At 58.0% G+C, this 114,028-nt stretch carries 113 protein-coding genes and 2 tRNA genes (2 of these 115 only partly in view); 37 read left to right on the top strand and 78 right to left on the bottom strand.

The features are described from left to right. The 29 genes from nuoL to AC2FI9_RS12515 all read right to left on the bottom strand — a co-directional run. Positions 1-312: the beginning of an NADH-quinone oxidoreductase subunit L gene (gene nuoL / locus AC2FI9_RS12655; protein WP_496768059.1), read on the bottom strand. 1,827 nt of this gene lie to the left of the window's left edge; only the first 312 of its 2,139 coding nucleotides appear in the window; its start codon is at positions 310-312; the stop codon falls past the left edge of the window. 6 nt (positions 313-318) lie between these two features. Next, entirely contained in the window at positions 319-624 is a 306-nt protein-coding gene (nuoK, locus tag AC2FI9_RS12650) for an NADH-quinone oxidoreductase subunit NuoK (protein WP_005984024.1), read from the bottom strand. Positions 625-1,165: 541 nt separating this feature from the next. Next, positions 1,166-1,768 carry an NADH-quinone oxidoreductase subunit J gene (locus tag AC2FI9_RS12645; RefSeq protein WP_058279636.1) on the bottom strand — a complete coding sequence of 201 codons (603 nt, stop codon included), beginning with the start codon at positions 1,766-1,768 and terminating at the stop codon, positions 1,166-1,168. After that, on the bottom strand, positions 1,765-2,175 hold the full coding sequence (locus AC2FI9_RS12640) for a carboxymuconolactone decarboxylase family protein (protein WP_058274403.1): 411 nt from the start codon (positions 2,173-2,175) through the stop codon (positions 1,765-1,767). Before AC2FI9_RS12640 ends, AC2FI9_RS12645 begins: the two co-directional genes overlap by 4 nt. Next, entirely contained in the window at positions 2,172-2,666 is a 495-nt protein-coding gene (gene nuoI, locus AC2FI9_RS12635) for an NADH-quinone oxidoreductase subunit NuoI (protein WP_170558477.1), read from the bottom strand. Before nuoI ends, AC2FI9_RS12640 begins: the two co-directional genes overlap by 4 nt. A gap of 3 nt (positions 2,667-2,669) precedes the next feature. Continuing rightward, positions 2,670-3,293, bottom strand: coding sequence for a hypothetical protein (locus tag AC2FI9_RS12630; protein ID WP_496768056.1), 624 nt, complete (start codon positions 3,291-3,293; stop codon positions 2,670-2,672). Next, the gene (gene nuoH, locus AC2FI9_RS12625) at positions 3,290-4,327 is read right to left on the bottom strand and encodes an NADH-quinone oxidoreductase subunit NuoH (protein WP_496768054.1); all 1,038 of its coding nucleotides are present in this window, start codon (positions 4,325-4,327) and stop codon (positions 3,290-3,292) included. The genes AC2FI9_RS12630 and nuoH overlap by 4 nt, the downstream gene beginning before the upstream one ends. Further along, positions 4,320-4,463, bottom strand: a complete 144-nt coding sequence (locus AC2FI9_RS12620) for a hypothetical protein (protein WP_496768052.1) — start codon at positions 4,461-4,463, stop codon at positions 4,320-4,322. Before AC2FI9_RS12620 ends, nuoH begins: the two co-directional genes overlap by 8 nt. A gap of 71 nt (positions 4,464-4,534) precedes the next feature. Beyond that, the gene (gene nuoG, locus AC2FI9_RS12615) at positions 4,535-6,556 is read right to left on the bottom strand and encodes an NADH-quinone oxidoreductase subunit NuoG (protein ID WP_496768051.1); all 2,022 of its coding nucleotides are present in this window, start codon (positions 6,554-6,556) and stop codon (positions 4,535-4,537) included. 3 nt (positions 6,557-6,559) lie between these two features. Then, entirely contained in the window at positions 6,560-7,063 is a 504-nt protein-coding gene (locus AC2FI9_RS12610; RefSeq protein WP_496768049.1) for a DUF5333 domain-containing protein, read from the bottom strand. Beyond that, entirely contained in the window at positions 7,063-7,428 is a 366-nt protein-coding gene (locus AC2FI9_RS12605; RefSeq protein ID WP_496768047.1) for a hypothetical protein, read from the bottom strand. The genes AC2FI9_RS12610 and AC2FI9_RS12605 overlap by 1 nt, the downstream gene beginning before the upstream one ends. A 23-nt stretch (positions 7,429-7,451) precedes the next feature. Beyond that, on the bottom strand, positions 7,452-7,868 hold the full coding sequence (locus tag AC2FI9_RS12600) for an MAPEG family protein (protein WP_496768045.1): 417 nt from the start codon (positions 7,866-7,868) through the stop codon (positions 7,452-7,454). Positions 7,869-7,926: 58 nt separating this feature from the next. Then, positions 7,927-9,225 (bottom strand): NADH-quinone oxidoreductase subunit NuoF, encoded by a 1,299-nt coding sequence (gene nuoF, locus AC2FI9_RS12595; protein ID WP_058274474.1) that lies wholly within the window; start codon positions 9,223-9,225, stop codon positions 7,927-7,929. A 12-nt stretch (positions 9,226-9,237) separates the two neighbouring features. After that, positions 9,238-9,459 (bottom strand): DUF5337 domain-containing protein, encoded by a 222-nt coding sequence (locus AC2FI9_RS12590; RefSeq protein WP_496719578.1) that lies wholly within the window; start codon positions 9,457-9,459, stop codon positions 9,238-9,240. Positions 9,460-9,493: 34 nt separating this feature from the next. Further along, a complete protein-coding gene (gene nuoE, locus AC2FI9_RS12585) occupies positions 9,494-10,600 on the bottom strand; it encodes an NADH-quinone oxidoreductase subunit NuoE (protein WP_496768041.1) in 1,107 nt (368 codons plus the stop codon). Further along, positions 10,600-11,076 carry a hypothetical protein gene (locus AC2FI9_RS12580; RefSeq protein ID WP_496768039.1) on the bottom strand — a complete coding sequence of 159 codons (477 nt, stop codon included), beginning with the start codon at positions 11,074-11,076 and terminating at the stop codon, positions 10,600-10,602. The genes nuoE and AC2FI9_RS12580 overlap by 1 nt, the downstream gene beginning before the upstream one ends. Continuing rightward, positions 11,073-12,296, bottom strand: a complete 1,224-nt coding sequence (locus AC2FI9_RS12575; RefSeq protein ID WP_496768037.1) for an NADH-quinone oxidoreductase subunit D — start codon at positions 12,294-12,296, stop codon at positions 11,073-11,075. The genes AC2FI9_RS12580 and AC2FI9_RS12575 overlap by 4 nt, the downstream gene beginning before the upstream one ends. Next, entirely contained in the window at positions 12,296-12,427 is a 132-nt protein-coding gene (locus AC2FI9_RS12570) for a hypothetical protein (protein ID WP_255415356.1), read from the bottom strand. Before AC2FI9_RS12570 ends, AC2FI9_RS12575 begins: the two co-directional genes overlap by 1 nt. A gap of 1 nt (position 12,428) precedes the next feature. Beyond that, on the bottom strand, positions 12,429-12,602 hold the full coding sequence (locus AC2FI9_RS12565) for a hypothetical protein (protein ID WP_058274391.1): 174 nt from the start codon (positions 12,600-12,602) through the stop codon (positions 12,429-12,431). Next, positions 12,602-13,207 carry an NADH-quinone oxidoreductase subunit C gene (locus AC2FI9_RS12560; RefSeq protein WP_496768035.1) on the bottom strand — a complete coding sequence of 202 codons (606 nt, stop codon included), beginning with the start codon at positions 13,205-13,207 and terminating at the stop codon, positions 12,602-12,604. The genes AC2FI9_RS12565 and AC2FI9_RS12560 overlap by 1 nt, the downstream gene beginning before the upstream one ends. 11 nt (positions 13,208-13,218) lie before the next feature. Next, positions 13,219-13,752, bottom strand: coding sequence for a NuoB/complex I 20 kDa subunit family protein (locus AC2FI9_RS12555; protein ID WP_037307875.1), 534 nt, complete (start codon positions 13,750-13,752; stop codon positions 13,219-13,221). Continuing rightward, positions 13,743-14,108 (bottom strand): NADH-quinone oxidoreductase subunit A, encoded by a 366-nt coding sequence (locus AC2FI9_RS12550; protein WP_058274389.1) that lies wholly within the window; start codon positions 14,106-14,108, stop codon positions 13,743-13,745. Before AC2FI9_RS12550 ends, AC2FI9_RS12555 begins: the two co-directional genes overlap by 10 nt. Before the next feature lie 188 nt (positions 14,109-14,296). Then, a complete protein-coding gene (locus AC2FI9_RS12545; protein ID WP_496768033.1) occupies positions 14,297-15,085 on the bottom strand; it encodes a crotonase/enoyl-CoA hydratase family protein in 789 nt (262 codons plus the stop codon). A 9-nt stretch (positions 15,086-15,094) separates the two neighbouring features. Next, positions 15,095-15,949, bottom strand: coding sequence for a hydroxymethylglutaryl-CoA lyase (locus AC2FI9_RS12540; RefSeq protein ID WP_496768031.1), 855 nt, complete (start codon positions 15,947-15,949; stop codon positions 15,095-15,097). Between the two features lie 66 nt (positions 15,950-16,015). Continuing rightward, the gene (locus tag AC2FI9_RS12535) at positions 16,016-17,944 is read right to left on the bottom strand and encodes an acetyl/propionyl/methylcrotonyl-CoA carboxylase subunit alpha (RefSeq protein ID WP_496768029.1); all 1,929 of its coding nucleotides are present in this window, start codon (positions 17,942-17,944) and stop codon (positions 16,016-16,018) included. 3 nt (positions 17,945-17,947) lie between these two features. Beyond that, a complete protein-coding gene (locus tag AC2FI9_RS12530; RefSeq protein ID WP_496768027.1) occupies positions 17,948-18,373 on the bottom strand; it encodes an ASCH domain-containing protein in 426 nt (141 codons plus the stop codon). Position 18,374: 1 nt separating this feature from the next. Then, positions 18,375-19,979 (bottom strand): carboxyl transferase domain-containing protein, encoded by a 1,605-nt coding sequence (locus tag AC2FI9_RS12525; protein WP_496738001.1) that lies wholly within the window; start codon positions 19,977-19,979, stop codon positions 18,375-18,377. Continuing rightward, positions 19,976-20,776 (bottom strand): hypothetical protein, encoded by an 801-nt coding sequence (locus tag AC2FI9_RS12520; RefSeq protein WP_496768025.1) that lies wholly within the window; start codon positions 20,774-20,776, stop codon positions 19,976-19,978. Before AC2FI9_RS12520 ends, AC2FI9_RS12525 begins: the two co-directional genes overlap by 4 nt. Next, entirely contained in the window at positions 20,766-22,229 is a 1,464-nt protein-coding gene (locus tag AC2FI9_RS12515) for an AMP-binding protein (RefSeq protein ID WP_496768110.1), read from the bottom strand. Before AC2FI9_RS12515 ends, AC2FI9_RS12520 begins: the two co-directional genes overlap by 11 nt. 205 nt (positions 22,230-22,434) lie before the next feature. On the opposite strand from AC2FI9_RS12515, the gene AC2FI9_RS12510 reads away from it, so the two are divergent. Beyond that, positions 22,435-23,040: an OmpW/AlkL family protein gene (locus tag AC2FI9_RS12510; protein ID WP_496768024.1), complete on the top strand. Its 606-nt coding sequence runs from the start codon at positions 22,435-22,437 to the stop codon at positions 23,038-23,040. Positions 23,041-23,094: 54 nt separating this feature from the next. Here the strand turns inward: AC2FI9_RS12510 and AC2FI9_RS12505 are convergent, their stop codons facing one another. The 3 genes from AC2FI9_RS12505 to AC2FI9_RS12495 form a co-directional block, all read right to left on the bottom strand. Beyond that, positions 23,095-24,258, bottom strand: a complete 1,164-nt coding sequence (locus tag AC2FI9_RS12505) for an isovaleryl-CoA dehydrogenase (protein ID WP_496768021.1) — start codon at positions 24,256-24,258, stop codon at positions 23,095-23,097. A 156-nt stretch (positions 24,259-24,414) separates the two neighbouring features. Then, positions 24,415-25,605, bottom strand: a complete 1,191-nt coding sequence (locus AC2FI9_RS12500; RefSeq protein WP_496768020.1) for a DegT/DnrJ/EryC1/StrS family aminotransferase — start codon at positions 25,603-25,605, stop codon at positions 24,415-24,417. A 39-nt stretch (positions 25,606-25,644) separates the two neighbouring features. Beyond that, on the bottom strand, positions 25,645-26,316 hold the full coding sequence (locus AC2FI9_RS12495; protein WP_109310446.1) for an HAD-IA family hydrolase: 672 nt from the start codon (positions 26,314-26,316) through the stop codon (positions 25,645-25,647). A gap of 133 nt (positions 26,317-26,449) precedes the next feature. Between AC2FI9_RS12495 and glmU the strand changes: the two genes are divergently transcribed. The 4 genes from glmU to AC2FI9_RS12475 are packed head-to-tail and all read left to right on the top strand — an operon-like array spanning position 26,450 to position 30,873. Next, complete coding sequence (glmU, locus tag AC2FI9_RS12490) at positions 26,450-27,805, top strand: bifunctional UDP-N-acetylglucosamine diphosphorylase/glucosamine-1-phosphate N-acetyltransferase GlmU (protein WP_496768018.1); 1,356 nt, start codon at positions 26,450-26,452, stop codon at positions 27,803-27,805. A 3-nt stretch (positions 27,806-27,808) separates the two neighbouring features. Next, entirely contained in the window at positions 27,809-29,632 is a 1,824-nt protein-coding gene (gene glmS / locus AC2FI9_RS12485) for a glutamine--fructose-6-phosphate transaminase (isomerizing) (protein ID WP_496754938.1), read from the top strand. Between the two features lie 3 nt (positions 29,633-29,635). Then, positions 29,636-30,178 carry a pyridoxamine 5'-phosphate oxidase family protein gene (locus AC2FI9_RS12480; RefSeq protein ID WP_496768016.1) on the top strand — a complete coding sequence of 181 codons (543 nt, stop codon included), beginning with the start codon at positions 29,636-29,638 and terminating at the stop codon, positions 30,176-30,178. Positions 30,179-30,186: 8 nt separating this feature from the next. After that, complete coding sequence (locus AC2FI9_RS12475; RefSeq protein WP_496768015.1) at positions 30,187-30,873, top strand: DNA alkylation repair protein; 687 nt, start codon at positions 30,187-30,189, stop codon at positions 30,871-30,873. Here AC2FI9_RS12475 and AC2FI9_RS12470 read toward each other — a convergent pair. Then, positions 30,861-31,277, bottom strand: coding sequence for a hypothetical protein (locus tag AC2FI9_RS12470; protein WP_496738010.1), 417 nt, complete (start codon positions 31,275-31,277; stop codon positions 30,861-30,863). The two genes, AC2FI9_RS12475 and AC2FI9_RS12470, sit on opposite strands and share 13 nt — an antisense overlap. Before the next feature lie 90 nt (positions 31,278-31,367). Between AC2FI9_RS12470 and moaA the strand changes: the two genes are divergently transcribed. Together moaA and AC2FI9_RS12460 are read left to right on the top strand one after the other, a co-directional pair. Further along, positions 31,368-32,375, top strand: coding sequence for a GTP 3',8-cyclase MoaA (gene moaA, locus AC2FI9_RS12465; protein WP_109310462.1), 1,008 nt, complete (start codon positions 31,368-31,370; stop codon positions 32,373-32,375). Between the two features lies 1 nt (position 32,376). Continuing rightward, positions 32,377-33,675: a 3-deoxy-D-manno-octulosonic acid transferase gene (locus tag AC2FI9_RS12460; protein ID WP_496768013.1), complete on the top strand. Its 1,299-nt coding sequence runs from the start codon at positions 32,377-32,379 to the stop codon at positions 33,673-33,675. Positions 33,676-33,754: 79 nt separating this feature from the next. On the opposite strand, the gene AC2FI9_RS12455 is transcribed toward AC2FI9_RS12460, so the two are convergent. The 7 genes from AC2FI9_RS12455 to AC2FI9_RS12425 all read right to left on the bottom strand — a co-directional run bounded on the left by AC2FI9_RS12455 (position 33,755) and on the right by AC2FI9_RS12425 (position 41,635). Further along, a complete protein-coding gene (locus tag AC2FI9_RS12455) occupies positions 33,755-34,918 on the bottom strand; it encodes a M20 aminoacylase family protein (RefSeq protein WP_496768011.1) in 1,164 nt (387 codons plus the stop codon). A 59-nt stretch (positions 34,919-34,977) separates the two neighbouring features. After that, positions 34,978-36,120, bottom strand: coding sequence for an MFS transporter (locus tag AC2FI9_RS12450; RefSeq protein ID WP_496768008.1), 1,143 nt, complete (start codon positions 36,118-36,120; stop codon positions 34,978-34,980). A gap of 70 nt (positions 36,121-36,190) precedes the next feature. Beyond that, the gene (locus AC2FI9_RS12445; protein ID WP_496768006.1) at positions 36,191-37,468 is read right to left on the bottom strand and encodes a DUF3422 family protein; all 1,278 of its coding nucleotides are present in this window, start codon (positions 37,466-37,468) and stop codon (positions 36,191-36,193) included. Positions 37,469-37,575: 107 nt separating this feature from the next. Beyond that, positions 37,576-37,932 (bottom strand): VOC family protein, encoded by a 357-nt coding sequence (locus AC2FI9_RS12440; protein ID WP_496768004.1) that lies wholly within the window; start codon positions 37,930-37,932, stop codon positions 37,576-37,578. 86 nt (positions 37,933-38,018) lie between these two features. Next, a complete protein-coding gene (locus AC2FI9_RS12435; protein WP_108862192.1) occupies positions 38,019-39,473 on the bottom strand; it encodes an NAD(P)(+) transhydrogenase (Re/Si-specific) subunit beta in 1,455 nt (484 codons plus the stop codon). 13 nt (positions 39,474-39,486) lie between these two features. Beyond that, entirely contained in the window at positions 39,487-41,058 is a 1,572-nt protein-coding gene (locus AC2FI9_RS12430) for a Re/Si-specific NAD(P)(+) transhydrogenase subunit alpha (RefSeq protein ID WP_496768002.1), read from the bottom strand. A gap of 127 nt (positions 41,059-41,185) precedes the next feature. Next, positions 41,186-41,635 (bottom strand): methyltransferase family protein, encoded by a 450-nt coding sequence (locus tag AC2FI9_RS12425; protein ID WP_496768000.1) that lies wholly within the window; start codon positions 41,633-41,635, stop codon positions 41,186-41,188. 217 nt (positions 41,636-41,852) lie between these two features. Here AC2FI9_RS12425 and kynU point away from each other — a divergent pair, with 217 nt between their 5' ends. Then, positions 41,853-43,046: a kynureninase gene (kynU, locus tag AC2FI9_RS12420; RefSeq protein ID WP_496767998.1), complete on the top strand. Its 1,194-nt coding sequence runs from the start codon at positions 41,853-41,855 to the stop codon at positions 43,044-43,046. On the opposite strand, the gene AC2FI9_RS12415 is transcribed toward kynU, so the two are convergent. Next, complete coding sequence (locus AC2FI9_RS12415) at positions 43,039-43,617, bottom strand: TetR/AcrR family transcriptional regulator (protein ID WP_496767996.1); 579 nt, start codon at positions 43,615-43,617, stop codon at positions 43,039-43,041. The two genes, kynU and AC2FI9_RS12415, sit on opposite strands and share 8 nt — an antisense overlap. A 99-nt stretch (positions 43,618-43,716) precedes the next feature. On the opposite strand from AC2FI9_RS12415, the gene AC2FI9_RS12410 reads away from it, so the two are divergent. Both AC2FI9_RS12410 and AC2FI9_RS12405 read left to right on the top strand, forming a co-directional pair. After that, positions 43,717-44,181, top strand: coding sequence for a (2Fe-2S)-binding protein (locus AC2FI9_RS12410; protein WP_480793332.1), 465 nt, complete (start codon positions 43,717-43,719; stop codon positions 44,179-44,181). 3 nt (positions 44,182-44,184) lie between these two features. Then, positions 44,185-46,425 (top strand): xanthine dehydrogenase family protein molybdopterin-binding subunit, encoded by a 2,241-nt coding sequence (locus AC2FI9_RS12405; protein WP_496767993.1) that lies wholly within the window; start codon positions 44,185-44,187, stop codon positions 46,423-46,425. 46 nt (positions 46,426-46,471) lie between these two features. On the opposite strand, the gene AC2FI9_RS12400 is transcribed toward AC2FI9_RS12405, so the two are convergent. From AC2FI9_RS12400 to AC2FI9_RS12390, 3 genes are all read right to left on the bottom strand, one after another. Beyond that, positions 46,472-47,251: a gamma-glutamyl-gamma-aminobutyrate hydrolase family protein gene (locus AC2FI9_RS12400; protein WP_496704586.1), complete on the bottom strand. Its 780-nt coding sequence runs from the start codon at positions 47,249-47,251 to the stop codon at positions 46,472-46,474. A 225-nt stretch (positions 47,252-47,476) separates the two neighbouring features. After that, entirely contained in the window at positions 47,477-47,902 is a 426-nt protein-coding gene (locus tag AC2FI9_RS12395; RefSeq protein ID WP_496767991.1) for a GlcG/HbpS family heme-binding protein, read from the bottom strand. A 25-nt stretch (positions 47,903-47,927) separates the two neighbouring features. Next, positions 47,928-50,060, bottom strand: a complete 2,133-nt coding sequence (locus AC2FI9_RS12390; RefSeq protein WP_496767989.1) for a malate synthase G — start codon at positions 50,058-50,060, stop codon at positions 47,928-47,930. Between the two features lie 205 nt (positions 50,061-50,265). Between AC2FI9_RS12390 and pepN the strand changes: the two genes are divergently transcribed. From pepN to AC2FI9_RS12365, 5 genes are all read left to right on the top strand, one after another. Next, positions 50,266-52,818: an aminopeptidase N gene (pepN, locus tag AC2FI9_RS12385; protein WP_496767987.1), complete on the top strand. Its 2,553-nt coding sequence runs from the start codon at positions 50,266-50,268 to the stop codon at positions 52,816-52,818. After that, entirely contained in the window at positions 52,815-53,243 is a 429-nt protein-coding gene (locus tag AC2FI9_RS12380) for a hypothetical protein (protein WP_496767985.1), read from the top strand. The genes pepN and AC2FI9_RS12380 overlap by 4 nt, the downstream gene beginning before the upstream one ends. A gap of 130 nt (positions 53,244-53,373) precedes the next feature. Next, complete coding sequence (locus tag AC2FI9_RS12375; RefSeq protein WP_496738025.1) at positions 53,374-54,636, top strand: hypothetical protein; 1,263 nt, start codon at positions 53,374-53,376, stop codon at positions 54,634-54,636. A gap of 70 nt (positions 54,637-54,706) precedes the next feature. Next, positions 54,707-56,218, top strand: a complete 1,512-nt coding sequence (gene gatB / locus AC2FI9_RS12370; RefSeq protein ID WP_496738026.1) for an Asp-tRNA(Asn)/Glu-tRNA(Gln) amidotransferase subunit GatB — start codon at positions 54,707-54,709, stop codon at positions 56,216-56,218. A gap of 172 nt (positions 56,219-56,390) precedes the next feature. After that, on the top strand, positions 56,391-56,801 hold the full coding sequence (locus tag AC2FI9_RS12365) for a DUF4177 domain-containing protein (RefSeq protein WP_496767983.1): 411 nt from the start codon (positions 56,391-56,393) through the stop codon (positions 56,799-56,801). A gap of 37 nt (positions 56,802-56,838) precedes the next feature. Here the strand turns inward: AC2FI9_RS12365 and AC2FI9_RS12360 are convergent, their stop codons facing one another. Further along, complete coding sequence (locus AC2FI9_RS12360; RefSeq protein WP_058274355.1) at positions 56,839-57,228, bottom strand: VOC family protein; 390 nt, start codon at positions 57,226-57,228, stop codon at positions 56,839-56,841. Between the two features lie 40 nt (positions 57,229-57,268). Here AC2FI9_RS12360 and AC2FI9_RS12355 point away from each other — a divergent pair, with 40 nt between their 5' ends. Beyond that, positions 57,269-57,805, top strand: coding sequence for a winged helix-turn-helix transcriptional regulator (locus AC2FI9_RS12355; RefSeq protein WP_496738028.1), 537 nt, complete (start codon positions 57,269-57,271; stop codon positions 57,803-57,805). Between the two features lie 20 nt (positions 57,806-57,825). On the opposite strand, the gene AC2FI9_RS12350 is transcribed toward AC2FI9_RS12355, so the two are convergent. Then, positions 57,826-58,080, bottom strand: a complete 255-nt coding sequence (locus AC2FI9_RS12350) for a BolA family protein (RefSeq protein ID WP_058279592.1) — start codon at positions 58,078-58,080, stop codon at positions 57,826-57,828. Positions 58,081-58,188: 108 nt separating this feature from the next. Between AC2FI9_RS12350 and AC2FI9_RS12345 the strand changes: the two genes are divergently transcribed. Then, positions 58,189-58,815, top strand: coding sequence for a J domain-containing protein (locus AC2FI9_RS12345; protein ID WP_496767981.1), 627 nt, complete (start codon positions 58,189-58,191; stop codon positions 58,813-58,815). A 5-nt stretch (positions 58,816-58,820) separates the two neighbouring features. Here AC2FI9_RS12345 and AC2FI9_RS12340 read toward each other — a convergent pair whose 3' ends face one another. Next, positions 58,821-59,729 (bottom strand): Hint domain-containing protein, encoded by a 909-nt coding sequence (locus tag AC2FI9_RS12340; RefSeq protein ID WP_496767979.1) that lies wholly within the window; start codon positions 59,727-59,729, stop codon positions 58,821-58,823. 319 nt (positions 59,730-60,048) lie between these two features. Between AC2FI9_RS12340 and cobS the strand changes: the two genes are divergently transcribed. The 4 genes from cobS (at position 60,049) to AC2FI9_RS12320 (ending at position 65,364) form a co-directional block, all read left to right on the top strand. Further along, entirely contained in the window at positions 60,049-61,035 is a 987-nt protein-coding gene (cobS, locus tag AC2FI9_RS12335; RefSeq protein WP_058274350.1) for a cobaltochelatase subunit CobS, read from the top strand. Between the two features lie 180 nt (positions 61,036-61,215). Beyond that, positions 61,216-63,093, top strand: a complete 1,878-nt coding sequence (gene cobT, locus AC2FI9_RS12330; protein WP_496767977.1) for a cobaltochelatase subunit CobT — start codon at positions 61,216-61,218, stop codon at positions 63,091-63,093. Positions 63,094-63,166: 73 nt separating this feature from the next. Next, complete coding sequence (locus AC2FI9_RS12325) at positions 63,167-64,957, top strand: aminopeptidase P family protein (RefSeq protein WP_496767976.1); 1,791 nt, start codon at positions 63,167-63,169, stop codon at positions 64,955-64,957. A 65-nt stretch (positions 64,958-65,022) separates the two neighbouring features. Next, positions 65,023-65,364 (top strand): DUF427 domain-containing protein, encoded by a 342-nt coding sequence (locus AC2FI9_RS12320; RefSeq protein WP_058274347.1) that lies wholly within the window; start codon positions 65,023-65,025, stop codon positions 65,362-65,364. Between the two features lie 5 nt (positions 65,365-65,369). Here the strand turns inward: AC2FI9_RS12320 and AC2FI9_RS12315 are convergent, their stop codons facing one another. After that, entirely contained in the window at positions 65,370-65,513 is a 144-nt protein-coding gene (locus tag AC2FI9_RS12315; protein WP_496767974.1) for a hypothetical protein, read from the bottom strand. Positions 65,514-65,760: 247 nt separating this feature from the next. On the opposite strand from AC2FI9_RS12315, the gene AC2FI9_RS12310 reads away from it, so the two are divergent. Beyond that, on the top strand, positions 65,761-67,128 hold the full coding sequence (locus AC2FI9_RS12310) for a DUF3179 domain-containing protein (RefSeq protein WP_496767972.1): 1,368 nt from the start codon (positions 65,761-65,763) through the stop codon (positions 67,126-67,128). On the opposite strand, the gene AC2FI9_RS12305 is transcribed toward AC2FI9_RS12310, so the two are convergent. The 16 genes from AC2FI9_RS12305 to AC2FI9_RS12230 form a co-directional block, all read right to left on the bottom strand. Then, positions 67,125-68,810, bottom strand: a complete 1,686-nt coding sequence (locus AC2FI9_RS12305; protein ID WP_496767970.1) for a chloride channel protein — start codon at positions 68,808-68,810, stop codon at positions 67,125-67,127. The two genes, AC2FI9_RS12310 and AC2FI9_RS12305, sit on opposite strands and share 4 nt — an antisense overlap. Positions 68,811-68,910: 100 nt before the next feature. Beyond that, entirely contained in the window at positions 68,911-70,560 is a 1,650-nt protein-coding gene (gene recN / locus AC2FI9_RS12300) for a DNA repair protein RecN (protein ID WP_496724416.1), read from the bottom strand. 35 nt (positions 70,561-70,595) lie between these two features. Continuing rightward, on the bottom strand, positions 70,596-71,438 hold the full coding sequence (locus tag AC2FI9_RS12295) for an outer membrane protein assembly factor BamD (protein ID WP_496724414.1): 843 nt from the start codon (positions 71,436-71,438) through the stop codon (positions 70,596-70,598). Between the two features lie 127 nt (positions 71,439-71,565). Then, a complete protein-coding gene (gene lpxC, locus AC2FI9_RS12290) occupies positions 71,566-72,486 on the bottom strand; it encodes a UDP-3-O-acyl-N-acetylglucosamine deacetylase (protein WP_496724412.1) in 921 nt (306 codons plus the stop codon). 213 nt (positions 72,487-72,699) lie between these two features. Continuing rightward, positions 72,700-74,319: a cell division protein FtsZ gene (ftsZ, locus tag AC2FI9_RS12285; protein ID WP_496767968.1), complete on the bottom strand. Its 1,620-nt coding sequence runs from the start codon at positions 74,317-74,319 to the stop codon at positions 72,700-72,702. Between the two features lie 349 nt (positions 74,320-74,668). Continuing rightward, the gene (locus AC2FI9_RS12280) at positions 74,669-75,082 is read right to left on the bottom strand and encodes a hypothetical protein (RefSeq protein ID WP_496734175.1); all 414 of its coding nucleotides are present in this window, start codon (positions 75,080-75,082) and stop codon (positions 74,669-74,671) included. Beyond that, positions 75,069-76,403 (bottom strand): cell division protein FtsA, encoded by a 1,335-nt coding sequence (gene ftsA, locus AC2FI9_RS12275; protein ID WP_058279582.1) that lies wholly within the window; start codon positions 76,401-76,403, stop codon positions 75,069-75,071. Before ftsA ends, AC2FI9_RS12280 begins: the two co-directional genes overlap by 14 nt. Before the next feature lie 8 nt (positions 76,404-76,411). Further along, positions 76,412-77,407 (bottom strand): cell division protein FtsQ/DivIB, encoded by a 996-nt coding sequence (locus tag AC2FI9_RS12270; RefSeq protein WP_496767966.1) that lies wholly within the window; start codon positions 77,405-77,407, stop codon positions 76,412-76,414. Next, positions 77,395-78,318: a D-alanine--D-alanine ligase gene (locus AC2FI9_RS12265; RefSeq protein ID WP_496734171.1), complete on the bottom strand. Its 924-nt coding sequence runs from the start codon at positions 78,316-78,318 to the stop codon at positions 77,395-77,397. Before AC2FI9_RS12265 ends, AC2FI9_RS12270 begins: the two co-directional genes overlap by 13 nt. Positions 78,319-78,420: 102 nt before the next feature. Further along, entirely contained in the window at positions 78,421-79,350 is a 930-nt protein-coding gene (murB, locus tag AC2FI9_RS12260; RefSeq protein ID WP_496768108.1) for a UDP-N-acetylmuramate dehydrogenase, read from the bottom strand. Positions 79,351-79,718: 368 nt separating this feature from the next. After that, positions 79,719-79,967: a DUF2484 family protein gene (locus tag AC2FI9_RS12255; RefSeq protein WP_496724400.1), complete on the bottom strand. Its 249-nt coding sequence runs from the start codon at positions 79,965-79,967 to the stop codon at positions 79,719-79,721. Then, positions 79,964-80,212, bottom strand: coding sequence for a DUF2484 family protein (locus AC2FI9_RS12250; RefSeq protein WP_496724398.1), 249 nt, complete (start codon positions 80,210-80,212; stop codon positions 79,964-79,966). Before AC2FI9_RS12250 ends, AC2FI9_RS12255 begins: the two co-directional genes overlap by 4 nt. A 76-nt stretch (positions 80,213-80,288) precedes the next feature. Then, on the bottom strand, positions 80,289-81,698 hold the full coding sequence (gene murC, locus AC2FI9_RS12245; protein WP_496724396.1) for a UDP-N-acetylmuramate--L-alanine ligase: 1,410 nt from the start codon (positions 81,696-81,698) through the stop codon (positions 80,289-80,291). Further along, positions 81,695-82,792 carry a UDP-N-acetylglucosamine--N-acetylmuramyl-(pentapeptide) pyrophosphoryl-undecaprenol N-acetylglucosamine transferase gene (locus AC2FI9_RS12240; protein ID WP_496767964.1) on the bottom strand — a complete coding sequence of 366 codons (1,098 nt, stop codon included), beginning with the start codon at positions 82,790-82,792 and terminating at the stop codon, positions 81,695-81,697. The genes murC and AC2FI9_RS12240 overlap by 4 nt, the downstream gene beginning before the upstream one ends. Next, positions 82,792-83,955: a putative lipid II flippase FtsW gene (ftsW, locus tag AC2FI9_RS12235; RefSeq protein ID WP_058279575.1), complete on the bottom strand. Its 1,164-nt coding sequence runs from the start codon at positions 83,953-83,955 to the stop codon at positions 82,792-82,794. The genes AC2FI9_RS12240 and ftsW overlap by 1 nt, the downstream gene beginning before the upstream one ends. A 169-nt stretch (positions 83,956-84,124) precedes the next feature. Further along, complete coding sequence (locus AC2FI9_RS12230) at positions 84,125-84,418, bottom strand: antibiotic biosynthesis monooxygenase family protein (protein ID WP_496767962.1); 294 nt, start codon at positions 84,416-84,418, stop codon at positions 84,125-84,127. A 219-nt stretch (positions 84,419-84,637) separates the two neighbouring features. Between AC2FI9_RS12230 and AC2FI9_RS12225 the strand changes: the two genes are divergently transcribed. Beyond that, complete coding sequence (locus AC2FI9_RS12225) at positions 84,638-85,819, top strand: BaiN/RdsA family NAD(P)/FAD-dependent oxidoreductase (RefSeq protein ID WP_496767960.1); 1,182 nt, start codon at positions 84,638-84,640, stop codon at positions 85,817-85,819. Here AC2FI9_RS12225 and AC2FI9_RS12220 read toward each other — a convergent pair. The 9 genes from AC2FI9_RS12220 to mraZ all read right to left on the bottom strand — a co-directional run bounded on the left by AC2FI9_RS12220 (position 85,816) and on the right by mraZ (position 95,508). After that, positions 85,816-86,196: a glycine zipper family protein gene (locus tag AC2FI9_RS12220; protein WP_058274332.1), complete on the bottom strand. Its 381-nt coding sequence runs from the start codon at positions 86,194-86,196 to the stop codon at positions 85,816-85,818. The two genes, AC2FI9_RS12225 and AC2FI9_RS12220, sit on opposite strands and share 4 nt — an antisense overlap. 99 nt (positions 86,197-86,295) lie before the next feature. Then, positions 86,296-87,696 carry a UDP-N-acetylmuramoyl-L-alanine--D-glutamate ligase gene (gene murD / locus AC2FI9_RS12215; protein WP_496767958.1) on the bottom strand — a complete coding sequence of 467 codons (1,401 nt, stop codon included), beginning with the start codon at positions 87,694-87,696 and terminating at the stop codon, positions 86,296-86,298. Positions 87,697-87,845: 149 nt separating this feature from the next. Next, a complete protein-coding gene (mraY, locus tag AC2FI9_RS12210; RefSeq protein ID WP_108859445.1) occupies positions 87,846-88,928 on the bottom strand; it encodes a phospho-N-acetylmuramoyl-pentapeptide-transferase in 1,083 nt (360 codons plus the stop codon). 39 nt (positions 88,929-88,967) lie between these two features. Then, complete coding sequence (locus AC2FI9_RS12205; protein ID WP_496767956.1) at positions 88,968-90,359, bottom strand: UDP-N-acetylmuramoyl-tripeptide--D-alanyl-D-alanine ligase; 1,392 nt, start codon at positions 90,357-90,359, stop codon at positions 88,968-88,970. Continuing rightward, positions 90,356-91,837 carry a UDP-N-acetylmuramoyl-L-alanyl-D-glutamate--2,6-diaminopimelate ligase gene (locus AC2FI9_RS12200; protein WP_496767955.1) on the bottom strand — a complete coding sequence of 494 codons (1,482 nt, stop codon included), beginning with the start codon at positions 91,835-91,837 and terminating at the stop codon, positions 90,356-90,358. The genes AC2FI9_RS12205 and AC2FI9_RS12200 overlap by 4 nt, the downstream gene beginning before the upstream one ends. A gap of 21 nt (positions 91,838-91,858) precedes the next feature. After that, complete coding sequence (locus AC2FI9_RS12195) at positions 91,859-93,646, bottom strand: peptidoglycan D,D-transpeptidase FtsI family protein (protein WP_496724381.1); 1,788 nt, start codon at positions 93,644-93,646, stop codon at positions 91,859-91,861. Next, complete coding sequence (gene ftsL / locus AC2FI9_RS12190; RefSeq protein WP_058274326.1) at positions 93,643-94,011, bottom strand: cell division protein FtsL; 369 nt, start codon at positions 94,009-94,011, stop codon at positions 93,643-93,645. Before ftsL ends, AC2FI9_RS12195 begins: the two co-directional genes overlap by 4 nt. Beyond that, the gene (rsmH, locus tag AC2FI9_RS12185) at positions 94,008-95,000 is read right to left on the bottom strand and encodes a 16S rRNA (cytosine(1402)-N(4))-methyltransferase RsmH (RefSeq protein WP_496767953.1); all 993 of its coding nucleotides are present in this window, start codon (positions 94,998-95,000) and stop codon (positions 94,008-94,010) included. The genes ftsL and rsmH overlap by 4 nt, the downstream gene beginning before the upstream one ends. A gap of 4 nt (positions 95,001-95,004) precedes the next feature. Beyond that, complete coding sequence (gene mraZ / locus AC2FI9_RS12180) at positions 95,005-95,508, bottom strand: division/cell wall cluster transcriptional repressor MraZ (protein WP_496767951.1); 504 nt, start codon at positions 95,506-95,508, stop codon at positions 95,005-95,007. Positions 95,509-96,416: 908 nt separating this feature from the next. Between mraZ and AC2FI9_RS12175 the strand changes: the two genes are divergently transcribed. Beyond that, positions 96,417-96,641 (top strand): DUF1127 domain-containing protein, encoded by a 225-nt coding sequence (locus AC2FI9_RS12175; protein WP_108859440.1) that lies wholly within the window; start codon positions 96,417-96,419, stop codon positions 96,639-96,641. A 374-nt stretch (positions 96,642-97,015) separates the two neighbouring features. After that, positions 97,016-97,306 (top strand): DUF1330 domain-containing protein, encoded by a 291-nt coding sequence (locus AC2FI9_RS12170; RefSeq protein WP_496734148.1) that lies wholly within the window; start codon positions 97,016-97,018, stop codon positions 97,304-97,306. A 3-nt stretch (positions 97,307-97,309) separates the two neighbouring features. On the opposite strand, the gene AC2FI9_RS12165 is transcribed toward AC2FI9_RS12170, so the two are convergent. Then, positions 97,310-99,706, bottom strand: a complete 2,397-nt coding sequence (locus AC2FI9_RS12165) for an ATP-dependent helicase (RefSeq protein ID WP_496767949.1) — start codon at positions 99,704-99,706, stop codon at positions 97,310-97,312. A 181-nt stretch (positions 99,707-99,887) separates the two neighbouring features. On the opposite strand from AC2FI9_RS12165, the gene AC2FI9_RS12160 reads away from it, so the two are divergent. The 4 genes from AC2FI9_RS12160 (at position 99,888) to AC2FI9_RS12145 (ending at position 106,891) form a co-directional block, all read left to right on the top strand. Next, positions 99,888-101,672, top strand: a complete 1,785-nt coding sequence (locus AC2FI9_RS12160; RefSeq protein WP_496768106.1) for a sensor domain-containing diguanylate cyclase — start codon at positions 99,888-99,890, stop codon at positions 101,670-101,672. A 39-nt stretch (positions 101,673-101,711) separates the two neighbouring features. Beyond that, entirely contained in the window at positions 101,712-102,869 is a 1,158-nt protein-coding gene (locus tag AC2FI9_RS12155) for an alpha-hydroxy acid oxidase (protein ID WP_496767947.1), read from the top strand. Between the two features lie 124 nt (positions 102,870-102,993). Beyond that, on the top strand, positions 102,994-106,431 hold the full coding sequence (locus tag AC2FI9_RS12150; RefSeq protein WP_496767945.1) for a pyruvate carboxylase: 3,438 nt from the start codon (positions 102,994-102,996) through the stop codon (positions 106,429-106,431). Positions 106,432-106,507: 76 nt separating this feature from the next. After that, on the top strand, positions 106,508-106,891 hold the full coding sequence (locus AC2FI9_RS12145) for an MAPEG family protein (RefSeq protein WP_496724367.1): 384 nt from the start codon (positions 106,508-106,510) through the stop codon (positions 106,889-106,891). 15 nt (positions 106,892-106,906) lie between these two features. On the opposite strand, the gene AC2FI9_RS12140 is transcribed toward AC2FI9_RS12145, so the two are convergent. Beyond that, entirely contained in the window at positions 106,907-107,059 is a 153-nt protein-coding gene (locus tag AC2FI9_RS12140) for a hypothetical protein (RefSeq protein WP_496767942.1), read from the bottom strand. A gap of 149 nt (positions 107,060-107,208) precedes the next feature. On the opposite strand from AC2FI9_RS12140, the gene AC2FI9_RS12135 reads away from it, so the two are divergent. The 4 genes from AC2FI9_RS12135 (at position 107,209) to AC2FI9_RS12120 (ending at position 109,003) form a co-directional block, all read left to right on the top strand. Further along, a tRNA-Gly gene (locus AC2FI9_RS12135) sits at positions 107,209-107,283 on the top strand. Positions 107,284-107,318: 35 nt separating this feature from the next. Further along, positions 107,319-107,393 (top strand) — tRNA-Gly (locus AC2FI9_RS12130). 85 nt (positions 107,394-107,478) lie between these two features. Next, a complete protein-coding gene (locus AC2FI9_RS12125) occupies positions 107,479-108,345 on the top strand; it encodes a GNAT family N-acetyltransferase (RefSeq protein WP_496738051.1) in 867 nt (288 codons plus the stop codon). Between the two features lie 55 nt (positions 108,346-108,400). Then, positions 108,401-109,003 carry a hypothetical protein gene (locus AC2FI9_RS12120; RefSeq protein WP_496767941.1) on the top strand — a complete coding sequence of 201 codons (603 nt, stop codon included), beginning with the start codon at positions 108,401-108,403 and terminating at the stop codon, positions 109,001-109,003. A 1-nt stretch (position 109,004) separates the two neighbouring features. Here the strand turns inward: AC2FI9_RS12120 and AC2FI9_RS12115 are convergent, their stop codons facing one another. Further along, positions 109,005-109,244, bottom strand: coding sequence for an Lrp/AsnC family transcriptional regulator (locus AC2FI9_RS12115; RefSeq protein ID WP_496767940.1), 240 nt, complete (start codon positions 109,242-109,244; stop codon positions 109,005-109,007). A gap of 153 nt (positions 109,245-109,397) precedes the next feature. On the opposite strand from AC2FI9_RS12115, the gene hisB reads away from it, so the two are divergent. Together hisB and hisH are read left to right on the top strand one after the other, a co-directional pair. Then, the gene (hisB, locus tag AC2FI9_RS12110; protein WP_496738054.1) at positions 109,398-109,985 is read left to right on the top strand and encodes an imidazoleglycerol-phosphate dehydratase HisB; all 588 of its coding nucleotides are present in this window, start codon (positions 109,398-109,400) and stop codon (positions 109,983-109,985) included. Then, on the top strand, positions 109,986-110,624 hold the full coding sequence (gene hisH, locus AC2FI9_RS12105) for an imidazole glycerol phosphate synthase subunit HisH (protein WP_496767938.1): 639 nt from the start codon (positions 109,986-109,988) through the stop codon (positions 110,622-110,624). 4 nt (positions 110,625-110,628) lie between these two features. On the opposite strand, the gene AC2FI9_RS12100 is transcribed toward hisH, so the two are convergent. Then, positions 110,629-111,030, bottom strand: a complete 402-nt coding sequence (locus AC2FI9_RS12100; protein ID WP_058274317.1) for a DUF2147 domain-containing protein — start codon at positions 111,028-111,030, stop codon at positions 110,629-110,631. Between the two features lie 134 nt (positions 111,031-111,164). On the opposite strand from AC2FI9_RS12100, the gene hisA reads away from it, so the two are divergent. Continuing rightward, entirely contained in the window at positions 111,165-111,884 is a 720-nt protein-coding gene (gene hisA / locus AC2FI9_RS12095) for a 1-(5-phosphoribosyl)-5-[(5-phosphoribosylamino)methylideneamino]imidazole-4-carboxamide isomerase (RefSeq protein WP_496767936.1), read from the top strand. On the opposite strand, the gene AC2FI9_RS12090 is transcribed toward hisA, so the two are convergent. After that, entirely contained in the window at positions 111,885-112,331 is a 447-nt protein-coding gene (locus AC2FI9_RS12090; protein ID WP_496724353.1) for a DUF302 domain-containing protein, read from the bottom strand. Positions 112,332-112,748: 417 nt separating this feature from the next. Here AC2FI9_RS12090 and AC2FI9_RS12085 point away from each other — a divergent pair, with 417 nt between their 5' ends. Continuing rightward, positions 112,749-114,028, top strand: partial view of a spermidine synthase gene (locus tag AC2FI9_RS12085; RefSeq protein WP_496767934.1) — the 5' portion only. It continues 760 nt past the right edge of the window; 1,280 of the gene's 2,040 nt are visible here — the first part of the coding sequence; the start codon lies at positions 112,749-112,751; its stop codon lies beyond the right edge, outside the window.

Raw genomic sequence — 114,028 nt, 5'->3', positions numbered from 1 at the left:
GTGATCCATGTAGCCGAAGGAATAGAGGTGCACGAGCGCCGAGACGGTCGTCACCACGATCAGCATGATCGCGGTCAGACGATCCAGTCGAACGGCCCAGCTTGTCGACAGCGAACCGCTTTCGATCCAGCGCATGATCTCGATCTGCTGGGTCACACCGTCGAACGAGAAGAACACGATCCAGGACAGCAGACAGGCCAGGAACAGCAGGCCAGTGGCGGTCCACATGGCGGCTTTCTCGCCAATGAACTTCCAGCCGAACCCGCAGAGCAGCGCGCCCACCAGCGGGGCAAAGAGGATGGTGGTTTCCATATTCTCTTACCCCTTCATCATATTGACGTCTTCAACCGCGATGGTGCCACGGTTGCGGAAGAAGCAAACCAAAATGGCCAGCCCGATCGCCGCCTCGGCCGCCGCCACGGTCAGTACAAACAGCGTGAACACCTGCCCGACCAGATCGCCGAGGAAACTGGAAAACGCCACGAGGTTGATATTCACCGCCAGCAGCATCAGTTCGATGCTCATCAGCAGGATGATGACGTTCTTGCGGTTCAGGAAGAGACCGAAGATGCCGATGACGAACAGCGTCGCCGCGACCGTAAGATAGTGTTCAAGTCCGATCATAGCTTCGCTCCTGGCGAGTCGGGGTAGTAGAGTTTGCAGCCGCAATTTGCTTTTGGTCTGCGATTAATGGGGAAATCCTCGAACTGCTCAGAAATAGTCTCAGATCTGAATTGAACTCCATTTCGTTCAGCAGATTCAGCCAATTGTGACAAAGTCGAAAACTGAGACATTTGCAGTAGGCCATCCGTACCATCAAAACACTCGACGGTGCTGAAAGGGATTGCCAGAATCGGGCCACCACAAGTCGTTCCAAAAAAAGTAACTAATTCCCCTGTCTCACAATCAGAGACCCGAATTTCCTCATCTTTGCCACACCCGAAGGTGGTAAGCTTTTGGGCAACGAGTGAACCCCCAAACGCGGTAACTGGCCCGCCTTCCGTAGTCCATCTCCAATTGCCCGCATTTTCGAACCGGCATTGATCGCCGGTTGTCATAGGAGCGCGGCCTAACGCGTCTCTAAACCAGTTTGGAAGTCCGCACTCAGCTATTGCGCTTCCGGTCCAAAGCATCAACGCAAACCCAGATATTAAAGATCTTCTGATCACAACCCCTGCCCCGGTTTCACGTCCTTCAACTCCATCGCCTTGGCCGGGTCGCGCATCATCTGGCCGACGATGTCCTGACGCTTGATGTCCTTGCGGTGGCGCAGAGTCAGAACGATGGCCCCGATCATGGCCACCAGCAGGATCAGGCCCGCCAGTTGGAACAGAAGGAAGTATTGATCGTAAAGGATGACACCCAGCGCCTCGGTGTTGTGGCGGTCCACGGGGATCGGTTGCGCCAGATTGGCAGCTGCACCCTGCGCGCTGTCCCATGCCCCAAAGGCCATGACGAACTGCATCAGGATGACCAGACCGATCAGCAGAGCCAGCGGCATGTAACGCGCCATCTCAGCCTTGAGCTCGGCAAAGTCCACGTCCAACATCATCACCACGAAGAGGAACAGCACTGCGACCGCACCGACGTAGACGATGATCAGCAGCATCGCCACAAACTCGGCCCCCAGCAGCACGAACAGCCCCGCCGCGGACAGGAACGACAGGATCAGCCACAGCACCGAGTGCACCGGCTGGCGGCTGATCACTGTGAACAGCCCGCCGGTGATGGCACTGATGGCAAACAGATAGAAGGCAAAGACGGTCATTGATCCGTATCCTCATTATCGCCCAGAACCTCTTGCGCCAGTTCCAGCGCGCGGGTCATGGCCGGAATGCCGGCAAAGACCGACATCTGACCGATGGCTTCCACGATCTCTTGTTTCCTGGCGCCTGCTTCTAGCGCGTGGCGCACGGTCTGACGCACGGCTGCATCGGCCTGCGCGCCCTGACAGGTCAGCCCGGCCAGCGTCAGCAGCAGGCGGGTCTTGGCATCCAGACCGTCCTTGTTGACGGTGTTGCCAAACATCATTTCCATGACCTCTTTGGGCATTGTCGGCCACAGCGCCTCGAACCCTTTGGGCGAGAAATTCTCCATCGCCGGGTTCATCGCCTTGGCCATGTCCTGCGCCTGTTTCATCATCAGGTCGAACGGATTTTGGGGCGTGTCAGTCATCGGTACGGCGCGTCCATTTCCAGATTGCGGGCGATCTCGGCTTCCCAGCGTTCGCCGTTATCGAGCAGCTTTTCCTTGTCATAGAACAGCTCTTCGCGGGTTTCCGTGGCAAATTCGAAGTTCGGACCTTCGACGATGGCATCGACCGGACAGGCCTCTTGGCAAAAACCGCAATAGATGCACTTGGTCATGTCGATGTCATAACGCGTGGTGCGGCGGCTACCGTCTTCGCGCGGTTCAGCGTCGATAGTGATTGCTTGCGCAGGGCAGACCGCCTCGCAGAGTTTACACGCGATGCAGCGTTCCTCGCCGTTCGGGTAACGTCTCAGGGCATGCTCACCACGAAAGCGTGGGGAGAGAGGGCCTTTTTCGTGCGGGTAGTTGATGGTGGCTTTGGGGGCGAAGAAATACTTCAGTCCCAGTTTCATGCCGACCCAGAAGTCTTGCAGAAGGAAGTATTTGGCGGCACGAGTGTAATCGATTTGGGTCATGGCTTAGGAATCCTTCTCGCAGCGTCCAATTGTGTCTTCTGCAATCGCCGACATCTGATCCACGATATCTGGCGTATCAGGATCGAGCGCTAATGTGCGACGGTCAAACTCTCTCATACGCGTGCATTCCGACATATCTGTCGCGCTCAGCAACTGATCCACCTTCATATCGCTCGGAAACTCACCGTTTTCGATTCCCCAATTGACGAACTCTTCCAAGTGAGCACGGTCTTCCTGTGTGATCCAAAGGCAATCAACCAGACCCAACAAAGCGATAGATTTGTTGTGCATCCCCTCTGAAATCGGATCACCATTGGCTAGGTGGCTCCGATAAACCGCCATGTCGCCAACCTGGATCGCGTTAACAAGGGCACCAATGGCAAACTTATCGAAGGCAGAATGCTGGTCCACATCAACCCTCGGGTCCAACCCACCTGTGTTATTTGCGAGAATGCCTAGAACCTTATCGTCGATAGCGGATACGGCGTCAATTTCGGATCCACAGAACCCGCGTGCCAAATCAAGCATGTTCCGCAGCTCCAATGGCTCAGCTTTATCAGCCGCGACAGGACCGCTTCCAGCAGCCACCGTGCAAGCCACCAACAGATTTAGAAGACTTATCCTCATCCCCCTACGCTCCAACGGGCAAACGCGCCCCAGAACCAGTCGAACCTCGCCGCGAAGGCCACAAAGACCACCCAGGCTAGCGAGAACGGCAGGAAGACTTTCCAGCCCAACCGCATCAGCTGGTCATAGCGGTAGCGGGGCGTGATCGCCTTGACCATCGCGAAGAGGAAGAAGAAGAACGCCATTTTGGCTACCATCCACAGCACGCCGTCCGGTAGACCTGGGATCGGGGACAGCCAGCCGCCGAAGAACAGCAGCGTGGTCAGCGCACACATCAGGAAGATAGCGATGTATTCACCCGCCATGAACAGAAGGAAGGGTGTCGCCGAGTACTCGACCTGGTAACCGGCGACCAGTTCCGATTCCGCTTCGGGCAGGTCGAAAGGTGGCCGGTTGGTTTCGGCCAACGCCGAGATGAAGAACAGAAAGACCATCGGGAAATGCGGCAGCCAGTACCAGCTGAAGAAACCGAACCGACCGTCCTGCGCCTCGACAATGTGGCCGAAATTCATCGAACCGGTCGAGATGATTACGCCGATAATGATCAAACCGATGGAGACTTCATAAGAAATCATCTGCGCGGCAGAGCGCAGTGATCCGAGGAACGGGTACTTTGAGTTCGATGCCCAACCACCCATAATTACGCCATAAACTTCCAACGAGGATACGGCGAAGACGTACAGGATGGCGACGTTGATATCCGACAGCACCCAACCATCGTTGAACGGGATCACAGCCCAGGCGATCATCGCCAATACGAATGAGGTCAGCGGAGCAAGTATGAACACTGTGCGGTCGGCCCCGGCGGGAATGACCACCTCCTTGACCACGTATTTCAGAGCGTCGGCCACAGATTGCAGCAGGCCATAGACACCAACCACGTTAGGGCCGCGGCGCATCTGAACAGCCGCCCATATCTTGCGGTCGCCGTAGACAAGGAACAACAGCGAGATCATCACAAAGGCAACAACGGCAATCACTTGCGCCAGAATGGTGATGGCTATTCCGCCTGGGGTGTTAAAGAAATCAGCCATTGGTCCTCACACCGTGGGTATTCCGTTTTCCGCGCGTGATGTTCAGGCCAAGTGCCTGCGCATATTGCGGTTTGGTCGGCGCGTAGGTGTAAATAGCATCTACAGCCTTCGCGCTACCTTTTTCATTGCGTTTCATGCGCAATTCCCTGATCCCCACACCGCAGGCGGCGGTGTTGGCTTCTGAAAGCGATATGAAACGTGCTGTATTCATTCCGCCGCGATCTTCCCGGCGTTCCGTGCCTGCGCCTGAGCGGACAGCTCGGCCATCAGTTGCGACGCCCGTGCAATCGGGTTGGTCAGGTAGAAGTCTCTAACCGCAGCGCGGAACGTAGCCTGACCCAGAGGACCGACATCCAGTGGCTGGACCTCATTCTCAATCACTTGGTCGATCTGGGCCAGATGTGGAACGGCTTCGATCAAAGCAGTACGCAGTTGCGCAAGTGAGTCGAAGGGCAGTGTTGCGCCCAATTCCGCTGACAAAGCCCGCAGGATGGCCCAGTTTTCCTTGGCCTCACCGGGGGCAAATCCAGCCCGCATCGCCAGTTGTGGTCGGCCTTCGGTATTCACGAACAGCCCGTTTTCCTCGGTGTATGCGGCACCCGGCAGGATCACGTCGGCACGATGCGCGCCGCGATCACCGTGGCTGCCCTGATAGATCACAAAGGCCCCTTCGCCGATTTCGATCTCATCCGCGCCGAGGTTGTAGATCACGTCAGCCGCACTTACGGCATCCATGCCATTTTCGTTGGTGGCATCCACATCCATCGCACCCACGCGAGAGGCCGCGGTATGCAGAACAAGCAGTCCACTTTCGGTATTGGCCGCAATGGCTTGCGCTGCGGCCAGGACAGCTGCACCATCCGCCTCAAGCAAAGCACCCTGCCCGACGATGACCAGCGAGGCTTTGCCCTTGATCTCATCATCGCCGCCCATGTCGAGGACCTTCTGCAATGCTGCGCGGTCTTCTCCCATATGGTGATACGCGTAAGTCAGATCGGCTGCAGGCCCGACCAAAGCCACCTCGGCGCCATGTGCCCAGGCCTTGCGGATACGCGCGTTCAGAACCGGAGCTTCGTCGCGTGGGTTCGTTCCGATCAGTAGAATACGTTCTGCCGCATCGATATCCTCGATCGTTGCCGTCCCGGCATAGGCCCCGCGATTGCCTGCAGGCAGTTTGGCCCCATCAGTCCGGCATTCAACAACACCGCCCTGCCCTTCGATCACCTGCTTCAGCGCAAAAGCAGCCTCGACCGGAGCCAGATCACCGATAAGTCCGGCCGGCTTTTTAGCCCCTTTCAGCGCCTCGGCCGCCTTGGTCAACGCCTCGGGCCACGAAGCCGGTCGCAGCTTGCCGTTTTCACGTACGTAAGGCTTATCCAAACGCTGGCGACGCAGGCCATCCCAGACAAACCGGGTCTTGTCGCTGATCCATTCCTCGTTCACGCCGTCATGGTTGCGCGGCAGAAAACGCATCACTTCGCGCCCTTTGGTATCGACCCGGATGTTCGAACCCACGGCGTCCATGACATCGATGCTCTCGGTCTTGGTCAGTTCCCACGGGCGCGCTGTGAACGCATAAGGCTTCGAGGTCAGAGCTCCAACTGGGCACAGGTCAATTATGTTTCCCTGCAAGTTCGAATCCAGCGTCTGGTTCAGGTACGAGGTGATCTCGGCATCTTCCCCGCGCCCGGTCTGACCCATCTGTGTGATCCCGGCGACCTCGGTCGTAAAGCGCACGCAACGGGTGCAGCTGATGCAGCGGGTCATCGCGGTTCCGACCAGCGGCCCCAGATCCAGATCGTCTACGGCGCGCTTGGCTTCCTTGAAGCGCGAGCCCGACACACCATACGCCATCGCCTGATCCTGCAGATCGCACTCGCCACCCTGATCGCAGATCGGGCAGTCCAGCGGGTGGTTGATTAGCAGGAACTCCATCACCCCTTCACGGGCTTTCTTGACCATGGGCGAGTTCGTCTTGACCTCGGGCGCCTGTCCTTCCGGCCCTGGGCGTAGATCGCGTACCTGCATCGCACACGACGCTGCAGGTTTGGGCGGGCCGCCGACAACTTCGACCAGACACATCCGGCAATTCCCGGCAATCGACAGACGCTCGTGATAGCAAAAGCGCGGCACCTCGACCCCGGCCTGTTCACAGGCCTGGATCAGCGTCATCGCACCATCGACTTCGATTTCCTGCCCGTCGATATTCACTTTGCGGAGGTCAGACATGGTCTAGTTCGCCCTCAAATACACGCCAATGGCGCTGTTTCTTTCAATCTCTGACTGCCCCAGCGTGCAGAAAGATTTGGGATTGTCATAAGACACACCGTTCGCGGCCAGATACGTCTCGCCTTTGGCACGCATCCGGTCCTTTTCGGCATCCGATTCCACGTAAGCGCGGATTTCGCCGTCCGAATACCCCAGACTGTTCGCTTTGGACTTGAGCCCCCACATCACGCCAATCGCCTTCAACCTGCGCCCGCTGATCGACGGGCAGTAATCCGAAATCTCGTTTGCGATAGCGATGTAATAGAGTTCGTCGTCAATCTCTTTGACTTCGCGCAAGGGCGGTTTGGCCTCGACCGCGACAGGGAACGTCAGAACAGACAACGCAATAAGCAGTTTCACACCAGACATGACAAATCCTTTTGTTTTGGACAGGCCAAAACGATCCGGTGCCGGAGTGCTATTCAATAACACGTCCTGCGTCATGGGCTGATATGCAAAAAACCGCATCATGGTCGCTGGCAGGTTCCTGCAAAGGTCAATTTATTGTCGGTAATGCGCAGGTTTTGCGGCTCGGTGTCGGGTCCGACTTTCCAGTTGATTTTTGAAGTCCCAAAGGCGTCGATACAGAATTTGGTTCCTTCATGCCTTCCCGCTTCGCGCGCGCCATCCAAAGACGCGGACACGCCGTTCACCACAACAGTGAAATCCGTGGGCGCGTTCTTCTTGTCGACGGCTTTCGCTTTGGCCCGGAAGGCTTTGCCATCAAAGAGGATTCGGTCACTGGACGACGTGCCGCAGGCCGAGACAAAAACTGCAGCACCCAAGGCGGCGGTCAGCACCACACGTCCCATCCTGAATTTTGATCCAGTCAACGGATAAGTACCTTTCTTTTCCATTAGAACGCCGCCACCAATGCCATGAAGCCCATCACAACCATGCAGGCCCATCCGACAACGTAGGATACGGACCGAACGCCGCTGTGCGGTTGTCCAATACCACGCATGTGAATAACCAGCATGACGATGCGCGCAATCAGAGCGACCGATGCCAATAGGTTCACCCAAAACGGGCTGACCCCAAGCAACATGGCCGCGACCGTGACAGCGACATAGGCCGGCAACGTCTCGGTCCCGTTCAGATACGCCCGGTTCAGACGATACGCCTTGTCGGAATAGTCCTGTTCAGGCGTCGCCCCGGGAGCCAAGCCCTTGCTCTGTTTGGCCAGCGCTGAAAAAGGCGCAAGCGCCAGAATGATCAACGTAAAGACCACGAGGGATGCGATTGCATGTGAATACTCAGCAAAAGTTTCCATTAGTTCAACTCCCTGATCTCAACTTGGTTTGGGTTTGATCCGATATCCCGCAACTTGATCACTCCGCCGCCATCGCGCCCATACGGCCCGATTTCTGGGCCTTGATACGGTCTTCAATCTCTTCGCGGAAGTTGCGGATCAGGCCCTGGATCGGCCAGGCTGCCGCATCGCCCAAAGCACAGATTGTGTGGCCTTCGACCTGCTTGGTCACGTCAAACAACATGTCGATCTCTTCCAGTTCGGCCTCACCCCGCACCAGACGGTCCATCACGCGCATCATCCAGCCGGTGCCTTCGCGGCAAGGAGTACACTGACCACAGCTTTCATGTTTGTAGAACTTCGACAGCCGCCAGATCGCTTTGATGATGTCCGTGGATTTGTCCATCACGATCACCGCCGCCGTCCCAAGGCCCGAGCCCAGATCATTGCGCAGGTGGTCGAAATCCATGATGGCGTCGCGCATGTCTTCACCGCGCACACAAGGCACTGAAGAACCACCGGGGATCACCGCCAGCAGGTTGTCCCATCCACCGCGAATGCCGCCGCAATGCGTTTCGATCAGTTGCTCAAACGGGATCGACATCGCCTCTTCTACTACGCAGGGATTGTTTACGTGGCCCGATATTGCAAACAGTTTGGTGCCCGCGTTGTTTTGGCGGCCAAAACCGGCAAACCAGTCGGCACCACGCCGTAAGATGGTCGGCACAACGGCGATAGACTCCACATTGTTCACGGTGGTCGGACAGCCATAGAGGCCCGCCCCCGCCGGGAACGGAGGTTTCATACGCGGCATGCCCTTCTTGCCCTCAAGGCTTTCGATCAGGGCTGTTTCCTCACCGCATATATACGCCCCGGCCCCGTGATGCAGAAACAGGTCGAAATCCCAACCCGACCCAGCAGCGTTCTTGCCCAGCAATCCCGCATCATATGCCTCATCAATTGCGGCCTGCAGCGCCTCCCGCTCGCGGATGTATTCACCGCGAAGATAGATGTAGCAGGTATGCGCATTCATCGCGAAAGACGCGATCAAACAACCTTCGATCAACGTATGCGGATCGTGGCGCATGATCTCACGGTCCTTGCAGGTACCGGGCTCGGATTCGTCCGCGTTCACCACCAGATAGGCCGGACGACCGTCGCTTTCCTTGGGCATGAACGACCATTTCAGACCGGTGGGAAACCCCGCACCGCCGCGACCGCGCAGGCCTGAGTCCTTCATCGTCTGGATGATCCAGTCACGCCCGTTCCCAATCAGGCCAGCTGTGCCGTCCCAATGCCCGCGGGTCTGCGCGCCTTTCAGCGTACGCTCATGCATCCCGTAGATATTGGTAAAGATCCTGTCCTGATCCTTCAGCATCATGTCTTACCTTCAGCTGTCCTGACGCATGCGCCAGAGTTGAAAAATGTTCACGCCCGCATAGATGAACCCCGCAAGAGCGGCGAAATCAAACAAAAGCGCATAGCGCCCGGGCAATCCCAGTGCCGGGCCGATGAACAACGTTATGGCAAGCCACAACAGCATGGTCACCGCGATGACCACCCCGATATGTCGGCCCTTGCGGGCCATGGCCTGTTCTTTTTCTTTGTCCATCTCACCTTGATGCCCCGAACGGGCACCGTCCTATTCAGTCTTGGTAGGTGCCGTCTTCTTTGGCACGTTTTGCAAATTCGGTTTCTTCGCCTGTCGCCAGTAGGGCTGCTTGTCCGATCCAACCGTCCCGCTCGATCCGGCCCTTGAATTTTAGCCGCGCATCTACCCAGGCCACCTGTTCCGGCGTCCATGCTGCGATCTGGTCAAAGTGGAAAAAGCCAAGTTCGTTCAGCGTCTGTTCAAGCTTGGGGCCAACACCTTTCAGCATCTTGAGGTCATCCGCTTTCCCCTCCCGCGCGGCGGTCAAAGTTTCGGGCTGATCCTCTTTGATCAGCGCCTTCTTTGCCTCTTCCGCCTGCTTCACGGCGGGTTTGGCGGGTGCCGGCGCCTTTGGTGGCTTTGGAGCGGCCTTGGTCGCCGCAGCCTTGCCGTCTTTGCCCAGCCATGGCGTCAGGATCGGAACCTCGGTCCCGTCGATGCGCTTGACCGTATCACCAAGTTCTTCGGCCAGTTCAACACTGGCATTGTACTGCGGTTTTCCGGCATCGTAGTCCGTGAGGCTGGTCAGACCGCTCAGCGGTTCTGCCGCGTATCTGCCATTCTGCGGACCCGGTGTCGGCACCTTGCCTGCGGCCAGATCGTCAATGATCTTGCCAAAACTGTCAGCGGTCAGATCTTCGTAATAGTCCTTGCCGATCTGCGCCATCGGCGCATTGGTGCAGGACCCAAGGCATTCCACCTCTTCCCAACTCAATTTACCATCAACTGAAAGCTCATGCGGTTTGGCGGCGATCTTTTCCTGGCAGACCGCGATCAGGTCTTCGGACCCGCAGATCAAGCAGGAGGTCGTTCCGCAGACCTGAATATGCGCGACAGATCCAACCGGTTGCAACTGAAACATGAAGTAGAACGACGCAACCTCGAGCACCCGGATGTAGGCCATGCCCAGCATGTCGGCAACGGATTCAATCGCCGGACGGCTAAGCCAACCCTCTTGTTCCTGCGCGCGCCACAAAAGCGGAATGACCGCGCTGGCCTGACGGCCATCGGGGTATTTAGTGATCTGTGCTGTGGCCCACTGCTGGTTGGCTGCGGTGAAGGCAAAGCTTTCAGGTTGTTCGGGGTGCAGACGGCGCAGCATTAGCAGGCATCTCCGATAACGATAATATAGGGGTCTTCCTGATGCGCGCGACCTTGATCGACAAGGCGGGCAATCAGGTCAGACGTTTCGGCCTGTGTGAAACCAGCGGGGCGCAATTTGATCTGGGCCTCTTCTTCGACCATGCGGCACCCGTTCAGACGTACAAAATCATAAAGCGCATCGGCACGGCCCGCCGCATCCTCGGAAGCCAGCCCGTGCGCACCGCAAATCGCAGGCGCGATCTCGAATACAGAACCGTCCAGCCCGGCCAACCCCTGTTCAGCCCAGGAGTTTATCACAGCGCTGACATCTTCTGGTCGCAAGTCATGGGCAGAAAAGGCTTCCTCGGCGCGCGATACATCCAGCCGGCAGCCGTTTTCGCGCATCACTTCAAGCACTTTTGCCGTCGAATGGGTCGAGGCGGCCTGCAACGGTGTGGCGGCTGCAAGCGCCAGGATCAAAACAAGGCGTCTCACCGGTCAATCTCTCCGAACACGACATCCATGGTGCCGATGATCGCGGCGACGTCGGCTAGTTGGTGCCCCCCGGCAATATGGTCCATGGCTTGCAGGTGCAAGAAGCCTGGCGCGCGCAGCTTGGCGCGGTAGGGTTTGTTGGTGCCGTCTGCAACCAGATAGACTCCGAACTCACCCTTTGGGGCTTCGACGGCGGCATAAACCTCACCTGCAGGGACGTGGAAACCTTCGGTGTAAAGCTTGAAGTGGTGGATCAGGCTTTCCATCGAGGTTTTCATGTCCGAACGTTTCGGCGGAGTGATCTTGCCGCGTGCCAGGACGTCACCGGGGCAGTCACGGATTTTGACAATGGCCTGCTGGATGATCGACAGCGATTGACGCATCTCTTCCATTCGGACCAGGTAACGGTCATAGCAGTCACCGTTTTTGCCGACGGGGATCTGAAACTCGAACTCGTCATAGCATTCATAGGGCTGCGCGCGTCGCAGGTCCCATGCCAGACCCGATCCACGCACCATCACGCCCGAGAAGCCGTATTTCTGGATGTCATCCTCGGTCACGACACCAATATCGGCATTGCGCTGCTTGAAGATGCGGTTTTCGGTCAACAGACCATCGATATCATTCAGAACAGAGGGGAACTCGTGGCTCCACGTCTCGATATCGTCCAGCAGTTCCGGCGGCAGGTCCTGATGGACACCGCCGGGTCGGAAATAGGCCGCGTGCAGGCGGGCACCGCAGGCACGCTCGTAGAACACCATCAGCTTTTCACGCTCTTCAAAGCCCCACAGCGGCGGAGTCAACGCGCCAACGTCCATCGCCTGTGTCGTCACGTTCAGGAGGTGGTTCAGAATACGCCCGATCTCGGAATACAAAACCCGGATCAACGAGCCGCGACGCGGCACCTCGACGCCGGTCAGCTTTTCGATGGCCAGACACCAGGCGTGCTCCTGGTTCATTGGCGCCACATAATCCAGACGGTCGAAATACGGCAGGTTTTGCAGATACGTTCGGCTTTCCATCAGCTTTTCGGTGCCACGGTGAAGCAGGCCGATATGCGGGTCACAGCGTTCAACGATCTCGCCGTCCAGCTCGAGCACAAGACGCAAAACCCCGTGCGCCGCAGGGTGTTGCGGGCCGAAGTTGATGTTGAAATTGCGGATCTTCTGTTCTCCGCTCAGCGCGTCAGTGCTGCCGTCATCGTATCTTGAGCCGTCCATCAACGCCCCCGTTTCTTTTTCGCATCAGCCCGAACCCGGACCTTTTCCGCTTCGACAGCCTTGGCCGCAGCCCCTGCCAGCAAGACCCCCAGCGCACCCAAAGCGATCAGTTCCCCCAGCAGCATCAGCATCTTATCGGCGCTCCAACTCTTGTAGTTTCAGCCCGACCCACCACAGCAACGCGATCGTGCCGAATGGAACCAGACAAAGAAGGCACCAGAATTTATTGATCCCGAAAAACGGCAATATCTTCACCATCGGGATGATGGTCAGCGCAGACAGGATCAGCCACCAAATGCCACCCATTATTCAGCCTCCTGCTTTTCATCACCCGGCAGTATGTAATTCGCGCCCTCCCACGGGGACATGAAATCGAACTGACGGTATTCCTGGACTAGCGACACCGGCTCATACACAACCCGCTTTTGGGCCTCGTCATATCGAACTTCGGTGTATCCTGTGGTTGGGAAATCCTTGCGCAGCGGATAGCCACGGAATCCATAGTCGGTCAGGATGCGCCGCAGATCCGGGTGGCCTGAGAACAAGATGCCGAACATGTCGAACACTTCGCGCTCAAACCAGTTGGCCGATGGATGTACGTCCACGATTGAGGGCACCATGTCCTCTTCGCGGATCGAGACCCGCAGGCGGATGCGCTGGTTCTGATACATCGACAGGAAGTGATAAACCACGTCAAAACGCTTGGCCCGTTCCGGGTAGTCGACGCCGGTGATATCGACGAGCGTGGAAAACTGGCAGCTGCGGTCAGACTTCAGGAATTCAATGAACTCCACAACGTTCGACAGCGCCACATCTACAGTCAACTCACCATGGGTTACGTCCCAGGACAGAACACAATCAGTTCGCTTCAACTCCAGCTGGGTGCCGAGTTCTTTGAGTGCTTCGCTCATCAACCCCCTCCTCAGCGCACGATGGTGCCGGTACGGCGGATTTTGCGTTGCAACTGCATCAGACCGTACAACAGCGCCTCAGCGGTCGGTGGGCAGCCGGGGACGTAGATGTCCACTGGAACAATACGGTCGCAGCCACGCACGACTGAATAGGAGTAGTGGTAATAGCCGCCGCCATTGGCGCATGAGCCCATTGAGATCACATAGCGCGGCTCGGGCATCTGGTCATAGACCTTGCGCAGTGCCGGTGCCATTTTGTTGGTCAGGGTGCCTGCCACGATCATCACGTCTGACTGACGGGGGGAAGCACGGGGCGCGATGCCAAACCGTTCCGCGTCGTAACGCGGCATCGAGGTGTGCATCATCTCAACCGCGCAGCAGGCCAGACCGAAAGTCATCCAGTGCAACGATCCGGTGCGGGCCCAGTTGATGATGTCCTCGGTCGAGGTCAGCAGAAACCCTTTGTCCTGCAGCTCGGCATTCAGGGCCTGGGTGGCGACTTCTTTGTCGACGCCGGCGGTGTTTGCACCCGTCATCACTCCCATTCCAGGGCCCCCTTCTTCCATTCATAGGCAAAGCCGATGGTCAGAACGCCCAGGAACACGATCATGGACCAGAAGCCAACATCGCTGATGTCCTTGAAGCCGACAGCCCAGGGGAACAGAAACGCGATTTCCAGGTCGAATATGATGAACAGAATCGCGACCAGATAGAACCGGACGTCAAACTTCATCCGCGCATCATCGAACGCGTTGAAACCACATTCATATGCGCTGACTTTCTCGGGGTCGGGATTGCGGACCGCCAGAACGACTGCCGCCAGAATCAAAACGATTCCAAGGCCCACAGCTACGGCCAGAAACACCAGAATCGGGAGATACTCCCGCAATAGGTCTTCCACGTACAGCTCCTTTCCTGCGCATACCCTTAAAGGGAGCGCCGTCAATTGGCGTGTTGACTGGACATTCTCTATCCCTGCGAGGTCAGAGGGTCAACCGAACACAAACGCACAGGGGGTTAATATTCGACTTATCGAAGCTCTGTCACGGAAGGCCACCCACACAACCGCGTCCACTTCACAAGTGGCGCCTAAACCTTACTAATCCATGCAGGTTTTCTTTTTTCAAAGAATGCGCCGATTCCCTCCTTGGCCTCTTCGGTTTCCCACCTGTCAACCAGCTCGCGGATCGTGTGGTCGATCACGGCATCGTCAATGCGCGGCCCCAGCTGGCGAACCAATTGCTTGGCCGATGCCACCGCGCCGGGTGCACAGGTAAGATAGGGCAGGACTTCGGCCTCAACCGCATCATTCAGATCGGCAGCGGGCACAATTCTGGCCAGCAGGCCCAGCTCTACAGCTTCTGCGGCTTCGAAGACCCGGGCCGACATGAACACGCGCCGCGCGCGGGCTTCGCCCATGCGGGCGATGACATAGGGGCCAATCGTGGCCGGGATCAGCCCCAGCTTGGTCTCTGTCAGCCCCATTTTGACCGTTTCCACTCCGATCGCTACGTCACAAACCGACGCCAATCCCACACCGCCGCCAAAGGCATTGCCGTGGATCGCGCCGATTAGCGGTTTGGGCAACGTGTTCAGCGCCTGCAACATTTCGGCCAGCTTACGCGCCTCGACAAACCGGGTCTCGGATTCTGCCGCCATCTGAGATTGCATCCACCCAAGATCACCGCCAGCACAAAAGCTTTTGCCCGCACCGGTCAGTACAACAACACGCACGGCGTCGTCGGTTCCAAGCTGGTGCGCGGCTTGCGTAAGATCGGTGATCATCTGGGCCGACATGGCGTTGTGCTTGTCGGCACGGTTCAGGGTCAGAGTGGCCACACCACGCGCGTCCGTGGTCACCGCAATCGTTTCAAACATGTCTGCTCCTTACTGGGATCGCATGGCGCGTGCCATCTGCGCGGCCTCTTCGATGACCGCAAGGTCGAGGCCAGTCTGATATCCAAGCCGCTCCAAATGAGCCACAACAGCTTCGGTGGCGACGTTTCCGGCAGCGCCCGGCGCGTAAGGACACCCACCCAAACCTCCAACGGCGCTGTCGAACACCCGAACGCCCAGCGCCAGCGCAGCGTCGATATTGTCGATGGCCCGTCCGTTGGTGTCGTGGAAATGCCCCGCCAGCCGCGTCATCGGAACGCGTTCGCGCACGGCCAGCAGCATATGGGCAATGGTGTCGGGCGTGCCCTGCCCGATCGTGTCCCCCAGCGATACTTCGTAACATCCCAACGAGAACAGCCGGTCCGCAACTTCAGCCACTTTCTCAGGCGGCGTTGGTCCGTCATAGGGGCAATCAGTCACGCAGGACACATACCCACGTACCGGCAGGTCGATGTGGCGCGCAGCTTCAAGAATCGGGGCAAAGCGGTCGATGGATTCTTCAATAGTCGCGTTGATATTGGCTTTTGAGAACCCTTCCGAAGCCGAAGCGAATACCGCGATCTCATCCGCCTTTGCGGCCAAAGCGTCTTCGTATCCCTGCATATTTGGTGTCAGCGCTCCATACCGGACGCCGTCGGCCCGTTTGATCCCGGCCAACACGTCCGCGCTGCCCGCCATTTGCGGCACCCATTTTGGCGAGACAAAACTGGCCACTTCGATGCGGTTGAAACCAGCCTTGCTCAGGCAATCGACCAGCGCCACTTTTTCCGCCACGGCAATTTCGCGCTTTTCGTTTTGCAGACCGTCGCGCGGACCCACTTCGAAGATTTCGACCCGTTCACCCATTGCTGTGTCCTTCTCTGATTGCCGCATTCGATCCGACTGTGCCACGTTGTTCGAAAAGGGGACAGTTCATTCCTCCTCCAGCCGGACCAACGCGGCCCCAGCCTCGACCTGCGCCCCGGCATCCGCCAGCACTTCGGCAACGATGCCGTCACGGGCGGCCAGCAGGGAATGTTCCATTTTCATGGCCTCAAGGATTGCCAGCCGGTCGCCTTCCTGCACGGCTTGACCCACCTGCGCAAAGACTGCTTTGACCAGACCCGGCATCGGGGCCTCAATCACATTGGTGTCGCCAGCGGCATCAGCATCGCGGTCCAATGGATCAACAATTTCCAGGACTTGACCATAGTTTTCAAAAACTGTGATCTGCGAACCCGAGACAGACACGCGCGGCATAGGGGCTCCGCCGATCATCCAACCGCCCGGACCGCGCTGGGCAAGGATCGTGTGTTCTCCGACCTGCCAGACCTGACGGTTCTGACCTTCTACCTGAACGTCCAGATCAATATCATCACCTGCCCGCAACTGGACCGCGCGATGCAATGGGGCCCATAGCGAAAACCCGGTTTCCTCATCGGTATCCACCAGCTCCAAAGCTGTCATCGCGGCCGCGACGATCGAAGACGCCGGGATCGGCACTGCACCGGCCAGCGCGTCCAGATCGCGACCAATCAGGCCAGTATCAACATCACCGGCCGCAAAGCCAGGATGCCGTGTCAGTGCGCCCAGAAAGCCAAGGTTCGTGACCGTCCCAGCAACCTCGGTGCCTTTAAGGGCGCGGTGCAGCTGTTCCAATGCGACAGCGCGTGTGGGGCCGTGCACGATCACCTTCGCGATCATCGGATCGTACCAGGGGCTGATTGTGTCACCCGCGCGCACGCCGCTATCGGCGCGGCATGCTGCCGGGAAGCGCAGATGGGTCAGTGTACCGGTCGCCGGCAGAAAGCCCTTTGGCACGTCCTCAGCGTACAGCCGTGCCTCGAATGCGTGGCCCAGGATCGACAGGTCACTCTGTTTCTTAGGCAAGCTCTCGCCCGCTGCAACACGCAACTGCCATTCGACGAGGTCGACGCCGGTGATCGCCTCGGTCACCGGGTGTTCAACCTGCAAACGCGTGTTCATCTCCATGAACCAGAACCGGTCCGGACGCAGCCCGTCCGAGGCATCCACGATGAATTCAACCGTCCCCGCGCCTTTGAAACCGATGGCCTCGGCGGCACGCACGCCCGCCTGGCCCATCGCGTCGCGCATCTCAACGGTCATGCCCGGGGCCGGCGCTTCTTCAATCACTTTCTGGTGCCGCCGTTGCAGCGAGCAGTCGCGTTCAAACAGATGCACCGCATGGGTACCGTCGCCAAACACCTGAACCTCGATATGGCGGGGCTTGGAGACGAATTTCTCGACCAGAACAGCATCATTGCCAAAGGCGGTGCGGGCCTCACCCCGGGCGCTGTCCAATGCCTCGGTAAAATCTGCGGGCCGCTCGACCAGCCGCATACCTTTGCCACCGCCACCCGCGACGGCCTTGATCAGGACCGGATAGCCAATCGTGTCGGCCGCACCCGCCAGATGCTCGGGGTCCTGATTGTCGCCGTGATACCCCGGAACAACCGGCACGCCCGCCTGCTCCATCAATACCTTGGCCGCGTCTTTGAGACCCATCTTGCGGATCGCATCCGCCGAAGGGCCAATGAAGGTCAGGCCAGCCGCCGCGACCGCATCCACGAAATCGGGGTTTTCCGAGAGAAATCCATAACCCGGATGGATCGCCTGCGCCCCGGTATCGAGCGCGGCTTGAATGATCACGTCGCCCTTGAGATAGCTCTCAGCCGGCGCCGCACCACCAATATGAACAGCCTCGTCCGCCATCTGCACATGCCTGGCCGACGCATCGGCATCAGAATACACAGACACGCAAGTTACGCCCATTTTCTGAGCGGTTTCCATCACCCGGCAAGCAATCTCGCCCCGGTTGGCAATCAGGATTTTATTGAACATAGTTTAGCCCTTATCCACCAGGTCTTCGATCAGGCGGAACCGTTCGCAAAGCAATTCCATCTCGGGATCAAACCCGCCGTTACGCTCAAAGTAACGCCGGTGATCCTCGCGCCACCCGTCTAACGTTTCGTTTTCACCTTCGGCCAAGGCGAAGTCTTCGGTCATGTCGCAATAGCGGCAGATCGAAACCTCGATCGTCTCAATCACCAACGCTGGGCGATCATCCCATTCAAGAGCAATGTCGCGCCGCCCAACAACCGGGGTATCAAGGCTGCCTTCGGGATAATCGCGCAGAGCGCCGCAGGTTGCCGTTTTTTGCCCTGCCCGAACCAGCGCTAAAAGCTCGGCACTCAGGATTGCACTGTCGCCGAATTTGAACGTCTGTGCATCGGGGTAACGCGCTTTTATTATTTCCAGGTCGGTGCTCATCTTACATCCTGAACACGCCAAAGCGTGTCTCCTCAATCGGCGCATTCAGTGCCGCGTTCAACGACAAGGCCAGCACGTCCCGGCTTTTGCGCGGGTCGATAATTCCGTCGTCCCACAGTCGAGCCGAGGCATAGAGCGGGTGGGATTGTTCTTCGAACATCTCCAGCGTGGGGCGCTTGAATTCGGCCTCTTCTTCCGCCGACCAAGTTCCGCCCTGACGTTCAATCCCGTCGCGTTTTACAGTGGCCAGAACACCTGCCGCCTGCTCTCCACCCATCACGGAAATGCGCGAGTTTGGCCATGTCCACAGGAACCGCGGTTGGTAGGCGCGGCCTGACATGCCGTAATTCCCTGCTCCGAACGAGCCACCCACGAGCATCGTAATTTTGGGCACATTGGTCGTCGCGACCGCAGTCACCATCTTGGCCCCGTGCCGCGCAATACCTTCGTTTTCGTATTTGCGACCCACCATGAATCCGGTGATGTTCTGTAGGAATACCAACGGGATTTTGCGCTGCGAACACAGCTCGACAAAATGCGCGCCCTTCTGTGCGGCCTCGGAAAACAGCACGCCGTTATTGGCGATGATCCCGACCGGGCAGCCTTTGACATGAGCGAAACCGGTCACCAGCGTTTCACCAAAGCGCGGCTTGAATTCGTCAAAGCGCGAGCCATCGACCAACCGCGCGATCACCTCGCGAATGTCATAGGGCGTGCGCAGATCGGCGGGGACGACGCCCAGAATTTCTTCGGGGTCATAGGCCGGATCCTCGGGGTTGGCCCAATCCACCGTCTGTGGCTTGCGCCGGTTCAGCGATCCGACAGCCCGCCGCGCCAAAGCCAGCGCGTGGGCGTCATCCTCGGCCAGATAATCAGCCACCCCGGACAGGCGCGTATGGACATCTCCGCCCCCCAGATCTTCGGCGCTGACCACCTCACCCGTCGCGGCCTTAACCAAAGGTGGTCCGGCCAAAAAGATGGTGCCCTGTTCCCGGACAATTATCGTTACATCCGACATCGCGGGCACATAAGCTCCACCTGCCGTACACGACCCCATCACCACAGCGATTTGCGGGATGCCCTTCGCGCTCATCCGCGCCTGATTATAGAAGATGCGGCCAAAGTGATCGCGATCGGGGAACACCTCATCCTGATTGGGCAGGTTCGCGCCGCCACTGTCGACCAGATAAATGCACGGCAGTTGGTTTTCTTCAGCAATCTCTTGCGCGCGCAGGTGCTTTTTGACTGACATCGGATAATAGGTGCCGCCCTTCACGGTGGCATCGTTGCACACCACCATGACCTCTTGCCCCTGCACCCGGCCAATCCCTGCAATGACCCCGGCACAGGGCGCAGCGTCGCCATACATCCCGTGCGCCGCCGTCGCGCCGATCTCAAGGAACGGCGACCCCGGGTCCAGCAAGTTCGCCACCCTACGCCGCGGCAGCATCTTGCCCCGCGATTCATGCCGTGCGCGGGATTTCTCGCCTCCGCCCATGCGTGCGACGTCGGCGGCGTCGGCGATTTGCGCCAACGCGTCGAGATGAGCCGCGCGGTTTTGTTGAAAACCTTGAGACGAAGGCAGAGCAGCAGATTGCAGCTTCATTCAGAGTACTCTCTTATCAAGTCGCGAAATGGATTCTCACCCGAGCCAAGTTCCTGCAAAAGCTCGCCATAGCCTCGGGATACGTTTTGAGGGCAGACAGCGTTCAGCTTTTCGATCTCTGGATCCTCAGAAATCGTGTCAACGCCCATCAGCGGGTAAATCAGGTAATAGTCGAACGGCAGCATCTCAGCAGCACGTTCAATAGAGGCTTGCGCACTTGCCTGGTCACCGCGACACAAATAGGCAAGCGCAAGAGTATGGAACGCACTTTCCAGCCCCTCAAAGTCGCTCTCGACTTCGTACTGATGCACCGCGAGGTTAAGCCGCCCGATGACCTGGGCATCAAAGAATGCATCGTCTCCGCGGGCCTCCGGCAGGAACATCGAGACGTATGCGAGGTATTCATCATGCCAACCGTCGGTCTGCATTTCGGTACTGAATACATCTTTAAGCAACCGGATTTCCGGTTCGTATTTCAAGGTGTTATCTGACTGCGCAACCGCGTCCAAATAGTTGTCATAAAATGCAATTTTGCGTTTGTTGCCGCCTTCAAGACCGGAAATTCTATCGCTGATCAGCTTGAGTTCTGAGATGGCCTCGTCCGGATAGCCATAATAAACCAGAAGGTCAGCCAGTTGCAGTTGCTCAAGTATGACAACCTTGTTTTCGACCGCGTTATCGATCGTGTCCTGCATCCAGTTTTCGAAATACGCCTTGCCTGCCCATACAGCGCCAATGACCGCAATTGCGGTGGCGCTAAATTCAATTCCCGTTCTGACGCTGGATTTATCCGGCATGACATTCCTCCTCAGACGCGCGACGTTTCAATTCCTTTCGGATTACTTTTCCGGTCACGGTCAAAGGCAACTCTTGCACAAAAGCCACTTCACGAGGGTAAGAATAATGCGCAAGGCGAGATTTAACCCAGTCTTGCAACTCTCGTTCCTCAGCCTCAGCATTCGGTTTCAACACCACATATGCCTTGACGATCTCGGTCCGCAGCTTGTCAGGTTTTCCGACCACACCGACCGTCGCCACCGCCGGGTGGGTCAGCAGGCAATCCTCGATCTCTGCCGGGCCGATACGATAACCGGACGAGGTGATGACATCATCGTCGCGCCCTACGAAACGCAGGTACTCACCCTCCCAAACGCCACGGTCGCCGGTGATCAGCCAGTCGCCACGAAACTTCTCAGCCGTTGCCTCGGGTCGGTTCCAATATTCCAAAAGCATTGAGGCCGAGCCTCGCCGGATGGCCACGTCACCCTCATCAGCGGTCCGGTTACCGTCCTCGTCGATCACCGCAATTTCGTGGCCCGGGACCGGTTTGCCTATGCAGCCGGGCCGCACCGGGAAGTCATCTGAGCAGGAAGAGACAACCATGTTGCATTCGGTCTGCCCGTAGAATTCGTTGATCGTCAGACCAAACGCCTGTTGCCCCCAGGCTAACATCTCGGCCCCCAGCGGCTCCCCTCCCGACGCTACAGAGCGTAGCCCGGAAATCGCCTGATCTGAGGCCTTGAGCATCCGAAGGGCCGTTGGGGGAAAGAACACGTTCCGCACACTGCCGCGCGCGATCACATTGGTGCAGGCTTCGGGGGTGAACTTGTCCAGCCGGGCCGCCACAACCGGAACGCCCAGCGCAAGACCAGGCATCAGCACATCGAACAACCCACCGATCCAGGCCCAATCGGCCGGTGTCCAGAGGCAGTCGCCCTCTTGCAGGTTGTTATGGCTAATCGAAACCCCCGGCAGGTGGCCGGTCAGCACCCGGTGGCCATGCAACGCGCCTTTCGGGCTGCCCGTGGTCCCGGACGTGTAGATCAACACCGCCGGATCCTCTGGCCCGGTGTCGGCAAAAGGCACAACGCCCCCGTCTTCACCAATCTGGTCCGCCATGAGCGGTTCTGCCAAGTTGCTTACCAGCGTCGCGCCGTCCGGGTCGGTCAGCACAACCTGCGCCCCGGCATCACCCACTCGGGATCGCAAAGCATCCTGCTTGAACAGTTTGAACAAGGGAACCGAGATGGCGCCGATCTTCCAGATCGCCAGATGCGCCGCCGCACACCACGGTGACTGGCTGAGCAGCACGCCCACGCGATCCCCCGGCTGCACTTTCTTCGACAGTGCGCGCGCGATGCCGTCTGTCATTTCAGCAAGCTGCCCGTAGGTGACGCGCCGCTCTTCGATTCCGGTCAAGTCGATCACTGCAACCTGATCCGGTGCGTGATCAAGACACTGGCGCGCCATGTTCAAACGAGATGGCACGTCCCAGCCCCCCGCTGAACGCAAACCCGGTATGCGATTAGCTTCTGGCACGCTGCAATTCCCTTATTTTCAAGGGCCTTACCGGAGAAGCCTCCGATGACCCCATCACACAAACTTGATGCAGATCAGAGTGCGCGGACCGCGCGGCTGTCAATTCGATCTCATCAACTGAACCAAAGGCAAGACCATGACCAACAAACTCGCCGCTTTGACACTTTCCACCGCGCTGGTGGCGCTTGCCGCCCCCGCCTTTGCCCAATCGCAGGGGGATTGGACCGTCGGTGTCGGTGTCGGTTACCTCAACCCCAAATCCGACAATGGCACGTTGGCCGGACAAAAGGCCGAGATCGACTCGGACACCCGCCCGATCTTCACCGCCGAGTATTTCATCCGTGACAATCTGGGCATCGAACTGCTGGCCGCGACACCGTTCAAGCACACTGTGACCTTGGGCGGAAGCGCCGAGGCCGGAACCGTCAAGCACCTGCCGCCCACCTTGTCGCTGAACTATCACTTCCCGACCAACAGCGCATGGAAGCCCTATGTCGGCGCCGGTCTGAACTACACCATCTTCTTCGACGAGAAATCCGCACTGGGCGATCTGAAGGTTGATGACTCTTTCGGTGTCTCGCTGCAGGCCGGTCTGGACTACATGGTCTCGGACAATGGTGCTGTCCGTCTGAACGTACGTTGGTTTGATATCGATACTGACGTCAAACTGAACGGAACCAAGATCGGCAAAGCCGATATCGATCCCTTCCTTGTCGGTGTATCCTACGTTCATAAGTTCTGATCCTTACAAGGAAAGCGCTTCGCAGTTCCCTCGTCTGCGAAGCGTTTTCTTCTCTCAGCGCATCTCGTTCATCAGTTCACGCCCGATCAACATCCGGCGGATTTCGCTGGTGCCCGCGCCAATCTCCATCAGCTTTGCGTCGCGGAAGATTCGGCTGACCGCCGAGTCGGACAGAAAGCCCGCCCCGCCCATCGCCTGAACGGCCTGGTGCGCCTGCGACATGCCCTGTTCTGAAGCATAAAGACAGCACGCCGCCGCATCCTGACGGGTTACATCCCCCCGGTCACAAGCCTTGGCAACCTCATAGACATAGGCCCGCGCCGAGTTCATCGCGGTGTACATATCGGCGATCTTGCCCTGCATCAGTTGAAAGCTGCCGATCGGTTTGCCGAACTGCTTACGCTCGGCCAAGTAGGGCATGATCTCATCCAGACAGGCCGCCATGATGCCGGTCCCGATCCCGGCCAGAACCACACGTTCGTAGTCCAGCCCGGACATCAAAACCGCAACGCCTTTGCCCTCTTCGCCCAAAACGTTTTCGAACGGCACCTCGACATCTTCAAAGATCAGCTCGGCCGTGTTCGACCCGCGCATCCCCAGCTTGTCGAAATGAGGCGAGGTCGAGAAGCCCTTCATCTCTTTTTCAATCAGAAACGCGGTGATGCCCTTCGATCCGGCCTCCGGGTTGGTCTTGGCATATACGACCAGCGTATCCGCGTCCGGCCCGTTGGTGATCCAGTATTTGTTGCCGTTCAACCGGTAGTGATCATTGCGTTTTTCAGCACGCAACTTCATCGACACAACGTCGGATCCGGCGGAAGCCTCGGACATGGCCAACGCACCAACATGTTCGCCCGAGATCAGGCGCGGCAGGTATTTCGCCTTTTGCTCGTCACTACCGTTCAGCTTGATCTGATTGACGCACAGGTTCGAATGCGCGCCGTAAGACAGAGAGACCGAGGCTGACGCACGCGCAACCTCTTCCACCGCAACGGTGTGGGCCAGATAGGACATCCCTGCCCCACCGTATTCCTCGGACACAGTGATGCCGAGCAAACCCAGATCGCCCATCTCTTTCCAAAGCTCGTTTGGAAATGCGTTCGCGGCATCGATGTCAGCCGCCATCGGCTTGACCCGCTCCTGCGCCCAACGGTGCACCATTTCGCGCAGGGCATTCACGTCCTCGCCCAGATCAAATTGCATGGCCGCCGTGAACATAAGCGATCTCCTCTTTCGCATTAATGAACAGTTGTTCAATAAATAGCAGCGAATCTGAATTGGGTCAACGACGGCGTCCCAAAAACAAACCGCCGCCCTGATCGGGGCGGCGGTTTCATACAAATAAAGCGTGCGCGTCGCGCGCACTCGATTGGATTACGACTGAAAGACAGCGCTGACTTCGGACCGAATAATCCGTGCGATCAGCACACAATCCTCAAGCGAAAAGGTCAGCGGAACACGCATGTCGACGATCCCGGCGAGGATTCGATCACTTTTGGGCATAGGCGCGCTGTCGGCATATCGCCAGCTGTCATAGCGCGACGTAAAACCGCTCGGCTCAGCCCCGCCGAACCACTTAAGTTCGACCCCGCGTGCCGCGCATCGCTGGATAACCTCGTTTACCCGCTCTGCCGACCAATCGAGCAGCAGGAACTGGATCGAGGAACCGACAAACGTCTCGGCCTCTGGCCGGTCAACAACGCTCAGACCCGGCGTATCGCGCAGGCCTTTTTCGATTTCAAAATAGCGCTCGTTCCAGCGTTCGATCTGCCGATCCAGATCGCGCAATTGCGGGCGAAGGATTGCGGCCCGCAGATTGTCCATCCGACCCGAGACATTCGGGGTGTGATATTTGATCCGCTCGAACACCTCGGGGTCTGGTGCCGCCAAGTGCCGTTCGTAGAGCATATATGACCCTGATAACATCGTCGCCTTCGCCGCCAGCTCCTCGTCATCGGTGACCAGCAATCCGCCCTCGCCCGAGTTGACGTGTTTGTAAGTCTGGCAGGAATAGCAGCCAATCGCGCCTTGCCGGCCCGAAACCTGCCCACGCCATGCAGCGCCCATTGTGTGGGCGCAATCCTCGATCACCGTGACACCTGCGGCATCGCACATCTGCATCAGCCGATCCATGTCACACAGATGGCCACGCATATGGCTCAGCATCAAAACGCGGGCCTGATCCAGTTTGGTTTCGAGATCGTCCAGATCAATCGTAAGGTCTTCGGTCACGCCCACAAAAACCGGGCGCGCACTGACCGAAGCAATAGATCCGGGCACAGGTGCCAGAGTGAACGTGTTCGTCAGCACCGGGTCCCCCGGTTTGACCCCCACGGCCCGCAGCGCCGTTGCCATCGCATAGCCGCCCGAGGACACGGCCAGACAGTATTTGGCACCTGTCTGGCCGGCAAATTCCTGTTCCAGCAAGGCGGTTTCGCCCAATTCGCCAGGTACGACGTTATAACGATGCAGACGCCCGTGGCGCAGTACGGCCAGAGCGGCCTCAACCGCCTCTTCTGGGATGGGTTCCTGCTGGGTGAAACTGCCAGTGAATATCTCGGTCATAAGAGTGTTCTGGTCCTGCAAAACGTTCGGGTCAAGGGATTACGCGGCCAAGCCAATCAACTCTGCAACCAATTCTGGCAAATCATGGAAATGGTGCAGCAGAGCTTCGGGTTCCAGCGCGGCCATATCATCGCCGGACGGGCCGAAGGTAACCAATACCGACGGCACACCCGCGGCACGGGCCGTGTTTCGGTCAGTGTCGGAATCGCCTATCAGAACACATAAATCAGGATGACCACCCGCCCGGCGTGCAGCTTCGCGCAACGGCTCCGGATCAGGCTTGCGCACCGACAGCGTGTCTGCACCAACTAAAGAGGCAAACAGGTCACGCACTCCCATCTGCGTGAGCAACTGATGGGCCAAGGCTTCAGGCTTATTGGTACAGATGCCAACCCCGTAACCTGCGGACTTCAACTTTTCCACTGCGTCCAGCGCGCCAGGGTAGAAATGGGTATGCGTGTCGATATCGTCGGAATACGCTTCAAGCAGCATCGGGTAGTAGTCTTGAACCGTTGCATCGTCATAAGCGCCCACCCGTTTCAACCCATGGGTCAGCATCATTCGGCCACCGCGCAGCGCAACGCCCGCATCTTCGCCGTGAACCAACACATCCCCATGCCCCATATGCCGAAAACAGTGGTTGGCGGCGGCCAGCAAATCGCCCGATGTATCGGCCAAGGTCCCGTCCAGATCGAAGATAACCGTACGCATTTTGCCCCCTAATTCGGCGAGACTTCGCCATAAGTGTTGCAAACGGCAATCTTGTTTGATGCCCGAACCGCTTGCGACTTTGAACTCAGCGGATAAAACGGGCCGCAACAAAACACAAAGAGAAATCGTTTTTATGACCATCGCCCTTGTTATCCTTGCCGCCGGAAAAGGCACCAGGATGAATTCGGATACCCCGAAAGTTTTGCACCCGATTGCCCAAACGCCGATGTTGGTGCACGCGATGCGCGCCGGTGCGGTGCTGTCACCCGAACGAACCGTTATTGTCACTGGTCACGGCTCTGAGGAGGTTGCTAGGACCGCCACTTCCGAGGATGAAGCCGCGCAGATTGTCGTTCAGAAAGAACAGCTTGGAACAGCGCATGCAGTTGCGCAGGCGCGGGATGCACTGGCCGATTTCGATGGCGATGTGATCATCCTTTACGGCGACACGCCCTTTATCGACCCCAGAACACTGGAGCGTATGATTGAGGCGCGCGCATCCTTTGATCTGGTCATGCTGGGCTTTGATATTGCCGAAGTTCAGCCCCGCTATGGCCGATTAATCATGGATGGCGAAAAACTGGTCGAAATCGTCGAGTACAAAGACGCAACCGAAGAACAGCGCACCATACGCTTTACCAACAGTGGATTACTGGCCTGCAACGCAAAAGTACTGTTCGAATTGATTGACGCGGTCGGCAACGATAACGCCTCGGGTGAATACTACCTGACCGAAATCGTGGCACTGGCAAATGCGCGCGGTCTGTCGGCAACTGCCATCAAATGCGATGAGGCTGAAACGCTGGGCGTGGACTCTCGTGCTGATCTGGCTGCGGCCGATGCCGAGTTTCAGACCCGTGCGCGCAATGAGTTGTTGGCTTTGGGCGTGACGCTGATGGCCCCCGAAACGGTTTATCTGTCCGCTGACACGATCGTAGGTCGAGACACGGTGATCGAACCCAACGTCGTCTTCGGCCCCGGCGTTACCGTCGAAAGCGGCGCGACGATCCGTGCATTCTCACATCTGGAAGGCTGCCATGTTAGCCGCGGCGCCATCGTCGGCCCCTACGCGCGCCTGCGCCCAGGTACAGAACTGGCCGAAAACACCCGTATCGGCAATTTCGTTGAGACAAAGAATGCCCAGATCGCTGAAGGCGCTAAGGTCAACCACCTCAGCTATGTCGGCGACGCCTCTGTTGGAGCGTCGACCAATATCGGCGCGGGGACGATCACCTGTAACTATGACGGCGTGATGAAGCACCAGACGACCATCGGAGAGAACGTCTTTATCGGCTCCAACACTATGCTAGTTGCCCCCGTTTCTGTCGGTGACGGCGCGATGACCGCAACAGGTACAGTCGTCACGCGGGATGTAGAACCCGACGCGCTGGCCGTGGCACGTGCCAAGCAGGACAACAAGCCCGGCTATGCGCGCAAATTGATTGAGATGTTGAAGGCGAAGAAGGCTCGCCGCAACAAGGGAGCCTGAGTTATGTGTGGAATTGTAGGTGTACTGGGTGAGCATGAGGCCGCGCCAACTTTGGTCGAGGCGCTAAAACGTCTTGAATATCGTGGCTATGACAGCGCCGGAATTGCCACGGTCAATGGTGGTACGCTTGGACGTCGTCGGGCGGTCGGCAAGCTGGTCAACCTAAGCGATCTGCTGGTGCACGACCCGCTGCCCGGTAAATCCGGTATTGGTCATACCCGTTGGGCTACCCATGGCGTACCGTCGGTGACCAACGCGCACCCGCATCAGGCCGGCCCTGTGGCGGTTGTTCATAATGGTATCGTCGAAAACTATCGTGAGTTGCGGGCAGAACTGGCCGAACATGGCATCGGTTTCGCGACCGAGACGGACACCGAAACCGTCGCCCTGATGACGGAGTATTACCTGAAGACAGGCCTGTCGCCGGTTGAGGCCGCCTTCAAGACCATCGATCAGCTCGTTGGTGCGTTTGCGCTGGCCTTTCTGTTCGACGGTCAGGACGATCTGATCGTCGCCGCGCGCAAGGGATCACCTTTGGCTATCGGTCACGGAGATGGTGAGATGTACGTGGGCTCAGACGCCATTGCGCTGGCCCCGCTTACGGATCGCATCACCTATCTTGAGGAAGGCGACCGGGCTGTTCTGACCCGAACCTCTCTGGAAATCCGCAACGAAGCCGGTGAATTGGCTAATCGCGAGACTCGCCAGATCAAACTGGACCACACACAGACCGAAAAGAACGGCCATAAACACTTCATGGCCAAGGAAATTGCCGAACAACCCATCGTGATTGCCGACGCGATCCGGTCATACCTGCCAAGTGGTGGTGATCAGGTAGTTCTGCCTGGCGCCGATCTGGATTTCACCAAACTGGATCGTTTGACCATGGTGGCCTGCGGTACCGCATTTTACGCCTGCCTGACGGCGAAGTACTGGTTCGAGCAATTGGCCCAAATGCCCGTCGAGGTCGATATCGCCAGCGAGTTCCGCTATCGCGAACCTCCGATCACGGGGCGCACGATGGCGCTGTTCGTCAGTCAGTCGGGTGAAACTGCCGACACTCTGGCGGCACTGCGCTATTGCGAAGGCAAGGCGGACAAAATCGTCTCGGTCGTCAACGTCCCCGAAAGTTCGATCGCCCGCGAAAGCGATATCGCCCTGCCCATCCATGCAGGCGTTGAGATCGGCGTGGCTTCGACCAAGGCGTTCACGTGTCAACTGAGCGTTCTGCTGATGATGGCGCTCAAGGCGGCTGCGGATCGTGGTACGCTGACCGACGACGAGCTGGCCGACCACTATGCTGCGCTACGCGGCCTGCCAACGGTGATGAATGCAGCGCTGGATCAGAATCCTGCCATCAAGACGTCCGCACAACGCCTGTCCGAAGCCCGCGACGTTCTGTTCCTGGGTCGCGGCCTGATGTATCCGCTGGCGATGGAGGGGGCGCTGAAGCTCAAGGAAATCAGCTATATCCACGCCGAAGGTTATGCTTCGGGTGAGCTGAAGCACGGACCGATCGCCCTGATCGACAAGAATATGCCTGTGGTGGTCATGGCCCCGCGCGACGCCGTGTTCGACAAAACGGTGTCGAACATGCAAGAGGTGATGGCGCGCAAGGGCAAGGTCATTCTGGTCTCGGACGATGACGGGATTGCCGAGGCTGAAGATGGCGTCTGGAGCATCATCCGGATGCCGCATGTCCACCCCAGCCTGGCGCCGATCCTCTACTCGGTCCCGGCGCAACTGCTGGCCTATCACACGGCGGTGGCCAAAGGCACGGATGTAGACCAGCCGCGCAACCTGGCAAAATCGGTTACAGTGGAGTGAGACATGGCCAAGCAATTTCCGGAACTGGACGACGGGCAGCGTAAATTCATCGAAGAACAGCACATGTTCTTCGTCGGCACTGCGGCACCCAACGGACGGGTCAACATCTCGCCCAAGGGCATGGATTCGCTGCGCGTTCTTGGCCCGAACCGGATTGCCTGGATGAACCTGACCGGCAGCGGCAACGAAACCGCCGGTCATCTGCTTGAAGCGAACCGCATGACGCTGATGTGGTGTTCGTTCACGACCCGCCCCATGATCCTGAGAACGTATGGCACCGCGCGCACGCTGCATGTGGCGGATGAGGGCTGGGATGAATTGGCTGGCCTGTTCCCCGATCACCGTAGTGCGCGTCAGATCTATGATCTGGATATCGATGTGGTCCAGACTTCGTGCGGCTATGCCGTGCCGTTCATGGAATATCAGTCCGAACGCGACACGATGCAGAAATGGGTCGATGGCAAGTCCGACGAGCAGATCCAATCCTACTGGGTTGAAAAGAACCATCAGACCATTGATGGCAAACCCACGCGCACCCGACCCTGAGTTTATTGATGATTGAAGCCTATCTGGACCAGATCAAAGCCCATTCCGATCCCGAGCGCGCCGAACAAATGGCGGCCTACCACAAGGCCGACCGCCCCCATCTGGGCGTGGCAAACCCGATCCTGAATGATCTGACCAAAACCTGGCGACAGGAGTTGGATTTGGCAGCGCGCGTCGAACTCGCAGATGCGCTGTGGCAAACCAATATTCACGAAGGACGTCTTGCCGCCGCAAAACTGCTGACACAGGCGCGCATCCGACCGGATGATACCGTTTGGGACCTGCTGCAAAGCTGGTTGCCGGATTTTGATGCCTGGGCCGTGGCGGATCACGCCTGCATGGCGATGCAAAAGCGCCTGTCAGCCGACCCTTCGCGGCTGGATCAGGTGGAAAGCTGGACAAAATCGGACCACATGTGGACCAGGCGCGCGGCGCTGGTGGCGACCCTGCCCTGGACCAAACAGAACCACCCCAAACCGGAAGACCTGCAACGCCGAGACCGCATTCTGGGCTGGGCTGCAGGCTATGTGCCCGACCGCGACTGGTTCATCCAAAAAGCCGTCGCTTGGTGGCTGCGCGAATTGTCCAAGCACGACCCGGACCGGGTCATCGCCTTTTTGAAAACACGCGGCGACGCGATGAAGCCATTTGCGCGAAAAGAGGCCGGCAAGTATTTGAAAGGTCAGTTGGAATAAACTTCCAGCTCAACCAGTTCATCAAATGGCAGCAGCAGGGCCCGCATCGCATCCAGCGAAAGGCGGCTGCCGCCCCCGGTTGGCCCGGATGCCGGAATCAGCGTGATATAGGCCTGCGCGCCCGTCCGCGGTACAACCACGCGCCCGGTGAATTCAGTCTCCACTAAAGACGTTTCCAGCCAACGGCCGGGTGTTGTGGGGTCTCCCAGACCGGCAATCGTGGTTTTTGGACCAACCCAACCAGTGGCGGCTACCGCGACAGGCTGCGGCTCGACCACCTCTTCTACAACGGCGGGTTCTGCCTCTTCAGGGGGCTTGTCACCACCAAAGACACGATCGGTGGTCGACCGCACGGTGTCACATCCCGCTACCAGAACACAAAAAGCCAAAAGCGCATATCTCATGACGCAAACCTAACCCCCTGCGTGCATCTGTTCCAGCGCAAAGCGCAGTTCGCCCTTGTCGGAGGGCGGTTGCAGCTTTACCTATGTCGCATGACAGCTCCGCTTATCGACCCGTTCGCACGTGCCATCACCTATCTCCGCGTTTCCGTTACGGATCGCTGCGATTTCCGCTGTGTCTATTGCATGTCCGAGGACATGACCTTTCTGCCAAAGAAAGACCTGCTGACACTGGAAGAACTTGACCGCATGTGCTCGACCTTTGTGAACATGGGCGTGGAAAAGCTGCGCATTACTGGCGGCGAGCCACTGGTGCGCCGCAATATCATGACGTTTTTCAATTCGATGACCCGTCATCTAGACAGCGGCGCCCTGAAAGAGCTGACGCTGACCACCAATGGCTCGCAACTGCACAGATTTGCCGATGATCTCTACGCTGCCGGTGTTCGTCGCGTGAACGTATCGCTGGATACGCTGGACGAAGACAAATTTGCCAAGGTCACCCGTTGGGGACGCCTCAAGCAGGTGCTGAACGGGATCGACGCCGCGCAGAAAGCGGGTCTGCGGGTAAAGATCAATGCGGTCGCCTTGAAAGGGTTCAATGAACCCGAATTGCCAAAGATCACCGAATGGTGTGCCGAGCGTGACATGGATCTGACCTGGATTGAGGTCATGCCCATGGGTGATATAGGAAACGAAGACCGCCTGGACCAATACTGGTCTCTCGAAGATGTGCGCAAGGAATATGAAAACCACTATTCCGTGACGGATCTGGCCGAACGTACCGGTGGACCTGCGCGTTATGTACGGCTTGAGGATACGGGCCAGAAAATCGGCTTTATCACACCGCTGTCGCATAACTTCTGCGAAAGCTGCAACCGCGTGCGCCTGACCTGCACCGGTGAGCTGTACATGTGCCTTGGGCAAGAGGATATGGCCGACCTGCGCGCGCCGCTGCGCGATCATCCCGACAGTGATAAATCATTGGAAGAGGCAATCAGGTCCGCGATCACCCTCAAGCCCAAAGGGCATGATTTCGACTATTCCCGTCAGGCGGTCGACGGCCAGATGAGCCGCCACATGAGCCACACGGGCGGCTAAAGTGCCAAACAACCCCGACCAGCCAACGCTGCTGTACAAGCTGTATTGCGGCCTGACTTCCGTTGCCGCCCCGCTGGCATGGCGCACGGTTCGCAACAAGCTGCGGGCGGCGGGCGTTCCGGAAACGCGCCAGCAGGAACGCCTTGGCCACGCCACGCAAACCCGCCCGGATGGGCAGCTGATCTGGTTCCACGCCGCCAGCGTTGGCGAAACTCTGTCGGTCATCAGTCTCATCAAGCGTCTGGGCGAACGCCTGCCCAAGGCTGAGTTTCTGATTACCTCCGGAACCCCAACTTCGGCCGCGCTGATCGAAAAACGAATGCCACCGCGCGCACGCCACCAATACCCACCACTGGACACAGCCGGACCGGTGAAGCGGTTTTTGGATCACTGGCACCCAGACGCCGGTGTCTTCGTCGAAAGTGAAATCTGGCCGCGCCTAATTGTCGAAGCATCCCGGCGCGAGGTTCCGCTGGCGCTGCTCAACGCGCGCCTTTCGGATCGCTCGGTCGATGGGTGGAAGAAGCGACCCCAAACCGCGCGATTTATTCTGGACCATTTTACACTGTTCCTAACCCAGAATGACAAGACGGCAGCAAATCTAGTCGACATGGGCGCACGCTCCGATCGGGTACAGCCCGGCACCAACCTCAAGGCGATGTCGGACCCGCTGCCGGTCGATCAGACAACGCTGGGCGATATCCGCGCTCAGATCGCCGACCGCCCGGTCTGGATCGCCAGTTCGACCCATGCAGGTGAGGAGGAAACGGTTCTGGACGCGCATGCCAAGCTGTTGCAGCGCTGGCCCGATCTGCTGCTCCTGCTGATCCCCCGGCATCCCGAACGACGGTCAGAGGTTGCAAGTCTGCTGGAGTCCGCCGGACAGTCCGCTGCTTTCCGAACCAAGGGCAACAAGATCGCGCCTCAGACTCAAGTTTACGTCGCTGACACACTGGGCGAAACCGGCACATGGTACGCATTGTGCCCTATTGTGTTCCTGGGCGGCTCGCTCAAGGAAATCGGCGGTCACAACCCGTTTGAGCCCGCACAGGCCGGTGCCGCTGTGATCACTGGTCCGGGGTACTTCAATTTTTCTGAAACCTTCGCGCCACTAATCGAAAGCGGTGGCGCGGCCGAGGTCAACTCCGCCCCGCAACTCGCGGATGCCGTTGCAAATTTGTTGTCAGACGACACCGCGCTGGACAAAGCGCAGGCTGGTGCGAAATCCTGCGTAAATCTCCAGAAATCCGCGTTGGACGATGTGATCAACACCTTGTGCGAGACACTCAACCTCGCCTGACGCAGTAAGGGTCCACCTTCAAGCCAAAAATAACCCGGTGAGCGCGAGGGGCTGGTCCCTCGCGCTCACCACCTCTTTATCAGGCCGCGGGCATCCGTTGTTCCACGATCCCGGCCCACCAACTGCATCCAGCCGGAATAGCTTCGTCGTTAAAATTGTATTCAGGATGATGCACAGCAGCTGTGTCGCCGTTGCCAACCAGGATGTACGCTCCGGGCCGTTCTTCCAGCATAAAGGCAAAATCCTCACCGCCCATGATCAAGGGCGCTTCGTCACAGTTTCCAGACACCGAGCGCGCGACATCCGCGGCAAAATCGGTCTGCTCGTCGCTGTTCACCATCACCGGATAGCCTCGATAATAGGTCACCTCGGCCTGACCACCAAAAGTGGTGGCGATACCTGCGCAGATTTCCTGAACGCGCTTTTCAGCCAAGTCGCGCATTTCCTTGCTCATCGTGCGCACGGTCCCTTTGATCTTCACCGATTGGGGGATCACATTGAACGCGTTTGACGATGTCTCAAACGACGTGACCGAGACCACAAGACGATCAATCGGGTCAGCATTGCGCGATGCAATGGTCTGCAGCGCCAAGACAGCCTGAGCCGCCATCACAGTGGTGTCGACCGTTTCATGAGGCTTGGCGGCGTGCCCGCCTTTGCCTTCGAAAGTGATGTCGAACTGATCTGTAGCCGCAAAAAAGGCCCCAGGCCGAATGGCGAAACTGCCCACCGGGCGGCCGGGCCAATTGTGCATGCCGTAGACCTCTTGAATGCCCCAGCGGTCCATCATGCCGTCTTCGCACATCTCGCGCCCGCCACCGCCGCCTTCTTCAGCGGGCTGGAAGATCACAACCACGGTGCCGTCAAAATTGCGCGTCTCGGACAGGTATTTCGCGGCCCCCAACAGCATGGCCGTATGCCCGTCATGCCCACAGGCATGCATCGCGCCATCGGTTTTTGAGGCATAGTCCAGCCCGGTCGCCTCGTGGATCGGCAGCGCATCCATATCCGCCCGTAGCCCGATCACCTTGCCGCTTGTGTCCGTCTTGCCCTTGATCACGCCGACAACTCCGGTTCGGCCGATACCTGTCACCACTTCATCACAGCCAAAGTCCCGCAACCTGTCGGTGACCAGGGCACTGGTGCGGTGGGTTTCAAACAGGATTTCCGGGTTTTCATGAATATCGCGTCGCCACTCGGTGATTTCACCCTGCAACTCGGCGAACCGGTTTTTGATCGGCATGTTGGTCTCCTAACTGTTGGTTTTCCGGCCTGCTGCTCTGCTATGGCTCCGCCATGACTTCAATCTGTTTCGGCGGGTCGCAACGAACCCGCCAACAGGACAATGAATACGGCCAGCGGCAACAGCGCCGTGAATGCTATGCGCAATGTAAGCATCTCTGCGAGAAACCCAATAAGCGGTGGGCCAATCAACAGGCCTCCGTACCCCAGCGTGGCGACGCTGGCGATCGCCTGCCCCGGCGGTACGCTGGGATCACTTGCCGCCCGGCTGAACGCCAACGGCATGATCACCGCGTACCCGATCCCCATCATCGCAAAACCTACCAATGCCAACCCTGCCTCGGCAGCGGACACAACACAGAACACACCCAAAGCGGCGCAAGCCCCGCCAAATCGCGCTGTCACGACCGGTCCAAAGCGCGCAATGACAAACCCGCCTGCCAAGCGGAAAGCAACCATGGCCACGGAGAATACCGCATAACCCAGGGCCGCAATGCTTTCGGCGGCGTCGGTCACATCCCGTAGGAAAATCGCACTCCAATCCGCCACAGCACCTTCCCCCAAAGCTCCGCACAAAGCGGTGAAGCCCACAAGGATCAATACGCCTGAAGGTAATGCAAAAACCTTGCCTCCGGACACAGCCGCGCGGCGCGATTCCCACCGCACCCAAGCCAGTGCCAATGCCAGCCCAACGACGATCCCGCCTGCCAGTAGAAAATGTTGGATCACCGTCAGCCCCACTTGCACCGCAGCAAATCCGCTGAGGGCGCCCAACCCTGCCCCAAGGCTCCACATCGCGTGGAAGGATGACATCACGGGTTTCGTGTACGCCTGCTCAACCTCCGCCGCCCAGGCGTTCATCGCTACATCCATCGAGCCATGGAAAGCCCCGAATACAAATAAAAAAGCCGCAAGCGACCAGAAGCCACCCGCGAGGGCCAGAAGGATCAAGGAAACCGTGTAAAAAACGGCAATGTACCGCGTCAGGACCACCGCTCCGAACCTGTCGGTCAGCCGGCCCGTGATCGGAAAAGAACACACAGCGCCCGCCGCCATGAACAAAAGGCCATATCCCAGCGTCTCATGCGTCAGGTCCAGTTTGTCCCGAACCGCTGGAATTCGCGATGCCCAGATGCCGAACAATGCGCCATTCAATATGAACATGGCGGCCACTGCCCGCCACGCCGACACGATTCCAATCACAGAGAATTCCCCGACCCAGGTGTCAAACGCGTTTGTTGTACAGCGCGCGGGTCCAAAGGCAAATACGGATCTACCCCAACCGCTTTCGAATCCTGCGAACGGCAAACCATACCGCCAGGACAACCGGAATCGTCACCGCTGCGCTTAACATCCCTTTACTGATCCCGACACCTGTCAGGGGGTAGAGCAGATAGCTGACCAGCGATACGGCGTAATAGCTGATCGCGACCACGGAAAGCCCCTCGACCGTGTGCTGCAGACGCAGCGCCAGATCGGCGCGGCGATCCATGCTTTCCAACAGGGCCTGGTTCTGCGCGCTGCGCTCAACATCGACACGGGTTCGCAGCAATTCCCCTGCACGGATGGCCCGATCAGACAGGGCTTGCAGGCGACGTTCCGTGGATTTCACCGTGCGGATCGCCGGGTCGTATCGGCGCATCATGAAGTCCGCAAAATTCTGACCGCCTTCAAAACGCTCTTCGCGCAGGACCTCAATCCGCTGATTTACGATGGCCTCATAGGCACCCGTGGCTCCGAACCGAAACGAACACTGCGCGGCCAGAGTTTCCAGTTCGATCGAGGTCGACAGCAAATCCTGAAGCAATTCGTCGGGCTGGGCAGAATTGTCGGTCATCTGCCCCATCAGTCGAGTCAGCTTTTCATCCAGCTTTCCGATGCGAGGCATCAGTTGTTTGACCCGCGCAAAACCCAGCATGGACATTGCCTTGTAGGTCTCGATCTCACACAACCGCTGGACGATCCGTCCCGTCCTGCGCCGACCGGTGCCATTCGCGACAAACAGCGCAAACCGCATGTGCCCTGCCGGATCGATACGAAAATCACTTGCGCAAACAGCTGCGTCATCCAGCACCCGAGCAACAGCCAGGCTTTCTGGTTCGAACCAATCCAGCAGCTTGGATTTGATCACCTCGTCGCCTTCGCGTTCGACAACACGCACCATGGCCGACGTGACCCTCTGACCGGGGCTGGCCATCAACCAGTCGGGGGGAAAAACCTCAAAATCAGCCGGGTTGAACGCACGCTCGCTGACGTTCTGGGCGATGGCCGTATAGGTCACGAACTCGGTATGTTGTTCCCACTTCAACCAATGGCGGCCGATTTGTCCGGCATAGTGCGTGGCGTCCGGCTGCGGATGCTGTGCACCGTGGCGGTCGAGAAGATCGATCAGGTGGTCCAGATCTTCGCGGCGATCCCGTGCGACGGCGGCGACAGATTTCTTGATCGCAAGAAAGACCACAGTACAGGGCATTGCCGCCACCGGAAACGGACGGGCGTGCAATTCATTGGCCAGCGCATAGCGCAGCGGATGGTCATCTATCGGCGTCATCTTGGGCTCCGTTTCGTCCGAGGCACTATACGACACCTATAAAAATCATCAATTCTCTTTTTATTTCATATACTTACAAGGATACTACGGTATACAAACCCGCTATCTCATTGATTTGGCTGCCACAGCTCGATCGGGTTGCCCTCAGGGTCATGGATGCGCGCGAACTTGCCAACCTCACTGTCCCACTCTGCGTTAGTTTCAACCTTGATCCCTGCGGCTTCAAGCTGTGCAATCATGGTGGCCAGATCATCGACACGAAAATTGATCATCCACTGCTGCTCGGATCTTCCGAAGTACGCGGTGTCCTGCGCAAAGGGGGCGAAGACTGTGTAACCCTCGCGCTGTTTCCATGGCTCTGGGACATAGTGATTTACGCCCAGGTGCTTTTCGTACCACGCGCTCAAGGCCTCGGGATCACGAGCGCGAAAGAACACGCCGCCTATGCCGTTCACTTTTTCCATCGGGCACCTCCTTTTCAATTCAGGATACACCAAAAACAGAAAAGGCGCCCACTGGGGCGCCTTTCCGATAGTTATCCTGACCCGGCTTATTCGATCATAGGCAGTAGTTTGTCGAGGCTTGCCTTTGCATCGCCATAGAACATGCGGGTGTTTTCTTTGAAGAACAGCGGGTTTTCGATGCCCGAGTACCCGGTGCCCTGGCCGCGTTTGGACACGAAGACCTGCTTGGCCTTCCAGCATTCCAGAACCGGCATGCCGGCGATGGGGCTGTTCGGGTCTTCCTGCGCCGCTGGGTTCACGATGTCGTTCGAGCCGATGACGATGGCCACATCCGTTTCGGGGAAGTCGTCGTTGATCTCGTCCATTTCCAGCACGATGTCGTATGGCACCTTTGCCTCGGCCAGCAGCACGTTCATGTGGCCAGGCAGACGACCCGCAACCGGGTGGATCGCAAAGCGCACATTCTTGCCCTGTGCCCGCAGCTTGCGGACCAGTTCGCTGACCGATTGCTGTGCCTGCGCCACCGCCATGCCGTAGCCGGGGATGATGACAACGCTGTCAGCGTCGTTCAAGGCCGCAGCCACACCGTCGGCTTCGATGGCGATCTGCTCGCCCTCAACCGCCATCTGTTCACCCTGTGGGCCGCCAAAGCCGCCCAGGATCACACTGACAAAGTGACGGTTCATCGCCTTGCACATGATGTAGGACAGGATCGCACCCGACGAGCCCACCAGCGCGCCAACCACGATCAGCAGGTCGTTGCCGAGGCTGAAGCCGATTGCCGCAGCTGCCCAGCCCGAGTAGCTGTTCAGCATCGACACAACCACCGGCATGTCGGCGCCGCCGATGCCCATGATCAGGTGATAGCCGATGAACAGCGCTGCCAGCGTCATCAGGAACAGCGGGAAGAAGCCGCCCGATGCAGTGTACCAGATCAGACAGATCAACGAGAGACCCGCCGCTGCCGCGTTCAACGCATGACCGCCTGGCAGCTTGGTTGCCGCAGACGTCACCTTGCCCGCCAGCTTGCCATAAGCCACGACCGAGCCGGTAAAGGTGATCGCACCGATGAAGACGCCCAGGAACAGTTCGACATGCAGGATCGACAATTCCGCCGGGGTTTTCTTGGCGATCAGTTTGGCAAATCCTCCGAGACCCGTGTACAGAACTTCTTTCGATGCATCCGAGACCGCCATCACCTCGGCGACGTTCAGAACTTCAAAATGCGCGTTGTATCCGACGAACACAGCCGCCAGACCGACCAGCGAGTGCATCGCGGCCACCAGCTGCGGCATCTCGGTCATCTGCACGCGCTGTGCGACGTACTGACCGATCAGACCACCGCCCGCGATCAACAGCAGCGACAGCAGCCACAGACCGGAACCGGGGCCGACCAGCGTGGCGAAGACCGCCAGCGCCATACCGACGATGCCATACCAGACCGCGCGCTTGGCGCTTTCCTGGTTCGACAGGCCGCCGAGCGAAAGGATGAACAGAACAGCCGCAACAACGTAGGCGGCAGTAGTGAAGCCAAATTCCATGTGCCCGGCCTCCTTAAGATTTCTGGAACATGGCGAGCATGCGCCGGGTTACGAGGAAGCCGCCGAAGATGTTGATCCCGGCCATGAAGATGGACAGCGCCGCCAGCAGAATGACCAGGATCGACCCCGATCCGATCTGCATCACAGCCCCAACGATGATGATCGACGAGATCGCGTTGGTGATCGCCATCAGCGGTGTGTGCAGGCTGTGCGCGACGCCCCAGATCACCTGGAAGCCCACAAAAATGGCCAGCACAAAGACGATGAAGTGCTGCATGAAGCTGGCCGGAGCGATCAGCCCCACCAGCAGCATCAGCGCGCCACCGACACCCAGCAGGGTGAACTGCTGCTTGGTCTGCGCCTTGAAGGCCGCAATTTCCTGCGCCTTTTTCTCTTCCGGGGTCAGTTCCTTGACTTCCGGTTTCTTCTGAGCCGCGATCGCCTGCACTTTAGGCGGCGGCGGCGGGAAGGTGATGTCGCCTTCAAATGTCACAGTCGCACCGCGGATCACGTCATCTTCCATGTCGTGATTGATCTGACCGTCCTTTTCAGGCGTCAGGTCGGTCATCATGTGACGGATATTGGTCGCGTACAAAGACGAGGACTGCGCCGCCATCCGGCTGGGGAAGTCGGTATAGCCGATGATGGTCACGCCATTGTCGGTCACGATCTTCTCATCCGCCACGGTCAGCTTGCAGTTGCCGCCCTTTTCCGCCGCAAGGTCAACAATGACCGAGCCCGGCTTCATCGCCTCAACCATATCCTTGGTCCAAAGCTCGGGCGCTTCGCGGTTCGGGATCAGCGCGGTGGTGATCACGATGTCTATCTCGGGTGCCAGCTCGCGGAACTTGGCCAGCTGCGCCTCGCGGAATTCCTCGGATTGAACGCTGGCATAACCGCCGGTGGCGGCACCGTCCTGCTGATCCTCACTGAAATCCAGATAGACGAACTCGGCCCCCATCGATTCGACCTGTTCGGCCACTTCGGGGCGCACGTCGAACGCGTAAGTGATCGCGCCCAGAGAGGTCGAGGTGCCGATGGCCGCCAGGCCAGCCACACCGGCCCCAACGATCAGCACCTTCGCAGGCGGAACCTTACCGGCAGCCGTCACCTGACCGGTGAAAAAACGGCCAAAGTTGTTGCCCGCCTCGATCACCGCGCGGTAACCGGCGATATTGGCCATCGACGACAGCGCGTCCATCTTCTGCGCGCGGCTGATCCGCGGCACCATTTCCATGGCGATGACATTGGCACCCTTGGCCTTGGCCGCTTCCATCCCCTCTTCGTTCCCCGCAGGGTTGAAGAAGGAAATCAACGTCTTACCCTTGGTCAGACGCTTCAGCTCAGCCTCGTTCGGTTGACGCACCTTGGCAACAATGTCGGCCTGCTTCCACAGCGACGCAGCCGTCTTGACGACCTCAACCCCCGCTGCCTCATACGACGCATCCGAAAACCCGGCCGCAGCACCAGCACCCTTCTCAATCAGACACTCATAGCCCAATTTCTGAAGCTGCAACGCTGACTCCGGCGTCATCCCAACACGGTTCTCACCGTCATAATTCTCTCTCGGTGTGCCTATCTTCACTGGCAGTCCCCCTAATTTTCACTCTGACCGAGCGGGTGGTCGGTATTGTTTGTTAAGCAAAGGTGTATCCTGCGCAACATTATTTCGCAAGCGCAGCATATTTACGTTGTGTCATTACCACATCACTTCATATCCATCGGCGGGTTTGGCGTTCATATCGGGCAAAGTCGGCGCGAAAAGTTCTGCGTAAACGGTCCTCTTCGGGCATGATGAAACGACGTTCCAAAAGCCACACGAAAATCGGAATCAGAACCAGTGATGCAACCGCATCAAACCTTAGTATCAGGCCGGACAAGATCAGCACATCGCCAACGTATATGGGGTTTCGGCTACGCTTAAATATCCCCGATTGCACCAGCGATGTCGGCGTTTCATGCGGGATAATCGTGGTGCGATGACGGCGAAATTCGGCTGCGGCCAGAACGATCATGATGACACCGCCACCGATCAGCACGCCGCTGAGCAAATCAACAAACCCATTGTCGAGCGACAGCCCCATCGGCATATGCCGCGCCTGCAGCCATGCCAGCACCGCAAAGCCCAGCAACCACACCGGAGGGACGTCGATTTTTCGCATGTCAGGCAGTCTTTCATATCCGGGCGGGACAAAATGTCGCTTTTGTCCGATGACCTACCGCTTTTCGCTGGAAAAAGCAAAATCACAGTTGGTCGCAGCCGTGCAATCGGCTCGCGTCCGGACATGGTTGCAGAGAGGTCCTTCGATGATGGACAGCTGCTTTTGGATCAGATAGCCATTTTGCATCAACAATTGCCCACACAATGATGAGAAAACGATGACCGACTTTGCCGCGACCAAAGCCATGTTCAACCTTCCCCAAGGCGTCGTTTATTTGGACGGCAACTCGCTTGGACCGCTTCCCCGAGCGGCCGGAGTTCGGGTTAATGACATGATGGTTCAGGAATGGGGGCAGATGCTGATCACCGGCTGGAACAAGGCCGGTTGGATGGCGTTGCCGACCAGTTTGGGTGATCGTGTCGGGCGGCTTATTGGCGCTGAACCCGGTAGTGTCGTTACCGGCGACACTCTGTCGATCAAAGTCTATCAGGCCGTCGCCTCGGCGCTGGAACTGTGCCCGGATCGCAAGGTCGTTCTGTCAGACAGCGGTAATTTCCCATCCGATTTATATATGGTGGATGGCCTGCTGCGCTCGCTCGGGCCGGAATATGAATTGCGCGTTGTCGCGCCAGAAGATGTCGCGGCCAATGTGACCGAAGATGTCGCCGTTCTGATGCTGACCGAGGTAGATTATCGCTCGGGCCGGATGCATGACATGAAGGCACTGACGGAACTGGCCCATGCAAACGGCACTATTACGGTTTGGGACCTGGCCCATTCAGCTGGTGGAATTCCCGTCGATCTGGCGGGGTGTAATGCAGATTTCGCGGTTGGCTGTACCTACAAATACCTGAATGGTGGCCCCGGAGCGCCCGCATTCATCTATGTCTCCCCACGTCTGACGGATCAGGTACGCCCCGCATTGTCTGGGTGGTTGGGCCACGAAGCGCCTTTTGCCTTTGATCTGGATTACCGCGCCGGAAATGGCATCGAGAGAATGCGCGTCGGAACCCCTCCTATCCTTCAGATGACTGCCTTGTCGGCTGCGATGGACATTTGGGATATGGCCGACATACGGGACGTCCGAGCCAAGTCAACTGAGCTAACAGAGCTGTTCATCAAACGGGTCGAAGCCACCTGCCCCGACCTGCAACTGGCAAGCCCACGCAATCCCGCCCAGCGCGGCAGTCAGGTGTCTTTCCGATTTGCCGATGGCTATGCCGCTATGCAGGCCCTGATTGCGCGCGGCGTGATCGGGGACTTCCGGGCGCCTGACATCATGCGGTTTGGCTTTACGCCGCTATACATAGATGAACAGGATGTGGAAAACGCGGCCGAAATCCTGACCGATATCATGCAGAACCGGCTGTGGGACGCGCCAGAATACAAGGTGCGCCAGCATGTTACCTGACCTCTAACCCAGCTCCTATCAGTGCGGCAAACTGGGCAACACGCGTTTCGTATTCCTCTGCGCCAATGGCGCTTGCCTTCAGCCCCTTAAGAGTAGCCGTTATCGTTTTGCCCGTCTCGTCGGCATCCGCCAGTAATCTGACGCGCCCGGCTTTATGTTCGCGTGTCAACCACTCGGAATACAGTCGGGCCAATTCAGCCTCGCCTTGCGAAATGATATCTGACGACATGGACTTGGTCGCATCCAGCATTTCAAGCCCGTGGGGCGATGCAAGGATCATTGCCATCCCCTCGGTTTGCGCTTGAACGGCATCCTTCAACACGTCCGAAACCGAACCCGACACAGTCAGCGCCGCAGCGACGGCGGCGATCTTCTCGGCATAGTAATGCTCGGTCAGGCTGGTGACGATCGCTTCTTTGTTCTTGAAATGCAGATAAACGGCCGGCCGGGACATCCTCGCGCCCCGCGCTATGTCATCCATTGAGGTTTTTCGGAATCCATAGGTGGCGAAGGCCTGAAAGGCTGAGTTCAGGATCGCCTGCTGCCGTGAGTCTTCTGCTGCATCTGCCATTCTTAAACTCGTGACATTTTCTGTTTATTTTGTCAATTGACATACTGACATTTTCCACCAATTATGTCAGAAACCAGCCACAGCTACGAGAGGTGCGCCATGGCGACCGACTTGAAGATCAACGGAAACCAACACCAAATCGACCTTCCCGATGACGTACCCCTTCTTTGGGTTCTGCGTGATGAAGTCGGACTGACGGGCACCAAATTCGGCTGCGGCGTTGCTGCCTGCGGGGCGTGCACAGTGCACATTGATGGCGAAGCAGTTCGGTCATGCCAGGTTGCGCTGTCAGATGTCTGGGGGGATGTTACCACGATTGAAGGGATTGGCACGCCGGACGCGATGGCTGCAATTCAACAGGCCTGGGTGGATCATCAGGTAGCGCAATGTGGTTACTGCCAGTCAGGCCAGATCATGCAGGCTGCCGCTCTGTTGGCAGAAAACCCTGCACCTTCAGACACAGAAATCGATGATGCCATGCAAGGCAACCTGTGTCGCTGTGGCACCTACCCCCGCATCCGCGCAGCTATCCACGACGCTGCATCCAAGCTGAAGGAGGCATAAACGATGGCATCCGTTGGAAAAATCCTCCGTCGTACTTTCTTGATCGGCTCAGCAGCGATTGTCGGGGGCGTGGCCTTTGGCGCTTACTACGTCAGCCGCCCGGCCGCCAATCCGCTGAAACCAGCAGAGGGCGAAACCGCACTCAGCCCCTTTGTTCTAATCGACCAGCAAGGCGTCACTCTATTCGCCCCGCGAGCCGAGATGGGACAGGGCGTGATGACCACGTGGGCGGCATTGATCGCCGAAGAGCTGGACGTGGAACTGGACCAGATCCGCGTTTTACATGGGCCAGCGGCTGCGGCCTACTATAACTCGGCACTTGTTGGTGAAGGGTTGCCGAACAAGGGCTATGACATCTCTGACTTCCAGCACAATCTCGGTGAGGCTCTGGGCGTTCTTGGCCGAACGCTGAGCTTGCAGGTCACTGGCGGGTCGACTTCGATGAAGGACGGGTTCGAGCGTATGCGCGAGGCCGGAGCGACCGCACGCGAAACGTTGAAGCAGGCGGCAGCCGATCGGCTGGGCGTGGATCGTTCCGAACTGAAAACCGAAAAAGGCGCAGTGATTGCGCCTGATGGAACTCGCATTCCGTACACCGAACTGGCGGAAGCCGCGGGTCAGATCGAACCTCCGCAGGTCGAGCTGCGTGATCCGTCCAACTGGCGTTTGCTCGGGCGGAACCTGCCGCGCGTTGATGTGGTCGGAAAATCCACCGGAACAGCCGAATTCGGCATTGATGTGCGCCCCGAGGGTCTGAAATTTGCCTCGGTCCGCATCAATCCCAAACTGGGCGGCGAGATGAAGGGCTTTGATGCCAGCGCAGCCGAGCAGATGTCGGGCGTGGAAAAGGTGGTTGATCTGGGCAATGGCGTGGCTGTGATTGCCAGCAACACGTGGCTGGCCATTCAGGCGGTCGAGGCAATTGACGTGGACTGGGGCGATGCGCCCTACCCACCGGAAACCGACGCTGTATTTGCGGAAATCGCGAAGGCTTTCGACGCGTCACCCAATTCGACAATGCGTGATGATGGGGATGTGGACACCCTGCCCGACGGTGCCACCGAGGTCACGGCTGAATACACGGTGCCCTATCTGGCCCACGCAACAATGGAGCCGATGAACGCCACCGCGCTTTTCACAGGCTCGGCGCTGGAGTTGTGGTGCGGCAACCAGGCACCGACACTTATTCAGATACGCGCGGCCAATACCGCCAACCTGGATAAAGAGGCCGTTCAGATCCACACCACCTATCTGGGCGGAGGGTTTGGCCGCCGGGGCGAGCTGGACTTCGGCGAGATCGCCACAAAGGTCGCAATGGCCATGCCCGGCGTCCCCGTCCAGACCACCTGGAGCCGTGAAGAGGATATGCGCCACGACTATTACCGCCCTGGCGCGATGGCCCGCATGCGCGGCGCAGTGAAAGACGGTCAGGCCGTTCTGATTGACGGCAAGGTCGCGGCGCAATCCTGCACGCAACAAGCGGTTCAGCGCTATACCGGCCTGCCGGCTGGCGGCCCTGACAAAGTGCTGGTCGAAGGGTTTTTTAACCAACCTTACGCGGTGCCAAACTACCGCATGAGCGGGCACATCGCAGATCTGGATATTCCGGTCGGTTTCTGGCGCTCGGTCGGGAACAGCCACAATGGCTTCTTCCACGAGACCTTCATGGATGAGATGGCCCATGCCGCAGGACGAGATCCGCTGGAGTTCCGTTTGGAATTGGCCAAGGCCGAGCACGCTCCATCGGCAGGCTGCCTACAAGCCGTGAAAGAGATGTCCGGCTGGACCGGAGAAACCCCTGATGGTGTCGGGCGCGGTGTGGCGATGACCTACAGCTTTGGCACCCCTGTTGCACAAGTGATTGAGGTCGTCGATGAGGACGGCACTATCCGTATCGCCAAGGCATGGATCGCCTGTGACGTGGGTCTGGCCCTGGACCCCGGCACAGTCGAGGCGCAGATGTTCGGTGGCATGATCTATGGCTTGTCGGCAGCCGTGATGGGTGAGATCACATTTTCGGACGGAGAGGTCAAACAGTACAATTTCCCCGACTACGACGCTCTGCGGATCCACAATGCTCCGGTGACCCAGGTGGAAATTCTGGAAACCAACCACCACATGGGTGGCGTTGGCGAACCGGGGACACCCCCGTCCATGCCCGCGCTCGGCAATGCCCTGTTCGACTTGACGGGTGAGCGCGCGCGCACCCTGCCTTTGATCAATCAGTTCAATCTGCTGGTTTGATCGCGCTGCGCCGGTCCGGACCCTCTCTCTCGGATCGGCGCAGGAGTTACGCGGATTGTTGGACCAACGCCCTATCCGAACCGGTTGCCCATGCATGTACAGCAGCACCGAACGCCTTGAATAAAGGGCGGGACACGGGATCATTTTCAGCATCCCATTCCGGGTGCCATTGCACTGACAACGTGAATCCGGGCGCGTCCTGAATGTATATCGCCTCGGGCGTTCCATCGGGGGCTTGACCATCAATCACAACCCGACGCCCAACCGATTTGATCCCCTGCCCGTGCAACGTGTTTGTCATCACTTCGGTCGCGCCCATCAGGCGGTGGAATACACCGCCCTCGTTTAGCGCAACGACATGACGCAGGGCAAATTTCTCTTCCAGGGTCCCATCGGGCGGCATGCGGTGGTTCATCCGACCCGGCAGCTCGCGGATTTCCGGGTACAGTGTCCCGCCCATCGCCACGTTGACTTCTTGGAACCCTCGGCAGATGCCAAAGAAGGGCTGGCCACGCTCCACACAGGCGCGCACCAGCGGCAATGTGATCGCGTCGCGCGCCCGGTCAAATTCACCATGGGCCTCAGTTGCGGGCTCGCCGTATTCTTCAGGGTGAACGTTCGGGCGCCCGCCGGTCAGCAGAAATCCGTCACAGACCTCTAGCAGCTCATCAACCGAGACATAGCGCGGATCGGCTGGGATCAGCAGCGGCAGACAGTCCGACACATTGGCAACCGCGTCCGAGTTCATCGTCCCACCGGCATGGGTCGGATATTGATCATTCATCAAATACGAGTTGCCGATGATACCGACGACGGGTCGAGACATGCTGCGTTCCTGCGTTTTCTGTTTGTTTTCCAAAAACTATCGACGGCAAGAACAGCGCGCAATAGCACAGGCCCTGCGTGTCAGCGCAAGCTCTTGTTCAACTGTGCACATGATGGAATATGAACGCGCTTTGTCTGGTACTTTGGCCATTGCCCGTTTTTGTGGCGTTGCACGAACATCGCATTGGGTCAGAGAGCCCAAAAGGCTCTCCGCCAGTCATCAGGTTCAGATCTCGCCAATCAAGCCAGCGGTTTCGATCCCGGCCAATGCCGCTGCGGCATCATTGTCAGACGTATCGCCGGTTACGCCGACCGCACCGATCACCGCGCCCTTTTTGTCGCGCAGCAACACACCACCCGGAACCGGCACGACCTGCCCACCATAGACGCCATTCACCGCTGCCATGAAATAGGCCTGCGCTTCGGCCCGCTGCATCTGCGCGGTGCCCGCCATGCCCAGCATCACTGCGCCATTGGCCTTGCCATGCGCAATCGCGAACCGACCCGGGGCCGCGTCGTCTTCGCGTTCGAAAGCGATCACATGACCGCCTGCATCAAGAACGACGACAGAAAGGGGTTTCAGCTCCAATTCGTGCCCCTTCTCAAGGGTCTTTCGGATGATGGTGCGGGCTTTGCGGAGGGAAACTCCCATGTCGTGTCCTATCGTTCCTGATCGTTTAAAGGCTGGCTTTCAGTTCCAGACGGCGAGCATGCAGGACCGGCTCGGTATAGCCCGAGGGTTGCACACGCCCCTTGAAGACCAGATCACAGGCCGCTTGGAAAGCAATTCCGTCGAAACCGGGTGCCAACGGGCGATAGTCTGCGTCGTTTTCGTTCTGGCGATCCACCACTGCGGCCATTTTTTGCATAGCAGCCATGACCTGCCCTTCCGAGGCAACTTCATGGTGCAACCAGTTGGCCAGCGCCTGAGATGAAATCCGGCATGTCGCGCGATCCTCCATCAGGCCGACATCGTTGATATCCGGCACCTTCGAACAGCCAACCCCCTGATCAACCCAACGCACCACGTATCCAAGAATGCCCTGCGCGTTGTTCTCGATCTCGCGGGTGATCTCGTTCTCGCTGAGGTTTCGACCGCCCAGCAACGGAATGGTCAGCAAATCCCCCAGCGTCCCCCGCGCGCCACCGGCAGCCAGTTCATCCTGGCGGGCCAGCACGTCAACCTTGTGATAATGCGTCGCGTGCAATGTCGCAGCTGTCGGCGACGGCACCCAGGCGCACGTCGCGCCGGATTTCGGGTGGCCGATCTTCTGCTCCAGCATATCACCCATCCGGTCGGGCATCGCCCACATGCCCTTACCAATCTGCGCCTTGCCCTTCAGACCGCAGGCCAAACCAGTATCTACGTTGCGATCTTCATAAGACGCAATCCACGGCGTGTTCTTGATGTCGCCCTTGGGCAGCATTGGCCCAGCTTCGATCGAGGTGTGAATCTCATCCCCAGTCCGGTCAAGAAAACCGGTGTTGATGAAAGCCACCCGCGATTTCGCAGCGCGGATGCATTCCTTGAGGTTGACCGACGTGCGGCGCTCTTCATCCATGATGCCCAGCTTCACGGTATTGCGCGGCAGGCCAAGGATGTCTTCGACCATGTCAAAAATCTCGACCGAGAACGCGACTTCTGCCGGTCCGTGCATCTTGGGCTTGACCACATAGACCGAGCCTTGGACCGAATTTCCGCCGTCTCGCTTGAGATCGTGCATGGCGATCAGCGTCGTGCAGAGCGCATCCATCAACCCTTCGCCGATCTCATTGCCCTGTTCATCCAACACAGCAGGGTTTGTCATCAAATGCCCGACGTTGCGGATCAGCATCAGCGAACGACCCTTCAGGCTGGCTGCCCCACCGGATGCTGCAGTAAAGCTCAGGTCCTGGGCCAGTTTACGGGTAAAGGTCTTGCCACCTTTCGCGACCTCTTCTGTCAGGTCGCCCTTCATCAGACCCAGCCAATTGCCATAGGCAACAACCTTGTCCTCGGCATCGACACACGCAACCGAGTCCTCGCAATCCATGATCGTGGACAGGGCGGATTCCAGATAAACATCGGAAATGCCAGCAGGATCCGCCGCCCCGATGTTGCTGGACGGGTCGATCACGATCTTGATGTGCAGACCGTTGTTTTTCAGCAGCACAAAATCGGGGTTCTCAGTCGAACCGCCATAGCCAACAAATCGCGAAGCGTCCGTCAGTGCGGGCACCAATGCCCCCTCTTCAACCCGCAGTTCAGGCGCATTCGCCCACGAGCCATTTGCCAATGGAACGGCGTCATCCAGAAACCCCTTTGCCCAGGCAATCACCCGCGCGCCGCGCGCCGCGTCGTAGTCGCCAGCCGCAGGCAAATCACCCATAGCGTCCGTTCCATAAAGCGCGTCATACAGACTGCCCCAACGTGCATTGGCTGCGTTCAGTGCAAATCGCGCATTGGTAATCGGAACAACAAGCTGCGGTCCGGGGATCGAGGCGATCTCGGGGTCGACATTGACGGTTTCAATCTGGAAATCTGCACCTTCTTCGACCAAATAATCGATCTCGCGCAGGAAAGCCTGATAGGCCTCGGCGTCGTGGTCCTGCCCTTGACGCTCAAGATGCCATGCATCGATCTTGCCCTGAATGTCCTGCCGCTTGGCCAGAAAGGCGCGATTCTTGGGGCCCAGTTCGGCGACCATGCGCGCAAGACCATCCCAGAATGCGTCGGCTGTGACACCTGTACCCGGCAGGGCTTCGCCTTCAATGAACTCGGCCAGAACCGTATCCACCTGCAATCCGCTGCGCGCCTGTCTGCTGCTCATTTTGTTTCTCCCGGGAATGTGCACGACTGTATGCCGTCAGCATTTAGGGCGAAAGTTTCCGATAGGCAACGTGCGTCGCAGCGTCGCGGTCAAAAAGACTTACCAAAATCAGACTTGAGGCATTCCGGCGCGCGGATCGCACCGCTTGCAGCCAACCGCCACAGCCCATACGTTCGCGCAAACACAAAATCACGCGAGGCCCCTGATGCGCGACGCTGCCCCCACGACGATCTATCTGAAAGACTACACGCCCTTTGGCTATCTGGTGGACAGCGTGCACCTGACGTTCGATTTGGCCGCCCACGCAACCCGCGTCACCTCTCGCATCGCATTTCGCCCGAACCCGGAGGCCAGCGACAAGACGTTCTTCCTGCACGGTGAGGACCTCAAGCTGATCCGCGCATCCATTGATGGTGCGGAAATCACCCCCGAGATTACCGACAAGGGCCTGACCGTTGCTGCCCCCGACGCGCCGTTTATCTGGGAAGCCGAGGTTGAGATCGATCCCGGCAATAACACGGCGCTCGAAGGCCTGTATATGTCGAACGGCATGTACTGCACCCAGTGTGAGGCTGAAGGGTTCCGCAAGATAACCTATTACCCCGACCGCCCGGACGTAATGTCCACCTTTACCGTGCGCATCAACGGCGACCTTCCTGTACTGCTGTCCAACGGCAACCCTTCGGGCCAAGGCGAAGGCTGGGCCGAATGGACCGATCCGTGGCCTAAACCCGCTTACCTGTTCGCGCTGGTCGCGGGCGAGCTGATCGCCCATCCCGGCCAGTTCACCACCATGTCGGGTCGCGATGTGGAGCTGAACCTCTGGGTCCGTCCCGGTGACGAAGGCAAATGCGATTTCGGTATGGAAGCCCTGAAGAAATCCATGAAGTGGGACGAAGACGTCTATGGTCGGGAATACGACCTAGACGTGTTCAACATCGTGGCCGTAGACGATTTCAACATGGGTGCGATGGAGAACAAGGGGCTGAACATCTTCAACTCATCTGCTGTTCTGGCCAGCCCTGAAACCTCGACCGACGCCAATTTTGAACGGATCGAAGCGATCATCGCGCATGAGTATTTCCACAACTGGACCGGCAACCGGATCACCTGCCGTGACTGGTTCCAACTGTGCCTGAAAGAAGGGCTGACCGTTTTCCGGGATGCGCAGTTCACCTCGGACATGCGCTCGGCCCCAGTAAAGCGGATTGAGGACGCCATCGACCTGCGCGCGCGGCAGTTCCCCGAGGATAACGGGCCCTTGTCGCATCCCGTCCGGCCTGAGAGTTTTCAGGAAATCAACAACTTCTACACCGCCACCGTCTACGAAAAAGGTGCCGAGATCATCGGTATGCTGAAACGTCTGGTTGGTGATGAGGCCTACACCAAGGCTTTGGATTTGTATTTCGATCGTCACGATGGGCAAGCCTGCACCATTGAAGACTGGATCAAGGTGTTTGAGGACACCACCGGCCGCGACCTGAGCCAGTTCAAGCGCTGGTACAGCCAATCCGGCACGCCGCGCGTAACAGTGAGCGAAGATTGGAATGACGGCACATATACGCTGACACTGGCGCAGCACACCGAAGAAACACCTGGGCAGTCCGAAAAGCTGCCGCAAGTGATCCCAGTCGCTGTAGGTCTGCTTGGCCAAAACGGGGACGAGGTGCGCGCAACCGAGGTTCTGGAACTGACCGAAGCGCAACAAAGATTCCAATTCACCGGGCTGGCGGCAAAACCTGTGGCCTCGATCCTGCGAGATTTCTCGGCCCCTGTGATCCTTGAGCACGATCACACCGACGCCGAACGCGCCTTCCTTCTGGCCCACGACACCGATCCTTTCAATCGGTGGCAGGCGGGACGGTCTTTGGCGCAGGACACGCTGTTGCGCATGATCCTGGAAGACGCAACGCCGGGTGCGGATTACCTGGACGGGGTGTTGGCCGTTCTCCGCGACGGCGATTTGGACCCGGCGTATCGCGCCCTGATGCTGGGTCTGCCTTCGCAATCCGAGCTGGCGGCCGCGTTGTCCGACCGGGGCGAAACACCTGACCCGATGGCGATCTGGACAGCGGTAGAGACACTGCGACAGGCAACAGCCCAGCACGTCCAGGACCTGCTACCGCGTTTGCACAGCGAAACCTTGATCGAGGCAACATACAGTCCCGATGCAGACCAAGCCGGCAAACGTTCGCTTGGCAATGCCGCACTGGCCCTAACATCCCGGCTTGATGGTGCGGCAATGGCAGCCGAGCAATACGCGGCGGCTGGCAACATGACACAGCAACTGAGCGCCCTGTCCTGCCTGCTGCGCGCAGGCAAAGGCGAGGCCGAGCTTTCTGCGTTCTACGATCAATGGCAGCACGACCGTCTGGTGATGGACAAATGGTTTGCCCTTCAGGTCGGAATGGCCTCGCCAGCGGCCACGGCAGACATCGCCCGCACCCTGACCGAGCACGCCGATTTCAACTGGAAAAACCCCAACCGGTTCCGGGCGGTAATGGGTGCACTGGCGATGAACCACGCCGGTTTTCACCGCGCAGATGGTGCGGGTTATGCGTTGCTGGCCGACTGGCTGATCAAACTGGACCCTGTCAACCCGCAGACCACGGCGCGGATGTGTTCGGCCTACCAGACATGGAAACGCTATGACGCGGACCGTCAGGACCTGATCCGTGCACAACTGACCCGCATCGCAGAAACGCCTGACCTGTCGCGCGACACGACAGAAATGGTCTCGCGCATTCTCAACGCATGACGGAATTCACGTTTACGCGTCAGAATCGGGCACCGCGCACCGTCGGTGTTCTGATCTGCGTCCATGCGGCCTTGTTGGCACTTGTGATCCTGTTCGACGCGGCGTGGTGGCTGGTAGTGCTATTGGCGTTGCCTACGTTACCGGCTATTTGGGATATCACACAGAACACCAGCGCAGGGCTGGTTCTTGATCAGAACAAACTGCGCTGGTTTACCGGCACCCGAGAGGCCGAAATTGATCGTTCGGACATTGATTATTTCCGCTTCGACACGCGCTGGGATTTCTCGGTGCGCGTTTCACTGGTTCTGACATCCGGCAAACGGATTCGGCTGCCTGATGAGTCGTCTCCGCATCACAGGGACTTCGAACAGGTCCTGCAACAGGCTGGTTTTCGAATTGAACGTCATCACTTCGTCGCATTTTGAAACAATAGGTTCATTTTTGAAAAATTAGAGGCAAATATTAACCAGTCCCCTTCAAAGACCTTGAATTTGACACCGATTGCGGCAAAGCTCTTACCCTCAAGTTTCTGGTTTGTTTGTTTCGAGTGCCGCCATGTTCTGGTTTTTGAGGGACCGTTGGTCCCGTTCCCGATCTTCTACTACTCATCCCGCTGCATCCGGCGCGTATTTCGCTGACCCGGCTGTTTCGCCCGTGTTGCCGGACCAAGGGCAACTGAACATACCATTGGCTGATGTTCAGGCCCAGGATGAGATTGGGCGCAGCTCGATAGAAAAAGGCCGTTTCCTGGCCAGGCAGGATCGCTGGGCAGAATTGTCCGACCTGATGCGCAAAGCAGACGACGCACGGGACACTGCACCCGACGGAATGCCCGTCGCCGAATTGCTGGCGTTTGGGGCACGAGCCGATGTGGTTCTGGCCGCAGAGCACGCGCTGTCTGACGCCAAAGCGCTATCAGAATTTGATGTCATGAACGGCATTTCCGAATTGGAAGACGAGATGCGCGCGCACTCGGGCGACCCGATGATCGCCTTGGTTGTCGCTTTGGCCCACATTGACATGGCATGGGCATGGCGCGGGACAACGAACGAAGCAACCCTTCCCTCGCTGCACCAATCCCGCTGCGCCGCCCATTTCGATCGGGCAGCTGCAATCCTTCCCGATTGTCGCGAGGCCGCAGCGGAGAGCCCCATTGTCGCCTCGGCTGGCTGCGCAATTTTGGCGGGTCAGCGTAGAGCAAACACACGGGTAGCGGATGAATACGAGCGGTTGATCAAGCTCGACCCGATGAACCATCGACACATGCGCGCGATGGGCACTCACCTGCTGCCGCGCTGGTTCGGAAGCTATGGCGAGCTTGAGGTCCAGGCGCTTCGTATGGCGGCCCAGACCCGGGACATCTGGGGGGCCGGAGGCTATACTTGGGTTCAGTTCGATGCAATTGCTCTGGACGAAGAGGCCTGCGCGCGTCTGGATGTCGATTTCTTCCTGGAAGGCATGCACGATATTCTGCGCCTTCGCCCTGACCAGCAAACCGTCAACATGCTGTCGGCATACTGTGCCATCACGATCCAGAACGGCGCTGGCCAGTGCGACAAGGCTGATCTGGTGCGCAGCCAGATACACCAGGCTGCAAACTGGCTGATCCGCGACCACCTGACCGAATTGCACCCGTTGATTTGGGCCCATGCAGCAAATGGGTTCAACAACAGTGTTCGGATCAATTCACCTGAACGGTTTGCGGCCCGCGGGCAACGCGATGCTCTGCGTGCAATTGGCGATCTGTTCCGTGATGAGCTGCGCAGCGGATTGGATGTGACCTTTACTCCGACGGGTTTGCGCCTATCCGGGCACTGATTCCCCCTTGCCCCTAGGCCGTGCCGGGCCTAATACGCAGGCTTAGACTTCTGCGGAAATGAGGCGCGCCATGCTCGACCTGACATACGAAATGCCCAAACCCAAAACCATTGCCGGGGCCAAGCACGATTGGGAACTGGTCATCGGGATGGAGGTGCATGCGCAGGTCTCGTCCAATGCCAAGCTGTTCTCGGGCGCATCGACCCAATTCGGGGCTGAGCCGAACTCGAATGTTGCATTCGTGGACGCCGCGATGCCGGGAATGCTGCCGGTGATCAATGAATATTGTGTTGAACAGGCGGTACGAACCGGTCTGGGCCTGAAGGCGGATATCAACCTGGTATCGGCCTTTGACCGCAAGAATTATTTCTATCCCGACCTGCCGCAGGGTTACCAGATTTCTCAGCTGTACCAGCCCATCGTGGGCGAAGGTGAAGTGCTGGTGGAAATGGGCGACGGCACAGCACGCATGGTGCGGATTGAACGCATCCACATGGAACAGGACGCAGGCAAATCGATCCATGACATGGACCCGCATATGTCCTTTGTCGACCTAAACCGGACCGGTGTTTGCCTGATGGAGATCGTCAGCCGCCCCGATATTCGCGGCCCCGAAGAGGCGGCAGCCTACATCGCCAAGATGCGCCAGATTCTGCGTTATCTGGGCACCTGCGATGGCAACATGCAAAACGGCAACTTGCGGGCGGACGTCAATGTTTCGATCTGTCTACCCGGTGCCTATGAAAAGTATCAGGAAACGCAGGACTTCTCGCATCTGGGCACCCGTTGCGAAATCAAGAATATGAACTCGATGCGCTTTATTCAGCAAGCGATCGAAGTCGAAGCGCGTCGTCAGATTGCCATCGTTGAAGGTGGCGGCAAGGTCGATCAGGAAACCCGGCTATATGACCCGGACAAGGGCGAAACACGGTCGATGCGGTCCAAGGAAGAGGCGCATGACTATCGCTACTTCCCTGACCCAGATCTGCTGCCGTTGGAGATTGAGCAGGCATGGGTGGACGACATCGCCGCCAAACTGCCCGAACTGCCCGACGACAAGAAGGCGCGGTTTATCAGCGAGTTCGGCCTGACGGATTATGACGCATCTGTTCTGACAGCCGAGGTGGAATCGGCTGCCTATTTCGAAGAGGTCGCCAAAGGCCGCAACGGCAAGTTGGCCGCAAACTGGGTCATCAACGAACTGTTTGGTCGCCTGAAGAAAGAAGACCACAGCATCACCGACTCGCCGGTTTCGCCTGCGCAGTTGGGCGGGATCATCGATCTGATCGCCTCAGACGCCATTTCTGGCAAGATCGCCAAGGATCTGTTCGAGATTGTCTACACCGAAGGCGGCGACCCGGCACAGATCGTTGAAGAACGCGGCATGAAACAGGTCACCGACACCGGTGCCATCGAAACTGCGCTGGACGAAATCATCGCGGCCAACCCATCGCAGGTCGAAAAAGCCAAGGTGAACCCCAAACTGGCAGGCTGGTTTGTTGGTCAGGTCATGAAGGCAACTGGCGGCAAGGCGAACCCCAAAGCCGTCAATGAGTTGGTCAGCAAAAAGCTGAGCTCGTAAACCTTTCGGTTCAAGAAACTGCAACGGAGTGGTCCGTGCATCTGGCGCGGACCACTCCGGCCCCGCGCGCGGGGCGCAACAGACAAAACAGAATTTGCCCAATGGGCGATGATGACTGTTCGAAACCCGACAACATGTTAGATTGCCAGGGATCGGCAACCAGGAAAATCTGATGCAGCGCTACGAATACAAAGTTGTCCCCGCCCCGCTGAAAGGCACCAAGGCCAAGGGCGTCAAAACTGCCGAAGGGCGGTTTGCAGTGTCGATCGAACAGATCCTGAATCAGATGGGGCAGGATGGCTGGGAATACCAGCGTGCGGAACTTCTGCCCAGCGAGGAACGCGCTGGCCTGACCAGTTCCACCGTGAACTGGCGCAACGTTCTGGTGTTTCGGCGTGAGATTGCAGCTGAATTTTCTTCGGAGCGTGAGGCGGTTGAGGACAGCGACGATGCCCCCGTGGCTCAGCCGGTGCCTGGACCAGAAGAAGTGCAGGCCCCTGCACCGATTTCAGAAGAGGTCAAAGATCCGCCATTGACCCTGAAGCCAACAGACCTGTCCGAAAAGGACAAAGAGCAGACCTAAGCGGTCTGCTCGGGTTTTCATAGCCTGCAGCTGAATTTTACTCGGCAGCGCTTGCTGCTTGGCTCAGATCCTGCGCCAGCATCAGTGCATTTCCGTCCGGGTCGTAGAACGTTGCGGTGCTGACCATGCCCTCGATCGTTTCAGTCGCCCCATCGAACCTGACGCCCGAGGATTCGAGCGCCTGACGCGCCGTCGCAATATCCGACACCCCGAACACCGGCACCGTATTGCCAGGCGCAGGCTCGGCCTGTTCACCCAGGCCCAAGGTCACACCGTCGGTTTTGGTTTTCATCTCGCTCCAACCGGCCTCGTCAATATGGTGGATCAGCTCAAACCCCAGCTTGGCCTGATACCATTCGGCACTGACATGCCTGTCTTGCACGGACATGGCGAGCGTGATCGTGTTTTCCAGTGAAACGAGTGGCATTGAACTATCCTTTTGGCGAAAATTAAAGTAACTATACTTTATGGACATAACGATTCTTGTCAAGCTTACATCCCGCGCCTGGTCCCTGAACATTCTGGCGTTGATGCATGAAGGCACGCCGGGACGACAGGCACCGCTACTGGCTGCGACAAGCGCCGGCAGAACCGCTTTTGCACAAAGCCTTGACCATTTGATTCAATTGGGTTTTCTGGAACGGAATCCCGGCCACGGTCATCCGTTGCGTCCCGAGTTTCGATTGACCCAAACGGGTGAAACTGCGGCCGAAATCGCCAGCCGAATCGTGAATGCCGTGCCAGATGACGCTGATTTCGCGTTACTCAGACGCAGTTGGACGGCACCTATTCTGGCGTTGACCGACAGGCCCCAACGGTTCTCGACCCTCAAATCCGGTCTGATCACGATTTCCGATCGCGCACTTTCGACGTCGCTTCATCGCCTGGAAAAGCAAGAGTGGATACAGCGAGACATTGATGCGACGCACCGGCTGCCTTTTCCCACCTATCGCGCGGTGAATCAGGGAATCGCGGTTAACAGGGCCATTTCTCTGGTCGCCTAGGCACCGACCAAAGGGCCTGTTCAGGTATCAATATCCAGCGCCAGCGCATGAATGCGGGGCACGATGTCACCCAGTGCCTTATGTACGGCCCGGTGGCGGGCGACGCGGGATTGACCCTGAAAAGCGCTGGCACGAATACGGACGTTGAAATGGCTTTCGCCGCCCTCTTGAAACCCGGCGTGTCCTCGGTGGCTTTCGCTGTCATCCACGACTTCCAGCTCACGCGGTTCAAAGGCTGCCATCAGGCAGGTTCGGATCTCGTCGGTAACAGTCATTTTTTTGCTCACGGGCGAAAATTTTACCGCCCCCCCTCTTCTACTTTCGGCTGCTTAGACTAAACTGCTGCCTCCGAGTCGAAAAGATGCGTTCTTAAGGATGAGCACATGGTGAAGTCAGACCCCTTCGGATTTGATATGTCCGTATCCACTTCGAAGAAAAAGAACCCGCGCGGGCGTCGCGGAATGTCGGGCGCGTCTGAAACCTCGACGCGTATCTGCGATTACGAAGGTTGCGAAGAACCGGGCAAGTTCCGTGCACCCAAGGCCCCTGACGTTCTGGACGACTTTTTCTGGTTCTGCCAGCAGCACGTTCGCGAATACAACAACAAATGGAACTTCTTTGACGGCACCACCGAGGCCGAGCTGAACGCCCAGCGCTCCAAGGACAAAGTGTGGGAGCGCGAAACAAAGCCAATGGGCGATCCCGAAGCGCGCGCATGGGCGCGTCTGGGCATCGAAGACCCGCATCAGGTACTTGGCGCAAACAGCACCCAAAACAAAGGGCGCACGTCAGGTGGTGGCGGTCGTCGCCTGCCCCCCACGGAACGCCGCGCGATCGAAATTCTGGAAGCCAACGACAGCTGGACCAAGGCCGAGGTGCGCAAAGCGTACAAAAAGCTGATCAAGGTGCTGCACCCTGACATGAACGGCGGCGACCGTTCCCAGGAAGAGCAGTTGCAAGAGGTCGTCTGGGCGTGGGATCAGATCAAGGACAGCCGGAACTTTAGGTAGTCGTCTTATCGACGACCGTACATGCGCAAAAGCGCCTCTGTTTCGGGGCGCTTTAGGCACCGCACGCGAGTTTGTTCCAAAGTGGGTTTAAGGCTGAAACGATCCGGGAATAGCATACCAAGCTCCTCGACATCTTCGCGATCGAATGACAAAAGCGCCATGTCGCCCAGAAACAAGCTTTCTGTCGGCAAACCATGCGAAATCAGTATCGCATGGCGATCACAGGCAACGTGGAAATACGTCACGGCCTCATCGGGCCGCACTTGTCGAATTGTTTTGTCATTGACCAAATGAATTGCCGCAGCAAAAACTCTGGGCTCTCCAAACAGCAATTCGGCGCGCCACCCTTCGAGAACAATCCTATGCTGTGGGGACACGTATAAATCACGATCAGGCAAACCGTCCCCGATTGCCCCTTTCTGGATGCAAACAGGGCGCAATCGCGGGTTTCGCTGCAACGCTTCCGCGCTCATGGTCTTTTTGCCAATCCAAAGGATAGGCAACAGCGCACCGCTGGAAACGCGAACTTTGTCCCCAACCGACAGTTCTTCGACAGGGCGAGGGCCTTTTTCGGTTTCTATCAAAGTGCCCTTTACGAAACATGGCACTGTTCCGGCAGGAAGGTCGACTGTCACACTGAGAGAGGCATTGTTACCATTTCCCGGATTTCCCGTCGTCGCGCGTATTAGAACCGTGAGTTGCGTATTCGGGGGAATGTCTGCCCCCTCAGTAAGCTCAACGGTCAGAACTCCGCTCGGTGAAATCGAAACAGTGTAGTCGGAAGGATCCAATCCACCATTGCCAGTTACGGTCACGCTCCACGTCACAGCTTTGGTCGCGGTATACTGCTCCGCAACCGAGCTCGACCCACTGGGGATGGAGATAGAAGTCGGACCTGAGATTACTAACGACATTTTTACCTACACTCTTAAAAACAAAATCGGGAACCGCTTTTGCACAATCATATATGCATATTTAACTCATCATATCTTACTATTGCAATGTTAATGCTTCACGGGACTGCGTGGCGGCGTTCTGGACCCAAAATTCGTGCTGTCCAAGATTTGAAAGATTAGCTCGAGACATTGGACGCAACGTCGATAAGGCCAGTTTCAAAGAAACATCCGCCTAAGTACCTACCAGCACGGCTTTCCCTTGCCCTTGCCCGCAATATGTTGCACCACACACGAGTTCAAACCCGGCAACGCGGGGCAAAGGATAAGGACAAGGCGAATGGCTGACGGATCGATCGACGTAAACGCAAAACCCACCGAAGAAATTTCGGTCCGTGACGTGTTCGGTATTGAAACCGACATGGCGATCAAGGGCTTTGCTGACCGCAGTGACCGCGTACCCGCGATCGACCCGACCTACAAGTTTGACCCGGAAACCACACTGGCCATTCTGGCAGGCTTTTCCCACAATCGTCGTGTGATGATCCAAGGCTATCACGGCACGGGCAAATCGACCCATATCGAACAGGTCGCAGCCCGCCTGAACTGGCCCGCCGTGCGTGTGAACCTCGACAGCCACATCAGCCGGATCGACCTGATCGGCAAGGACGCCATCAAACTGCGTGACGGCAAACAGGTCACCGAGTTCCACGAGGGTATCCTGCCCTGGGCGTTGCGCAATCCTGTCGCCATCGTGTTCGATGAATACGACGCGGGCCGTGCCGACGTGATGTTCGTGATCCAACGTGTGCTGGAACACGACGGCAAGTTGACCCTGCTGGACCAGAACGAGATCATCACGCCGAATCCCAATTTCCGCCTGTTCGCCACGGCAAACACTGTGGGCCTGGGCGATACAACTGGCCTCTATCACGGCACGCAACAGATTAACCAGGCTCAGATGGACCGCTGGTCGCTGGTCTCGACGCTGAACTACCTCAGCCATGATGCCGAAACGATGATCGTTCTGTCCAAGGCGCCGCACTACAATACCGAGAAAGGCCGCAAGACCGTCAGCCAGATGGTCACTGTTGCCGACCTGACCCGGACCGCCTTCATGAACGGTGACCTGTCCACAGTTATGAGCCCTCGGACCGTTATCAACTGGGCCCAAAACGCCGAGATTTTCCGTGATGTGGGTTACGCTTTCCGCCTGTCCTTCCTGAACAAGTGTGATGAGCTTGAGCGCCAGACCGTGGCCGAGTTCTATCAACGTTGTTTTGATGAGGAACTGCCGGAAAGTGCAGCGAGCGTAAGCTTGGGGTGAAAGCCTTTTTTGTCATAGCATCGATCTGGGTCGTTTTTGATTCATTTTGGCTATTTGACAAAGTAGGTTGGAAAAAGTCGGCGCCTTCAGACATGACGGCGTCGCAATATGTTCACCTGATACGGCTGCGTTGGGAGTACGCAATACTTTTCCTAGCAGCAATGATCTGGAGTACGTTCATTGTCTAAACCTAACGACAACCCCGCCGATCCGTTCAAGAAGGCCTTGGCCGAGGCCACCAAGGTTATGGCCGACGATCCAGAGCTGTCTGTAAGCTATACGGTCGACCCCTCGGGGCTGTCGGGCGAGTCGATGCGTTTGCCGCAGGTTTCTCGGCGGATGACTCGCGAAGAGGTTTTGCTGGCGCGCGGTACGGCGGATGCTTTGGCGCTGCAGCGCCGATATCATGACGATGCGACCCATAATCGCTATGCACCTCCGGGTGATATGGCGCGGGATCTTTATGAGGCCATGGAAGTTGCCCGGTGTGAAGCGATGGGCGCGCGGGATATGCCCGGCACCGCATCAAACATCGATGTCAAGATCGGGCATGAGGCGCTGCGCCGTGGGTACGACCAGTGCAAGCAACCCGCAGATGCCCCCTTGTCGGTGGCCGCGGGTTATCTGATCCGCCACTTGGCAACCGGACGCGACCTGCCGCCTGCGGCCGAGAACATCATGAACCTCTGGCGTGGCTTCATCGAAGAGCAGGCTGGTGGCACGCTGGAAAACTTGCAGGACATCCTTTCGGATCAGGCCGAGTTTGCCAAATTTGCCCGCCAGATGATCAAGGATCTGGGGTATGGCGACCAGTTGGGCGAAGACCCGGACGAACTGGACGAAGATCAGGAAGATCAGGCTGAGGACGACGCCGAAGAACAGCCCGATCCCGACAGCACCGGTCAGGATGATCAGGACGAACAGGACGCCGACGCGACCCCTGAGCAAACTCAGGAAGAGCAGCAGGATCAGTCCCAGGCCCAGGTCTCGATGGACGAGATGGCCGAGGATGAGATGGGCGAAGAGGCCGAGATGCCCGAGGGCGAGGCACCGTTGGAGCCACCTGCCCCACCGCCAGCGTCCGAGGCCGACCCGGATTATAAGGTTTACCTTGGAACCTTTGACGAAGAGATCGCAGCCGAAGACCTGGCCGAGCCTGCCGAATTGGAACGGCTGCGCGCCTATCTGGATCAGCAGCTTGAGCCGCTTAAGGGTGCCGTCAGCCGTCTGGCGAACAAACTGCAGCGCCGTTTGCAGGCGCAACAGAACCGCTCTTGGGAGTTTGACCGCGAAGAAGGTATTCTAGATGCCGGGCGACTGGCGCGTGTTGTGGCCAACCCGACCACGCCGCTGAGTTTCAAGGTCGAAAAAGACACTGAGTTCCGCGATACGGTGGTGACACTGCTGCTGGATAACTCGGGCTCGATGCGCGGTCGTCCGATCTCGATCGCGGCGATCTGTGCCGATGTTCTGGCCCGGACGTTGGAACGTTGCAACGTGAAGGTCGAAATCCTTGGCTTTACTACGCGCGCTTGGAAAGGTGGCCAGGCACGTGAGGCATGGCTGAATGACGGTCGCCCGCAACAGCCGGGGCGTCTGAACGATCTGCGCCACATCATCTATAAAGGCGCGGATGCCCCGTGGCGTCGCGCGCGACCCAACTTGGGTTTGATGATGAAAGAAGGCCTGCTGAAAGAGAACATCGATGGTGAGGCGCTGGAGTGGGCGCATCGCCGGATGCTGGCGCGACGCGAACAGCGTAAGATCCTGATGGTGATCTCGGACGGCGCGCCGGTTGATGATTCAACGCTCAGCGTTAACCCCGCGAATTACTTGGAAAAACACTTACGCGACGTGATCGGAATGGTCGAAAAACGTAAGATGGTCGAGCTTTTGGCCATTGGTATCGGCCACGATGTAACCCGATACTACGACCGCGCGGTAACGATCACGGATGTCGAACAGCTGGCAGGTGCGATGACTGAACAGCTGGCGGCATTGTTCGACAGCGATCCTCGGGCACGTGCACGCGTGATGGGGATGAAGAGGGCCAGCTGACGCTGGCCCTGCCTCCGGCAGAAGTATTTTTCAAAAGATGAAGGGGCAGCCCCCCGTTTGCGAGAGGTGTCACATGTTTCAATCCTTTGCAGTCACTGCGCGTCCGGAACAGGGACCGCCCAGGCTGGCCGCTTTGCGATCCCAGATGGCACAGGATGGGTTGGACGGTTTTCTGATCCCACGCGCAGATGCGCATCAGGGCGAGTATGTGGCCCCACGCGATGAACGTCTGGCATGGCTGACGGGTTTCACCGGGTCGGCCGGTTTCTGCGCAGTGCTGTCCGATATTGCCGGCGTTTTCATCGATGGCCGGTATCGCACGCAGGTCAAGGCTCAGGTTGCGGCGGATTTCACGCCTGTGCCCTGGCCTGAAACCAGTTTGGGCGTGTGGCTTAAAGAACAGCTGCCCAACGGCGGCAAGGTTGGTTTTGATCCTTGGCTGCATGCAGCAGGGCAGATTACCAGTCTGAAGAAAGAGTTGAACGCAAGCGGCGTCGAACTTGTTCGTAGCGACAATCTGGTGGACAGGGTGTGGTCGGATCAACCGGACGCCCCGATGAACCCGGTCAAGGCGCACCCGATTGAGTTTGCAGGGGAAACAGCCACAAGCAAAATTGCGCGGGTGGCGGAGGATCTAAAACAGAACGGGTGTGATGCGGCCATCATTACATTGCCGGATTCGATCATGTGGCTGCTTAACATTCGTGGATCAGATATCGGGTATAACCCGGTAGCGCATGGGTTTGCCATTCTACACGTCGATGGTCGGGTTGATCTGTTCATGTCGGCGCAAAAACTGGCCGGGGTGTTAGATCACCTTGTCGAGCAAGTTCAGGTTCACGACCCTCGGTTTTTTCTGGATGCGGCCGCGGATTTGGGCGGCGCGGTTCAAGTCGATTTGGGAACCCTGCCGCAGGCAGTTGCGGATGTGCTGGGTGACAAAATGATGGATGCAGGTGATCCCTGTGCCCTGCCCAAAGCTCGCAAGAACGCCGCCGAAATCGCAGGCAGCGCCGAGGCGCATCTTCGTGACGCGGTTGCTGTTATTGAAACCCTGTGCTGGTTGGACGCACAGACCCCGGGCACAGTGGCGGAAACGCAGGTGGTCACGCAGCTTGAGGAAAACCGCCGCCGGGATAACGCGCTACAGGATATCTCGTTCGACACGATTGCGGGCACCGGTCCCAACGGCGCGATCATGCATTACCGGGTGACCGAAGAAACCGACAGCCGGCTGGAGAATGGTCACTTGTTGGTTTTGGATAGCGGAGGTCAGTATCTGGATGGCACAACCGACATCACCCGCACCATTGCAATCGGAGAAGTGGGCGTTGAGGAAAAAGCCTGCTTTACCCGCGTGCTGAAAGGGATGATCGATCTGTCCATGCTGCGCTGGCCCGCCGGGCTGGCCGGACGAGACATTGAATGCATCGCACGCGCCCCCTTGTGGGCAGCGGGGCAGGATTTCAATCACGGGGTCGGCCACGGGGTCGGCGCATACCTGAGCGTCCACGAAGGGCCGCAGCGCTTGTCGAAGGTCAGCCATGTTCCGCTTGAGCCGGGGATGATCCTGTCAAACGAGCCGGGATATTACCGCGAAGGCGCATTCGGCATTCGCATCGAGAACCTTGTTGTGGTTCAAGATGCCCCTTCCTTGCCCACGGCGGACACCGAGCGTGCGATGCTGAACTGGCGGACGCTCACATACGTTCCAATTGACCGGCGGCTGATTGTAGTCGATATGCTTACGACAGAAGAACGCGCGTGGCTTAACGCATACCACCGCGACGTTGCGGAAAAAGTTCGTCCAAGGCTGGGCGACAACGCTCAACTGTGGTTGGATGCCGCAAGTGCGCCGATCTGACACTGGACTGTCACATAAACCGGGCAGAGGAGTGATCCGTACTAAAGACGAGGGAAGAAGCAGAGATGACAGACATAACGATCCGCAAAGCAGCTGGTAAATGGAGCGTTCGTTCCGGGGGCGCCGTTCTCGGAGAGAGCATGAATGCGCTGGAGCTGCTGGAAGGTGATCTGGAGCCGGTGATCTATTTCCCTCGCGCCGATATCGGAATGGCATTTCTGGACCGTACAGAAAAGGTTACGCACTGCCCGCACAAAGGCGATGCGACGCATTTCTCAATTGTCAATAAATCATCCGTGACCGAAAACGCAGCGTGGAGCTATGAGGACCCGGTCGCCGCAATGGCCGAGATCAAGGGTTATGTCGCGTTTTACCGCGTCGATTCCGTTAAGGTCGAACAGATTTAAATCCCTCAGATGGCCTCTCTGACCCGCTCGGTCGCGGCCATGTCGTGACGCACACGCCCATAGGCCTGTGCCATGGATGCCAGTGATCTTAGGTGGGCTGCTGCCGTTCGTACGCGACCAAGAAATCCCTGGCCGGGCCTCCCTGGCATGGCCAGAATTTCGAACCCATTGCAAAATTTATCGTTTTTGGCATCGTGACAAAAAATATCTGTGAATTTTTTTGGATACGACTAACCGGCAAATTTCACGATAACATGCAAGCATATAGTCTTCGCAGGTAGCTCAACAGCGCGCTCGCAACTGACAAGGCTTGATCACGATCCAATCACGGGGCTGTTGCATGCATTTGAGGCATCAAGCGTGCACAATGCCACCAAACACCGCCCAGAGGATGCCATGTCACTTACCCGTCGCAGTTTCGCAGGATCATTGGGGGCCGCGCTCTTGTTGCCTAGCGCGTTGTCCGCGCAACAAGACCCCGTGCTTGATGCTGTGCGTTCCACACTGTTTGGAAGCAACGCAGAGTTTGAGCAAGGCATGGCCTTTCTCGTACAACGCGGCAACCCGGATGTGGTGCCTGCTTTGCTGACCGGTATGCGATACGCCAGACGTCGCAGCAGCGACATCGTGAAAGTCATGCAGACCCTGACTGGTGAGAATACCGGTCAAGACTGGTTTGAGTGGATGCTCTGGCAGGAAAAGAACCCGCAAATCGTGCCACACCCCTCGCTCATCCCGTTCAAGCGCGAGGTTCTTTTGGGAATTGATACGAATTTCGATGACTTCCTGAAACCAAAGTATTTGCAGCGCGACAAGATGAAGATCCGGCTTGAAGAGATCGCGTGGGGTGGTGTGAACAAGGACGGTATCCCATCGCTGGACAATCCGGCTCTGATCCCTGCCGCGCGTGCAGATTACCTTAAGGACGATGACCTGGTCTTTGGCGTTTCGATCAACGGGGACGAACGAGCTTACCCGCTGCGGATCATGGGCTGGCATGAAATGTTCAACGAGGTGATTGGCGGAGTTCCGGTGGCCTTAGCCTACTGTACACTGTGCGGATCCGGAATTCTGTTTGAAACGCAAGTGCCGGGTCGCAGCAAACCCCTGATCTTCGGCTCATCGGGGTTTCTGTACAGATCGAACAAACTGATGTTCGATCGTCAGACGCATTCCCTGTGGAACCAATACACCGGCAAGCCAGTCGTTGGCGCGCTTGTCGGCAGCGGTATCGAATTGAAACAACGCCCGGTGGTCATCACCACATGGCAAAGCTGGAAAACATCTCACCCCAAGACGAAGGTCCTTTCAATGAACACCGGTCACCGGCGGAATTATGGATCGGGTGTCGTGTATCGGGAGTATTTCGCTTCGTCCGAATTGATGTTTCCGGCGCTGGTCGATCAGTCCAGTCACAGACAGAAAGATTATGTTTTTGCCATCCGGCAATTTGGCGCGGCGCGAGCATGGCCCCTGGACGCGTTCGGCAAGAGCCGAGTAATCAACGACGCCATCGCCAACCGGCCGCTGGTGCTTATCGGAAACGACGAAAAGCGCGCAGTGCGCGCCTATGAACGCGCATCCCACAAGTTCGCTGCGTCTGGCGGCGATTTGGTGGACGAAACGGGTCAGAAGTGGACCATGACCGAAGAGGCGCTGGTTGGACCGGGAGGCGCGGAGTTGCCCCGGGTCGCAGGCCATATTTCGTACTGGTTTGCTTGGGACAACTACCTGGGCGATACCGCGACCGTGTATAAACGCTAAGAGTGCTCTTCAGCCGCAGTGGCAGCCAAGGCGCGGTTATACGCCTTCAGTGCATCGACGTGGTAAAGCGCTCCGACCGGGTTTTCACTACCATCCTCTTCGACAATCACCACCGGAATACAGGGGATGTCATCCCTGTCGAAATAGGGCATCGCTGCCTCTAGTGTAGCGCTAGCCTGAACACAAAGCCCCTGTTCGATCAATTCGACCGCCTGTTCTTTCGTGATCGAGCGCGGGTCGCCCAAGGGGCGCATGACTGCCCCGGTCCGCAGCATCGCCAGCAGATAGGCTTGCGGCCCGGCGGCCAGATGCACGTTGCGACGTTCCAGCTGGGTCAAGAAGAAGGACCGATCCACAAGACGCGAGGCCAGCGCTGTCGACATCGACACCGAAACCATCACAGCCAGGCCGATTTGCCAATCTCCGGTCAGTTCAAAGACGATCATCGTTGTCGAAATCGGCGCGCCCAGAACCGCGGCAGCAACGGCCCCCATTCCGGCAAAGGCATAAAGCGTATGCGTGCCCGACACATCCGGCAGCAGCCCGGTTGCGATCAGGCCAAAGGCCAGCCCGGTCAACGCCCCAATCATCAGCGATGGGGAAAACACCCCGCCGCCCATACGCCCGCCCATGGTGATCGCCACGGCAACCGTCTTGATCACCGCAAACAGGATGGCAAAACTCAGGGTCAGGTCACCTGCCAAAGCGCGGATCGTCGTTTCATACCCGACGCCGATGATATGCGGGAACCAGATCGCCAGCAGCCCCAGCATCGCACCTGAAACAGCTGGGCGCAGCCAGCCAGGCAAGGCAAGCCGGTTCTGGATATGGTTGCCGATATCTTCGGCAAAAAAGATCGACCGCATGAGCAGAAGCGAAACCAGGCCGCAGATCAGGCCAAGTAGCAGAAAGGCAGGCAGTTCCACGTAGAATTGCAGGGAACCGGGTGTATCCAGAACAAACTCGGTCACATCGCCATATTCCAGCCGGTTGATTACTGTCCCGGCAACCGAAGCAATCACGATTGGCGCAAATGCATGCACTGCAAAGTGACGCAGCACGACCTCAAGCGCGAACAGCGCACCTGCGATCGGTGAGTTAAAACTGGCCGAGACGGCGGCGGCGACAGCGCATCCCAACAGGTCGCGCCCGGTGATGCCATCAGCATGGATGCGGTTACTGACCCAGGTTGAGATCACACCAGCCATGTGCACGACCGGCCCCTCTCGGCCCGTGGACCCGCCTGTGCTGAGCGTGACGAGCGAGGCAAAGAAAGACGCGATACCCGCCTTGCTTTCCACGCGACCATCGGTCACCGCGGCCCCTTCGATGACGTCAGCGACGGATCGCACGCGTCCGTCGTCGGTGAACTTATTCAGGATCACGCCCACGATAAGCCCGCCGATGATGGGAATGATCAGGATCAGAAACCAAGGCAGCTTTTCCGCGTGGCTGTGCAAAAGCAAAATGTCATCCGTATCATAGACATAGGCCTGCAGCGACCGGATCGCCTTGCGAAATCCCAATGCCATGAAACCTGCCGCGATCCCGATCGCCAGCGCGATGAACCAGAATTGAATCTGGCTGGGCCCACGCCGCCGCATCACCCGCCAGGCGTCCTTTATCGCGGCCAGAGCCTGATTGAGCTGGTTGCGCAGAACGGTGCGGGTTGATTGGGTCATTTGCCCTCGGGGATCACGTCTTTCCCCTTAGTAAGCCACGGAGCGCCCTTATAAAAGTGGGATCGCGACGGATTGAACACAGGAAAGCGGCAGAATTACCTCAGGCCTGCAAAAGGGCTCGGGCCGCAGCGCGGGCCTCGTCCGTTATTGTGTCACCTGCGACCATACGGGCGATTTCATCCACGCGGTCGGGTTCGGCCAGCGGCACAACGGTCGACAGGGTATGCCCGTCGGTGACGTGTTTTTGAACCCGCCAGTGATGCGCCGCGCGGGCCGCCACCTGCGGAGAGTGGGTCACAACCAGCACCTGACCGCCATGCGCTAACGACGCAAGGCGCCGCCCGACAGCATCAGCGGTCGCGCCGCCGACACCTCGGTCGATTTCGTCGAAAATCATCGTGCGCGCGCTGTCATCACCGGCCAGACAGACCTTGAGCGCCAAAAGAAAACGACTGAGTTCACCGCCTGAGGCGATCTTGTTCAGCGGTCCCGAAGGCGCGCCGGGGTTGGTGGCAACCGTGAACGCCACAGCGTCAATCCCCTCGGGGCCCGGGTCTGCCACCGTGATTTCGGTTTGGAACACAGCGCGTTCCATCTTCAACGGGGCGAGTTCGGTCATCACGGCGGCATCGAGTTGCCCGGCGGCCTTTTGCCGCGCAGCACTCAGTTTGGCCGCTGCGTCGTCATAAGCCGCCTGTGCCGCGTCTACCGCCGCCCTCTGATCGGCCAGATCCGCATCGCCCGCGTCAAGCCGGTTCAGGCGGTCGCGCAAAGTGTCGGCGAAGGTGCCCAGATCATCTGGCACGACGTCATGTTTACGAGCCAGCGCACGAATAGCGAACAAGCGTTCTTCGGCCTGCTCCAACTCAGACGGGTTAAAGTCCAGTTTTTGCAGGCAGGCATCGACACCATCCTGCGCCTCACCCAACTCGATCAAGGCGCGTCCCAATGCGGCGATCGGCTCTTCCAATTGGCCGCCCGCACTATCCGACACCCCTTCGAGCCAGCGCACGGCGTCAGCCATCGCCCCCTCGGCCCCGTCCCCACCCAGCAGAGCGAAGGCACGGGCAACGTCATCGCGGATACGCTCGGCCCCCTGCATCATGCGACGACGGGCGTCGAGCTCGGCGTCCTCGCCCGGCTGCGGGTCCAGCTGATCCAGTTCGGATACCGAATGCCGCAAGAATTCCTCTTCTGCACGCATGGCTGCTAGGGCCGATTCCGTCTGCGCAAGAGCTTTGCGCGCACGTGACATCTCGGACCATGCTGACCGCACCTTTACTAGATAGGATTCTGCTCCGGCGTAATCATCCAGCATTGCCCGGTGACCTCGCGGGTTCAACAGGCCGCGATCATCGTGTTGGCCATGCAGTTCGATCAGGGTCTCGGACAATGCCCGCAGCACCTCGCCCGAACAACGACGATCATTGACCCACGCGGTCTTACGCCCCTCGGCCGTATTCACCCGCCGCAGGATCAGCTCTTCTCCGTCGGGCAGGCCCGCTTCGGCCAGAATTGCATGTGCGGCGTGATCTTCGTTCAATTCGAACTCGGCCACGACTTCACCCTGAGCGGCGCCCTGACGGACCAGTTCTGCCCGACCACGCCAGCCCAGAACAAATCCCAGCGAATCCAGAAGAATCGACTTGCCCGCACCGGTTTCACCGGTCAACGCATTCAGGCCCGGCTGAAACGTCAGTTCCAGCCGATCGATGATCAGCATGTCACGGATATCGAGGGCGCGCAGCATCGGGTCTTAGCGTCCCACCCCATTGGCCATGGCGATTACAACCACTCACCTTTGACAGTCTGACGGTAGATCGTGCTGAGCCAGTTGTTGCCACGGCTCTTGAGATCCAATCCGCGTGACGTCAGCAGCGAATAGCCCGCATCGTACCATTCGGACGACTGATAGTTGTACCCCAGAATGGCCCCCGCCGACTGTGCCTCATCCACAAGACCCAGTGCCAGATAGGCTTCAATCAAGCGGTACAGAGCTTCGGCGGTGTGAGATGTGGTCTGGAAGTCTTCAACCACCACACGGAACCGGTTGATGGCTGCAGTATAATGGTCCTGGCGCAGATAATAGCGTCCAATTTCCATCTCTTTGCCAGCCAGGTGGTCAAAGGCCAGATCGAATTTCAGCACCGCAGAGGTCGCGTATTCGCTATCCGGGTAGACCTCGATCACGGTGCGCAGCGATTGCAACGCCTGAAAAGTCAGGCCCTGATCGCGCCCGACCTCGTCAATCTGGTCATAATAGCTGAGCGCCAGAAGATATTGGGCATAAGCCGCATCTTCGTCCGTCGGGTAAAAGTCGATGTACCGTTGTGCGGCGCCTCGGCTTTCTTCGTAGTTTTTGTCCGAGTGGTATGAGAATGCCTGCATGATCAGCGCACGCTTGGCCCAATCGGAATACGGATACAGACGTTCAACTTCTGAAAAATACCACGCCGCATCATCCGAACGATTCTGCGACAGCTCATATTCGCCGCGCGTGAATATCTGTTCAGGAGTGAACCCTTCCAGGTTCTGATTGCGGTCTGCGCCTTTTCCAGCGCATGCCGTCAAAACTGCTGTCAGAAGAATCGCGCTTGCGAACCTGACTGCCGCTTTGGTGCCAACCATTCCGCCTATCCTTGTCGTATTACTTGACGGGGTTAAGCCCCGATTTAGGCCAAGGTCTAGCACATAAAATTCCGGTGCAAAACGCCTTATGCGCCCGTTCGCAGAATTGTCGGAAGAGTTGATCCAATCAAGCGACTTCCGGGATTTCGTCCCGGACCAGGCCCTGCCCCGGAAGGCGGGCTGCCTGTTCAGGCGTGCACAGGATCGGACGGACCGCACCCGGCGTCTCGAACAGCTTGCGCAGCAGAGTATTGGTCATTGAATGGCCGGATTTGTCACCGGTAAAGTGACCAAAGATCGGACCGCCTGCCAAATACAGGTCACCAAGGGCATCCAGCATCTTGTGGCGCACGGCCTCGTCCGCGCGGCGGAAACCACCCGGCGTAAGGACTTCGTCACCCTGAACAACGACGGCATTTTCCAGCGTGCCGCCCAAAGCCAGCCCGTTTTCGCGCATCGCCTCAACATCAGTACGGCGGCAGAACGTCCGGCAGTCACACAGCTCACGTGCGAACGAACCGTTGCGCATATCCAAGGTCTTGGTCTGGTTGCCAATGGCACCGTCTTCGAAGTCGATATGAAAGTCGATGATCAGACCGTTTGCAGGCGCAATCGAAGCGCTAGCACCTTCGCGCACAGCGGTCACCGGCTTAAGAACCTCATAGGCCAGAACCGGGCTGGCTTGGCGACGCACGCCCTTCGCCATGATACCGCGAACGAAATCAATCGAAGACCCATCCATGATCGGAACTTCGGGACCATCAATCTCGATCAGCGCGTTATGTATTCCGCAACCGGCCAACGCGGCCATGATGTGCTCGACCGTGGACACAGACACACCCGCGTCGTTGATCAGGCGGGTGCACAGCGGGGTGCGCTCGACCACATCATAGATCGCAGGGACAAGGGCATTGCCCAGCTCAATATCCGTCCGTTTGAACCAGATGCCGTGACCGGCGGCTGCCGGTTTCAGGACCATCGTCGCAGGCTTACCGCTATGCAGTCCGACGCCTGTAAACGTGACCGGAGATTTGAGCGTATGTTGCAAGGTGAACCTCGAAGAGTGGTGTCCGGCCTCGGTTGGCCGTGTTGGACACTCAGTTAAGGAAGGCGGCGTCAAGGCTCAACTCACTCTTTGCAACCGAATGAAACATGTATGTGACAGATCGGCAAATCCCTGCTTACACTTCCTCAAACATTTGTAAAACAAAAGAAAAGGGCCGCCCTTTGGCGACCCTTTGCATTCACTTTGTTACCGCGATCAGTTGGCCTGACGCCGCAAAAAGGCGGGAATTTCGATCCGGTCCTGTTCGGGGTCGACCTCATCCCTTGCAGGTGCCGTAGCGTCAGATTGGCGCATAACGGGCTGCTGGCGGGGTGGTTGCGCCGGAGTATCTGCTGCGTGGCCGGTCATCCGGTCGATCAGGCGGTTAAAGCCAAACCGGGGACGATCATGCGCTTCTTCCTGCGGCACAGCGGTCGGCTGCGGGGTCGCGGGGCGGACCATCGAAGGGCTCCGCTCGGACGGCGGAACGTTCTGGACCGCGGCCTGCAAGCGCTGCAGTGCTTCGGGCGACGGTGTTCCCGCTGCCGGTTGAGGCTGCGGTGCGACGTAGTTTTCGGACGCAGGCTCAACCGGTTCGGGGGTCGGCTCGAATTCGGCAACGCGCGGCTGATAGGCCGGCGGTGGCAAACCATCATCATCCTGTTCGACACGAGACTGGAATTGTGGCTGTGCAGGCTCTGTCGGTGCTTCAAACAGCGAGGGTTCGCGGTTCATCTCTTGCTGAGGTGCTTGCTCAGCGACTGCTGTAACAACCGGGGCCTCTTCCTGCACCGACTCTTCTGCTGAAACGGTGCGGGTCAGCGGTGCCGACATTGAACGGCGCGCGACAGGGATATCTTCCTGCTTTTCACTGGCATCGATACCGGTTGCGACAACCGATACACGCATGCCGCCTTCCATCACAGTATCCAGGGTCGAACCGACGATGATGTTGGCCTCGGGATCTACTTCTTCGCGGATGCGGTTGGCGGCTTCGTCCAGTTCGAACAGGGTCAGGTCGTGCGAGCCGGTGATGTTGATCAGAACGCCCTTGGCACCTTTCAGGCTGATTTCGTCCAATAGCGGGTTGGCGATCGCCTTCTCGGCGGCCTGAACCGCGCGATCTTCGCCGGTGGCCTCACCGGTTCCCATCATCGCTTTGCCCATCTCGTCCATCACGGCGCGAACATCTGCAAAATCGAGGTTGATCAGGCCCGGACGGACCATCAGATCGGTCACGCCTTTTACGCCCTGATAGAGAACATCGTCCGCCATCGAGAACGCCTCGGTAAAGGTGGTCTTTTCGTTGGCCAGACGGAATAGGTTCTGGTTCGGGATGATGATCAGAGTGTCGACGACCTTTTGCAGCATCTCAACGCCGTCTTCGGCCTGACGCATCCGCTTGGCGCCTTCAAACTGGAAGGGCTTGGTCACAACACCAACAGTCAGAACGCCCAATTCCCGCGCGGCCTGCGCGATGATCGGAGCGGCGCCGGTGCCAGTACCGCCACCCATGCCGGCGGTGATAAAGCACATATGCGCGCCGGCCAGGTGATCAACGATCTGCTCAATGCTTTCTTCGGCTGCTGCCGCACCCACGGTCGGACGGGCCCCTGCCCCCAGACCTTCGGTGACTTTCACGCCCAGTTGAACCCGTGCCGAAGACTGGCTTTGTTGCAGTGCCTGCGCATCGGTGTTGGCGACCACAAAATCGACGCCGTCCAGCTGTTTCTCAATCATGTTGTTGACAGCGTTGCCGCCTGCACCACCAACGCCAAATACTGTGATCCGAGGCTTCAGTTCGTCGTGCCCGGGCATCGAAAGATTCAATGTCATGCTCTGTCCGCCTGTTTTTTTGTTCCCGCCAAAGCGGTGTTTTTCTTACCTATCCACTAACAATCCTACCGTTTGAAACAGCAAACGTCACGCCAAAAATCGCGTAATTCCACAAAATATGGAGGAATTAAGGCGCTGACCGGCAGTATTTCGCAAATACCGCCAGATGTTGCGTAAAAATCTCAATGTAGCACAAAACAGGCGATTTGCACGCGGCACTCAACCGACGCATCACCAAAGGGACTCATAAACTGTCAAACTGCGGAAAACTGCTCAGGTCCTGCCGCGGGCCTCTGTTGGGCCTTGTGGATATCTTGATGGATAAACGAGTCAGCTGCAACCCATTTCTTTAGCTGATCGGGGTACTTGGGCAATTCAAACCGTCCTCGGTGATGCTGCGCACCTCTTGGATTTCGCTGTCTGCAAAAGTGGCCAGTCGCACCATCAACTTGCCCTTATATTCGAAAGGCCACCAGCAGACCGGGATACCATCCGGGTCATCATCATAAAGAAAGCAGATTTGACCATCAGGTGTGGTGATCTGACCATAAACACAACCGCGCCCCACCATGCGCCAGACCGACAGCACAGGGCTGAGGAACTCTTCAGTTCCTACAAGCTCGCCCGTCGAAAAGTCGTGGAACGTGACAGTCTTGCCCTTTACTGCATCCAAAAACGCCTCAGGTGTGATCCGGGTTTGCGCCTGAGTGGTCAGCGGTACCAGGGCCAGCAGCGCTGCGACCCCCAGCTTACCAATTGTCACGGAACCAACGCACGGCCCGCTTGAACGGGCGCGCGGCATAGGTGTCGACCGGGATTTCAAAGTCCCACCATTCGTCCTGCGGGTGCGCTGCAAACAGGCTGAGCCCCACTGCGGAGGAGAACCCCGGCCCGGTCGCCGATTGCGGTAGACCATGCACACGCAGCGGCCGGCCAAGGCGAACACGCTGCCCGAGGATGCGGGTGGCCAAACCATCCAGCCCCATGATTTGGCTGCCGCCGCCGGTCAGGACGATCTGCTGGCTCGGCATATGCTCGAACCCGGCGGCATCCAGACGAACACGCACCTCTTCCAGGATCTCTTCAACACGCGGACGCATTATCCCGATCAGTTCAGCTCGGCTAACAGTTCGGCGATCATGCTCCCAGTCGCCGGTATCGCCGCCGATATCAATCAGGTCGCGATCATCCGCTCCAGTGGCATGGACGCCGCCATTGAAGGTTTTTATCCGCTCGGCGACCGATGCGGGAATGCCCAACCCCATCGAAATGTCCGAGGTTACATGATCACCACCCATGCGCACGCAGTCGGCGTAAATCATGTGCTTTTTCATAAAGATCGACACGCTGGTCGTGCCGCCACCCATGTCGATACAGGCCGCGCCCAGTTCCTGCTCATCCTCGACCAAGGCGGAAACACCAGACACATAGGCCGAGTTTGCAATTCCGGCCAATTCCAGATCGCAGCGTTTGATGCAGCGCACGATGTTTTGGATCGCAGTCGCGTCAACGGTCAGCATGTGCATGTCGACGGCAAGGCTCTGCCCCATTTGGCCGCGCGGATCGATCAGACCTGAGCGGTTGTCCAAAGCGAAATTGACCGGTTGGGCATGCAATACCTCGCGCCCTGCCCCGTAATCCGGCACATCACAGGCGTTCAGGACACGGCCAACCTCTGCCTCGGTCACGACCTGACCCTCAAGATCGACCTGCGCGTCCAACCCGTAAGAGCGCGGGTTCGCACCCGAGAAGCTGGCTATCACATGATCGACCCGGATATCGGCCATCTTTTGCGCCGCCTGCAGGGCGGTTCGGATCGCCCGTTCCGTTTCCTGCATGGCGGTGACTTCGCCAAATTGAACGCCCCGCGACCGTGTGGTCGCAGCACCAATCACCCGGAACCCGGTCTGCCCGGCCATCGACCCGATGGTGTTGTCCTCGCTCAGGCGGCCGGTCCCATCAAAGCGCAATACAAGACAGGCAATCTTGGAACTGCCAACATCGAGAATGGCGACAACACCGCGTTGCATGGCTTGTCTGCGCATCTGCCGCATGGCGCGCTGGGACTGATAAAGATCGGTCATCATGGTCGTTACTGCTCGCTACCCACTGTCACTTTTGTATTCCACCAGTCTTCGCTGGCAGCTTTGGTCATTCTTATTGTCGGACGTTGCCCAAGGCGCATGTCGACCACCGCGACGTCGCGTTCCAAAAGGTCCTGCACCTCATTCACGGCCAGAACGCGTTCCAACGCGCGTACGGGGCGTTCGGTTGGCAACATGATGCGCTGGCCGCGGTCCATAACCAGGTCCCAGCGACGTTCACCAATCCGGACCAGCCCGCGCACACGACCGCCGAGGCTGCGGGCGGTTGTCAGCAATTCAAGCGCCTCACCTACGTGACCGTCTGCACCTTTGCCCGCGATCAGAGGTAAATTAGAGTGATCCTTGCGCGACGCGATGCGTTCCACATGCGCGCCGGTCTCATCCAGCAATTCGATCCCACGGCGCGTACGCCAGACGATGACGGGCTGACGCTCGACAACATCCACCTGCAGAATGCCGCCCGGGCGCACCCGTACCGTGGCGGATTTGACCGGATTCAGCCCGGTAATCGTGTCGCGGATTTGCTCAACATCCAGATCCCATGAGCTGACAGGGAAATCCAGCGGTACGACCTCACGAATATCCTCGGACAGGTTGGTCCCTGCCCCGTCAATGGCCATCAGATTGACCATGAACTCTGGCCGTTGCTGGATCGAAGTCTTGATGTCGATGACATAGGCCACTACCGCATCGCGACGCTCTTGCGAACCGAAATAGATGCCAACTGCGGCGCAAACGGCAAACACCGGCAGGCCAATCTTTAGGCTGCGCCGAACGCCCCGCGTCAGCATCCAGCGCTGCAGGCGGTAGCTGAGACGAGACGGGGCCGGGTCGAGGCGATCGCCCTTGCCACCAAACATACCACGCAGCCGCAATTTGGGTTCGACTCCGGTATGTGCGCCGGATTCGAAATCAGCATCGGGACCGGTCAGTTGTTTGGGCCGGTGAACCACAGGCGCTCGGGTGGCTCTTAGCGGTCGCATGATGCGTCCTCCACCATCCAGGCGCATAGCTGCCCGAAACTCATCCCCAGATGTGCGGCCTGTTCAGGCACCAGGGACGTCGGCGTCATGCCGGGCTGAGTGTTGGTCTCGAGAAGGAAAAGCCCATCGGCACCCATACTGTCATCCCAGCGGAAATCCGTACGGCTTACGCCCTTGCATCCCAGCGCAGAATGAGCGCGCAATGCGTAGTCCATGCACAGGGCAAAAATTTCGGTCGGTACGTCAGCGGGCAAAACATGCCACGATCCGCCGGGCTTGTACTTGGCGTCATAATCGTACCAACCGCCATCGGTCATGATCTCGGTAACCGTTACGGCCTTGTCGTTCATCACCGTTACAGTCAACTCGCGTCCGGCAATGTATTTCTCGACCATAACCTGATCGGGCATTTCATGCGACAGCTGCGGAGGGCCATTAGACCCTTCATGCACGATGTAGATCCCAACGCTGGAGCCTTCGTTGTTGGGCTTGGCCACGTAAGGAGGCTCCATCACATGAACCTTAACTACCTCAATCTTTGGTACGATCACGCTGGCAACAACGGGTAGGCCTTCGGCCTCAAACACTTCTTTGCTGCGCTGCTTGTCCATCGCCAGCGCCGAGGCCAGAACACCAGAGTGCGTGTACGGAATGCGCATCCATTCCAGCAGACCCTGAACGCAGCCATCCTCACCCCAGCGGCCATGCAGGGCGTTGAACACAACGTCTGGTTTGATTTCCAAAAGGCGCGCATAGAGGTCAGGACCTGCGTCCAGCTCAACTACTTCAAAGCCTTCTCCCACAAGGGCGGCCGCGCATTCGCGCCCAGAGCTGAGAGACACCTCGCGTTCCTTCGAGGGTCCACCCATCAATACCGCCACTTTGGGGTTTGTCCTGCTCGACATACCCAACGTGCGCCTCAATGTCCCCGGACCTTATGTGGTGGTCCGTACTGCGTTTATCTCCTTGATCCGTCGCCTTAATTTGCCTGTTATGGTCTGACGGTCAGGGCTTTATTCTGTCAACGGATCACCGACCCGCATGATTTCCCACTCTAGCGTGATGCCGCTTGTTTCGTAAACCTTTTTTCGCACCTCTTCGCCCAGACCTTCGAGGTCCGCGGCAGAGGCATCACCGGTATTGATCAGGAAATTCGAGTGCTTTTCGCTCATCTGTGCTCCGCCGCGCGTCGCGCCGCGCATGCCCGCATCGTCAATGACCTTCCATGCCTTAAGGTCGTGTACATCATCCGCCCGCCCGGTCGAAGAAAACCCTGCCGGGTTGCGGAAGGTTGACCCGGCGCAACGGTCTTTGGTCGGCTGGGTTTCGTCGCGTTTTTGCAACTGCGCGGACATCCGGGCGTACAGCTCTTCCGGATCGCCGGATGGACCTTCGAAAGTGGCCGAGATTAGTACCGCGCCTTCGGGCAGATCGGACTGGCGATAACGAAAATTCAGGTCTTCCGGAGTCAGTTCCACAAGCTCTCCCTGCCGGGTGACAATGGTCGCCTTGCGCAGCACGTCTGCCGTGTAGCTGCCATAACACCCTGCGTTCATCCGCACCGCACCGCCGATTGAGCCCGGGATGGTGCGCAAAAAGGTCAGGTCCACACCCTCATCCGCCGCCTTGCGCGCCACATGCGCATCCAACGCGGCAGCTCCGGCGGTGACGATGTTTCCCTCAACCGAGATAGCATTGAACCCCCGCCCCAATCGGATCACAACTGCGCGCAAGCCGCCATCGCGAACGATCAGGTTTGACCCGACGCCCATGGGAAAGACCGAGACGTCGCCGGACAGATCACGGAGAAAATCCTGCAAATCCTCGGTGTCAGCAGGTTGAAACAAATAGTCAGCCGGGCCGCCAACACGCAGCCAAGTCAAGTCATTAAGAGCCCGTTTTTTCGAGAGTTTGCCGCGTGGCTTGGGAAGCAATTGATCCATGGTGCTCTGGTAATCTGCTTGAACGGTTTTGTCACCCAATTGCTTAGAATTGTTCTTCCACCGCGCCAGAACGCGGTGCAGTCCCCCGGTGACAAACCCAACGCATAAGGCGGCAATCAACGGAATGGAGACCGCAAGCACGTAGATCACAATCCAAGCGTCTATCGTTGCGGTTTGTTTATCGATAGATACTGGCTCGAAATGTATACGGGTAACAAAGCCGTAAAGTCCCGACGCGATCAAAAACAAAATCAAAATGAGTGGGCCGCGAAGTTTGCCTGCTTTCGTACGTAGATGCGAATACATCGCGACCATAACAGAAACTAAGGTAAGCCCGCAGAGAAACGCGAATATTCTGGGGTCCAATTCTATTCTCCGACCATACGCCGCACCCACCGCCCCAGATAGATCACAGGCCAACGCAGTACCGACATACCCGCCGCCAGAACGATCAGCCCGATCCACGGGCCGTTCTGCAAAGTGACGTAACCCAGTATTGGAATCCCCACAGCGATCAGGACATAAGCGCGGGTCCAATGGTTGTCCTTGCTGGGGATCATCGCCAGCACATTTGCGGCGATCCCCCACAGAGCGGCAAGGGCGATCGACCAGTTCACTCCTCGACCTCCTGCCCGGTCCAGCGGCGCCAGTAATAGCGAATGGGATTGCGGAACATGGATGCAAAAGCAGCAAAGGCCAGCAACGAGAAAAACCAGCCAAAGTCATGACCCAGCCAGACGATCAGCGCAGGAGCGGAAACGAACAGCACAATGCCCGGCGGAAATTGCAGGCGCATTGGCAGCATGGCGACGATCGTTGAGGCCAAAACCCACAAGCCAGCAAAAAGCACCGAATATACCAACTGCCCCTCCGAGGACGATCATTGCTGCAACTGCAAAATCACACTTTAAAGTTGCAGTGCTAGAGAGTCCATTCCATCAAACGGCTTGTTTTTGTCGCAGCCTTTCAGGCAACCCATTGGCCCAGGCGCTAATTGTACCGGCGCCAAGGCAAACAACCATGTCACCGGGACGGGCCTGTTCGCGAACAAGGCGCTCCAGATCGTTTTCGTTCAGCAATGCACGCGCGTGGCGGTGACCGTGACGGATCAGGCCTTGCACCAGATCATCTCGGCTGGCTCCTTCGATCGGGTCCTCTCCGGCAGAGAAAACATCAGCGATGGCTACAACGTCCGCGTCATTGAAGCAGGTGCAGAAATCGTCAAACAGATTGGACAGGCGCGAGTACCGGTGCGGTTGGTGCACGGCGATCACGCGCCCATCGGTGGCCTGGCGCGCAGCTTTAAGAACGGCTGCAATCTCTACCGGATGGTGGCCGTAATCGTCGATAATGGTGACGCCATCGACCTCGCCGACCTTAGTGAAGCGGCGGTTGACGCCGCCAAAATTAGCCAGCGCATCACGGATTTCCGAGGCCTTCATACCCAGATGGCGGGCGACGGCCACTGCAGACAGCGCGTTTGAGACATTGTGGTCGCCGGGCATCGGCAATGTGCAGCCCTCGATCATCTTATCTTCGTACTGAAGGTGGATGTCGAAATGCGCCACGCCGCCCCTGTAGGTCAGGTTCAACGCACGAACATCAGCCTGCGCATTGAACCCATAGGTCCGGACCCGGCGGTCGGTGATACGTCCAACCAACGTCTGCACCTCTGCATGGTCCGTGCAGCACACAGCCAGACCGTAGAATGGCAGGTTCGAGACGAACTCGTAGAACCCGTCGCGCAGTTGGTCGAAGTCACCCCAATGCTCCATATGCTCGGGGTCGATATTCGTAACAATGGCAATGGTCGCGGGCAGTCGGTTGAACGAACCGTCGGATTCGTCGGCCTCGACCACCATCCATTCACCCTGCCCCATCCGTGCGTTCGAACCGTAGGCATGGATGATGCCGCCATTGATGACGGTCGGATCGAAATCGCCGGCCACCATCAGCTCGGCCATCATGGTGGTCGTGGTGGTCTTGCCGTGGGTTCCGGCAATGGCGATGTTGGATTTCAGGCGCATCAGCTCGGCCAGCATGTCGGCGCGACGAACAACCGGCAGGCCTTGCGCCCGGGCGCCGTCCAGCTCGGGGTTGCCAGGCTTGATCGCGGTCGACACCACAACAACGGCCGCGTTTTCAAGGTTTTCGGCACGCTGGCCGACAAATATCTCAGCCCCAAGGCTCGCCAGACGATCAGTGATCTTGGACGCCTTCAGGTCGGACCCCTGCACGCGGTAACCGAGGTTCAGCAAAACCTCGGCAATGCCCGACATCCCAATTCCGCCGATCCCCACAAAGTGAATCGACCCTACGTCTTGCGGCAGTTTGGTTGCAGGATTCATGTGGTCTCCTTCTGCGCCAGTTGTTCGACAAGGGCCGTCAGACGTTCAGTTGCGTCGGGGGCACCGGTCGAGAGGGCGGCATGGGCCATCTTTTGGGCGGCTTCGGGGTTGGTAAGAACGGCGGTGATTTGCTCTGTCAGCGAGGGAACGTCAAGTGCGTTTTCCGGGATCATAATCGCGCCGCCTGCCTGAACCAATCCTCGCGCGTTCGCAGTTTGATGGTCGCCTGCGGCTGCGGCAAACGGGATCAGGATCGATGGACGTCCGATGACCGAGATATCCGCCACGCTGGATGCGCCGGACCGGCTGATGACAAGTTGTGCATCCGACATGCGACGCGGAACGTCGTCAAAGAAAGGTTTGACCTCGGCCCGGATACCATGTTCGGCATAGAACGCCGTAACACGTTCCCCATCCTCGTCGCGGGCCTGATGTGCAACACGGATATGGCTGCGCAAGTCGTCAGGCAAGGCAGCAATCGCGCCAGGGACAATATCGCTGAGAATGCGCGCACCCTGACTGCCGCCCATAACCAGAATAGACATAGGATAGTCGCCCGGTGGGATGTAACCTGCGGCCTCGCGCTCAAGCACGGCGGCGCGGACCGGGTTTCCGGTGTGGATTCCATTGGCCCCTTCGGGCAGATCGGTCGGCCAGACACCACAGGCGACGTTGGCAACACGCGTGGCAAACAATTGGTTCACGCGCCCCAGAACCCCATTCTGTTCGTGGATCATGCGCGGAACTTTCAGCATCGTCGCGGCCCCCAAAGCCGGGATCGACGGGTATCCGCCAAAGCCCACGACAACGTCCGGTTTGTCCCGCATCATCTGGAACGCCATGCTGCTGACGCCGCCCGCAATCCTGGGGCCGACCAATGCCTTAGCGGCCAGTCCGCCGCGCGCGAAGGTGGCAGAGGCAACCTCGACAATCTCGACCGTTTGCGGAAAGGCGCCTGTGTAGCGCGCGCCACGCTCATCCGTGGACAGGCGCACGCGCCAGCCTTTATTCAGCATCGCTTCGGCCAACGCCTGCGCCGGGAACATATGGCCCCCGGTGCCGCCAGCCGCAATCAACAGGTAAGGTTTCCCCATTATCCTCTTCCGCGCAGAATATCGCCAAGTTCGCCCTGTGGGCGGCTTCTGGTGAAGGCCAGCAACATACCAACAGCGATGCCGCCCGCAATCAGCGACGACCCACCATAGCTGACAAAGGGCAGCGTCATGCCCTTGGCAGGCAGCAGGCGCACAGCCACACCCATGTTAATCATGGCCTGAACGCCGAACATGCAGGCCAGACCGGTCCCGGCCAGACGGATGAACATATCGCGCTCGCGCATCAGCCGCAGAAGCGAACGTACAACGATCAGTGAATACAGCGCGATGATGATCAGCACCAGGATCAGCCCGTATTCTTCGGCCGCAACGGCGATGATGAAATCCGTATGGGCATCGGGCAAGGACCACTTCACCTGTCCCTCACCCACGCCGACACCGAACAGACCGCCTTCGCGGATGGCGTTGGTGGCATAGCCAAGCTGAGTGGTCGGGTCGACCTCCTGGTTCAGGAAGCCATCAATACGGCGGGCAAAGTGTTCCGAATTCGAATAGGCGAACATCCCACCTAGGACAACGACCCCTGCCATGCCAACCAGCAGCAGCATCGGCGCGCCGGCCACAAAGTACATCACACCCCATCCAAACAGGATCAGGCAGGCCTGACCGAAGTCAGGTTGCAAAACCAGCATCGCCACAATTGCAATGCACAACGCAAATGACCACAACCGACCCGGAGGGCCGTTGATCTGTTGCGACGCAGCCAGCAGCCACGCGGCCACGACGACAAATCCGGGTTTCAGAAATTCCGACGGCTGCAAAGATGCAAAGCCCAGCGAGTACCAGCGCACTGCCCCTTTTCCGAAATCCGTTCCGAAGACGGGCAGAAAGGCCAGCGCCACAAACGAGGCAAGGAACCCAAGTACTGCCAAACGGCGCACCAGTGTCGGCGACATCATCGACGTCAGCAGCATCGCAATCAGCGCCAGTCCGCCGAACAGTGCCTGCCGTTCGACATAGTGGAACGGATCAAACCCGTTGCGCCCTGCCAGCGGTGGTGATGAGGCCAGCCCCAGCAACAATCCGATGACAAACAGGATCAGAACGCAGGACATCGTCCAGCGATCAATTGTCCGCCACCATTTCGGAAGAATCGGTTCTCCGCGCTGGTCCTGGACCGCGCCATACACCATCTCAGTCATGAGATACCGCCACTATCTGCCTCGTTAACGTCCCGTTTTTCAGGATCTGACTGAGAGTCTACAGGCATTTTTGCGTTTGGGCTAGCGGAATGACACGGCAACAGGGGAAATTGACACCTTCAAGCCGGTGATCCGACCCGGGCTTTCCCTTCCAAGATGTACGGATCACCTAGGTTACAAGATCGTAGTGCTTTATCGTTCTGGATTCGACCAACTCGGCCTCTGCCGGATCGATATGTGGACTTTGGTAATCGTCACCAACAAAAGCTACTAATGCGTCCAGGCTGCTCCAAATCATAACAAAACTGAACTCACGCGGTGAATCCGAACGCGGAGCACCCGGCAGGACCTGAACAATGCCTTCGGTGCTTTGCATCAAAGGGATCGCAGTCTCGTGGAAGAACTTTGAAAATTCCGCCTCTTTGCCCGGTCGAACTGTGACTTGGAAAATGCGCATGATCATTGAACCGCCCTCCTGTGCTGTGCATCAAGATGAGTTTTCTTTCCGCGAGCATTCTAACACATGATATCGCGGCCAAATTCGCAAAGGCCTCAGCGACCGCTTTAAATCCCTTTCCCAGAACTGGCAAAAAGGACAAGGACTCACCACCAAACAGACTTACACGACTTGTGTTTTCGTCTAGCCCTTGCCTTCCCTATTAATCCAAGCCATGCGCAGCACATGACTTATGACACGATCATCCTTGGTGCCGGTGCAGCCGGTATGATGTGCGCCGCCTATTGCGGCGGGCGCGTTTTGGTGATCGACCACGCCAAAGCTGCCGGAGAGAAAATCCGCATCTCAGGAGGTGGGCGCTGCAACTTCACCAATATGTACGCGGGACCGGGAAATTTCCTGTCGCAGAATCCGCATTTCTGCAAATCCGCGCTGGCGCGGTACACGCAGTGGGATTTCATTGATCTGGTCGACCGACACGGCATCGCGTGGCATGAGAAAACGCTGGGGCAACTGTTCTGCGACGGATCGTCAAAACAGATCATTCAGATGTTGCTGGATGAGATCGAGCGTGCCGGGGCCGAATTGTGGATTCGGACCGACGTAAAAGACCTGCGCAAGACCGATGGCGGATTTGCTGTGGACCTCGAACGTGAAGGGCAGCGGCTTAGCCTAAGCTGCACCAACCTCGTGCTGGCTACTGGCGGCAAGTCGATCCCCAAGATGGGCGCGACCGGGCTGGCCTATGAGATTGCGCGCCAGTTCGGATTAACGATAACCGAAACGCGGGCCGCGCTCGTGCCGTTTACGTTTTCGGATGGTAAATTCAAGGACCTGTCTGGCGTATCCCTACCCGCGCGGCTGTCGAATGACCGGACCAGCTTTGACGAGGCTCTGCTGTTCACCCATCGCGGGCTTAGTGGACCATCGGTTCTGCAGTTGTCTTCCTATTGGCGCGAAGGCGAGGCGGTCCGCGTAAACCTGATCCCGGATCTGCCGCTGTTAGATTTGCTGCGGGATCAGCGGCAAAGCGGCGGACGCAAGGCGCTGACCACGGAACTCGCGCGCCACCTGCCCGGGCGTCTGGTCGAGTACCTGAGCCATCATATCCCCATGCCAGGCAATCTGGCCGATCAGTCGGACACCGCGCTGTCCGAACTGATCGCAGCACTGTCCGACTGGCAGCTCACCCCCTCGGGCACCGAAGGGTATCGTACAGCCGAGGTGACGCTGGGCGGGATCGACACTGATAGCCTGTCGTCAAAAACGATGGAGGCCAGGGATGTCCCTGGCCTCTATGCGATTGGCGAAGCGGTGGATGTCACCGGTTGGCTGGGCGGCTACAACTTCCAATGGGCGTGGTCCTCGGGCCACGCCGCAGGAATTGCAATCGCCGGGCAGAGTTAGCCGACGACGTTGTAGCCACGTCCGCGCATGCAGTTGCGCACGATAACTTCTTTGTTCTGGTTTTTGTTAATCACGTCTGCGCCGGCGCCAACAAGCGCACCGGCAACTGCCGCACGGCCCAGATTGTCGCTGCTGTCCTGAACAATCCCGGTTACAGCCGCCGCACCTGCCGCGCCTATCGCTGCGTTTCCTGCGGTAGAGCCATCAACGCTGGCTTGTGATGCCGCCAGTTGTTGGCACTGCTGAAGGTCTACGTTGTAGTTCGGGCCGATCGGGCCGTCGACGATTGGTTGATAATTGGCACCTGTGTTGGTGCAGGCACCGGCAACGAGAATGGCAGGCAGGATCAGAGAAAACTTACGAAATGGCATAGTCATAACCTCGTGTTGAATTTGCAGGCAAGCAAAACCAATAATGATGGCGCGTCAAGCTGATAGCATCGCAGCTTGGCCCAACCGGCGGTCTATTGCAAATGGCTATTCCGGAAGCCGTTGCCTGACTTCCGCTACAAAGTCCTCTCCGCGCTGCTCGAAATTGTCGTATTGGTCGAAACTGGCCGCGGCTGGCGCAAGCAGGACTGTCTCGCCGGGTTGGGCATCCTTCATGGCTTGCTCAACAGCCTCGGACATGGTGGTGCAAACCAGCGCATCGGCCTTTAGTTGCATGGCGAAATTCGCGGCCTCGCGACCAATGACATAAGCTTTGACCACCTGGTCTGCGGCTGCGTTCAGAGCGGCGACACCGCCTTCCTTCTCAAGCCCCCCACAGACCCAGCGGACCTTCCTGAAGGCGCTCAACGCCTTGAGAGCGCTGTCCACATTGGTGGCTTTTGAGTCATTCACATAAGTAATACCGCCTACCTCGGCGATGATCTGACTGCGATGCGGCAGGCCCGGATAGCTGTGCAGCGCGTCTTCGATCACGCGCGGTGCCAGCCCAAGCGCGCGACAGGCGGCATAGGCCGAACAGGCGTTTTGGTGGTTATGTGCGCCGGGAAGGCCCGTGATTCCGCGCAGGTCAATCGAGCCCGCTTGCCGTCCCTTGCGGTATTCCGACAAGAACCCTTTACGGGCAAACACCTGCCACCCGGGTCCCGTCAGCTTGCGCGCAACCGACACGCGGATGACGCGATCATCCGCGCGGCCTTCGGCAAGTTGACCGGCTAGAAACGCGCCCTCTTTCTCGTCAATGCCAATCACGGCGCGGTCCGGGCCGCCCTCGGCGAACAACCGACGCTTGGCGGCAAAATAGCCCCCCATCCCGCCGTGGCGGTCAAGATGGTCGGGCGACAGGTTGGTGAAAACGGCCACGTCCGGGGTCAGGGCGCGGGCCAGTTCTGTCTGATAGCTGGACAGTTCCAGCACAACGACCGAACCGTCACCGCCCGGATCAATATCCAGCACCCCACGCCCGATATTTCCCGCCAGCTGTGCCTCGCGGCCGGCTTCGGTCAGGATATGGTGAATCAAAGCTGCGGTGGTCGACTTCCCGTTCGACCCGGTCACTGCGATCACACGCGGCGGAGAGTCATAATTGTTCCACTCAGGCCCTGCAAAGGATCGGAAAAACAGCCCGATGTCGTTATCGATCGGGACACCGGCCTCAAGCGCCGCAGCCACAATTGGATTGGGGTCAGGATAGAGATGAGGAATACCGGGCGAAACGATCAGCGTGGCGATATCGTCAAAAGCGCCATGACGGCGCAGATCGACGCAGACGAACCCCTCGGCCTTGGCCTTTTCCTGGGCGGCAGGATTGTCATCCCAACACACAGGCTCAGTTTTGCCTGCCTGCAGGGCACGCGCCGTGGCCAGCCCCGACCGGCCTAGCCCCAGAACCGCAACCTTCTGCCCTGAAAACCCTTTGACCGGGATCATACTGCCCACCTTTTTTGACGTAAATTTAGCCGCCACACTGCACCGAAGAAATCACTGATGGCAAGGGTGGCAAAAGGCTCGCGCGTCAGCGCGAGCCGGGCCCAACAGGTGGCAGGCGGACCGCAGGTCCGCTGAACCTGGCGGGAGCTTTACCGGATCTTCAGCGTTGCCAGACCGATCATCGCCAGGATCAGCGAGATGATCCAGAACCGGATCACGATCGTCGGCTCAGCCCATCCCTTTTTCTCATAGTGATGATGGATCGGCGCCATCAGGAACACGCGCCGCCCGGTGCGTTTGAAGTACAGCACCTGGATGATCACGCTCAACGCTTCGACCACGAACAAACCGCCGACGACTGCCAGCACCAGCTCATGTTTGGTGGCCACCGCAATGGCACCCAAAGCACCGCCTAACGCAAGCGACCCGGTGTCGCCCATGAACACCGCAGCCGGAGGTGCGTTGTACCAAAGGAACCCAAGGCCCGCGCCAAACAAAGCCGAGGTAAAAATGAAAATCTCACCGGTTCCCGGCACGTAATGAACGTCCAGATATTCGGTAAAGTCGACCCGTCCCACGGCGTAGGCAATCACGCCTAGCGTCGAGGCCGCGATCATCGCCGGCATGATGGCCAGACCATCCAGACCATCGGTCAGGTTCACCGCATTGGCCGCGCCAACGATCACGATGATCGAGAAGGGAATGTAGAATATGCCTAGATTGATCAGTGTATCCTTGAAAATCGGCAAAGCCAGCTGGTTTTGCAGCGCCTCGGGATGATGCAGCGTAGCCCAGGCCGAGGCCAAAACTGCGATTATCACCCCTAGCGCCATACGCATTTTGCCCGAAACGCCCTTAGTGTTCTGCTTCGATACCTTTGCATAGTCATCTGCAAACCCGATCGCCGCATAGGCCAGTGTTACAAATAAGACCATCCAGACGTAAGGGTTGTCCCACCGAGCCCAGACCAGGGTCGATGTCACCAGCGCGCCTACGATCAAAAGCCCGCCCATTGTCGGTGTGCCCGCCTTCGAAAAATGCCCCTCTGGGCCGTCATCCCGAATAGGTTGGCCTTTGCCCTGTTTTTTGCGCAGTACATTGATCAGCGGCTTCCCGAAAAGAAAACCAAAGATCAACGCAGTCAAAAAGGCGCCGCCAGCGCGGAACGTGATGTATCGGAAGAGGTTAAAAAAATCCCCTCCGTCCGACAGGGCGGTCAACCAATAGAGCATTACAAAACCTTTCTCACACTGAGGTCGCGGGCGCGGTCATCAATCAAGCGCGCCCCCTTGCCCCATTTTACGCAAACCGTCAACAATCTGTGCCAATGCCATGCTCAGCGATCCCTTGGCCAACACAGTGTCACCGGTCTGAACAAGCTCTGACATATGCACGGCCATCTCGGTGCTGGTCTCGAACCAAAGCCCGCGTTTGTCCGCCGAAAGTGCATCGTGCAGCGCCTTCATCAGCGGACCAACGCAATGCACTTTGTCCACGCGTTGCATGGCCGAAACATCCGCCATCGCCGCATGCATGGCAATTTCCTCCGGCCCCAACTCCTTCATATCCCCAAGAAAAGCGATACGACGCTGACCTTGCGCGGCGGCCAGAACGTCCAGTGCGGCCTCCATCGACGTCGGGTTAGCGTTATAGCTGTCATCCAGCAATTCGATCCGACCGCCATCGGTCAAAGCGATCTGTTCGCGCACCCCGCGCCCCTTGACCGGCGACCATCCGCTGAGACCTGCAATGGCTTGATCCAGATCGACGCCCATTTCGACACATGCAGCCAATGCCCCCAGTGCGTTCATGGCGAAATGCGTGCCGGCTGACTGCACGTCAAACGCAAACGGGCGCCCTGCGACTGTTGCCTTTGCATGAACCGAGTCAGCCTCTTGGATTACATCGGTCAATGTGTAGTCGGAGCCATTGCGGCCGAAATCCACCGTTTTCGCGCCTAAATCTCGCGCACAGTCGCGCAGGATGTCCACATGCTCGATATCTGCGTTCAGGATGGCCGCACCGTCCTCCGTCAGACCGTCAAAAATTGCGGCCTTCTCATGTGCAATACCGGCCACCGATTCAAACGCTTCGAGGTGTACTGCCGCCACAGTCGTGACCAGCGCCACATGCGGGCGGGCTTGCTGCGCCAGCGGCGAAATCTCTCCGGGGTGGTTCATACCGATTTCGATCACAGCAAACTCAGTATCGCGCGGCATCCGCGCCAATGTCAGGGGAACCCCCCAATGATTGTTGTAGCTGGCAACGCTGGCATGGGTTTTCCCCTGCGTTTCCAATATGGTGGCCAGCATTTCCTTGGTTGACGTCTTGCCAACGCTGCCTGTGACGCCCAGCACACGCGCTTCGGTTCGGGCACGACCCGCCCGACCCAGCGCTTCCAGCCCGGTCTGGACATCTTCGACCACCAACAAGGGCGCGTCTTCAGCCACGCCTTCGGGAATGCGGGATACCAAAGCCGCACCTGCGCCTTTCTCCAAAGCTTGCGCTACAAAATCATGCCCGTCCCGCGCAGCCTTTAGCGCAACGAAAAGATCGCCGGGCTGGATGGTGCGCGTGTCGATCGACACACCATTGACCGCCCAATCCGAAGTGACGCGTCCACCGGTTGCCTCGGCGGCCTCGGCTGCAGTCCACAATGTCATGCCACCCTCCCGTCCAGTGCGGCCACGCTGATGCTGGCCTGTTCGACATCATCAAATGGCAGAACCTGATCGCCAACGATCTGGCCGGTTTCATGCCCTTTGCCCGCAATCAAAAGCGCATCCCCGGGTTGCAGCGCGTCTATCCCGCGCAAGATGGCCTCGGCCCGATCGCCGACCTCGGTGGCCTCAGGCGCCCCACCCATCACGGCGGCGCGTATCGTGGCCGGATCTTCACTGCGCGGGTTGTCGTCGGTGACGAAAACAACATCTGCGTGATTGGCGGCGGCTTGCCCCATCAGCGGGCGCTTGGTCGCGTCGCGATCACCACCCGCGCCGACAATAGCTATCAGGCGGCCCATCACATGCGGGCGCAGTGCCTTGAGCGCGGTCGCCACTGCGTCAGGTGTATGAGCGTAATCTACAAAAACCGCTGCCCCATTCTCTCGCGTCGCGGCCAGCTGCATGCGTCCACGAACCGTCGTGAGATGCGGCAGGGTTTCGAAAACGTGTTCAGGCTCTTCCCCTGCAGCAATAACCAAACCGCAGGCCAACAAGATATTTTCAGCCTGAAAACCGCCGATCAGATTCAAACGGGTTTGGAATATCTTGCCCTGCCAAGAGAACCGCAGGTCCTGACCTGTTGCGTCAAACCGCTGATTCATCAGGCACAGGTCTGCTTCCCCAAGCCCAACGGTCAAAACCTTCTGCCCCCGGTCTTTGGCAATCCGGAGGACCTGAGCCCCCTTGGGATCGCTCATGTTGACGACAACGGTGCCGTCTTGCGGCAGGACCCGATCAAACAGACCTGCCTTGGCGTTGAAATACGCTTCGAACGTTTCGTGGTAGTCCAGATGGTCCTGAGTGAAGTTCGAAAACCCCGCCGCAGCCAGCTGTACCCCATCCAAGCGACGCTGTTCCAACCCGTGCGAGGATGCCTCCATCGCAGCATGAGTCACTCCGTTCTCTGCAGCCTTGGACAGGCAACGATGCAAAGTGATTGGTTCGGGCGTTGTATGGGCTAGTGGTGCGGTCCATGCGCCCTCGACCCCTGTCGTCCCGAGGTTCACCGCGGCGTGACCAAGTTCAGTCCAGATCTGGCGAACAAATGTCGCGACCGAGGTTTTGCCATTGGTGCCGGTAACCGCAACGATGGTCTTAGGCTGCGCTCCGAACCACAGCGCGGCGCACCCGGCCAACGCCTGACGCGGGTCCTCGACCACGATCAGCGCCGCATCTGATGCGGCCAGTTCGTCGGTTGCGATCTCTGCCCCTTCAGCATCCGTCAGGATGGCCGCGGCCCCCATACGCAAAGCGTATTGAATGAACTCACCGCCATGAACACGTGTACCGGGAAGTGCCGCAAAGAGGAAACCGTCTTTGACTTCGCGGCTGTCGACCGCCAGCCCTGTGACATCAGGATTGGTGCCACCTCGGGCGGTCAGGGCCAGTTGGCTCAGTTTCTTTGTCCTTGCGCCCATGACCCACCTCGTTTGGACAGCCTAATTTGAGGTCAGCGTTATAGCAGCGCCGGCCTCAGGCTCAACCCGAGGACGCAGGCCCAGCAACGGTGCGATGCGCCCGATCAATTCTGCGGCCACGGGAACCGCTGTCCAGCCTGCCGTACGGCGCTTTTCGCCATAAGCAAGGATGGATGGTTCGTCCAACGTTACGATCAGGACGTATTTTGGGTCATAGGCGGGAAAGAACGTCGCAAAGGTCGCAATCACCTTGTCGTCGTAATAACCACCACGCGGCTTGGGCTTATCCGCGGTGCCGGTCTTACCGGCCACATCATAGCCTGCCACATCGCCAAAACTGGCGGTGCCATCTGTTACCACCCGGCGCAACATGTTCTGCGCCTGTTTCGCGGCGTTGTCGGACATTACCCGAGGACCGTATTGCGGCCCATTTTTGCGCAGGATGGTCGGGCTGACGTAATGCCCGCCATTGGCAATCGCCGCGTAGCCCGCAGCCAGATGCATCGGGCTGGTCGACAGGCCATGACCATACGAGATGGTAACCGTGCTCAGTTCGCCCCATTTCTTGGGCTTCAGCGGCTCACCACCCTTGGCTTCGACGATTTCGAACGGGGTCGGATCGAACATACCAAGCGATTCCAGGAAATTCTGCTGGCGCTGCGCGCCGATCTGCAACGCCAGCCGCCCGGTGCCTCGGTTCGAGCTGTGGACGATCACATCCGCGACGCTGATCTTGCCATAGTTCTTGCCGTTGAATTCACCAATCGGGAAACGGCCGATCTTCATTGGCCCAGAGGTATCGATTATCGTGTTCGAATTCACCAAACCCAACTGAACCGCCTGCGCGGCGGTGAAAATCTTAAACACGGACCCCAGTTCGTAAACGCCCTGTACATAGCGATTAAACAGCGGACTGTCGGAGGGGTCGAACCCCGAGGTCGGCGGGCGCGGACGATCATTGGGATCGAAGGACGGCAATGAGGCCGCCGAGATCACCTCGCCCGTATGCGCGTTCATCAGAACCGCCGACGCCCCCTTGGCGTTCATGATCTTCATGCCGCCATATAGCACCTGCTCAACCGCGGCCTGAACGGTCAGGTCTAGCGAGAGCTGTAGCGGCTTAGTCCCATTCGCGGGATCACGCAGGTAGTCGTCGAATTGCTTTTCAACACCGGCCACACCGATCACTTCGGCCGCGCTGACGCCTTCGCGCCCAAAGCTTGATCCGCCCAAGATATGCGCCGCCAGACGGCCATTCGGGTACAACCGCATCTCACGCGGGCCGAACAGAATGCCCGGGTCACCGATATCGTGCACGGCTTGTTTCTGCTCGGGCGAGATACGCTTTTTGATCCACAGGAACTTGCGGTTGCCGGTGAAGTCCTTGACCAGGCGTTCTTTTTCCAGATCTGGGAAAATCGCGACAAGTTGATCAGCAGCAGCAATCGGGTCGATCATCAGCGGCGGCTGCGCATATACAGAATAAGTATCCAGATTGGTCGCAAGAATGCGTCCTTCCCGGTCGACGATGTTGGCCCGCTGCATCGCAATGGCTGCACCCGGGGCCGAGGCCACAGGTTCTTGCGCTTCGGACGTGGCCAACATGCCCATCCGGACGCCTACGACCGAAAAAGCGCAGAAAAAGAACAGACCCAGCACCAACAAGCGGCCTTCAGCACGAGTGCGGCTGCGGTCTTTCATGTCTTCGTGACGCTTGCGGATATTTTCGCGCTCAATGGCTTTGGGATTCTCGCCCCGCGAACGCGCGTCAAGGATTCGGGCCAGAGGGCGCAGTGGCGTGCGGGTCATGGGATCTGCACCTCACCCAGCGCCTGAATATTGGTGATGGCCTGCAGCTCGATCGGATCGACGATTGGCAGGTCAGGATCTTCCGCATAGGCAATCTGATCGGCGCGACCGAACTGCTCGGCCCGCAGGGGCAAAAGGCCCAGCCGTTCAAAGTTCAGATCAGCAAGCTCACGCAACCTGTCGGGGCGGTTCAGATAGGCCCATTCGGCGTTCAAAACCGCCAGCTTCACCTGCGCCATACCAATTTCGCGCTGCAGCTTCTGCGTTTCCTTCACCACCTGCTGCGTGCGATAGTTTTCCTGATACGCCCACAGCGCCAGTCCGAACACGGACAGAGCAGTCAACACATACAAAACACTCTTCATTTTGCTCTTCCCCCTAGTTGCGGCATACCAACGGCGCGGGCATCAATTTCCCCCGACGGCGCATCCGTTCGAATTGCAACGCGCAGCTTTGCCGAGCGTGAACGCGGATTTTCCTGCAGCTCCTGATCATCCGGCCCCACGGCTTTACGAGTCTTGAGCGTGAACTGCGGCAGCTCCTGTTCAATCTCGGGCGCATACCGATTGGCCCGGCCCGTCTTGCCCGCACGAGACTGAAAGAACCGTTTGACCATCCGGTCTTCGATCGAATGAAACGTCACGACTGCCAGTTGCCCGCCCGGCTTCAACGCACGTTCCGCAGCCATCAGTCCTTGATACAGCTCTTCATATTCAGCATTCACTGCGATCCGCAGACCCTGAAAACTCCGCGTTGCAGGGTGGGACTGCCCGGGCTTGGGTCGCGGCAAACAGGATTCGATGACCTGGACGAGGCGCAGAGTCGTTGTAATCGGCTCTTCCGCACGCGCTTTGGCGATGGCCTTGGCAATGCGGCGGCTGGCACGTTCCTCGCCATAATGATACAGGATATCGGCAAGTTGTTCCTCGGTCGCGGTGTTGACCAAATCAGCCGCGCTTTCGCCTTCCTGACTCATTCGCATGTCGAGCGGGCCGTCTTTCATGAAAGAAAAGCCGCGTTCCGCCAGATCCAGCTGCATCGACGACACGCCCAGATCCAGAACGACACCATCCAGATCCTGTGCGTATTCGTCCATGCGTGAGAATACACCTTGCTGCATCACAAGCCGGTCGCCATAATCTCCGACCCAATCCGCCGCCATTTCAAACGCCAACGGATCACGGTCCACGCCGATGACCTTATCTGCACCAGCCTCCAGCAGGCCCCGTGTATATCCGCCTGCTCCAAACGTTCCGTCCAGCCAGACACCTGACACGGGCGCCACAGCTGCCAGCAATGGACGCAGCAGAACGGGAATATGAGGTTTATCGGAAGGGATGTTAGCGCCGGCCATGCCGTTACGCATCCCCGGTGCCGTCAAGGAACTCCAAAGGATCGAAATCCTCGGGCTGTTCGTCCAACCACTCTTCGGCTGCAGCGAGTTCTTCGGATTCGTAAGTTTCCGGCTTCCAAATCTGGAACGTGTCACCCGCGGCGATAAAGAATGCCTCACCTTCAAGGCCAATCTTGTTACGCAGCTTTGCCGGCAGCACCAGTCGGCCGGTTTCATCCACTGTGGTCGGAAAGGACTGACCATGGAACATGCGCTGCAACATCTTCCGCTGCATCGATCCGCGCGGCAGCGCGTCGATCTTGGCATCGACCTCTTCGATCGCTTGCATGGTATAGCATTCCAGAAATTTGCGACGGTGGTCGCCGTAGACAATTACAAGCTCAGGTGTGTCGCCGGGCTGCCAGTTCGGGTCCGAGGATTCAAGCACACGGCGAAACGAAGCCGGGATCGATACCCTGCCCTTCGTATCCACCTTATGGTGGCTTTCACCTCTAAACCTGCGCGCCAAGACGACTGTCCCTTCCGCTTGCGCCCCACTTAAAATTCACTCCCCCAGATGAAAAACGGCGGGTTGATCTGCTGCCACTGATCAACCCGCCGCATTGACCCGCTGTGCGGGATGTCCAGCTGCGCGCGCCACCTGGGGGGATGTCTGCTCGCCCGCGCGCCGGATCTCTTGATTGATGAAAGCGAGATGCCTGTATGAAACCTGATTTTTGTTGTTTCGGGGTCGTTTGGTGCCCCATGTGCCTCGTCCTCATCGGATGAATTAGGGATGACATGGGAATTCATGGAAATCAACAAAAAATTTGCAGACCTTATGTTCAGACTCGCAGTTTAGCCAACGCGATTGAGAAAGAAAACCACCCTGTGGACACCAATTGTAGATAATTGCGGCAATGGTTGCACTAAATAAGCCAATTTTGAACCCACTCCAACTATTCCCATAATTTCCCAGATATTTCCTCAAAGGGCGAAGGTTTATGATGAGCGTAGCGAAAATGGGCCACTTGATTAGCGAATCACTCCAGCTTTAAACCTCAACCACATGTGGATTCTTCGCCGCTCCAGCTGACGCCCATGAATTCCCACGAACCGAAATCAACATGTCAGCCGCCGCGCGCCTGGCCCATCCAATACACAAAGCGCACAAGAATTGACAAACTCCGCTCAAAAGACGCGCAAACACGAAAATCCAGAAAATCTTGTTGAAACCTTCCTTTGGGGAAGCATCAGCTGAAGGCCTTATTTTACTGCCCCTTCCCAACCCTCATCGACAACCAGTTGATATCTATGCACTTGCTGCATAGCAGCATTGACGTTGTCGGGTATTGTGCAATTGCAGCATTTGCTTATTTTCAGTCTCAAGCAAGCGCCGGACAACACCGGCAACAACGAATACATCGAGTAAAGCAAATGGCTGCAGCAACACATAACACCGCGCTCAAAGGCGCACCGGCAACTAGCCTGGCTTCGCTATTCGAGGCGGCAAAGACCCGGTTCATCCAATATCGCGTCTATCGCCAGACAGTTCACGAACTGTCTGATCTGTCGAACCGCGAACTGGCTGATCTGGGGCTTCACCGCTCGATGATCCGCCGCCTGGCTCAGCAAGCGGCCGAAGAACACGTCGCACGTTAAGCGACACAGAAACACCGAGATCAGGTCCTTCCTCCTCCCTTTTGGACCTGTATTTCAGCGGCGGCATCTCTCCTCCTCCCTGATGTCGCCGCCCCTAATACCGGCCCTGATCGCCGGAAGCAGACACACCGGGTACTCCTCCTCCCTTTCCCGGTGTTGAAAGCGCGCGGCGACGTCTCTCCTCCTCCCTGACGTCGCCGCGTCTTCCTCATACCGGGATCAAACCCGGGTTCGGATACATCGGGGCTCTCCTCCTCCCTGCCCTGATGTTGAAAAGAACGGCGGTTCCCTCTCCTCCTCCCTGCGAACCGCCGTTTTTGTTTTTCGTACCGAGATGTAAACTGAAGCCCTGACCAGAATTTCAGGAGTTTCCGATGGCCGCATATTTCATCGCCCAGATTTCCATTCACGACCCTGACGGGTACCAGAAATACCTTGAAGGTTTCATGCCGATCTTTGACCGGCACGGAGGTCGCCTGCTGACGATATCCTCCAAGCCCGTGGAACTGGTCGAGGGCGTATGGCCCGAAGACGGAATTGTGTTGATGGAGTTCCCATCTCTTGCTGCGGCCAAGGCGTGGAAAGACGACCCAGACTATATCAAGCTGGCGGAAATTCGGCACAAAACCGCGACGGCGAACATGGTACTGGTTGAAGGGCTATAGCGTTTAGAACGGCACATCATCCTTGGCGGACAGAAAGCGAGAAACCACTTTTTTCAATCCAGCTTTTTCGAAATCGACCTCAACCTTGTCACCTTCGATGCCGATCACCGCGCCATAGCCGAATTTCTGATGAAACACGCGCTCGCCAAGGGTGAAACTGGCAACAGCAGTCGTGTCGATCACCGTATTGCGGCTTTCGCGGGGTTGGGACGTTCCATACTGCCCCTGCCGGGCCTGCAACCGCCGCCAACCGGGCGAGTTATAGACATTGGCCTCGGCCGCACGGGTTTCGATACCGGCAGTCGGCTGACCACCCCCGTACAGCCCTGGCGGCGTCAGAACTTCGACATGATCTTCAGGCAACTCGTCAATGAACCGCGACGGCATCGCGTTTTGCCATTGACCAAACACCCGACGATTGGCCGCAAAGGAGATCGTACAGATCTCTTCCGCGCGGGTGATGCCCACATAGGCCAATCGCCGTTCTTCTTCGAGGCCCTTGATCCCGGATTCGTCCATTGATCTCTGTGACGGGAACAGCCCGTCTTCCCACCCCGGCAAGAACACGGCCGGAAACTCAAGCCCCTTTGCCGCGTGCAGCGTCATGATGGAAACCTTGGCCCCGTCACCCTCTTGCTCATTGTCCATGACCAGGCTGACATGCTCAAGAAACCCTTGCAGATTCTCAAAGTTGTCCAGCTGATTGACCAATTCCTTGAGGTTTTCCAACCGACCCGGAGCTTCGGGTGTTTTTTCGTTCTGCCAGTGTGCCGTGTAGCCGGATTCGTCCAATATGATCTGTGCCAGTTCGATATGTGAGACCTCGGGCTCACCAAACCGCATCGGAGCGGAGCCGTCATCAATCACAGAATCATCGTCGACTTCGATCCGGGGCCCGCGCGTCATCGCGTTCCAACGCGCCAACCCGTCGATCAACTCGCGTAGTGCTTTGCCGCCTTTGCCTTTGATCAGCCCATTATCGACAGCGATCCGGGCGCCATCGACCAGCGACACGCCATTTTCCCGCGCCGTCATCTGAATCGTCTGCTGCGCCTTGTCACCCAGCCCGCGTTTCGGAGTATTCACGATCCGCTCGAATGCCAGATCGTCACCGGGGCTGACCACCAGCCGGAAATAGGCCATCGCGTCGCGGATCTCCATCCGCTCATAGAATCGTGGGCCGCCTATGACCTTGTAGGGCAGACCGATGGTCAGAAAACGGTCCTCAAACGCGCGCATCTGATGGCTGGCCCGCACGAGAATCGCAATTTCATCCAGATTAAAGGGCCGCGCACCACGCGTTCCCCCCTGCATCGCGTCGATCTCTTCACCGATCCAGCGGGCCTCTTCCTCGCCATCCCAATGACCGATCAGGCGGACCTTTTCTCCGTCCTGCGCATCGGTCCACAACTCCTTACCCAGCCGACTCTCATTGCCACGGATAACATTGGACGCCGCCGCCAAGATATGGGGGGTCGAGCGATAGTTCTGCTCTAACCGAACGACATAAGCCCCTGGAAAATCCTTTTCAAACCGCAGGATGTTGCCCACTTCGGCCCCGCGCCAGCCATAAATTGACTGATCGTCATCTCCCACACAACAAATGTTCTTGTGCGCCCCGGCCAGCAGCCTCAACCACAGATATTGGGCAACGTTGGTATCCTGGTATTCGTCCACAAGGATGTAGCGGAACCAACGTTGATATTGCTCCAACACATCCTGATGGGTCTGGAAGATCGTGACCATGTGCAACAGCAGGTCGCCAAAATCCACCGCGTTCAGCTCGCGCAGCCGGGTTTGGTACTGAGCGTAGATCTCAATTCCCTTGTGGTTATAGGCACCGGAATCGGCAGCAGGCACCTTGTCGGGCGTAAGCGCCCGGTTCTTCCAGTCATCGATGATGCCGGCCAACATCCGCGCAGGCCAGCGTTTGTCATCGATATTGGCCACCTGAATCAGCTGTTTGAGCAGCCGCAACTGATCATCCGTATCCAGAATGGTGAAATTCGATTTCAGATCGACCAGTTCCGCGTGCCGTCGCAGCAGCTTGACGCAGATCGAGTGGAATGTGCCCAGCCACGGCATCCCCTCGGCTGGTTGCCCCAACAAACGGCCCACGCGGTTCTTCATCTCGCGCGCAGCCTTGTTGGTAAAGGTAACGGACAAAATCTCATTCGGGCGCGCCCGCCCGGTGCTGAGCAGATGCGCGATTCGGGCTGTCAGTGCCTTGGTCTTCCCAGTGCCTGCACCGGCCAGCATCAGGACAGGACCGTCCAACCTCTCGACCGCGTCGCGCTGCGCCGGGTTCAGCTCATCCAGATAAGGCATGGGGCGCGCGGCCATGGCGCGCGCGGACAGGGATGCGCCCTCAAAGGCGTCCATTTCGTCGAAACTGCTCATCTTTCCAAACTACGCTGGATGTTGGCCGAGGGAAAGGGTTTGTTCACCCCTTGTTCGCACAGATTTTGTTACACCTTTACGATCAATTCTAATCAAGCGACTTGGACTGAGAACGGGTTCATTAACCATCTGTAAAACACCCGCCGCGATGATCAGTAAATTGCTGTGGGAGCGCGAAGGTATGACTCAGGATAATCGGGGGGCCGTAAATCACCGGCTGAAATGGATCGGTATCAGCATGTTGCTGATTTCTCTGGCAATTGGATGCGGTTGGGGAATTTACAAATTGCCTGCGCCGCTGGTCGACGGGATGCTAAAGGTCGACATTCTCAAGCAGGCCGAACTGTGGAAGCGCCGCGTCGTCTTGCATCTAGAGGACCCCGAGACCGCGCTTAAGACGGGCGTGATTGATGCGCATGACGCCGAATTTCTGGCCGCGATGCCCGAAGCTTCTGATGTTTACCGCTTCAAATTGCTCGACTCGAATGGGCGTGTCACCTGGTCGACTCGTCCGACAGAGGTAGGCAGTGTTGAAACCCGGGATTTCTTTCGCAGCGACGTTGCCAGAGGAATGATTCACTACATTCAGGAAGTTGTTCCACTGTCCGAGATCGACGGGCTTGATCTGCATACCGACAACATCCTGAACGCGACGCAACATCATGTCGCCGAAGTCTTTATGCCGGTGGCCAAGAATGGGCGTTTCATCGGCGCCATCGAATTCTTTACTGATATCTCCGACTTGCGCACCACGTTCATCTCGCGGCTTAGGATTTCTTTGACCGTTCTAAGCGGCATCGCCCTGCTTGCGCTTGTTGCCGTGTCCTTTGCCAGCTACAGGGCGAACCGCTTGCAATTGCAGGCCCTGCAAAAACAATCCGCAAAAGAGCGTGATCTGATGGAAGATCAGCTGCGCCTGGCCCGCGAAGTCCGATTGCTGGGCGAATTGAACGAGTGGTTGCAATCCAGCCGATCCTTGGACGAGCTGTTCGATATGGTCTCGCGCTTCATGACCCATATCCTACCCGAGGCTGAGGGCAGCGTTTACGTGTATTCCAACTCGCGCGACGTCCTGGATGGCTGTGCCAGTTGGAATGGCGGGACCCATAAGGCGCACATCCACCCCGAAGGGTGTTGGGGGCTTCGGCGTGGCCGAACCTATGAATACGGCGCGTCTGAGATCGACTTTGTCTGTGAACACGCCGAACCACATGACGGACGGCCCTATTTCTGCTTTCCAATTCTGGCGCATGGGGAGACGGTCGGCCTTCTGCATCTCCGCGCCCTTGAAGGGACAGATGAGGCGTTTCACACGAGTAAAAAGCTAGCACAGCTCAGCGCTGAACAGATTAGCATGGCGATTGCCAATGTACGGATGCGCGATCAGTTGCACGACCAGTCCGTCCGGGACCCCTTGACCGGGCTGTTCAACCGGCGGCATATGCTTGAAACCCTGCGCAAATCAATCAACCGCAGCCAGCAAACCGGCGCACCGCTCAGCCTGATTGCCGTAGATGTGGATCATTTCAAGAAATTCAACGACACCCATGGGCATGATGCCGGTGACATGGTGTTGCGTGCAGTTGGTGCCGCTTTGGAACAGAGCTGCGACCGGGACGAGGTTGCCTGTCGCATCGGTGGCGAAGAATTCATGCTGATCCTGCCCGACAACACATCTGACGATGCGGTTACGCGTGCCGAACAATTGCGGCAAGCGGTCGAGGCCGTCTCGGTGCGCTACGGTGAGAAATCCCTACCCCGTATCACGATCTCGGTTGGGGTTTCGCATTATCCGGCGCATGGCACCATGCCACAGGATCTGATGCGCGCCGCCGATGATGCGCTATATAAGGCAAAAGATAAAGGTCGCAATCAAGTTCAGGTCGCCGGCAGCGAGGATGACACACGGCAGATTTCAAAGCTCAAAAAGCCAATAAAAGCCGTTAGCGGGCAATCAACGGCTTAAAATCCTTGCCGAATCGCACCTTAGGTCCGATCAATCCCCATGGACCTTCATAGTCGTTTTCCCGGCATCGCCGATCTGAAACACCGCGCCCAGCGCAGGATACCTCACTTTGTATGGGAGTATCTGGACAGCGGAACCGGGGTTGAGGCCACGCTGCGCCGCAATCGCAACGGTTTGGACCGCGTCGGTTTCCTGCCGTCGATCCTGCATGGACCATTGGAATTTGACACTTCGACCGAGTTCCTGGGTCAGACCTACCCATTACCGTTCGGCGTTGCCCCGATCGGTATGGCCGGCCTGATTTGGCCTGATGCCGAAGCTCATCTTGCCCGCGCTGCCGCAAGCGCCGGTCTGCCGTTTACCCTATCCAACGTTGCCTGCCTAAGCCCCGAGGACGTCGCGCCGCATCTGGGTGACAACGCGTGGTTTCAGCTTTATCCGCCAAAGGACCCGGACATTCGCAAGGACTTGCTGGATCGGGTTCGGAACGCTGGTTTTACGACGCTGGTGATGACGGCAGACGTCCCGGTTGCATCCCGGCGCGAGCGCCAAACACGCTCGGGTCTGACCAATCCACCGCGGTTGACGCCACGCCTTCTGGCCCAGATCGCGATGCGGCCGGAATGGGCGCTCGGAATAGCGCGCAGCGGGCCGCCGCGGATGCGGACACTGGACAAGTATACGGACAACTCCAGCAACCTGCCCCCGACAGCCCATGTTGGGTACCTGCTGCGGACGTCCCCGGATATGGAATATGTGCACTGGCTGCGCGATGCCTGGGATGGCCCGCTGATCGTGAAAGGCGTCCAGCGTCCTGAAGATGCCGAACCGTTGCAGCAAGCGGGAGTGGACGCTCTCTGGCTTTCGAATCACGGCGGTCGGCAATTTGATGGTGCCCCGGCCAGCATCGAAGCCCTGCCCACCATCCGTGCGGCTACGGACTTGCCCCTTATCTTCGACAGTGGGGTCGAAGGTGGTTTGGACATATTGCGTGCTAAGGCCCTTGGCGCCGATTTCGTGATGATGGGGCGCGGCTTCATGTATGCCCTCGCCGCCCTGGGTGCCAAAGGCCCTGCCCACCTCATCGACATTTTGCGGCAGGACATGCACGCAAACATGGGCCAATTGGGCGCCGAGTCGCTGAATCACCTTCCGCCCACTACACCGCTTGTTCATGCCGCGATGCAGCGCTATTAGAAAGATAGCGCTAACAGGGGGCGTTTGCGAGCGTTAACATGCCGGTTCTACCCAGAACGACTGATATACGTACGCGTATTGTCCGCCTATCAACACGGCCAAACAAGTAGGACCGGGACCCGACATGACTGATTTCAACAAGATCCTGATCGCCAACCGCGGCGAAATTGCCATCCGCGTGATGCGCGCCGCCAATGAGATGGGCAAACGCACCGTTGCCGTCTTTGCCGAAGAGGACAAGCTGGGCTTGCATCGCTTCAAGGCGGACGAGGCCTATCGCATCGGCGAAGGCATGGGGCCTGTTGCCGCCTACCTAAGCATCGATGAGATCATCCGCGTCGCTAAAGAGTGCGGAGCAGATGCGATCCACCCCGGCTATGGCTTGCTGTCCGAGAACCCGGACTTTGTTGATGCCTGCGTTCAGAACGGCATCACCTTCATCGGTCCCAAAGCCGAAACCATGCGTGCACTGGGCGACAAGGCCAGCGCACGCCGCGTGGCCATCGCGGCAGGTGTGCCGGTGATTCCGGCGACCGAGGTGCTGGGCGATGACATGGATGCGATTCGCGCCGAAGCGAAGGAAATCGGCTATCCTATGATGCTCAAAGCCTCCTGGGGCGGCGGTGGACGCGGCATGCGCCCGATCCTGTCAGAAGATGAACTGGAAGAGAAAGTTCTGGAAGGCCGTCGCGAAGCCGAAGCCGCGTTCGGCAATGGCGAGGGCTATCTGGAGAAAATGATTATCCGCGCCCGCCATGTCGAGGTGCAGATCTTAGGCGACAAGCATGGTGAGATCTATCACCTGTACGAACGCGACTGCTCGGTCCAGCGCCGGAACCAAAAAGTTGTCGAACGCGCCCCTGCCCCTTACTTAAACGAAGATCAACGCGCCGAGATCTGTGAGCTGGGCCGCAAAATCTGCGCGCATGTGAATTATGAATGCGCAGGCACGGTTGAATTCCTGATGGATATGGAAACCGGCAAGTTCTACTTCATCGAAGTGAATCCGCGCGTGCAAGTCGAACACACGGTTACTGAAGAAGTCACCGGTATCGACATCGTTCAGGCTCAGATCCTGATCGCCGAGGGCAAAACCCTAGCCGAAGCCACGGGTGCTGCCAGCCAGGCAGACGTGCATCTAACCGGCCACGCGTTGCAGACCCGGATCACTACCGAAGATCCGCAAAACAACTTTATCCCCGACTATGGCCGCATCACTGCGTATCGCTCGGCTACCGGCATGGGCATCCGTCTGGACGGTGGTACGGCTTATGCAGGCGGGGTGATCACGCGGTACTATGACTCGCTGCTGACCAAGGTGACCGCCAAGGCACCAACGCCCGAAGCGGCGATTGCCCGGATGGACCGCGCCCTGCGCGAGTTCCGTATTCGCGGCGTCAGCACCAATATCGACTTTGTCATCAACCTGCTGAAGCACCCGACTTTCCTGTCGAACAAGTATACGACCAAATTCATCGATACGACGCCGGACTTGTTCTCCTTTAAGCGCCGCCGCGACCGGGGCACCAAGGTTCTGACCTATATCGCCGACATCACGGTGAATGGTCACCCCGAGACCAAGGACCGCCCAGAACCACGCGCCGATCTTAAAGACGCAAAGCCTCCGGCACCGAAGTCCGAACCGCAGATGGGCGCACGCAACCTGCTGGAACAAAAAGGCCCGCAAGCCGTTGCTGATTGGATGAAGGCGCAGCGCCAGCTTCTGATCACCGACACAACCATGCGCGACGGCCACCAGTCTTTGCTGGCGACCCGGATGCGGTCGATCGACATGATCAAGGTCGCGCCAACCTATGCAGCTAACCTGCCGCAGTTGTTCTCGGTCGAATGCTGGGGCGGTGCAACTTTCGACGTGGCCTATCGGTTCCTGCAAGAATGCCCTTGGCAGCGTCTGCGCGACCTCCGCGAAGCGATGCCGAACCTGATGACCCAGATGCTGTTGCGCGGTGCGAACGGGGTCGGCTACACCAATTACCCTGACAACGTTGTGCAAGAGTTCGTACGTCAAGCATCGCAGAACATCGATGTGTTCCGTGTGTTCGACTCGTTGAACTGGGTTGAGAATATGCGCGTCGCGATGGACGCCGTGGTTGAGAACGGCAAAATCTGTGAGGGCACCGTCTGTTACACCGGTGATATTCTGGACCCGGACCGCGCCAAGTATGACCTGAAATACTATGTCGGCATGGCGAAAGAACTGCGCGATGCGGGTGCTCATATTCTTGGCCTCAAGGACATGGCGGGGCTATTGAAACCAGCCTCGGCGCGCATCTTGATCCGTGCACTGAAGGAGGAGGTTGGGCTACCGATCCACTTCCACACACACGACACAGCCGGCATCGCCAGCGCGACCATCCTGGCCGCATCCGAGGCAGGTGTGGACGCGGTGGATTGCGCGATGGACAGCTTTAGTGGCAACACATCACAGGCGACTTTGGGCACAGTGGTCGAAGCGCTGCGGCATACCGAGCGTGACACCGGGCTGGACATCAAATCCATCCGCGAGATCAGCGATTATTTTGAGGCGGTCCGCGGGCAATATGCGGCCTTCGAATCCAGCCTGCAGGCTCCGGCTTCTGAGGTCTACTTGCACGAGATGCCCGGCGGTCAGTTCACCAACCTCAAGGCGCAGGCGCGTTCGCTGGGGCTGGAAGAACGTTGGCACGAGGTCGCTCAGATGTATGCTGACGTGAACCGGATGTTCGGTGACATCGTGAAGGTGACACCGTCATCCAAGGTGGTCGGTGACATGGCGCTGATGATGGTCAGCCAGAACATGACCCGTGAACAGGTCGAAGACCCGAATACAGATGTGGCCTTCCCCGACTCGGTGGTCGACATGATGCGCGGCAATCTGGGTCAACCTCCGGGCGGTTTCCCCGACACCATCGTCAAGAAGGTGCTCAAGGATGAAGCCCCTAACACCAATCGCCCCGGCAAAGACGTCCCAGCAGTCGACTTGGAGGCGACCCGGGCGGACTTGTCCAAACAGCTTGAGGGCAAAGAAGTCGATGATGAGGATCTGAACGGCTATCTGATGTATCCCAAGGTGTTCCTTGACTACATGGGGCGCCACCGGGCTTACGGACCTGTACGCACACTTCCCACGCGCACCTTCTTCTATGGCATGGAACCGGGCGAAGAGATCACGGCTGAGATAGACCCCGGAAAAACGCTGGAAATCCGCTGTCAGGCCATCGGTGAGACCGATGAAAAGGGCGAGGTCAAAGTGTTCTTTGAGCTCAACGGCCAACCGCGCGTGATCCGGGTTCCAAACCGTCTGGTGACCTCAACCACGCAGTCCCGTCCCAAAGCCGAGGCGGGCAACCCCAACCACATCGGCGCGCCGATGCCCGGCGTGGTGGCCACCGTTGCCGTGACCGCGGGCCAGGAGGTCAAGGAAGGCGACATGCTGCTGACCATCGAAGCGATGAAGATGGAAACCGGCATCCACGCCGAGCGCGATGCGACGGTCAAGGCCGTGCACGTTCAGCCGGGCAGCCAGATTGACGCAAAGGACCTACTGGTCGAACTGGAATAAACGACCTAACCTTTTCGGGAACAAGGGCCGTTCGGGGAACCGGGCGGCCCTTTTTTGATCCTGAAAGGAGCAGACCATGCTGTCCATCACCCCAGTCTATGCCGCATTGCTGGCACTTCTCTATGTCGCGCTCAGTGTGCGGGTCATCCTGCAGCGCCGCGGCGACAAGATTTCTTACGGCGACGGCGGCAACACCGACATGCTCAAAGTGATGCGCACGCATTCCAACTTTGCCGAATATGCACCGTTTGCCCTGTTACTAATCGCTATGGTCGAGCTGCAGGGCGCCGGTGGCTGGCTGGTCAATCTGTTGGGCCTTGGCATTCTGGCCGGGCGCGTGCTGCATGCCTATGGGTTCGGCCGCAAACCGCAGATTGTGATTCTGCGCCAGATCGGCATGTTGCTGACCTTTGCCGTGATTGTGGTTGCGGCGATAGCCAGCCTTTTGATGGCGCTGTGAACGGGATGGCGGGGATTACCCCGCCAAAATCCGCGTTTCGATTCGAGGGGATCCCGTAAAAATTGATTCGACATCGCCCTTTCGATTCTCACCTTTGCCAGACACCGCGATAGCCAGCAAAATCATCGCCGCCAGGGCCGCCATCTTCAGGTCCTTAATATACGCCATTATTGTCACCTCCACCGTTCTTATTCTTGGATGCTCTGGTTCTTGAACGGTTAAGAGGCGGGCTTCCGTCGCAAAGAATTTTCCTATTTTTTGCTTTTTCCGCTTGCAGGCATGCGTGGGAATTTATACATCCCTCCTCACTCAACGGCGCGGGCGTAGCTCAGGGGTAGAGCATAACCTTGCCAAGGTTAGGGTCGGGCGTTCGAATCGCCTCGCCCGCTCCATTGAGAGACCGAAAGGTCGAAAATATGTATCTGATGCGGGCGTAGCTCAGGGGTAGAGCATAACCTTGCCAAGGTTAGGGTCGGGCGTTCGAATCGCCTCGCCCGCTCCAGATACAAACCTCTCTGAACATGCTGGTTCTTTGTCTGGTGTTGCGGCATTCTCGAATGGCACGCAATCACGACAGAGGTCCGCCGATGCCCGAATATGTTATTCGCGCTTTGACAGAAAACGAAGTTCAAACCGCCGTCGACTGGGCCGGTCAGGAGGGGTGGAACCCGGGCCTGCACGATGCGGTTTGTTTCCGCAGTTCGGACCCAGAAGGATTCAAGGGTGGATTTCTGGATGGGCAGATGATCGCCTCTGCGTCCGCTGTGAATTACGACGATAACTACTCGTTTTTAGGCTTCTATATCGTGCAACCCGAGTATCGCGGATCGGGATATGGGTTACAGGTTGCCGAGGCGGTCAAGGCGCATTGCCAGCACCGGAACATGGGCATGGATGGCGTTGTCGAACAGCAAGACAATTATCGCAAATTCGGGTTCGAGCTGGCCTATGACAATTATCGTTTTTCGGGCACGGTCGGTGAGATTCTAAACCAATTGGGCCGGTCCCTTCACGATCAGATCACACCCCTACGCGCCCTGACGGATCAACTGAAAACGTATGACCGGGGCTTGTTCCCTGCCCCGCGCGACACGTTTCTTCACGCTTGGTTCGGCGCGCCCAGCCACGTCTCTCACGTCTTCGAAGAAGATGGTCAGATCAAGGGCTATGCAACCCTGCGGCGGTGTTTGAGCGGGTACAAGGTGGGCCCCCTGTTTGCGAACAATCCCGAGATCGCAGAGGCCCTTTTGGTGTCGCTGCTGGCGACACTTCCCGCCGATCAGATGGATGCAGAGGTCTTCATCGACATGCCCAACCCCAACGCGCATGCTATGGCAATGGCGCAACAGTTGGGTTTGACCAAAGTGTTTGAAACTGGCCGCATGTATTCCAGCCACGCACCGGACATTGATCTGGACCGGATTTACGGCATCACTACATTCGAATTGGGGTAATTTCATCCCACACTCGACATTCCAAAAGCGCAATTGCAAAAAGGAAATCTACTGAATGCCCAGCGATACCCAAAAGCGATTGCTGCTTGAGATGTTTGAGAATCTGCCGGGCGTGGTTTTCATGCTTTTGTTTCGGGCCACGGATGATATGCGATTGGCTGGGTGGGTCGGCACGGTTCTGGCTGCCTCAGTTTGTGTTACCTATGTCAGGAAAACACTGCCTCCACAGCCAATTTTACTTGGCATCAATCTCTTTATGGTGGCGATCACGCCACTGATCGAATGCCTGATTTTGCTTGGCTATCGCGACACGGCGACGATTTTGACCGGGAACATCGCGACCCTCGTTCTTATGAGCGTGTTTTTGACGGGTGTCATTTTGACGGTTCTTAGAACGAACGGTTTTCTGAACTATCAGACCAACGGCGCGAAACAGAGAAACACACACTCTGCCGTTTTGCTGATTGTCTGCACAATCGGTGTGGTTTGGTCGCAAGTGGCCGGAGACAACTATCTGGTCACGCTTGGTGTTCCGCTGATGGTATTGTTCGGTGTACATCAGTTGCTCCGGGCAGGAACAACTGATCAGCAGGCGCGTAACGGCGCGATTTTGGCATGTGCCGCGCCGCAAGGTTCGGTGTCCGACGTTTCGGCCTGACTCAGAACGCCTTGAAGGTCATAGTGGTCAGCGATCGCTCGATATTCGGGATCACAAGCAGGTTTTCATTGATGAAATGACCGACATCGTCGGGTTCGGGAATGTAGAGCTTGAGCAGCAGGTCATATTCGCCGCTGGTCGAGTAAAGCTCGGAGTGAATCTCGCGCAGCGCGATCTCTTCGGCGACTTTGTAGGTGGTGCCGGGTGTGCAGCGGATTTGAATGAAAACGCAGGTGGACATGATTTGGACCTGTTGGTTGAGTTTCCGGCAGGCTGGCATGGCACGTCACCGGGCGCAATCCCCTGCAACAGATTGCAGTGAAAGCAACGCTTGGTCTGGATAAGCCGACCAATCCCCGTCTATAAGCGCGCCTGTAGCAAAAGGAATTCGCCCATGCGCAGCGCAAAGATCAGCCGTCAAACCGCCGAGACCGAGATTTCGGTCGAGGTCAATCTTGACGGCACCGGCACCTATGACAATCAGACCGGCGTCGGGTTCTTCGATCACATGCTGGACCAACTTGCGCGCCATTCGCTGATCGACATGACGATCAGCGCCAAGGGCGATTATCATATCGACGACCACCACACTGTCGAAGATACCGGTATTGCACTGGGCCAGGCGTTGACGCAGGCCTTGGGCGACAAGAAAGGCATCCGTCGCTATGGCGAGTGCCACTTGCCCATGGATGACGCGCAAGTACGCTGCGCGCTGGATTTATCGGGCCGTCCGTTCCTGATCTGGAACGTGGACCTTCCGACCCCAAAGATCGGCAATTTCGACACCGAACTGGTGCGCGAGTTCTTTCAGGCACTCAGCACCCATGGCGGCATCACCTTGCACATTGACCAAGTGCACGGATTCAACAGCCACCACATTGCCGAGGCTGCCTTCAAGGCCGTCGCGCGCGCATTGCGTCTGGCCGTTGAGACAGACCCGCGCAAAGCTGATGCGATTCCGTCGACCAAGGGCGCGCTGTAAATGCTAACCGCCATTATCGACTACGAAAGCGGCAACCTGCATTCGGCCGAAAAGGCGTTTCAGCGCATGGCGCGCGAGATGGACGCGGGTGAGGTTGTCGTGACCTCAGACGCCGACGTCGTTGCGCGGGCCGACCGACTGGTTTTGCCCGGTGACGGCGCTTTTCCTGCCTGCGCGGCTGAGCTGCGCGGCCACAAAGGCATCTACGACGCGATGGTCGAGGCAGTCGAGCAGAAAGGTCGCCCATTTCTGGGCATCTGCGTCGGCATGCAACTGATGGCCTCTAAAGGCCATGAATACTCCCAGACCGACGGTCTGGGCTGGGTTGCAGGCGATGTGGTGCGGATCGAACCATCGGACAGCGCGCTGAAAGTGCCCCATATGGGCTGGAACGATCTGGTTTTGGAAAGCGACCACCCGGTCTTTGCTGGAGTGCAGTCAGGCGATCACGCCTATTTCGTGCACTCCTACCATTTCCGTGTTATCGATCCGGCACAGCGTTTGGCTTATGTTGAGTATGGGCAGGAGGTCACGGCCGTGATCGGCCGCGACACAATGGTTGGGATGCAGTTTCACCCTGAGAAAAGTCAGGATGTGGGCCTGCGCATGATCGGGAACTTCCTGACCTGGACGCCCTGAGCGGTTACTGAACCCGCGTCCAGTCTTGCCCGCGACACACGAGACCGCCCACAGCACAGCCTTTGACGGTCAGCTTGTTCTGGCTGTCCAGCGTCATTTTCGAGCTGTAGGTCTTGTCCCGGTCCGGGGCCCAAATCTTGCCGCCGCTATAGCTGCCGCCGCCATCGGGCACCATATCCCAGATGATCTGCTTGCCAAGGTTTTCATACGCCAGCTGCTCATTACCGTCTTTGTCAAAGGCGGTGTCGATGGTGCCACAAATCGCGCTGCCGCATTCCGAAATCGAAACGTGTAGATACCCACCGGTATCCCCGGGCTGAGTCTTCCAAAGACCGTCAACCGGATCGGCTGCAAAAGCAGCGCTGGCCAATACCGCAAACCCGGCTGCAAGTGTGAATGTTTTCATGATTTCCTCCCTTATTTCTGCTCAGTCTGGCCCGGCTGGGCAATTCCGGCAAGATTGACTTGGCGTCGCGTTGCATCCCCTGCCCCGCATGTGCGATATCCCGCGCGAACAAATCAGATATAGGGCCGCCTGACATGATCCTCTACCCCGCCATCGACCTCAAAGACGGACAGGCCGTGCGCCTGTTGCGTGGTGAAATGGATAAGGCAACCGTGTTCAACGACGACCCTGCAGCGCAGGCACGGGCTTTTGTCGAGGCAGGGTGCGAATGGCTGCACTTGGTCGACCTGAACGGCGCGTTTGCTGGTGAACCCGTCAACGCCGTCCCGGTCGAGGCCATCCTGAAGGAATGCAACGTGCCCGCGCAGTTAGGTGGTGGCATTCGCGACATGTCCACGATCGAGACATGGATCGACAAAGGTCTGGCGCGCGTGATTCTGGGCACCGTGGCCGTCGAAAACCCCGATCTGGTGCGTGAAGCTGCCAAGGAATTTCCGGGCAAAGTTGCTGTCGGCATCGATGCGCGCGACGGCATGGTGGCCACCAAGGGCTGGGCCGAAGAGACCAACGTGAAGGTCACCGATCTGGCCCGCAGTTTCGAGGACGCAGGCGTTGCGGCCATCATCTATACCGACATTAATCGCGACGGAGCGATGCAGGGGCCGAACATCCGGGCAACGGCAGATTTGGCCCGCGCGGTGTCAATCCCGGTCATCGCCTCGGGTGGGGTCAGTTCGCTGGATGATCTGATCGCCCTGCGTGATTGTGGCGTGGCATTGGACGGCGCGATCTCGGGCCGGGCGCTTTATGATGGCGCGATTGACCTTTCCGAGGCCATTCGCGCCTTAAGCTGATCACTCGGCCGCAACCGAAGTCAGCTTGGCAAGCGCACCGCGCATCTTTTCGATGACAGGTGATTTCTCGACTTCGTCGAGCTCATCCATCGTCTCTTTCGGGTCCTCATAGGCCAGCCAGACCTGCCCGGTCTCGTCTTCGTATGCCTGCACTTTGAGCGGCAGGAAAAGCCCGGCACGTGGATCAATCTGCATCGCGGGTGTACCCAGTGCCGGGTTGCCAAAGATCAGAACCTGATTGGCGGGAATGGTTAGGCCAACCTTTTCCGCACCCGCCGCATGATCGACGCGGGCAAAGACGGTCGCGCCCGCATTGCCAACGGCAGCTTCCAGGGCGTCCATCGCCTCTTGCACCGATTTGTTCGAATTTACCTTGATGATGTCGTCAGCCATGGCAGACATCGCCCCTCCAAAAGTCAAAATTGTTGCCAGTATCAGATTTCGCATATCGGGTTTCCTTTTGTAAATTTCATCCAAATTGTCTCAGCTTTTCGCGAACTTGCAATCACATCTCCGGCATCGGCGAAGCCTTGCCGCGCACCCGAATCTCACAGCTTAGCAACCTGCGCAGACCGTCCCGCATTTGAGAACAATAGCCCATTCTGACAGATATTTTACCAAGCTTGGCCCAAACTTGGTCTTATTTCGCCTGTAGCAGTTTGAAAAATAACTCGAGCAGGGATTGCCACCGTGAGTATTACGAGCACAGAATATTCGAACAATTCTTGGTTCAGAATTGCGATCATATTCAGTTTTTGCGTCACAATTTTTGTCAGCGCATCTCTTCTGTTTTTTGTCCAGCCCCTGTTTGCCAAGCTGGTCCTACCGCAAATCGGTGGCGCTCCTGCGGTTTGGACGACCGCGATGCTGTTCTTCCAAGTGGTTTTAATCTTGGGCTACATTTACGCCCATGTGCTGACGAAATGGATACCTCTGCGCTGGCAGCTTGTTACTCATCTGGTACTTTGGGCGGCTGCGCTGACGTATCTGCCGCTCTCAATAAACGAGGGCTGGAGCTATGACGCATCCAGCTCGACCGCGCTGCAAACCCTTAAGTTGTTTGCCCTGGGTGTCGGCCTGCCATTTGCGGTTCTTTCTGCGAATGCGCCATTGCTTCAGGCGTGGTATTCACGGTCCGGTGGGCCTTCGGCAGACGACCCCTATTTCCTATACAGCGCAAGTAACGTCGGTTCCCTGCTGGCTCTTTTGGCTTTTCCTTTGCTGGCAGACCCCCTTCTGGGTGCCAGTGCGACCAGTAATATTTGGTCCATCGGGTTTGTCATCTTCGGTGGGTTAATGGCGATAAGTGGCCTTATTGCGCTGCGCGGATCGAGCAGCGTCATTGCGCCGATCGCGAGTGAATTCGCGAGCAGCACCCCAAAGCTGAAGCAGATTGCAAAATGGATTGTGATCGCTTTTGTACCCTCATCCCTGATGCTTTCCTTTACCACGAAAGCCAGTACGGATCTGGGTTCAATCCCGCTTATCTGGGTTGTGCCCCTTGCGACCTACCTTCTTTCCTTCATTTTCGCCTTTGCGAAACTGAATTGGCTCAGTGTCAAATCCTTACACATCCCGATGATTTTGGCGCTGGCGATTGGTGTCGTCCTATTTTCCAACCTGATCGACCATCACACGAACCCCATCGTCTTTTTGTTGTACATTCCCATTCTATTCGTAATCGCCTTGTATGCACATAGGTTGCTTTATGAAATGAGACCGCCGGCAGAGCAATTGACAGTGTTCTACATCGCACTGTCGATAGGCGGTGCTTTTGGCGGATTGTTCAATTCCGTCATTGCGCCTTTCGCATTTGCCCTAGAAGTCGAGGCGCAAATGACGCTTATTTTGGCTGGCGGGTTGCTCTTGATCGGGAAAGGCGCAGTTACACCTAGGAATCTGGCATTTGGCCTGCTTATCAGCTACCCGATCCTTTTGTGCTTCGGCATGATCGATGGCATAAACCCTCTTGGAGATGGAGCCTTGCGTGCGGTTGTCGCAACCGCGATGCTGTTGGTTGCACTGATCCTGTTCCGTAATCAACCTGCGCGTATCATAGCCATCATCGCGGCACTTATGCTGCCGGTACTTTGGCCGCAAAAGGACTCGTTGCTTCAGGATCGAAGCTTCTTTGGAACGCACAA

The sequence above is a fragment of the Ruegeria sp. CDSA246 genome (assembly GCF_059611225.1).
The sequence above is the reverse complement of the archived record's forward strand: the minus strand, read 5'-3'. Positions and strand labels throughout refer to the sequence as shown.

Excerpts from the sequence above, each read along its gene's own strand:
- nuoK (WP_005984024.1), bottom strand. The coding sequence starts at position 624 with ATGATCGGACTTGAACACTATCTTACGGTCGCGGCGACGCTGTTCGTC.
- AC2FI9_RS12645 (WP_058279636.1), bottom strand. The coding sequence starts at position 1,768 with ATGACCGTCTTTGCCTTCTATCTGTTTGCCATCAGTGCCATCACCGGC.
- AC2FI9_RS12640 (WP_058274403.1), bottom strand. The coding sequence starts at position 2,175 with ATGACTGACACGCCCCAAAATCCGTTCGACCTGATGATGAAACAGGCG.
- nuoI (WP_170558477.1), bottom strand. The coding sequence starts at position 2,666 with ATGACCCAAATCGATTACACTCGTGCCGCCAAATACTTCCTTCTGCAA.
- AC2FI9_RS12630 (WP_496768056.1), bottom strand. The coding sequence starts at position 3,293 with ATGAGGATAAGTCTTCTAAATCTGTTGGTGGCTTGCACGGTGGCTGCT.
- nuoH (WP_496768054.1), bottom strand. The coding sequence starts at position 4,327 with ATGGCTGATTTCTTTAACACCCCAGGCGGAATAGCCATCACCATTCTG.
- AC2FI9_RS12620 (WP_496768052.1), bottom strand. The coding sequence starts at position 4,463 with ATGAAACGCAATGAAAAAGGTAGCGCGAAGGCTGTAGATGCTATTTAC.
- nuoG (WP_496768051.1), bottom strand. The coding sequence starts at position 6,556 with ATGTCTGACCTCCGCAAAGTGAATATCGACGGGCAGGAAATCGAAGTC.
- AC2FI9_RS12610 (WP_496768049.1), bottom strand. The coding sequence starts at position 7,063 with ATGCGGTTTTTTGCATATCAGCCCATGACGCAGGACGTGTTATTGAAT.
- AC2FI9_RS12600 (WP_496768045.1), bottom strand. The coding sequence starts at position 7,868 with ATGGAAACTTTTGCTGAGTATTCACATGCAATCGCATCCCTCGTGGTC.
- nuoF (WP_058274474.1), bottom strand. The coding sequence starts at position 9,225 with ATGCTGAAGGATCAGGACAGGATCTTTACCAATATCTACGGGATGCAT.
- AC2FI9_RS12590 (WP_496719578.1), bottom strand. The coding sequence starts at position 9,459 with ATGGACAAAGAAAAAGAACAGGCCATGGCCCGCAAGGGCCGACATATC.
- nuoE (WP_496768041.1), bottom strand. The coding sequence starts at position 10,600 with ATGCTGCGCCGTCTGCACCCCGAACAACCTGAAAGCTTTGCCTTCACC.
- AC2FI9_RS12575 (WP_496768037.1), bottom strand. The coding sequence starts at position 12,296 with ATGGACGGCTCAAGATACGATGACGGCAGCACTGACGCGCTGAGCGGA.
- AC2FI9_RS12570 (WP_255415356.1), bottom strand. The coding sequence starts at position 12,427 with ATGCTGATGCTGCTGGGGGAACTGATCGCTTTGGGTGCGCTGGGGGTC.
- AC2FI9_RS12565 (WP_058274391.1), bottom strand. The coding sequence starts at position 12,602 with ATGGGTGGCATTTGGTGGCTGATCCTGTCTGCGCTGACCATCATCCCG.
- AC2FI9_RS12560 (WP_496768035.1), bottom strand. The coding sequence starts at position 13,207 with ATGAGCGAAGCACTCAAAGAACTCGGCACCCAGCTGGAGTTGAAGCGA.
- AC2FI9_RS12555 (WP_037307875.1), bottom strand. The coding sequence starts at position 13,752 with ATGGGAGTGATGACGGGTGCAAACACCGCCGGCGTCGACAAAGAAGTC.
- AC2FI9_RS12545 (WP_496768033.1), bottom strand. The coding sequence starts at position 15,085 with ATGTTTGAAACGATTGCGGTGACCACGGACGCGCGTGGTGTGGCCACT.
- AC2FI9_RS12540 (WP_496768031.1), bottom strand. The coding sequence starts at position 15,949 with ATGGGTGAACGGGTCGAAATCTTCGAAGTGGGTCCGCGCGACGGTCTG.
- AC2FI9_RS12535 (WP_496768029.1), bottom strand. The coding sequence starts at position 17,944 with ATGTTCAATAAAATCCTGATTGCCAACCGGGGCGAGATTGCTTGCCGG.
- AC2FI9_RS12530 (WP_496768027.1), bottom strand. The coding sequence starts at position 18,373 with ATGAGCACCGACCTGGAAATAATAAAAGCGCGTTACCCCGATGCACAG.
- AC2FI9_RS12525 (WP_496738001.1), bottom strand. The coding sequence starts at position 19,979 with ATGAAGCTGCAATCTGCTGCTCTGCCTTCGTCTCAAGGTTTTCAACAA.
- AC2FI9_RS12520 (WP_496768025.1), bottom strand. The coding sequence starts at position 20,776 with ATGCCGGATAAATCCAGCGTCAGAACGGGAATTGAATTTAGCGCCACC.
- AC2FI9_RS12515 (WP_496768110.1), bottom strand. The coding sequence starts at position 22,229 with ATGGCGCGCCAGTGTCTTGATCACGCACCGGATCAGGTTGCAGTGATC.
- AC2FI9_RS12510 (WP_496768024.1), top strand. The coding sequence starts at position 22,435 with ATGACCAACAAACTCGCCGCTTTGACACTTTCCACCGCGCTGGTGGCG.
- AC2FI9_RS12505 (WP_496768021.1), bottom strand. The coding sequence starts at position 24,258 with ATGTTCACGGCGGCCATGCAATTTGATCTGGGCGAGGACGTGAATGCC.
- AC2FI9_RS12500 (WP_496768020.1), bottom strand. The coding sequence starts at position 25,605 with ATGACCGAGATATTCACTGGCAGTTTCACCCAGCAGGAACCCATCCCA.
- AC2FI9_RS12495 (WP_109310446.1), bottom strand. The coding sequence starts at position 26,316 with ATGCGTACGGTTATCTTCGATCTGGACGGGACCTTGGCCGATACATCG.
- glmU (WP_496768018.1), top strand. The coding sequence starts at position 26,450 with ATGACCATCGCCCTTGTTATCCTTGCCGCCGGAAAAGGCACCAGGATG.
- glmS (WP_496754938.1), top strand. The coding sequence starts at position 27,809 with ATGTGTGGAATTGTAGGTGTACTGGGTGAGCATGAGGCCGCGCCAACT.
- AC2FI9_RS12480 (WP_496768016.1), top strand. The coding sequence starts at position 29,636 with ATGGCCAAGCAATTTCCGGAACTGGACGACGGGCAGCGTAAATTCATC.
- AC2FI9_RS12475 (WP_496768015.1), top strand. The coding sequence starts at position 30,187 with ATGATTGAAGCCTATCTGGACCAGATCAAAGCCCATTCCGATCCCGAG.
- AC2FI9_RS12470 (WP_496738010.1), bottom strand. The coding sequence starts at position 31,277 with ATGAGATATGCGCTTTTGGCTTTTTGTGTTCTGGTAGCGGGATGTGAC.
- moaA (WP_109310462.1), top strand. The coding sequence starts at position 31,368 with ATGACAGCTCCGCTTATCGACCCGTTCGCACGTGCCATCACCTATCTC.
- AC2FI9_RS12455 (WP_496768011.1), bottom strand. The coding sequence starts at position 34,918 with ATGCCGATCAAAAACCGGTTCGCCGAGTTGCAGGGTGAAATCACCGAG.
- AC2FI9_RS12445 (WP_496768006.1), bottom strand. The coding sequence starts at position 37,468 with ATGACGCCGATAGATGACCATCCGCTGCGCTATGCGCTGGCCAATGAA.
- AC2FI9_RS12440 (WP_496768004.1), bottom strand. The coding sequence starts at position 37,932 with ATGGAAAAAGTGAACGGCATAGGCGGCGTGTTCTTTCGCGCTCGTGAT.
- AC2FI9_RS12435 (WP_108862192.1), bottom strand. The coding sequence starts at position 39,473 with ATGGAATTTGGCTTCACTACTGCCGCCTACGTTGTTGCGGCTGTTCTG.
- AC2FI9_RS12425 (WP_496768000.1), bottom strand. The coding sequence starts at position 41,635 with ATGCGAAAAATCGACGTCCCTCCGGTGTGGTTGCTGGGCTTTGCGGTG.
- kynU (WP_496767998.1), top strand. The coding sequence starts at position 41,853 with ATGACCGACTTTGCCGCGACCAAAGCCATGTTCAACCTTCCCCAAGGC.
- AC2FI9_RS12415 (WP_496767996.1), bottom strand. The coding sequence starts at position 43,617 with ATGGCAGATGCAGCAGAAGACTCACGGCAGCAGGCGATCCTGAACTCA.
- AC2FI9_RS12410 (WP_480793332.1), top strand. The coding sequence starts at position 43,717 with ATGGCGACCGACTTGAAGATCAACGGAAACCAACACCAAATCGACCTT.
- AC2FI9_RS12405 (WP_496767993.1), top strand. The coding sequence starts at position 44,185 with ATGGCATCCGTTGGAAAAATCCTCCGTCGTACTTTCTTGATCGGCTCA.
- AC2FI9_RS12400 (WP_496704586.1), bottom strand. The coding sequence starts at position 47,251 with ATGTCTCGACCCGTCGTCGGTATCATCGGCAACTCGTATTTGATGAAT.
- AC2FI9_RS12395 (WP_496767991.1), bottom strand. The coding sequence starts at position 47,902 with ATGGGAGTTTCCCTCCGCAAAGCCCGCACCATCATCCGAAAGACCCTT.
- AC2FI9_RS12390 (WP_496767989.1), bottom strand. The coding sequence starts at position 50,060 with ATGAGCAGCAGACAGGCGCGCAGCGGATTGCAGGTGGATACGGTTCTG.
- pepN (WP_496767987.1), top strand. The coding sequence starts at position 50,266 with ATGCGCGACGCTGCCCCCACGACGATCTATCTGAAAGACTACACGCCC.
- AC2FI9_RS12380 (WP_496767985.1), top strand. The coding sequence starts at position 52,815 with ATGACGGAATTCACGTTTACGCGTCAGAATCGGGCACCGCGCACCGTC.
- AC2FI9_RS12375 (WP_496738025.1), top strand. The coding sequence starts at position 53,374 with ATGTTCTGGTTTTTGAGGGACCGTTGGTCCCGTTCCCGATCTTCTACT.
- gatB (WP_496738026.1), top strand. The coding sequence starts at position 54,707 with ATGCTCGACCTGACATACGAAATGCCCAAACCCAAAACCATTGCCGGG.
- AC2FI9_RS12365 (WP_496767983.1), top strand. The coding sequence starts at position 56,391 with ATGCAGCGCTACGAATACAAAGTTGTCCCCGCCCCGCTGAAAGGCACC.
- AC2FI9_RS12360 (WP_058274355.1), bottom strand. The coding sequence starts at position 57,228 with ATGCCACTCGTTTCACTGGAAAACACGATCACGCTCGCCATGTCCGTG.
- AC2FI9_RS12355 (WP_496738028.1), top strand. The coding sequence starts at position 57,269 with ATGGACATAACGATTCTTGTCAAGCTTACATCCCGCGCCTGGTCCCTG.
- AC2FI9_RS12350 (WP_058279592.1), bottom strand. The coding sequence starts at position 58,080 with ATGACTGTTACCGACGAGATCCGAACCTGCCTGATGGCAGCCTTTGAA.
- AC2FI9_RS12345 (WP_496767981.1), top strand. The coding sequence starts at position 58,189 with ATGGTGAAGTCAGACCCCTTCGGATTTGATATGTCCGTATCCACTTCG.
- AC2FI9_RS12340 (WP_496767979.1), bottom strand. The coding sequence starts at position 59,729 with ATGTCGTTAGTAATCTCAGGTCCGACTTCTATCTCCATCCCCAGTGGG.
- cobS (WP_058274350.1), top strand. The coding sequence starts at position 60,049 with ATGGCTGACGGATCGATCGACGTAAACGCAAAACCCACCGAAGAAATT.
- AC2FI9_RS12325 (WP_496767976.1), top strand. The coding sequence starts at position 63,167 with ATGTTTCAATCCTTTGCAGTCACTGCGCGTCCGGAACAGGGACCGCCC.
- AC2FI9_RS12320 (WP_058274347.1), top strand. The coding sequence starts at position 65,023 with ATGACAGACATAACGATCCGCAAAGCAGCTGGTAAATGGAGCGTTCGT.
- AC2FI9_RS12315 (WP_496767974.1), bottom strand. The coding sequence starts at position 65,513 with ATGCCAGGGAGGCCCGGCCAGGGATTTCTTGGTCGCGTACGAACGGCA.
- AC2FI9_RS12310 (WP_496767972.1), top strand. The coding sequence starts at position 65,761 with ATGTCACTTACCCGTCGCAGTTTCGCAGGATCATTGGGGGCCGCGCTC.
- AC2FI9_RS12305 (WP_496767970.1), bottom strand. The coding sequence starts at position 68,810 with ATGACCCAATCAACCCGCACCGTTCTGCGCAACCAGCTCAATCAGGCT.
- recN (WP_496724416.1), bottom strand. The coding sequence starts at position 70,560 with ATGCTGCGCGCCCTCGATATCCGTGACATGCTGATCATCGATCGGCTG.
- AC2FI9_RS12295 (WP_496724414.1), bottom strand. The coding sequence starts at position 71,438 with ATGGTTGGCACCAAAGCGGCAGTCAGGTTCGCAAGCGCGATTCTTCTG.
- ftsZ (WP_496767968.1), bottom strand. The coding sequence starts at position 74,319 with ATGACATTGAATCTTTCGATGCCCGGGCACGACGAACTGAAGCCTCGG.
- ftsA (WP_058279582.1), bottom strand. The coding sequence starts at position 76,403 with ATGACCGATCTTTATCAGTCCCAGCGCGCCATGCGGCAGATGCGCAGA.
- AC2FI9_RS12270 (WP_496767966.1), bottom strand. The coding sequence starts at position 77,407 with ATGCGACCGCTAAGAGCCACCCGAGCGCCTGTGGTTCACCGGCCCAAA.
- murB (WP_496768108.1), bottom strand. The coding sequence starts at position 79,350 with ATGGATCAATTGCTTCCCAAGCCACGCGGCAAACTCTCGAAAAAACGG.
- murC (WP_496724396.1), bottom strand. The coding sequence starts at position 81,698 with ATGAATCCTGCAACCAAACTGCCGCAAGACGTAGGGTCGATTCACTTT.
- AC2FI9_RS12240 (WP_496767964.1), bottom strand. The coding sequence starts at position 82,792 with ATGGGGAAACCTTACCTGTTGATTGCGGCTGGCGGCACCGGGGGCCAT.
- ftsW (WP_058279575.1), bottom strand. The coding sequence starts at position 83,955 with ATGACTGAGATGGTGTATGGCGCGGTCCAGGACCAGCGCGGAGAACCG.
- AC2FI9_RS12230 (WP_496767962.1), bottom strand. The coding sequence starts at position 84,418 with ATGATCATGCGCATTTTCCAAGTCACAGTTCGACCGGGCAAAGAGGCG.
- AC2FI9_RS12225 (WP_496767960.1), top strand. The coding sequence starts at position 84,638 with ATGACTTATGACACGATCATCCTTGGTGCCGGTGCAGCCGGTATGATG.
- AC2FI9_RS12220 (WP_058274332.1), bottom strand. The coding sequence starts at position 86,196 with ATGACTATGCCATTTCGTAAGTTTTCTCTGATCCTGCCTGCCATTCTC.
- murD (WP_496767958.1), bottom strand. The coding sequence starts at position 87,696 with ATGATCCCGGTCAAAGGGTTTTCAGGGCAGAAGGTTGCGGTTCTGGGG.
- mraY (WP_108859445.1), bottom strand. The coding sequence starts at position 88,928 with ATGCTCTATTGGTTGACCGCCCTGTCGGACGGAGGGGATTTTTTTAAC.
- AC2FI9_RS12205 (WP_496767956.1), bottom strand. The coding sequence starts at position 90,359 with ATGACATTGTGGACTGCAGCCGAGGCCGCCGAGGCAACCGGTGGACGC.
- AC2FI9_RS12200 (WP_496767955.1), bottom strand. The coding sequence starts at position 91,837 with ATGGGCGCAAGGACAAAGAAACTGAGCCAACTGGCCCTGACCGCCCGA.
- AC2FI9_RS12195 (WP_496724381.1), bottom strand. The coding sequence starts at position 93,646 with ATGACCCGCACGCCACTGCGCCCTCTGGCCCGAATCCTTGACGCGCGT.
- ftsL (WP_058274326.1), bottom strand. The coding sequence starts at position 94,011 with ATGAAGAGTGTTTTGTATGTGTTGACTGCTCTGTCCGTGTTCGGACTG.
- rsmH (WP_496767953.1), bottom strand. The coding sequence starts at position 95,000 with ATGGCCGGCGCTAACATCCCTTCCGATAAACCTCATATTCCCGTTCTG.
- AC2FI9_RS12175 (WP_108859440.1), top strand. The coding sequence starts at position 96,417 with ATGGCTGCAGCAACACATAACACCGCGCTCAAAGGCGCACCGGCAACT.
- AC2FI9_RS12170 (WP_496734148.1), top strand. The coding sequence starts at position 97,016 with ATGGCCGCATATTTCATCGCCCAGATTTCCATTCACGACCCTGACGGG.
- AC2FI9_RS12165 (WP_496767949.1), bottom strand. The coding sequence starts at position 99,706 with ATGAGCAGTTTCGACGAAATGGACGCCTTTGAGGGCGCATCCCTGTCC.
- AC2FI9_RS12160 (WP_496768106.1), top strand. The coding sequence starts at position 99,888 with ATGACTCAGGATAATCGGGGGGCCGTAAATCACCGGCTGAAATGGATC.
- AC2FI9_RS12155 (WP_496767947.1), top strand. The coding sequence starts at position 101,712 with ATGGACCTTCATAGTCGTTTTCCCGGCATCGCCGATCTGAAACACCGC.
- AC2FI9_RS12150 (WP_496767945.1), top strand. The coding sequence starts at position 102,994 with ATGACTGATTTCAACAAGATCCTGATCGCCAACCGCGGCGAAATTGCC.
- AC2FI9_RS12145 (WP_496724367.1), top strand. The coding sequence starts at position 106,508 with ATGCTGTCCATCACCCCAGTCTATGCCGCATTGCTGGCACTTCTCTAT.
- AC2FI9_RS12140 (WP_496767942.1), bottom strand. The coding sequence starts at position 107,059 with ATGGCGTATATTAAGGACCTGAAGATGGCGGCCCTGGCGGCGATGATT.
- AC2FI9_RS12125 (WP_496738051.1), top strand. The coding sequence starts at position 107,479 with ATGCCCGAATATGTTATTCGCGCTTTGACAGAAAACGAAGTTCAAACC.
- AC2FI9_RS12120 (WP_496767941.1), top strand. The coding sequence starts at position 108,401 with ATGCCCAGCGATACCCAAAAGCGATTGCTGCTTGAGATGTTTGAGAAT.
- AC2FI9_RS12115 (WP_496767940.1), bottom strand. The coding sequence starts at position 109,244 with ATGTCCACCTGCGTTTTCATTCAAATCCGCTGCACACCCGGCACCACC.
- hisB (WP_496738054.1), top strand. The coding sequence starts at position 109,398 with ATGCGCAGCGCAAAGATCAGCCGTCAAACCGCCGAGACCGAGATTTCG.
- hisH (WP_496767938.1), top strand. The coding sequence starts at position 109,986 with ATGCTAACCGCCATTATCGACTACGAAAGCGGCAACCTGCATTCGGCC.
- AC2FI9_RS12100 (WP_058274317.1), bottom strand. The coding sequence starts at position 111,030 with ATGAAAACATTCACACTTGCAGCCGGGTTTGCGGTATTGGCCAGCGCT.
- hisA (WP_496767936.1), top strand. The coding sequence starts at position 111,165 with ATGATCCTCTACCCCGCCATCGACCTCAAAGACGGACAGGCCGTGCGC.
- AC2FI9_RS12090 (WP_496724353.1), bottom strand. The coding sequence starts at position 112,331 with ATGCGAAATCTGATACTGGCAACAATTTTGACTTTTGGAGGGGCGATG.